99 protein-coding genes and 3 pseudogenes (2 of these 102 running past the window's edge) are annotated in these 114,204 nt (G+C 69.8%); 56 read left to right on the forward strand and 46 right to left on the reverse strand.

Translation table 11 applies throughout. The annotated features are described in order from the left end of the window. The 4 genes and pseudogenes from rffA to AB0J58_RS01380 all read left to right on the forward strand — a co-directional run. Nucleotides 1-125, forward strand: the 3' end of a protein-coding gene (rffA, locus tag AB0J58_RS01365; protein WP_364208664.1) for a dTDP-4-amino-4,6-dideoxygalactose transaminase. 1,030 nt of this gene lie to the left of the window's left edge; the window shows 125 of its 1,155 coding nt (coding positions 1,031-1,155); the start codon falls outside the window, past its left edge; the stop codon is at nucleotides 123-125. Nucleotides 126-738: 613 nt separating this feature from the next. Further along, nucleotides 739-1,203, forward strand: a complete 465-nt coding sequence (locus AB0J58_RS01370; protein WP_364208667.1) for a GtrA family protein — start codon at nucleotides 739-741, stop codon at nucleotides 1,201-1,203. Between the two features lie 132 nt (nucleotides 1,204-1,335). Further along, nucleotides 1,336-2,403, forward strand: a complete 1,068-nt coding sequence (locus AB0J58_RS01375; RefSeq protein WP_364208670.1) for a glucose-1-phosphate thymidylyltransferase — start codon at nucleotides 1,336-1,338, stop codon at nucleotides 2,401-2,403. A 234-nt stretch (nucleotides 2,404-2,637) separates the two neighbouring features. After that, nucleotides 2,638-3,039 (forward strand): annotated as a pseudogene (locus AB0J58_RS01380) (GDP-mannose 4,6-dehydratase). A gap of 97 nt (nucleotides 3,040-3,136) precedes the next feature. On the opposite strand, the gene AB0J58_RS01385 reads toward AB0J58_RS01380, so the two are convergent. Further along, nucleotides 3,137-3,646 carry a GNAT family protein gene (locus AB0J58_RS01385; RefSeq protein WP_364208673.1) on the reverse strand — a complete coding sequence of 170 codons (510 nt, stop codon included), beginning with the start codon at nucleotides 3,644-3,646 and terminating at the stop codon, nucleotides 3,137-3,139. A gap of 961 nt (nucleotides 3,647-4,607) precedes the next feature. Here AB0J58_RS01385 and AB0J58_RS01390 point away from each other — a divergent pair. Together AB0J58_RS01390 and AB0J58_RS01395 are read left to right on the forward strand one after the other, a co-directional pair. Beyond that, nucleotides 4,608-5,609 carry a glycosyltransferase family 2 protein gene (locus AB0J58_RS01390; protein WP_364208676.1) on the forward strand — a complete coding sequence of 334 codons (1,002 nt, stop codon included), beginning with the start codon at nucleotides 4,608-4,610 and terminating at the stop codon, nucleotides 5,607-5,609. A 64-nt stretch (nucleotides 5,610-5,673) separates the two neighbouring features. Continuing rightward, nucleotides 5,674-6,381, forward strand: coding sequence for a WbqC family protein (locus AB0J58_RS01395; protein ID WP_364208679.1), 708 nt, complete (start codon nucleotides 5,674-5,676; stop codon nucleotides 6,379-6,381). 465 nt (nucleotides 6,382-6,846) lie between these two features. Here the strand turns inward: AB0J58_RS01395 and AB0J58_RS01400 are convergent, their stop codons facing one another. The 4 genes from AB0J58_RS01400 to AB0J58_RS01415 form a co-directional block, all read right to left on the reverse strand. Next, nucleotides 6,847-10,428, reverse strand: coding sequence for a DUF4082 domain-containing protein (locus tag AB0J58_RS01400; protein WP_364208682.1), 3,582 nt, complete (start codon nucleotides 10,426-10,428; stop codon nucleotides 6,847-6,849). Between the two features lie 691 nt (nucleotides 10,429-11,119). After that, the gene (locus AB0J58_RS01405) at nucleotides 11,120-11,449 is read right to left on the reverse strand and encodes a DUF4082 domain-containing protein (protein ID WP_364208685.1); all 330 of its coding nucleotides are present in this window, start codon (nucleotides 11,447-11,449) and stop codon (nucleotides 11,120-11,122) included. Beyond that, nucleotides 11,446-12,921 (reverse strand): ice-binding family protein, encoded by a 1,476-nt coding sequence (locus AB0J58_RS01410; RefSeq protein WP_364208688.1) that lies wholly within the window; start codon nucleotides 12,919-12,921, stop codon nucleotides 11,446-11,448. Before AB0J58_RS01410 ends, AB0J58_RS01405 begins: the two co-directional genes overlap by 4 nt. Nucleotides 12,922-14,130: 1,209 nt before the next feature. After that, a complete protein-coding gene (locus AB0J58_RS01415) occupies nucleotides 14,131-15,312 on the reverse strand; it encodes an ice-binding family protein (RefSeq protein WP_364208691.1) in 1,182 nt (393 codons plus the stop codon). 115 nt (nucleotides 15,313-15,427) lie between these two features. Here AB0J58_RS01415 and AB0J58_RS01420 point away from each other — a divergent pair, with 115 nt between their 5' ends. After that, nucleotides 15,428-16,687, forward strand: coding sequence for a nucleotide sugar dehydrogenase (locus AB0J58_RS01420; RefSeq protein WP_364208694.1), 1,260 nt, complete (start codon nucleotides 15,428-15,430; stop codon nucleotides 16,685-16,687). Nucleotides 16,688-16,802: 115 nt separating this feature from the next. Here the strand turns inward: AB0J58_RS01420 and AB0J58_RS01425 are convergent, their stop codons facing one another. The 10 genes and pseudogenes from AB0J58_RS01425 to AB0J58_RS01470 form a co-directional block, all read right to left on the reverse strand. Next, a complete protein-coding gene (locus tag AB0J58_RS01425) occupies nucleotides 16,803-17,129 on the reverse strand; it encodes a carboxymuconolactone decarboxylase family protein (RefSeq protein WP_245651864.1) in 327 nt (108 codons plus the stop codon). 34 nt (nucleotides 17,130-17,163) lie between these two features. Further along, nucleotides 17,164-18,012 (reverse strand): NAD(P)-dependent oxidoreductase, encoded by an 849-nt coding sequence (locus tag AB0J58_RS01430; RefSeq protein WP_364208697.1) that lies wholly within the window; start codon nucleotides 18,010-18,012, stop codon nucleotides 17,164-17,166. Between the two features lie 61 nt (nucleotides 18,013-18,073). Further along, nucleotides 18,074-18,802, reverse strand: coding sequence for an SDR family oxidoreductase (locus AB0J58_RS01435; RefSeq protein ID WP_364208700.1), 729 nt, complete (start codon nucleotides 18,800-18,802; stop codon nucleotides 18,074-18,076). Then, nucleotides 18,802-20,220: pseudogene (locus AB0J58_RS01440) on the reverse strand (aldehyde dehydrogenase); the annotation flags it as partial. The gene AB0J58_RS01435 and the pseudogene AB0J58_RS01440, both read right to left, overlap by 1 nt. A gap of 61 nt (nucleotides 20,221-20,281) precedes the next feature. After that, nucleotides 20,282-20,830, reverse strand: coding sequence for a hypothetical protein (locus AB0J58_RS01445; RefSeq protein ID WP_030922986.1), 549 nt, complete (start codon nucleotides 20,828-20,830; stop codon nucleotides 20,282-20,284). After that, on the reverse strand, nucleotides 20,830-21,021 hold the full coding sequence (locus AB0J58_RS01450) for a ferredoxin (protein WP_364208703.1): 192 nt from the start codon (nucleotides 21,019-21,021) through the stop codon (nucleotides 20,830-20,832). The genes AB0J58_RS01445 and AB0J58_RS01450 overlap by 1 nt, the downstream gene beginning before the upstream one ends. Next, nucleotides 21,018-22,355, reverse strand: a complete 1,338-nt coding sequence (locus AB0J58_RS01455) for a cytochrome P450 (protein WP_364208706.1) — start codon at nucleotides 22,353-22,355, stop codon at nucleotides 21,018-21,020. The genes AB0J58_RS01450 and AB0J58_RS01455 overlap by 4 nt, the downstream gene beginning before the upstream one ends. Next, complete coding sequence (locus tag AB0J58_RS01460; protein WP_364208709.1) at nucleotides 22,352-23,137, reverse strand: SDR family oxidoreductase; 786 nt, start codon at nucleotides 23,135-23,137, stop codon at nucleotides 22,352-22,354. Before AB0J58_RS01460 ends, AB0J58_RS01455 begins: the two co-directional genes overlap by 4 nt. A gap of 149 nt (nucleotides 23,138-23,286) precedes the next feature. Continuing rightward, nucleotides 23,287-24,456 carry a cytochrome P450 gene (locus AB0J58_RS01465; protein ID WP_364208712.1) on the reverse strand — a complete coding sequence of 390 codons (1,170 nt, stop codon included), beginning with the start codon at nucleotides 24,454-24,456 and terminating at the stop codon, nucleotides 23,287-23,289. Nucleotides 24,457-24,646: 190 nt separating this feature from the next. Continuing rightward, nucleotides 24,647-25,228, reverse strand: coding sequence for a helix-turn-helix domain-containing protein (locus AB0J58_RS01470; protein WP_364148270.1), 582 nt, complete (start codon nucleotides 25,226-25,228; stop codon nucleotides 24,647-24,649). A 212-nt stretch (nucleotides 25,229-25,440) separates the two neighbouring features. Here AB0J58_RS01470 and AB0J58_RS01475 point away from each other — a divergent pair, with 212 nt between their 5' ends. Next, complete coding sequence (locus AB0J58_RS01475; protein ID WP_364208715.1) at nucleotides 25,441-26,169, forward strand: SDR family oxidoreductase; 729 nt, start codon at nucleotides 25,441-25,443, stop codon at nucleotides 26,167-26,169. A gap of 307 nt (nucleotides 26,170-26,476) precedes the next feature. Here the strand turns inward: AB0J58_RS01475 and AB0J58_RS01480 are convergent, their stop codons facing one another. After that, a complete protein-coding gene (locus tag AB0J58_RS01480) occupies nucleotides 26,477-27,442 on the reverse strand; it encodes an ornithine cyclodeaminase family protein (protein WP_364208718.1) in 966 nt (321 codons plus the stop codon). Between the two features lie 469 nt (nucleotides 27,443-27,911). Here AB0J58_RS01480 and AB0J58_RS01485 point away from each other — a divergent pair, with 469 nt between their 5' ends. Further along, a complete protein-coding gene (locus AB0J58_RS01485) occupies nucleotides 27,912-30,575 on the forward strand; it encodes an exo 1,3/1,4-beta-D-glucan glucohydrolase (RefSeq protein ID WP_364208721.1) in 2,664 nt (887 codons plus the stop codon). A 96-nt stretch (nucleotides 30,576-30,671) separates the two neighbouring features. On the opposite strand, the gene AB0J58_RS01490 is transcribed toward AB0J58_RS01485, so the two are convergent. The 10 genes from AB0J58_RS01490 to AB0J58_RS01535 form a co-directional block, all read right to left on the reverse strand. Next, the gene (locus AB0J58_RS01490) at nucleotides 30,672-30,995 is read right to left on the reverse strand and encodes a gas vesicle protein K (RefSeq protein ID WP_350952796.1); all 324 of its coding nucleotides are present in this window, start codon (nucleotides 30,993-30,995) and stop codon (nucleotides 30,672-30,674) included. A 167-nt stretch (nucleotides 30,996-31,162) separates the two neighbouring features. Continuing rightward, nucleotides 31,163-31,474 (reverse strand): gas vesicle protein, encoded by a 312-nt coding sequence (locus tag AB0J58_RS01495; protein WP_364208725.1) that lies wholly within the window; start codon nucleotides 31,472-31,474, stop codon nucleotides 31,163-31,165. Beyond that, on the reverse strand, nucleotides 31,464-32,261 hold the full coding sequence (locus AB0J58_RS01500) for a GvpL/GvpF family gas vesicle protein (RefSeq protein WP_364208728.1): 798 nt from the start codon (nucleotides 32,259-32,261) through the stop codon (nucleotides 31,464-31,466). The genes AB0J58_RS01495 and AB0J58_RS01500 overlap by 11 nt, the downstream gene beginning before the upstream one ends. Beyond that, nucleotides 32,254-32,706, reverse strand: a complete 453-nt coding sequence (locus AB0J58_RS01505; RefSeq protein ID WP_364208731.1) for a gas vesicle protein — start codon at nucleotides 32,704-32,706, stop codon at nucleotides 32,254-32,256. The genes AB0J58_RS01500 and AB0J58_RS01505 overlap by 8 nt, the downstream gene beginning before the upstream one ends. A gap of 1 nt (nucleotide 32,707) precedes the next feature. Then, nucleotides 32,708-33,163: a gas vesicle protein GvpO gene (gene gvpO / locus AB0J58_RS01510; RefSeq protein ID WP_364208734.1), complete on the reverse strand. Its 456-nt coding sequence runs from the start codon at nucleotides 33,161-33,163 to the stop codon at nucleotides 32,708-32,710. Nucleotides 33,164-33,220: 57 nt separating this feature from the next. Further along, entirely contained in the window at nucleotides 33,221-33,442 is a 222-nt protein-coding gene (locus AB0J58_RS01515; RefSeq protein ID WP_364208737.1) for a gas vesicle protein GvpG, read from the reverse strand. 16 nt (nucleotides 33,443-33,458) lie between these two features. After that, nucleotides 33,459-34,337 (reverse strand): GvpL/GvpF family gas vesicle protein, encoded by an 879-nt coding sequence (locus AB0J58_RS01520; protein ID WP_364208740.1) that lies wholly within the window; start codon nucleotides 34,335-34,337, stop codon nucleotides 33,459-33,461. 1 nt (nucleotide 34,338) lies between these two features. Then, nucleotides 34,339-34,773 carry a gas vesicle protein GvpJ gene (gvpJ, locus tag AB0J58_RS01525; protein WP_364208743.1) on the reverse strand — a complete coding sequence of 145 codons (435 nt, stop codon included), beginning with the start codon at nucleotides 34,771-34,773 and terminating at the stop codon, nucleotides 34,339-34,341. 36 nt (nucleotides 34,774-34,809) lie between these two features. Next, entirely contained in the window at nucleotides 34,810-35,952 is a 1,143-nt protein-coding gene (locus AB0J58_RS01530; protein WP_364208746.1) for an SRPBCC family protein, read from the reverse strand. Between the two features lie 5 nt (nucleotides 35,953-35,957). Continuing rightward, on the reverse strand, nucleotides 35,958-36,533 hold the full coding sequence (locus AB0J58_RS01535) for a hypothetical protein (protein ID WP_364208749.1): 576 nt from the start codon (nucleotides 36,531-36,533) through the stop codon (nucleotides 35,958-35,960). A gap of 478 nt (nucleotides 36,534-37,011) precedes the next feature. Here AB0J58_RS01535 and AB0J58_RS01540 point away from each other — a divergent pair, with 478 nt between their 5' ends. Next, the gene (locus AB0J58_RS01540) at nucleotides 37,012-37,704 is read left to right on the forward strand and encodes a hypothetical protein (protein WP_364208752.1); all 693 of its coding nucleotides are present in this window, start codon (nucleotides 37,012-37,014) and stop codon (nucleotides 37,702-37,704) included. A gap of 104 nt (nucleotides 37,705-37,808) precedes the next feature. Further along, nucleotides 37,809-40,625 (forward strand): AAA family ATPase, encoded by a 2,817-nt coding sequence (locus AB0J58_RS01545; RefSeq protein ID WP_364208755.1) that lies wholly within the window; start codon nucleotides 37,809-37,811, stop codon nucleotides 40,623-40,625. A gap of 101 nt (nucleotides 40,626-40,726) precedes the next feature. Here AB0J58_RS01545 and AB0J58_RS01550 read toward each other — a convergent pair whose 3' ends face one another. After that, a complete protein-coding gene (locus AB0J58_RS01550; RefSeq protein WP_364209038.1) occupies nucleotides 40,727-40,957 on the reverse strand; it encodes a DUF397 domain-containing protein in 231 nt (76 codons plus the stop codon). A 33-nt stretch (nucleotides 40,958-40,990) separates the two neighbouring features. Then, nucleotides 40,991-41,815 carry a helix-turn-helix transcriptional regulator gene (locus AB0J58_RS01555; protein ID WP_364208758.1) on the reverse strand — a complete coding sequence of 275 codons (825 nt, stop codon included), beginning with the start codon at nucleotides 41,813-41,815 and terminating at the stop codon, nucleotides 40,991-40,993. 192 nt (nucleotides 41,816-42,007) lie between these two features. Between AB0J58_RS01555 and AB0J58_RS01560 the strand changes: the two genes are divergently transcribed. Continuing rightward, nucleotides 42,008-42,415 carry an ATP-binding protein gene (locus tag AB0J58_RS01560; protein ID WP_364208761.1) on the forward strand — a complete coding sequence of 136 codons (408 nt, stop codon included), beginning with the start codon at nucleotides 42,008-42,010 and terminating at the stop codon, nucleotides 42,413-42,415. Between the two features lie 119 nt (nucleotides 42,416-42,534). Beyond that, nucleotides 42,535-44,364, forward strand: a complete 1,830-nt coding sequence (locus tag AB0J58_RS01565) for a M14 family zinc carboxypeptidase (RefSeq protein WP_364208764.1) — start codon at nucleotides 42,535-42,537, stop codon at nucleotides 44,362-44,364. Between the two features lie 61 nt (nucleotides 44,365-44,425). Here the strand turns inward: AB0J58_RS01565 and AB0J58_RS01570 are convergent, their stop codons facing one another. Next, nucleotides 44,426-45,232, reverse strand: coding sequence for a class I SAM-dependent methyltransferase (locus tag AB0J58_RS01570; RefSeq protein ID WP_364208767.1), 807 nt, complete (start codon nucleotides 45,230-45,232; stop codon nucleotides 44,426-44,428). Nucleotides 45,233-45,389: 157 nt separating this feature from the next. Here AB0J58_RS01570 and AB0J58_RS01575 point away from each other — a divergent pair, with 157 nt between their 5' ends. Next, nucleotides 45,390-45,866, forward strand: a complete 477-nt coding sequence (locus AB0J58_RS01575; RefSeq protein WP_364208770.1) for a hypothetical protein — start codon at nucleotides 45,390-45,392, stop codon at nucleotides 45,864-45,866. A gap of 67 nt (nucleotides 45,867-45,933) precedes the next feature. Here the strand turns inward: AB0J58_RS01575 and AB0J58_RS01580 are convergent, their stop codons facing one another. Both AB0J58_RS01580 and AB0J58_RS01585 read right to left on the reverse strand, forming a co-directional pair. Next, nucleotides 45,934-47,469 (reverse strand): aldehyde dehydrogenase family protein, encoded by a 1,536-nt coding sequence (locus AB0J58_RS01580; protein WP_364148239.1) that lies wholly within the window; start codon nucleotides 47,467-47,469, stop codon nucleotides 45,934-45,936. 56 nt (nucleotides 47,470-47,525) lie between these two features. Next, nucleotides 47,526-47,957: a cupin domain-containing protein gene (locus tag AB0J58_RS01585; RefSeq protein ID WP_343979457.1), complete on the reverse strand. Its 432-nt coding sequence runs from the start codon at nucleotides 47,955-47,957 to the stop codon at nucleotides 47,526-47,528. 281 nt (nucleotides 47,958-48,238) lie between these two features. On the opposite strand from AB0J58_RS01585, the gene AB0J58_RS01590 reads away from it, so the two are divergent. From AB0J58_RS01590 to AB0J58_RS01610, 5 genes are all read left to right on the forward strand, one after another. Next, on the forward strand, nucleotides 48,239-49,603 hold the full coding sequence (locus tag AB0J58_RS01590) for an SWIM zinc finger family protein (RefSeq protein WP_364208773.1): 1,365 nt from the start codon (nucleotides 48,239-48,241) through the stop codon (nucleotides 49,601-49,603). After that, nucleotides 49,600-51,051, forward strand: a complete 1,452-nt coding sequence (locus AB0J58_RS01595) for a DUF5691 domain-containing protein (protein ID WP_364208776.1) — start codon at nucleotides 49,600-49,602, stop codon at nucleotides 51,049-51,051. Before AB0J58_RS01590 ends, AB0J58_RS01595 begins: the two co-directional genes overlap by 4 nt. Further along, complete coding sequence (locus tag AB0J58_RS01600; RefSeq protein WP_364208779.1) at nucleotides 51,048-52,115, forward strand: AAA family ATPase; 1,068 nt, start codon at nucleotides 51,048-51,050, stop codon at nucleotides 52,113-52,115. Before AB0J58_RS01595 ends, AB0J58_RS01600 begins: the two co-directional genes overlap by 4 nt. 261 nt (nucleotides 52,116-52,376) lie before the next feature. Further along, nucleotides 52,377-54,929, forward strand: a complete 2,553-nt coding sequence (locus AB0J58_RS01605) for a DUF5682 family protein (RefSeq protein WP_364208782.1) — start codon at nucleotides 52,377-52,379, stop codon at nucleotides 54,927-54,929. Next, nucleotides 54,922-56,076, forward strand: a complete 1,155-nt coding sequence (locus tag AB0J58_RS01610; protein ID WP_364208784.1) for a VWA domain-containing protein — start codon at nucleotides 54,922-54,924, stop codon at nucleotides 56,074-56,076. The genes AB0J58_RS01605 and AB0J58_RS01610 overlap by 8 nt, the downstream gene beginning before the upstream one ends. 197 nt (nucleotides 56,077-56,273) lie before the next feature. On the opposite strand, the gene nhaA is transcribed toward AB0J58_RS01610, so the two are convergent. Continuing rightward, nucleotides 56,274-57,590 (reverse strand): Na+/H+ antiporter NhaA, encoded by a 1,317-nt coding sequence (gene nhaA / locus AB0J58_RS01615; RefSeq protein ID WP_364208787.1) that lies wholly within the window; start codon nucleotides 57,588-57,590, stop codon nucleotides 56,274-56,276. A gap of 24 nt (nucleotides 57,591-57,614) precedes the next feature. Beyond that, entirely contained in the window at nucleotides 57,615-57,836 is a 222-nt protein-coding gene (locus AB0J58_RS01620) for a hypothetical protein (protein ID WP_364208790.1), read from the reverse strand. A 55-nt stretch (nucleotides 57,837-57,891) separates the two neighbouring features. Between AB0J58_RS01620 and AB0J58_RS01625 the strand changes: the two genes are divergently transcribed. Both AB0J58_RS01625 and AB0J58_RS01630 read left to right on the forward strand, forming a co-directional pair. Continuing rightward, nucleotides 57,892-59,262 (forward strand): MFS transporter, encoded by a 1,371-nt coding sequence (locus tag AB0J58_RS01625; RefSeq protein ID WP_364208793.1) that lies wholly within the window; start codon nucleotides 57,892-57,894, stop codon nucleotides 59,260-59,262. A 234-nt stretch (nucleotides 59,263-59,496) separates the two neighbouring features. Continuing rightward, nucleotides 59,497-60,501 carry an enolase C-terminal domain-like protein gene (locus tag AB0J58_RS01630; RefSeq protein ID WP_364208796.1) on the forward strand — a complete coding sequence of 335 codons (1,005 nt, stop codon included), beginning with the start codon at nucleotides 59,497-59,499 and terminating at the stop codon, nucleotides 60,499-60,501. 71 nt (nucleotides 60,502-60,572) lie between these two features. Here AB0J58_RS01630 and AB0J58_RS01635 read toward each other — a convergent pair whose 3' ends face one another. Then, nucleotides 60,573-62,030, reverse strand: coding sequence for an LCP family protein (locus tag AB0J58_RS01635; RefSeq protein WP_364208799.1), 1,458 nt, complete (start codon nucleotides 62,028-62,030; stop codon nucleotides 60,573-60,575). 151 nt (nucleotides 62,031-62,181) lie between these two features. On the opposite strand from AB0J58_RS01635, the gene AB0J58_RS01640 reads away from it, so the two are divergent. Continuing rightward, nucleotides 62,182-63,063 (forward strand): enoyl-CoA hydratase-related protein, encoded by an 882-nt coding sequence (locus AB0J58_RS01640; protein ID WP_364208802.1) that lies wholly within the window; start codon nucleotides 62,182-62,184, stop codon nucleotides 63,061-63,063. A gap of 71 nt (nucleotides 63,064-63,134) precedes the next feature. Here AB0J58_RS01640 and AB0J58_RS01645 read toward each other — a convergent pair whose 3' ends face one another. Next, nucleotides 63,135-64,652, reverse strand: coding sequence for a prolyl oligopeptidase family serine peptidase (locus tag AB0J58_RS01645; protein WP_364208805.1), 1,518 nt, complete (start codon nucleotides 64,650-64,652; stop codon nucleotides 63,135-63,137). A gap of 141 nt (nucleotides 64,653-64,793) precedes the next feature. On the opposite strand from AB0J58_RS01645, the gene AB0J58_RS01650 reads away from it, so the two are divergent. The 17 genes from AB0J58_RS01650 to AB0J58_RS01730 all read left to right on the forward strand — a co-directional run bounded on the left by AB0J58_RS01650 (nucleotide 64,794) and on the right by AB0J58_RS01730 (nucleotide 86,695). Continuing rightward, a complete protein-coding gene (locus AB0J58_RS01650; protein WP_364208808.1) occupies nucleotides 64,794-65,921 on the forward strand; it encodes an exonuclease SbcCD subunit D in 1,128 nt (375 codons plus the stop codon). Then, a complete protein-coding gene (locus tag AB0J58_RS01655; RefSeq protein WP_364208811.1) occupies nucleotides 65,922-69,890 on the forward strand; it encodes an AAA family ATPase in 3,969 nt (1,322 codons plus the stop codon). It begins immediately after the preceding gene. A 468-nt stretch (nucleotides 69,891-70,358) separates the two neighbouring features. Further along, complete coding sequence (locus AB0J58_RS01660; RefSeq protein ID WP_364208814.1) at nucleotides 70,359-72,392, forward strand: FAD-dependent oxidoreductase; 2,034 nt, start codon at nucleotides 70,359-70,361, stop codon at nucleotides 72,390-72,392. Between the two features lie 88 nt (nucleotides 72,393-72,480). Next, entirely contained in the window at nucleotides 72,481-73,554 is a 1,074-nt protein-coding gene (locus tag AB0J58_RS01665) for a class I SAM-dependent methyltransferase (protein WP_364208816.1), read from the forward strand. Continuing rightward, nucleotides 73,554-73,865: a hypothetical protein gene (locus AB0J58_RS01670; RefSeq protein ID WP_343963322.1), complete on the forward strand. Its 312-nt coding sequence runs from the start codon at nucleotides 73,554-73,556 to the stop codon at nucleotides 73,863-73,865. The genes AB0J58_RS01665 and AB0J58_RS01670 overlap by 1 nt, the downstream gene beginning before the upstream one ends. After that, nucleotides 73,865-74,275, forward strand: coding sequence for a nuclear transport factor 2 family protein (locus tag AB0J58_RS01675; RefSeq protein ID WP_364208819.1), 411 nt, complete (start codon nucleotides 73,865-73,867; stop codon nucleotides 74,273-74,275). The genes AB0J58_RS01670 and AB0J58_RS01675 overlap by 1 nt, the downstream gene beginning before the upstream one ends. A 14-nt stretch (nucleotides 74,276-74,289) precedes the next feature. Continuing rightward, nucleotides 74,290-75,420 (forward strand): ABC transporter substrate-binding protein, encoded by a 1,131-nt coding sequence (locus AB0J58_RS01680; RefSeq protein WP_364208822.1) that lies wholly within the window; start codon nucleotides 74,290-74,292, stop codon nucleotides 75,418-75,420. Nucleotides 75,421-75,570: 150 nt separating this feature from the next. Then, nucleotides 75,571-76,401 carry an ABC transporter ATP-binding protein gene (locus AB0J58_RS01685; protein WP_364208825.1) on the forward strand — a complete coding sequence of 277 codons (831 nt, stop codon included), beginning with the start codon at nucleotides 75,571-75,573 and terminating at the stop codon, nucleotides 76,399-76,401. Nucleotides 76,402-76,415: 14 nt separating this feature from the next. After that, complete coding sequence (locus tag AB0J58_RS01690) at nucleotides 76,416-77,273, forward strand: ABC transporter permease (protein WP_364208828.1); 858 nt, start codon at nucleotides 76,416-76,418, stop codon at nucleotides 77,271-77,273. After that, a complete protein-coding gene (locus AB0J58_RS01695) occupies nucleotides 77,270-78,049 on the forward strand; it encodes an SDR family oxidoreductase (RefSeq protein WP_364208831.1) in 780 nt (259 codons plus the stop codon). Before AB0J58_RS01690 ends, AB0J58_RS01695 begins: the two co-directional genes overlap by 4 nt. A gap of 17 nt (nucleotides 78,050-78,066) precedes the next feature. Further along, the gene (locus AB0J58_RS01700; RefSeq protein ID WP_364208834.1) at nucleotides 78,067-79,428 is read left to right on the forward strand and encodes a M20/M25/M40 family metallo-hydrolase; all 1,362 of its coding nucleotides are present in this window, start codon (nucleotides 78,067-78,069) and stop codon (nucleotides 79,426-79,428) included. Further along, complete coding sequence (locus tag AB0J58_RS01705) at nucleotides 79,425-80,699, forward strand: Ohr family peroxiredoxin (RefSeq protein ID WP_364208837.1); 1,275 nt, start codon at nucleotides 79,425-79,427, stop codon at nucleotides 80,697-80,699. The genes AB0J58_RS01700 and AB0J58_RS01705 overlap by 4 nt, the downstream gene beginning before the upstream one ends. 64 nt (nucleotides 80,700-80,763) lie before the next feature. Further along, nucleotides 80,764-81,591, forward strand: a complete 828-nt coding sequence (locus tag AB0J58_RS01710; protein ID WP_364208840.1) for an IclR family transcriptional regulator — start codon at nucleotides 80,764-80,766, stop codon at nucleotides 81,589-81,591. Nucleotides 81,592-81,641: 50 nt separating this feature from the next. Beyond that, nucleotides 81,642-82,844 carry a CoA transferase gene (locus tag AB0J58_RS01715; RefSeq protein ID WP_364208842.1) on the forward strand — a complete coding sequence of 401 codons (1,203 nt, stop codon included), beginning with the start codon at nucleotides 81,642-81,644 and terminating at the stop codon, nucleotides 82,842-82,844. Nucleotides 82,845-82,907: 63 nt separating this feature from the next. Beyond that, on the forward strand, nucleotides 82,908-83,804 hold the full coding sequence (locus AB0J58_RS01720; protein WP_364208846.1) for a cyclase family protein: 897 nt from the start codon (nucleotides 82,908-82,910) through the stop codon (nucleotides 83,802-83,804). Continuing rightward, nucleotides 83,797-85,233 (forward strand): MmgE/PrpD family protein, encoded by a 1,437-nt coding sequence (locus tag AB0J58_RS01725; protein WP_343963335.1) that lies wholly within the window; start codon nucleotides 83,797-83,799, stop codon nucleotides 85,231-85,233. The genes AB0J58_RS01720 and AB0J58_RS01725 overlap by 8 nt, the downstream gene beginning before the upstream one ends. Then, nucleotides 85,226-86,695, forward strand: a complete 1,470-nt coding sequence (locus AB0J58_RS01730; RefSeq protein ID WP_364208849.1) for a dihydroorotase family protein — start codon at nucleotides 85,226-85,228, stop codon at nucleotides 86,693-86,695. The genes AB0J58_RS01725 and AB0J58_RS01730 overlap by 8 nt, the downstream gene beginning before the upstream one ends. Nucleotides 86,696-86,921: 226 nt before the next feature. Here the strand turns inward: AB0J58_RS01730 and AB0J58_RS01735 are convergent, their stop codons facing one another. Further along, nucleotides 86,922-87,377 carry a GNAT family N-acetyltransferase gene (locus AB0J58_RS01735; RefSeq protein ID WP_364208852.1) on the reverse strand — a complete coding sequence of 152 codons (456 nt, stop codon included), beginning with the start codon at nucleotides 87,375-87,377 and terminating at the stop codon, nucleotides 86,922-86,924. Nucleotides 87,378-87,586: 209 nt separating this feature from the next. Here AB0J58_RS01735 and AB0J58_RS01740 point away from each other — a divergent pair, with 209 nt between their 5' ends. The 6 genes from AB0J58_RS01740 to AB0J58_RS01765 all read left to right on the forward strand — a co-directional run bounded on the left by AB0J58_RS01740 (nucleotide 87,587) and on the right by AB0J58_RS01765 (nucleotide 93,531). After that, complete coding sequence (locus AB0J58_RS01740) at nucleotides 87,587-89,137, forward strand: ABC transporter substrate-binding protein (protein ID WP_364208855.1); 1,551 nt, start codon at nucleotides 87,587-87,589, stop codon at nucleotides 89,135-89,137. Then, entirely contained in the window at nucleotides 89,134-90,114 is a 981-nt protein-coding gene (locus tag AB0J58_RS01745; RefSeq protein WP_364208859.1) for an ABC transporter permease, read from the forward strand. The genes AB0J58_RS01740 and AB0J58_RS01745 overlap by 4 nt, the downstream gene beginning before the upstream one ends. After that, nucleotides 90,115-90,927, forward strand: coding sequence for an ABC transporter permease (locus tag AB0J58_RS01750; RefSeq protein ID WP_364208862.1), 813 nt, complete (start codon nucleotides 90,115-90,117; stop codon nucleotides 90,925-90,927). After that, nucleotides 90,924-91,859, forward strand: a complete 936-nt coding sequence (locus AB0J58_RS01755; RefSeq protein ID WP_364208864.1) for an ABC transporter ATP-binding protein — start codon at nucleotides 90,924-90,926, stop codon at nucleotides 91,857-91,859. Before AB0J58_RS01750 ends, AB0J58_RS01755 begins: the two co-directional genes overlap by 4 nt. Beyond that, complete coding sequence (locus AB0J58_RS01760) at nucleotides 91,852-92,508, forward strand: ATP-binding cassette domain-containing protein (protein ID WP_364208866.1); 657 nt, start codon at nucleotides 91,852-91,854, stop codon at nucleotides 92,506-92,508. Before AB0J58_RS01755 ends, AB0J58_RS01760 begins: the two co-directional genes overlap by 8 nt. A gap of 111 nt (nucleotides 92,509-92,619) precedes the next feature. Further along, entirely contained in the window at nucleotides 92,620-93,531 is a 912-nt protein-coding gene (locus tag AB0J58_RS01765; protein WP_343963344.1) for a LysR family transcriptional regulator, read from the forward strand. Nucleotides 93,532-93,728: 197 nt separating this feature from the next. Here AB0J58_RS01765 and AB0J58_RS01770 read toward each other — a convergent pair whose 3' ends face one another. Genes AB0J58_RS01770 through AB0J58_RS01790 form a run of 5 tightly spaced genes read right to left on the reverse strand, consistent with a single transcriptional unit; the run spans nucleotide 93,729 to nucleotide 98,728 of the window. After that, nucleotides 93,729-94,571, reverse strand: a complete 843-nt coding sequence (locus AB0J58_RS01770; protein ID WP_364208868.1) for a serine hydrolase — start codon at nucleotides 94,569-94,571, stop codon at nucleotides 93,729-93,731. Then, on the reverse strand, nucleotides 94,568-96,172 hold the full coding sequence (locus tag AB0J58_RS01775; protein WP_364208870.1) for an amidohydrolase family protein: 1,605 nt from the start codon (nucleotides 96,170-96,172) through the stop codon (nucleotides 94,568-94,570). The genes AB0J58_RS01770 and AB0J58_RS01775 overlap by 4 nt, the downstream gene beginning before the upstream one ends. Continuing rightward, nucleotides 96,169-96,933 (reverse strand): amino acid ABC transporter ATP-binding protein, encoded by a 765-nt coding sequence (locus tag AB0J58_RS01780; RefSeq protein ID WP_364208872.1) that lies wholly within the window; start codon nucleotides 96,931-96,933, stop codon nucleotides 96,169-96,171. Before AB0J58_RS01780 ends, AB0J58_RS01775 begins: the two co-directional genes overlap by 4 nt. Then, complete coding sequence (locus AB0J58_RS01785) at nucleotides 96,933-97,847, reverse strand: amino acid ABC transporter permease (RefSeq protein WP_364208874.1); 915 nt, start codon at nucleotides 97,845-97,847, stop codon at nucleotides 96,933-96,935. Before AB0J58_RS01785 ends, AB0J58_RS01780 begins: the two co-directional genes overlap by 1 nt. Then, complete coding sequence (locus tag AB0J58_RS01790; RefSeq protein ID WP_364208877.1) at nucleotides 97,844-98,728, reverse strand: ABC transporter substrate-binding protein; 885 nt, start codon at nucleotides 98,726-98,728, stop codon at nucleotides 97,844-97,846. The genes AB0J58_RS01785 and AB0J58_RS01790 overlap by 4 nt, the downstream gene beginning before the upstream one ends. A 144-nt stretch (nucleotides 98,729-98,872) precedes the next feature. On the opposite strand from AB0J58_RS01790, the gene lysA reads away from it, so the two are divergent. After that, the gene (gene lysA / locus AB0J58_RS01795; RefSeq protein ID WP_364208880.1) at nucleotides 98,873-100,156 is read left to right on the forward strand and encodes a diaminopimelate decarboxylase; all 1,284 of its coding nucleotides are present in this window, start codon (nucleotides 98,873-98,875) and stop codon (nucleotides 100,154-100,156) included. Nucleotides 100,157-100,271: 115 nt separating this feature from the next. Continuing rightward, a complete protein-coding gene (locus AB0J58_RS01800) occupies nucleotides 100,272-100,793 on the forward strand; it encodes a hemerythrin domain-containing protein (protein WP_364208883.1) in 522 nt (173 codons plus the stop codon). Nucleotides 100,794-100,873: 80 nt separating this feature from the next. Here the strand turns inward: AB0J58_RS01800 and AB0J58_RS01805 are convergent, their stop codons facing one another. After that, nucleotides 100,874-101,281 (reverse strand): RidA family protein, encoded by a 408-nt coding sequence (locus AB0J58_RS01805; protein WP_364208886.1) that lies wholly within the window; start codon nucleotides 101,279-101,281, stop codon nucleotides 100,874-100,876. A 141-nt stretch (nucleotides 101,282-101,422) separates the two neighbouring features. Here AB0J58_RS01805 and AB0J58_RS01810 point away from each other — a divergent pair, with 141 nt between their 5' ends. Then, nucleotides 101,423-101,803, forward strand: a complete 381-nt coding sequence (locus AB0J58_RS01810) for a helix-turn-helix domain-containing protein (protein WP_364208889.1) — start codon at nucleotides 101,423-101,425, stop codon at nucleotides 101,801-101,803. 92 nt (nucleotides 101,804-101,895) lie between these two features. Here AB0J58_RS01810 and AB0J58_RS01815 read toward each other — a convergent pair whose 3' ends face one another. Next, nucleotides 101,896-102,150, reverse strand: a complete 255-nt coding sequence (locus AB0J58_RS01815; RefSeq protein WP_364208892.1) for a hypothetical protein — start codon at nucleotides 102,148-102,150, stop codon at nucleotides 101,896-101,898. A gap of 208 nt (nucleotides 102,151-102,358) precedes the next feature. Continuing rightward, nucleotides 102,359-103,054, reverse strand: coding sequence for a helix-turn-helix domain-containing protein (locus AB0J58_RS01820; protein ID WP_364208895.1), 696 nt, complete (start codon nucleotides 103,052-103,054; stop codon nucleotides 102,359-102,361). An 87-nt stretch (nucleotides 103,055-103,141) separates the two neighbouring features. Here AB0J58_RS01820 and AB0J58_RS01825 point away from each other — a divergent pair, with 87 nt between their 5' ends. Both AB0J58_RS01825 and AB0J58_RS01830 read left to right on the forward strand, forming a co-directional pair. After that, entirely contained in the window at nucleotides 103,142-103,495 is a 354-nt protein-coding gene (locus AB0J58_RS01825; RefSeq protein WP_364208898.1) for a hypothetical protein, read from the forward strand. Nucleotides 103,496-103,843: 348 nt separating this feature from the next. Then, a complete protein-coding gene (locus AB0J58_RS01830) occupies nucleotides 103,844-105,751 on the forward strand; it encodes a WD40 repeat domain-containing protein (protein WP_364208901.1) in 1,908 nt (635 codons plus the stop codon). 101 nt (nucleotides 105,752-105,852) lie between these two features. Here the strand turns inward: AB0J58_RS01830 and AB0J58_RS01835 are convergent, their stop codons facing one another. Together AB0J58_RS01835 and AB0J58_RS01840 are read right to left on the reverse strand one after the other, a co-directional pair. Next, nucleotides 105,853-106,911 (reverse strand): WD40 repeat domain-containing protein, encoded by a 1,059-nt coding sequence (locus AB0J58_RS01835; RefSeq protein ID WP_364209041.1) that lies wholly within the window; start codon nucleotides 106,909-106,911, stop codon nucleotides 105,853-105,855. Next, nucleotides 106,888-107,091, reverse strand: a pseudogene (locus tag AB0J58_RS01840) (DNA-directed RNA polymerase subunit alpha C-terminal domain-containing protein); the annotation flags it as partial. The pseudogene AB0J58_RS01840 and the gene AB0J58_RS01835, both read right to left, overlap by 24 nt. Before the next feature lie 611 nt (nucleotides 107,092-107,702). On the opposite strand from AB0J58_RS01840, the gene AB0J58_RS01845 reads away from it, so the two are divergent. The 6 genes in view from AB0J58_RS01845 to AB0J58_RS01870 are tightly spaced (at most 59 nt apart) and all read left to right on the forward strand, a layout consistent with a single transcriptional unit that may run on beyond the window. Further along, nucleotides 107,703-108,269 (forward strand): NAD(P)H-dependent oxidoreductase, encoded by a 567-nt coding sequence (locus AB0J58_RS01845; RefSeq protein WP_364208904.1) that lies wholly within the window; start codon nucleotides 107,703-107,705, stop codon nucleotides 108,267-108,269. Between the two features lie 59 nt (nucleotides 108,270-108,328). Beyond that, the gene (locus AB0J58_RS01850) at nucleotides 108,329-109,987 is read left to right on the forward strand and encodes an ABC transporter substrate-binding protein (RefSeq protein WP_364208906.1); all 1,659 of its coding nucleotides are present in this window, start codon (nucleotides 108,329-108,331) and stop codon (nucleotides 109,985-109,987) included. Nucleotides 109,988-109,989: 2 nt separating this feature from the next. Further along, complete coding sequence (locus tag AB0J58_RS01855) at nucleotides 109,990-110,937, forward strand: ABC transporter permease (protein ID WP_364208909.1); 948 nt, start codon at nucleotides 109,990-109,992, stop codon at nucleotides 110,935-110,937. Between the two features lie 11 nt (nucleotides 110,938-110,948). Beyond that, nucleotides 110,949-112,001, forward strand: coding sequence for an ABC transporter permease (locus AB0J58_RS01860; protein ID WP_364208911.1), 1,053 nt, complete (start codon nucleotides 110,949-110,951; stop codon nucleotides 111,999-112,001). Then, nucleotides 111,998-113,752, forward strand: coding sequence for an ABC transporter ATP-binding protein (locus AB0J58_RS01865; RefSeq protein WP_364208914.1), 1,755 nt, complete (start codon nucleotides 111,998-112,000; stop codon nucleotides 113,750-113,752). The genes AB0J58_RS01860 and AB0J58_RS01865 overlap by 4 nt, the downstream gene beginning before the upstream one ends. Next, nucleotides 113,746-114,204, forward strand: partial view of an acyl-CoA dehydrogenase family protein gene (locus AB0J58_RS01870; RefSeq protein ID WP_364208917.1) — the start only. 738 nt of this gene lie beyond the right edge of the window; 459 of the gene's 1,197 nt are visible here — the first part of the coding sequence; the start codon lies at nucleotides 113,746-113,748; its stop codon lies off the right edge, out of view. The genes AB0J58_RS01865 and AB0J58_RS01870 overlap by 7 nt, the downstream gene beginning before the upstream one ends.

Consider the following 114,204-nt stretch of genomic DNA (forward strand, 5'->3'; position numbering starts at 1 on the left):
CAGAAGGATGCCCGGTCACCGAGGAGGTCGCTGACCGCCTTGTACGGCTGCCGCTGTTTGCTGATCTGACCGAGGCCGACGTCGACCACGTGATCAACGCCGTCCAGAGCTACGAGGTGAACTGATGGGGTGTGACGTGATCCAGGCGCGAGCCGTACGGGCTCGGGAATCACCCCTGGAGTCACCCAGGTCCGGGTGTCCGGCCAGGCGTTTCGCCGCTCCCGTTGAGGTCGGGCCTCCATTCTCCGAGGTCCGAAGGCCGTCTACAGATCGGCCGCATCCGTCATCGTGCATCGACACCCGGTTGGCCACCTCGGCTGGTTCATGAAGCCGATCGCGCCCGGCCGGACCGTGATGCTCGCCGGCTCTCTTGCGGATCGGCGGCCATGTGCGCAAAGAGGCCGCAGACGCCATCGCGGGATCTGCCTATGACAGGAATCATGCGTGCGGCCGCTGGGAAGACGCTGGTCTCCACCAATTCTGCCGCACACGGAAGTCACTGCCTGACACATCTTTGTTCAGCGCCATCGAGGTGTAGCGGGCTGATCGGGACGAAGGCTGAGATCCATTAGGTCTCGACGAGCGACCCGAGCCAGGTCACGAGCGCCGGAAGAGTCTGTTCAGGCGGTAACACGCGATGACCGGAACCGTCTCTGACGCCAACCCCGGTTGATTTCCGGTGGCCGACCATAACTCATTCGATCCCGTTACTCGATCACGATCCGGAGTGACTGCCATATGGTTGAAGTCGGAAGCGGGACCGCCCACGAGAAGGATTCACGTCCCGGGTGGCGAGCTCTGGTTTCGGCATTTTGGGGCCGACGTGTCGCATATCTGCTGGCCAGCGCCATGACGGCTGTAGTCTATTGCGCTCTCCTGGGGCTGGGGCTGCTTGCCACCAAAGATCGGGTTCCTTATGTCTTCCTGCTTGTGGCCTGCCAGTTCCTCACCTCGGTGATCGTCTATCCATGGTACAGGCTGGTGGTTTTTCGCGCTGCCGGGGAATCGTGGCTCGCGGGTTACCTGAGATTCTACGCGGTCGGACTGGGCTTCCTGGCGGCGTCCGTTGTCGGTGTCCCGATTCTGGTGGAATTTGTCGGTATTCCGATTATGGTGGCACAAGGCCTGCTAATAGCCGTGAGTCCGCCGCTAAGCTATTTGACGCACCGGGCGTGGACGTTCCCCAATCGGGAAAAAGTCTAGTCTTGCCAAGATGCCATACGTTCTTTGACAAAAGCGAAGGATGGCGGCGGGCTGCTAATTGGAGCTCCGCGTAAATTGAGTGTGCGGACGGTCGCTGTGGCCAAGCGCTCTTGCTGGAAGGACTCAACAACCATGAAGGCACTCGTTCTAGCGGGTGGCAAGGGGACGAGGCTGCGCCCGCTGACCCACACCTCGGCGAAGCAGCTGGTCCCCGTCGCCAACAAACCGGTGCTCTACTACGGACTTGAGGCGATACGGGACGCGGGCATCAGCAACGTCGGGATCATCGTCGGCGACACGGCCCATGAGGTCCGGGAAGCGGTCGGGGACGGCTCGAAGTTCGGCCTCGACGTGACCTACATTCCCCAGGAGGCCCCTCTGGGGCTTGCGCATTGTGTCCTGATCGCTCGGGAGTTTCTCGCCGATGAGCCGTTCGTGATGTATCTGGGCGACAACTTTCTGGTGGGCGGCATCAGAGACCTGGTGGAGGCATTCTGCGAGGCTGACAACGACGCCCAGATCCTGCTCACCAGAGTCGCCGAGCCACAATTCTACGGAGTCGCCGAGCTTGGACCGGACGGCGGGATCATCGGGCTGGAAGAGAAACCGGAGCACCCGCGTAGTGATCTCGCGATCGTGGGGGTCTACACGTTCTCTCCGGCCATCCATGAGGCGGTCAACGCGATCACGCCTTCCGCCCGCGGAGAGTTGGAAATCACGGACGCCATCAAATGGCTCATCGACAACGGTGGCCGTGTCCGTTCGCACTTCGTGAGCGGCTACTGGAGAGATACCGGACGTCTGCAGGACATGCTGGAATGCAATCGCATCGTCCTGGAGGCGATCGAACCAGACATCCGGGGAACCGTTGACGGGTTCTCGGAGATAACGGGGCGCGTTGTCATCGAGTCCGGGGCGGTGGTGGAGAACTCGGTGATCCGAGGGCCTGCGGTCGTCGGTACCCAAAGCAAGGTGAACGGCTCGTACATCGGCCCCTATACCTCGATCGCCGAGGGCTGCGTGCTGGAGGATGCCGAGGTGCAATACAGCATAATTCTGGGAGAATCCGTCATTAGAGGCGTCTCAGGGCTCACGTACTCCCTGATCGGCCGAAACGTCGAGGTCATCCAGGCCAGAGGAGTGCCCAACACGCATCAACTCATGGTCGGTGACCACAGCAGGATTCAGGTGCGAGCATGAGAACCCTTGTTCCAGGCGGTGCTGGATCATCGGCTCCCATGATGTGCGATCGCTGCCGCCGGGAGGATATCCCGGCTATGAGAATGCTCATGTGACGGTGCTGGACAGGCTCACATATGCGGGCAACATGGCGAATCTGCGCCCGGTGGCCGAGCATCCGTGCTTCACATTCGTTAGGGGGACATCACCGATGCCCGGTTACCGGCCGACGTGGTGCCGGGGCATGACGTGATCGTGAACTTCGCCGCAGAGACTCATGTCGACCGATCGACAAGCGGCCCCGGGGAGTTCGTGGTCACCAACATGCACGGCCTGCAACGCCTCCTGTAGGCGGCGCTCGATACCGGCGCGCGTACAGTCGTTCAGGTTTCCACGGACGAGGTGTACGGATCCATCGCCGCGGGGTCCTGGACCGAGTCGGACTCCTTGTTGCCCAACTCGGCCGCCAAGGCGGGAGCCGATCTTCTCTGCCGTGCCTATCACCGGACCCATGGGCTCGATGTGCGGGCGACCTGCTGTTCCAACAACTACGGCCACTGCCAGTACCCGGAGAAGGTCATCCCGCTCTTCGTCACCAACCTCATCGACGGGTATCACGTGCCCTTTGAAGAAAACCGGTCGAGTGCTGCGGTTTGAATCGCTCTGGCCCAGGTGGAGACTCTGACGAACCCGAGTCCGGCGGAGCCGGCTTGATGGACGGGCCCACACCCGCCGCCGTAGGGCCATTCGGACTTCACGGGCGCAGCACCGAGTAGAGGATCTGGTCGTGCCAGCCGCCGTCCCGCCATTGGGCGCGGCGCAGGACTCCCTCGCGTTCGAACCCGGCCTTCTCCAGAGCGCGCTGCTCGCCGTAGTTGGCGATGTCCGTGAAGGACTGGATGCGCTCGGCTCGCGTGTGGGCGAACAGATAGTCCACGAGCTGGCGCTGAGCCAGTGTTCCGATGCCCTGGCGGCGGAAGTCGGAGAAGACACAGATGCCCATCGCCCAGCACCAACACGTAGAATTCGGTCCCCAGGAGGTCGTCCACCACACCACCCATCCGGCCGGACCGTCGTCGACGTCGATGGTGAGGCGACCGGAGTCGGTGCCGAGGAATCCGTTCTCGGCGAACTCCTGACGGAGCCCGTGAGAAGAGCGGTGTCCATACCACTGAAGCTCGCCTCTGAGCTCGGGGGTAGCCCGTTCCGCCTCGAAGACGTCCAGGTCCTCCTCGCGGACCGGCCTCAGTTTGATGACCTCCATGACCTTCCTTTCATATGGCTTGCGCAGGCCTCGTGGCAGAGCGGTTCCAGCGGTGCCGGCTCGGGAGGAGGTCGGCCCGACGGATCGGTTCGGGTTGGCGCCAGGTGGACGCGAGCCGCAGGACATCGTTCCAGACAAGACTTTCAAAGCCGACCATGTGAGACCGGCATGCTGGAATGCGAACTGAAACGCGTTGGCCGATGCCCACTTCACTGACATCCGGCCCCCTCCGCTTAGTCGCCTTCAGGACGAGTCGTAAAATTCCATTGTCTATGGGACGCATGGCCGGGCACGCGTCGCATCAAGGACCGCTCCCCGGATACGCGGATCACGACAGCGCGGGCGGTGTAGCGTGGGGCGCCGGGAAGCCCCGATGTCTGCGCCACCAGACATGCGTTCCGAAAGAGTCATTCGATTGCTTATCCAACTAAATAGGAAAGATGACCACGTGGGCCGAGGCTCCCGTTCCCGAGCCATGCTATGGATCGTGGCCTCCCGAAGACAAACATGCGGGAGGCGTGTCCTGAGCTGTATCGCCGGAAAGGCCGCCGGCCTCTCGATCCGCATGAAGAACCGGCAAGAATAATGCCGGGGTAAGGATGTCCGCCCCCCGCCTGTGGCGCTGCGGTGGTCCCTCTCCCGGCCTGATCGCCGCCTGGTGGCAGGTCCAGGCCCCGGCATCTCCGGCTTGAACTGCGAAAACACCAACGAGCGCGACGAAAGGCCATTCCGCCGGCCTTAGGGCACCGACCCGTACGAGGCAGCGACCGGACCCCGGGCATGACCGAACCCAAAACCCGCCTCCATAGAAGATCAACTCGATGTGAGTTGATTACTCCAAGATCATGAAAGATTCAAGGGGGGCGTAGAAAATCGTGGTCTCATCCTTGATTTCATCAATATAGTGTAAATCCGGCCTGCGGGCCCGACCGGTCGACTCGGCAGTCATGAGACTGACACTATGACTAGTGTATCCGTCGTAATTCCATGTTATCGATCCGAGCAGACGCTTCCAGTGCTGGTTGATCGCCTCCTTGTTGTTTTGTCAACCACCGCCTCCGTGTTCGAGGTCATACTTGTTGTCGACGGTTCACCGGACAAGACATGGGAAGTCGCCCAACAGCTTGCCGATCGGTATGAAACAGTCCGCGCGCTGCTGCTGGCCCGGAACTACGGGCAGCACAACGCTCTCGTCGCTGGCATCCGCTGTGCTCGCTACGACATCGTGGTCACCATGGACGATGACCTTCAGCATCCACCAGAAGAGATCCCCAAACTTCTGGCAGGCCTCCGGCCTGACCTCGACATCGTCTACGCGGTCCCACGCGCTGGGACGCACGGATTCATGCGTGATCTCGCCTCCAGATCGCTCAAGATCGGACTTTCTGGGCGATTCGGCGAGGCAACAGGCCAAGATATCTGCGCGTTCCGTGCCTTCCGCAGTTTTTTACGCGAATCATTGGACGGGGTCGCAGGTCCCCATGCTCTAATCGACATCTCGTTCTCGTGGGCCACCATGCGGGTCGGAACCGTCCCGATAAAAATAGAGCGTCGACTTATCGGGCGCTCCAATTATACCGTTCCGATGCTCATTCGCCATGCGGTCCATGTCATGATTGGATACAGCACTATCCCGCTTCGCCTGGTCACCTATTGCGGGCTGCTGGCGGGGGCTCTCGGCGCGGTCCTTCTCACTGTATTTCTTTGGAACTACTGGTGGGGGGACAGCACGCTCAAAGGGTTCACGTCGATAGCGTCCATGATTTCACTGTTCGCCTCTGCCCAGATGGTCGCCCTTGGAATCATCGGGGAATATCTCGGCAGAATCCATGTGGAGCGCATGGGGCGTCCCACGTACATCGTTCGCGAACGGTCTGAAAGTCGCGACTCACGCCTGCCGGTGACGCCTGACGTGAACGCGGAGACTTTCATCCACCCGGGAGTCGGCGCTCACGAACGGTAGTCCGATCCGAAGGTCTTCCCGGGAGACCCATACGAAGCCCGAGCAAGTCGAAAGTGTGGGGCACATGAAACGGGTTGCGATAGTGCAATCAAATTATATTCCATGGAAAGGATATTTCGACCTGATTGCCCACGTCGACGAGTTCATACTCCTCGACGAGGTGCAATACACTGACAGAGACTGGCGTAATCGTAATCGCATAAAAACGGCGACGGGCCCTAGATGGCTCTCGATCCCGCTCACGCACGGTCCTCGGAGCCGGCTGATCAACGAAATGGTCATTGCCGACCCGAACTGGAACATCATGCACTGGCGAGCTCTCACGCAGGCGTATCGGAAGGCCGCATATTTCGACGAGTTCGCGCCGGCCCTGGAGGTGCTTTACCGTGGATGCCGGGATGAGCGGCTTTCCGAAATAAACAGGCATTTCCTCGAAGGGCTCTGTTCGGTCCTTGGCATCCGAGCCGATCTGCGCTGGTCCACCGACTACGTCACCACGGGATCCAAGACGGAGCGCCTCGTCGATTTGTGCCAGAAGGCGGGTGCCCATGAATATATTACCGGTCCGACTGCGCGGGCCTACCTCGATGAGAGCCTATTTCGGAGAGCGGGCATCGAGTTGCGATGGTTCGACTACTCGAGCTACCCGGAATATCCACAGATCCACCCACCGTTCGACCACCGGGTGAGCGTCCTTGATCTTATATTCAACACGGGGCCGAATGCCATCGAACACCTGAAGATCGCTACTTCTGGGCGGGCATCACGGTGAGCGCCGGCTCGATGCTGTTTCTCTGGTGGAGCTGTCGGAAAGCCGACCAGGCCAGGACATGACGGTGACGGCCATCGCCGTCCAGCAGGCCGGAACGGTGGCCTTGAGCGGCCTCGGGTTCTGCCCGGTCTCGTCTTTCCAGCACAGCCGGGCGCCCAGGTCGGGCGTCGCCCTTTCATCACCGGCCACTGCTCGGCGGCCCAGGTCTCGATCACCTCCTCGTCAGGCTCTCGGCTATGTAACTTCGGCGCTTCACGCCCAGAGGCTCTCAGTGGCAGGGCCCCATCGATCACTTCAACAGCCGGCAGATTCACCGGAAAAGACACTTCGGAGAGGTCCCTGTCCCTATCGAAGCCGAAAAGACGGCATCCGAGCTTCCACGACATCACGGGCCTGAGCGGCTCGTTTCCCTGAACGACGCGTGGAAGCTCGGTCCCGGTAAGACCGTAATCTGTGACTGGATTACTAAGGCGAAGTGAACACCACATCAACCCAGTAGTTGCTGGACTGGTTGCTGTTGACAGGGAAATTACTCACTGCGCCGTAGCGGTATACGCCGTTTCCGCCTGCCGTGCTATCCGCGGGCGCGATGAGCGGGCCGTTTGCGTATTGCGTTGTGAAGTAAGGCCTCGTTACCGACCAGTACCCGGATGTGGTGTGGTAGGAGGCGATGTAGGTGGTGTCGGCGGTGATGCTCACCGGTGTGGGGAAGTTCACCTGTTGCCACCCGGACGCGGTCTCGTTGGTGAAGACCGCGCTCGCGAGCAGCTGGCCATCGGTGGTCCACAGGCTTCCGGTGTGCGTCCCGGTGTTCTGCGGACCCTTGTAGAAGCGGATGCCGTCGATGGTTCCGGCCGTGGTCGTCTTGAATTTCACACCGAGTGTAATGGCACTGGGGTCGGGCTGGGATTGGACGGCCGGGACCACCGTGTTGTCCCATAGGCTGTTCGAGGGGGTGAATACGACATCCACCCAGTAGTTGCTGGCTTGATAAGTGTCGGTTGGGAAGGAGTTCGTGGCGCCGTATTTGTATACGCCGTTTCCGCCTTCCGCGCCGCTCGCGGGCGCGAGGAGCGGGCTGTTCATGTATTGCGTTGTGAAGTAGGGTCTCGTTACGGAATAGAATCCGGATGTGGTGTTGTAGGAGGCGATGTAGGTGGTGTTGGCGGTGATGTTCACGGGTGCGGGGAAGTTCACCTGTTGCCACCCGGACGCGGTCTCGTTGGTGAAGGTCGCGCTCGCGAGCAGCTGGCCGCTGCTGGTCCACAGGCTTCCGATGTGCGTCCCGGTGTTCTGCGGGCCCTTGTAGAAGCGGATGCCGTTGATGGTTCCGGCCGTGGCCGCCTTGAACTTCACGCCGGCCGTGCTGGCATTGGCATCGGGCTGGGACTGAACGGCCGGGACCGCTGCGTTGTTCCATAGGCTGTTCGAGGGGGTGAATACGACATCCACCCAGTAGTTGCTGGCTTGATAGGAGGCGGTTGGGAAGGAGTCTGTGGCGCCGTATTTGTATACGCCGTTTCCGCCTTCCGCGCCGTTCGCGAGCGCGAGGAGCGGGCTGTTCGTGTATTGCGTTGTGAAATAGGGTCTCGTTACGGAATAGAATCCGGATGTGGTGTGGTAGGAGGCGATGTAGGTGGTGTTGGCGGCGATGTTCACGGGTGTGGGGAAGTTCACCTGTTGCCACCCGGACGCGGTCTCGTTGGTGAAGGTCGCGCTCGCGAGCAGCTGGCCGCTGCTGGTCCACAGGCTTCCGATGTGCGTCCCGGTGTTCTGCGGGCCCTTGTAGAAGCGGATGCTGCTGATGGTTCCGGCCGTGGCCGCCTTGAACTTCACGCCGGCCGTGCTGGCATTGGCATCGGGCTGGGATTGGATGGCCGGTACGGCCGACGGTGGCCAGATGCTGCAGGGGGAGCACCCTGGGACGACGGTGACGGTCAGTTCCGTCGGAGTCCCCTGAATATTTCCGATGTCATCGACCGCTCGGGATTTGACCGTTACCGTTCCGCTGCTGGGCGTTGTCCAGTTGTATCGCCAACTGGTGCGACCCGTTGCCTGAAACCATCTCGTCCCGCCGTCGAATGAAACCTCGACTCCGCCGACGACCCCGCCTCCGGTGTCGGCCGCCGTCCCTTGAACGGGGATGACGGTTCCAGCGGGTACGGTGCCGCCACTTGCCGGATAGGTGATTGCCGATGTGGGCGGAGTGGTGTCCGTTGACGCGACCGCCGGAACCAAACCCGGCTGGATACTGGCCGGCTGGGCTTTCATGTCGGCCAGCAGGTTGACTGTCGCCTGCTGCATCCGGATATCCGTGGGGGGCGTACCGCCCAAGCGGCCGCCGCCTGCGGGTTTCAAATCATGATTGTCATCGAGTCCCCAGGACCACTGGACGGTCCCCGTGCCGAAGACCAACGCGCCACTCGCATGCCTGTAGAGCGTAAGGCTGTGTGTCGGGGTTCCGGCGCCGTAGGTGCTGCCGAAGTTAAGCAGGTACGTCGATGGTTTGATCAAGGTTGTCTTGGAGAACTTCACCAGCCCCGCCGGTGCGAACCCGTTGTCGGATGCTTCGTCCCACTCGTACCCCAGCGTTCCAACGGGAAAGGTCGCCACCTGTCCGGGTTGCAGGTTGGAAATAGACGTGTTGCGCCACAGTCGCATGTCGCTATATTCGGCGGAAACGGCGATGGCATCGTTTGCCGGGGTATTCACCATGAAAAAGGTTCCGGTTAAGGCGTTCTCGGGTCTTCCGCCATCCGATGGAGGGGAGAAACGGGGATCGCGCCACGTCCCTGTCCACTGTGGACTCGGATCGATCTTGGCGTTGGCGTGAGTCTCCTTGTAGCAGACCAGTGTCCGGAAAGGGGTACCCGTTGCATCCAGAGAGTTCTCCCATCTGGTTTTCCAGAAAACCTGGTTTCCAGAGAGGAAGATGAGACTCACCCCGTTGTCCCGGGCGTTCTGGACATTGCTTCGCATTTCATTGGACCAGTACTCGTCATGTCCGGAGGAGACGAATACCTTGTGTTCAAGCAGCTCCGCCCCCCGGCTGGCCGTGTCGACATTGCTGGTGTAGCTGACGTCGTACCCGTTGGCCTCGATCCATCTGACCATAGGATACTCGGCCATGAAGAAACTGCTGCGGGTAAAAAGCGGGCGGTTGTAGCTGACCTTGTAGGCGCGCCCCACCGGCTTGCCGAGATAGAGGCTGTTACCGCCATACTGGTTGTACGCCTGCCATGTGGTGTCAGAGGTTTGAAGTAAGATATCCGAATTGCGGGAATCGTCCCGGATGATGAATAGGATCTGACTGGTCCCGGCCGTGCCGTCTTCCCGTATCAAATTCGCGGCATAGACTCCGGAAACGGCGTCACTCGGCACCGGCCAGGAGGCCGACAGTCCCCAGTTTCCGCAATCGATTAGGCCGGTCGTCGTGTCACCCAAACAGGCCGGTTGCGTCTGGGGCAAGGGGGCGGAGGGGTCGATCGCCGTTATCAGCCGTGCGCCCATGCCGCCATAATATCCAATGCGGTAAATATCTATACGATAATCGGTCGCATTGGTGTTCACCTTGAATTGGACGTTCTCCCCCTTGTTCACACTCATTTGAGTGGTGTACCCCTGGATGTTGGAACTCTGCGTCGGTACGTCCCACTGGCTGGGAGGACTGCCCGGCAGACTGTTCTCTATACAGACGACAGAAGTGGGCGGGCAGTCGGCTCTGCGTCTCAGGGCATGGGGAGATCGACTCCTGATCTTCGTGCCGTGTGCGCTGTCGGTTGCGCCCTTGACGGGCGACATCTCGTCGGAAGGGGAGGGGGAGGGGATGAGCCTGGAATTGCTCGGCGCCGGCCTGGCGGATTCCATCCCGTTCTCCATCGGGCCTGCCGACGCCATCACGGTCAGCGATGCGGCCTCCGGGGCGGGGAGAGGAGGTAAGGCCGCCCCCAGTAAGCCGAGCATGGCCACCGCGCCGCCTCCGAAGGTGATCGCGCTCCGGAGAATCCGCCGCAACCTCGGATCGGACTGTTGCTTGTCATCTGGCACTTAAACTCCTCACTCGAACCATTGCAGTAGATGACTAGACGACTGAAAGCCTGACAATCTGATGACCGAGAAAGGCCAGGGACGCTCCCACCTGGGGGTGTCCTTGCCAGACCTTTATTGAGCTTCTGTTGAAGGGGACACTCCTGACGGCCGGGTCGACTCTGGTGACGTGCCCTCAGCAGACCGGCCCCGGGCCTCGTGGACGGCGGTGGCGCCGCCGAGGCGGGTGGCGGTGAGCCGACGCTCTCGGATCTCGAGGGCTGAGGCCGTGAACGTGGCAGTTCGCCATCGACCGGATCTGCTGCACCGCCACCGCGATCAGCTGTGATCTGCTCACCTGCTTCTGCCCGCTGTGCCGCGACGACGATCTCGTGACCGCCGAGCTCCGCCGCATCGCGGGCCGCCCCTCCCGCGTCCAGTCCCGGTGATACCTCCGCACGGCTGCGCGTCTGGCTTTCTCCGCTCTCCATGTCCACGCGCACTCGCCTGATCCCGCGCCGCACGACGGCCATGGGCCGAGTGGGTCACCATGGCCGTCGTGCGGACTGCGGGCATTGCCCGCACCAGCCTGCCGGCGGCAAGCCGTCCGGACGATCAGAAGAACATCCGCGGGCGCGTGGAACCTCGCCCGGCGGGCGTGAGCCAGGCCGCCACGCCGCCCGGACACCGAAATCAGCGATCGGCTACGGCGTCAGCCGGCCACACCTTTGACCAGGAAAGATCGAGGCCAAGGCGAAACGAACATCACGTCGGCCCGGTGGTCGCCGGACCGGTAGGAGCCGGTCGGGAAGGAGTTCTTCGCGCAACATTTGTATACGCCGTTTCCGCCTTCCGCGCCGTTCGCGAGCAGCCGGCCGCCGCCGGTCCACAGACTTCCGGCGTGCGTCCCGGTGTTCTGCGTGCCCTTGTGGAAACGGATGCCGCTGATGGCTCCGGCCGTGGTCGCCTTGAATTCGATGCCGAGCGTAACGGCCTTGGAGACGGGATCACGTTGGACGGCCGGGATCGCCGCGTCGTTCAAGGGTTATTCGCAGGGGTGAACACGACATCCACCCAGTAGTTGCTGGCTAGATAGCCGGCGGTTGGGAAGGAGTCCGTGGCACCGTATTTGTATACGCCGTTTCCGCCTTCCGCGCCGTTCGCGAGCGCGAGGAGCGGGTCGTTTGTGTATTGCGTGGTGAAGTAGGGCCTCGTTACCGAATAGAACCCGGATGTGCTGTGGTAGGAGGCGATGTAGGTGGTGTTGGCGGTGATGTTCACGGGTGCGGGGAAGTTCACCTGTTGCCACCCGGACGCGGTCTCGTTGGTGAAGGTCGCGCTCGCGAGCAATTGGCCGTCGCTGGTCCACAGACTTCCGACGTGCGTCCCGGTGTTCTGCGCACCCTTGTAGAAACGGATGCCGTTGACGGTTCCGGCCGTGGTCGCCCTGAATTTTACGCCGGCCGTACTGGCTTTGGGATCGGGGTGGGACTGGGAGGCCGGGACCGCTGCGTTGTCCCATAGGCTGGTCTGCACGGTCTGGATCAGTTCGGGCGACCTGCTCGGGGCGAAATGGACGATGGCCTCACCGTCGGGGGTGTCGCCGCCGAGATAGACGGCGGTGATCGAACGTTGCCCGGCGGCCAGGCTCGAGGTCGTGAAGGTGGCAGGACCCGAGTTATCGTGCCAGCCCGAGCCGATGACGGTCGAGCCATCCTTGAAGACCACCTCGCCCTGGGGGACGAGCGAGCCCGTGACCGGGCTCACCACGGCGGTGAAGGTGACCGGTTGTCCCTGCTGGGAGGGGTTGGCCGACGTGGTCAGGGTTGTCGTGGTCGGCGGGTTGTTCGGCACGTTGATACGGGTTTTCGGTGGGTCACTGGCGCCTTGGAGCGTGACCGTGTTGTTGAGCGCGAAGGCGCGGCCGTAGAGGGTGGCGCCGGGGCTCACCGTCACCGATGTCAGCGCCAGAACGTTTCCCCGGAAGGTGGAGAACGTCCCGAGCGTCGCGGAGCCGCTGACCCGCCAGAAGACATTGTCCTCTTGGGCGCCGTTCACAAGGTTGATGTTGCTGACGTTCGCCGCGGAGAGGGTGGACGCGTTGAAGATGAAGACCGCGTCCGGATCATCGTCGGCATCGAGTGTGAGCGTCCCGGTTATTCCGAAGGTGCCGTCGGCGGAGTTGTAGACGCCCGGGGTCCTGGTCGTGCCGCCGAGCTCTGTCGGTATGGTGACGACAGGTGTCCGCCCGGCGATGTCGTTGTAGGCGGCGACCAGGTCGGCTTTGGCGCCGGACGCCGTAGCGTCGCCCGCGTGGACGGCTCCGCTCACCGTGCCGGGTGGGAATCCGGTCACCGAGATACCCGGACTCACTCCGAGGTCTCCGGTGATCGCCGTGAGGTTCGTATTCGTCACGGCGGTCCCGGCCAGAACGCCGAAGGGCGCGGCGTCGCCGAGACTCACCGGTGCCTGATCCGCGTTCGCGCTGTGTGGCGTTCCGACGATCACGCCCATCGACAGGACAGTTGTCAGCAGTACTACAAGCCGAGAGCGACCGACGCTCCGCCGGAGAAAGCCGCGGTGACCGGTTTCACGCTTCAGCTGTGCCGGCGAAGTCGTACCGGCCGGTTGCTCGGGTGGGTTGTAATGGGGTTTGGACATGGGAGTCAACTCTCCGGTGATCTCAGGTGTCGGACCTTGCGTGCAGTCCGTACATTAAGGATCAACCTTGCGATCCCTGCTTAACTTCTGCCCGGTTGGTCACTGTTTTTAATAAAAATTAAAGATGCCGGCGGTGAGAAACGCCGGCCTGGCGTCCTGGTCCCGTTGAAGGCGCCGCGACTCATGAGGGCGGACAAGGCTTTGATGATGTCATTATGCGTCTGCAGTGAATCGCGGGTCGAATTTCGTCGACGCTTGTTTAAAGCAGAATTCATCTGCGGATGTCTTCCGTGGTCAGTGCCCTGATGGGTTCGCCGTCCAGCCTCGGGATTCCCCGGCGGATTGCAGTGACTTTGATTGTTTTTATGAGAGAATCCGCTTCGGATGGCCGCTTGCCCGGCCAGGGCGCTCACGGTGATCAGGGGCGTACTCTCGCGGGGATTCCAGTGTTCCGCAGGCTGTCGCCGATGCGGCGACCGCCGTGTTCCTGCGAGGAATCAATGGGTTCTCCCTGCGGCAAAAATCGGATTTTCGAGTCACCGCATTGCATGGCGGTGCAAACGAGAGATGCCCATTCATGAAGTGGTGATGCTTGATCGAAGTTACGATTGGGGCAAACAAACGACACGCCGAGACAAAAGGTGTCCGTTTGGTCGGTATCTTTCGTGATCTCAACTCATTTAGTGAACGCGCACCATTGTGCCGTTATCCGGTTACCGTGGGAGGCGAGGTCCAGGCACAGGCGCATGCCGTGGTTCCGGAGTGCCCGGCTGGTGAGACATCGGATATGGCGGTGCGGGTCACGAGTCGCCTGCAGGGCAAGACGTCATGAGGCCCCGCGAACAGGTGATCGTCAATGGCGCCTGTTCCTGCGGAGCCTCGTTGTCGTTGACTCTGCCGTGTCCGTCGGCCAGTGGGCGGTCGGCGCACCAGAACGGATGCCGACGGCTCTGGGGGTACGGCAAGGCGGTAGGTGGTGCCGTCGGAGTCGGCGGGCGCTGTCCCGTTCGGCATCCCCGATCTCACGATCTGAGAACGCCGGAGTCAGGAAAAGGTGCTGATCTATGTCGTTCCGCGGTCGAGCACCTGCTGATTCACCACGGGTGATTCGCTCGGGGCGAAGTCGACCCAGGCCTCGCCGACGGAGGTGCCACCGGCCACGTAGACAGCCGTGATGGGGTGCACGCCCCTGGTGAGTTCCGCGGTCGTGAACGTCGCGACGCCGAACTCGTCGAGCATGGCCGAGCCGATGACGACGGAGTCGTCCTTGAAGAGCACTGTATTGGTGGGGCTGACCCCATGGAAGTCCCCGCTGACCTTGGCGGCGAAGGTGACCGGATCCCCCAATCGGGACGGGTTCAACGACGAGGTGAGGGACGTATCGGTCTCCGGGGCGTTCGGCAGCATGATCTGGGTGGCCGGCAGGATGGTCGTGCCGTTCAAGGTGACCACGTTGTTCAGCGCCATGGCACGGCCGTGCATCGCCGCGCCCCTCATCACCTTGACATCGTTCAGGGCCAGGACGGTCCCCCGAAAGGTGGAGTATTCCCCCAGGGTCGCCGAATCGCCGACCTGCCAGATGATGTTGTCCTCTTGGGCGCCGTTCGTGAGGTCGATGTTGCTGGTCTTTGCCGTGTTGAGAGCGGAATCGGCTTGGAAGATGAAGGTTGCGTCCGGGTCGCCCTGAGCGTCGAGTGTGAGCGTCCCGGCCAGCTCGAAGACGCCTCCGGGAGTGTCGTAGACACCCGGCGTGATGGTCGCCCCTTCTCCAAGGTTCGGCGGGATGGTGGCGGTGGGCGTCCGCCCGGCCGCGTCGTTGTAGGCGGCGACCGCGTCGGCTTTTTTCTGCTGCGCCTCTGCGTCGTTCTTGTGCACCTCTCCGCGCACTATCCCCGGTGGGAAGCCGGTCATCGTGATGCCCGGGCTCAAGGCGACCGTACCGATGATCGTGGTGAGATCCGTGCTTGTGACCGCGTTGCCGGCCATGACCGCGCAGTCCTCGGCTTGCCCGAGGGTCACCGGCTGTATGTCTGCGTTCGCGCTGAGCGGCATCACAAGGGGTGCGCCCAATGTGAGGACAGCTACGAGAGCCGCTTCCAGGTAGGGGCTGAGGCCATTCCGACGGAGAGCGCGAGGGCGATCACTATTTATCATAAAATTGTCCCTTTGTCTGGTAATTTGAAATCGATGTGCACCTGAGAAATCGACCTTACTGTTGTCGTTCTCGCCATCCTGAATCGACATGCGGCGGACCCGCGAAATGCGGAGGCGACACGCCCAGGGACCCAAATCAATGTTGTGAGAACACTCGGCTCCTACAGTCAGGTCATATATCACTTGAAGTGACGGGGGTCCTGACATGGGAGAGAAGCTGGTCGTTGTCGGCCAGGGTTACGTCGGCCTGCCTCTGGCGATGCGGGCGGTCGACGCGGGGTTCGACGTCGTGGGGATCGACCTGGACGAGTGGCGGGTCAAACGGCTCAACGCCGCCGAGTCCTACGTCGAGGACGTCGGTGACGAGACGCTGTCCGCGGCCCACCGGTCGGGGCGCTACCTGGCCGACACCGACTACGCCGCGGCCGAGGGGTTCGACATCTGCGTGATAACCGTGCCGACGCCGCTGCGCGAAGGCGTTCCCGACCTGCGCCACATCGGTGCGGCGGGGGAGTCGCTCGCCCCGCTGCTGCGGCGGGGCGCCACGATGGTGCTGGAGTCCACCACCTATCCGGGAACCACCGAGGAGTACCTGCTGCCACTGCTGGAGGACGGCTCCGGGCTGCGGGCGCCGCAGGACTTCCACCTGGGCTACAGTCCCGAGCGGATCGACCCGGGCAACGCGCGCTGGCGCCTGGAGAACACGCCGAAGGTGGTCTCCGGGATCGACGGGGCGTCCCTGGAGAGGATCAGGGCGTTCTACGCGAGGATCGTGGACGAGGTGGTCCCGGTCTCCTCGCCACAGGTGGCCGAGCTGTGCAAGCTCCTGGAGAACACCTTCAGGCATGTCAACATCGCCCTGGTGAACGAGCTGTCGATCTTCGCACAGCAGCTCGGAATCGACGTCTGGGAGGCCATCGACGCCGCCTCGACCAAACCGTTCGGCTACCTGCGCTTCACCCCGGGGCCCGGCGTCGGCGGGCACTGCCTGCCGATCGACCCCTCGTACCTGTCCTGGAAGGTCAAGCGCAGCCTGGGGCACAACTTCCGGTTCGTGGAGCTGGCCAACGACATCAACGACCACATGCCGGAGCACGTCGTGCACCGGGTCGGCCTCGCACTGAACCGCCTGCGCAAGCCGGTCAACGGCAGCCGGGTGCTCGCACTCGGCCTCGCGTACAAGAAGAACGCCGGAGACTGCCGCGAGTCGCCCGCGATCGACGTGGTCAGGGGCCTGCGCAAGCTGGGCGCGGACGTGCGGGCCGCGGACCCGCACGTGGACTGCTTCCTGCTGCCGGAGGGCGTCGAGGTCGTCGCCTTCTCGGAACGGGAGCTGGCGGCGGCGGACGTTGTGCTGGTCCTCACCGACCACGACCACTTCGACTACGAGCTCGTCCAGCGGGTGAGCGGCTTCGTCCTCGACACCCGCAACCGCTGCCGCGGGCCCAACGTCGAGAGGTTGTGACCCACCGTGCTCCGCCGCGTCTCCCATGGGACGGCGCGTCGGTAGCGCGGGGAATCCCGGCCCCGAGGGGCCGGGAGAAGGGCGACGACGGTGGCCCCGCCGATGCTCCGCGGGGCTAGGACTTCATGACGCGGGCGATCAGTTCCTCGACCTGGCCGTTGAGCTTGGCCCCCCGGGGCCACCCGGCGTAGTGGGTGAGGAAGATGACGATCTCGCGCAGCTCGTCGGGGGTGAGGTCGCCGGTCCTCAGCGCCGCGTCCAGCTGGAGCCCGACGACGTCGTCCATGCCCTGCCCGACGAGCAGGCCGACCAGCAGCAGCCGCCGGTCGCGGGTCGAGATCCCCTCCCTGGACCACACCTCGGCGAACAGGTGCTCGACGGTCATCCCGAAGAAGTCGCCAGGACCGTCCCCGACGTGATCCCAGCCGTAGACCTGTTTCATGATCTCCAATCCGCGCCTCCGGCGGTCAGGAGTGTCATTCGTGTGATCGCTCATGGGGCACTCCGAGTCCGTCGGCCAGCCGTTCGAGGGCGAGGGCGGCCAGGGGGGTCTCCACCCCTCTGGCCCGTGCCAGTTCCAGTGCGAGGGTAAGGTCTTTCTCCCCCAGAGTCCTAACATGTAGCAATATGTCGTACCAGGGATCGTCCGGCGTTACAGGTCCCGTCGTCTTCCTCAACATGATCGCCCCCGGGCCGCCGGTGATCGCGTCCGAGTGCTTGACGGCCCGCGCCAGTGCCTTCAGCGAGATCCCGCACGACTCGGCCAGCCGTTGCGCCTCCGCCGCCGCGGCGAACGACGCGAAGTGCAGCAGGTTGCGCGCCAGCTTCGCCCTGGTGCCGGCCCCGGCGGGGCCGACGTGCAGCACCAGCTCCGCCCAGCGCCCGAACGGCTCCTCGCACCGCTCGACCGCCTGCTGCGAGCCGCCCACGAACACCACCAGCCTGCCCTGGTGGGCGCCCATGAAGCCGCCGCTCACCGGGGCGTCCACCACGTGCACGCCGTACGGCTCGGCTTCGGCCGCCAGTTCCTCGGCGGTGGACGGGGCGATCGTCGAGTGGACGGCGATCACCGTGCCCGCCCTCGCGGCCGGCAGTCCGGCACGCACGACCTGGCGCACCTGCTCGTCGTCGAGGACCATCACCTCGATCAGATCGGCCTCGGCCATGATCTCCAGCGGGTCCGGTACGGCCCGCGCGCCCTTCTCCACCACCGGCGCGCACGCCTCGGCCCTGATGTCGTGCACGAGCAGCCCTCCGGGCCAGTCGGCCAGGTGCGTGGCCATCGGCGCGCCCATCTTCCCCAGTCCGATGAATCCGAGTCTCAATGGAGAACCCCCTTGTTGATTCGAAGGTCACTCGATCGGGGTTGCGCCCATGTCGCGCCGCTCATGACCGGATCACCTGCCCGCCGTCCACGTTGAAGATCTGCCCGGTGATCCAGCCCGCCTCGTCCGACAGCAGGAACAGGCACATCCCCGTCAGGTCCTCGGGCCGGCCGAGCCGCTTGAGCGCCAGGTCGTCGACCATCCGCTTGCGGTAGCCCTCGGGGACCACCGCCCGGGTGGCCTCGGTGTCGGTGGGGCCGGGGGCGATCGCGTTGACCCGGATGCCCATGCCGCCGAGTTCGTGGGCGAGCTGCTGGGTCAGGCCGTTGATCCCGACCTTGGCCAGACCGTAGAACCCGGAGTAGACCCACGCGGCGGTCGACGACTGGTTGACGATCGAGGCGCCCTCGCCCATCAGCGGATAGCAGGCGCGCACGCAGTTCAGCGCCCCGTCCAGGTTCACCGCCATGAACCTCCGGTAGTAGTCCCAGTCCACGGTGATCAGGAAGTCCAGCCTCATCCCGCCGTAGATCGCGGCATTGTTGACCAGGTGGTCGAGCCTGCCGAAACTCTCCCTGGCCACCGAGGCCATCGCCCTCGCCGACTCGGGGTCGGCCACGTCGGTTCTGACGAACACCCCACCGACGTCCTCGGCCACCCGCTCGCCCAGCTCGGTCTCCAGGTCGGCCACCACCACCTTCGCGCCCTCGGCCGCCAGGGCGCGGACGTAGGCCTCGCCGATTCCTCGCGCGCCGCCGGTGACGATCGCCACCCTGTTCTCGAAACGCATCACTGACCTCCGTGCGGGGTGGCGACGACCTTGCTCTCCAGGTACTCCTCGAAGCCGAGCACGCCCATCTCCCGGCCGACCCCCGACTGCTTGTAACCGCCGAACGGCACGTCCCCGCCGTACCACTGCCCGCCGTTGACGCCGACCGTTCCGGTCCGCAGCCGCCTGGCCACCGCCAGCGCGCGCTCCTCGTCGCCCCCGTGCACCGCGCCCGACAGCCCGTACGGCGAGTCGTTGGCGATCCGCACCGCGTCGTCGTCCCCGTCGTGCGGTACGGCCACCAGTACCGGGCCGAAGATCTCCTCCTGGGCGACCCTCGCGGAGTTCGGCACCCCGACGACGAGGGTCGGCTCGATCCAGAAACCCCTGTCCCGCTCCGGTGGCCGCCCGCCGCCACAGGCGAACGCGCCGCCCTCGTCCACGGCCAGCCGCAGGTAGGACTCCACCCGGTCCCGCTGCGCGGCCGAGATCACCGGTCCGCAGACGGTCCCGGGGTCGGTGGGGTCGCCCACTCCCAGCTTGCCCAGCGTCCTGGCCGCGGCGTGCACACCCTCGTCGAACCGCGCCCGGGGCAGCAGCAGCCGGGTCGTGATCGCGCACCCCTGTCCGGCATGGGTGGCCACCGCGAAGGCCGCCATCGCCGCGGCCGAACCGATGTCCGCGTCCTCCAGCACGATGTAGGCGGACTTGCCGCCCAGCTCCAGGAAGACCCGCTTCACGGTCGCCGCCGCCGAGGCCATCACCGAGCGGCCCGTCGCGGTGGAACCGGTGAACGAGACCAGGTCCACCCGCGGGTCGGCGACCAGCTGGGCGCCGAGCGCGTGCGAGGAGGAGGTGACGACGCCCAGCACGCCCGGCGGGAAGTCCGTCTCCCGGTGGACGATCCGCGCCATGAACTCGGCCACCAGGGGAGTGTCGGGGGCGGGTTTGAGCACCACGGTGTTGCCCGCCGCCAGCGCCGGGCCCAGCTTGGCCAGGTTGATCTGGTGCGGGAAGTTCCACGGGGTGATCGCGCCGACCACTCCGGCGGGCTCGCGCAGCAGGGTACGCCGCGACGTCATGCCCATCGGCGCGCCCACCCCCAGGTCCCGCGACCACTCGTAGGACTCGGCGAGGTCGGCGAACCAGCCCAGATCCGCCACCGGAGCGTCCAGCTGGGGGCCGTACGTCAGGAAGACCGGGCAGCCTGCCTCCGCCACCGTCAGCTCCCGCAGCTCGGAGGCGTGCGCGACGAGCCCGTCCCGCAGCTGGCGCAGGCAGCGGGCACGCAGCCGCGGGTCGGCGGACCACGCCCCGGCGTCGAACGCCTCCCGCGCCGCGCCGATCGCCGCGTCCATGTCGGCGGGTGTCCCGTCGCGGGCCTCGCCGACCACCTCCTCGGTGGCGGGGTTGACGCTCGCGAACCGGCCGCTCATCGCCGCCCCCTTACGGCTGGAGCCCGTTCCGGAACCCGGTGCGGCGCGCGGCCGGGCCGGCGGCTCACGGGCGGTCCCAGAGAGCGACGGGAGCGCCGCCCAGCCGGTACCAGCCGTCGGGTCTGCCGCCGGCGCGCTCCATCCGGCGCTTCATGCCGTCGGTCAGCACGCCCGCCTGGATCATCTCCACGAACAGCGCGGTGGCGTTGCCGAAGTCGAACCAGTCGCGCTGCCACGACCACTTCATCTCACCGGCGTACCTGAACCACGAACCGCCGATCCCGGCCACCTCGTACGGCGTGCCGTCGGGGCGCGTCGCCTCGGCGACCTGCTTCCAGAAGCCGACCACCTCGCCGGCGACCTCGTCGACGAGGACCTTCTGGTACGGGTACCGCCAGCCGTCCAGACCGCCCATCTCCTGGCCGAGCGCGATGTCGCGGATCTCCTGCCGGCCCACGGCCATGAACTCCAGTTCGGGCCCGAGGTTCCAGCCGTAGGTGGCGTCCTCGGTGTAGAGGGAGGCCAGCGGCCTCCAGTCGCCGAGACGTTCGCACTCCCGGTTGGACGACAGCCACAGCCGGACCATCTCGTCCAGCTCTTCGCGGGGATACATCAGTCCTCCAGTCGCAGGGCCCGGGTCGGGCAGTTCCGCACGGCTTCGCGCACCGCGTCGAGCAGGGGGGGCGGCGGTGTGTCCCGCAGGATCTCCACCACGCCGCGCCTGGGCACGGAGAAGACCTCCGGGGCGGCGAACTCGCACTCGGCGTGCCCCTGGCACAGGTCGGGATCCAGGACGACCCTCATCGGACCCGCCTGCGGTAGCGGACCGCGCAGGGCTGCCGGAGCTGGACGACCATCTTGCTGTGGTCGTTCTCGTAGCCGTCCAACGGCTGGGCGGGGGCGAACTCCCAGTCCTGCAGCAGTACCGAGAAGATCGCCTTCAGCTGGACCATCGCGAACTGGGCTCCCACGCAGCGATGCCTGCCGGCCCCGAACGGGATCCACGTCCAGCGGTTGACCAGGTCCTCCTGGCGCGGCTCCGCGTAGCGTCCCGGCTGGAACTCGTCCGGCGCGGGGAAGTCGCCGGGCAGCCGGTTGGAGATCGCGGGGGAGGCGGCCACCAGCTCACCGGGCTCGATGTCGTACCCGCACACCCGCTGCGGTGTCTTGGCCACCCGCATGAGCAGGATCAGCGGCGGGTGCAGCCGCAACGCCTCCTTGATCGCCGACTCCAGCACCGGGATCTCGCGCAGCGCCTGGAAGCTCACCGCGGAGCCGTCGGCGTACAGCGCGTCCAGTTCCCCGGTGACCTCCGCCAGCACCGCCGGGTTGCGCAGCAGCTCGATGAGCGTCCAGGCGGCGGTGCCGGAGGTGGTGTGGTGCCCGGCGAACATCATCGAGATGAACATCCCGGTGACCTCGTCGGCGCCGAAGCGCGGCGTGCCGTCCTCGTTCCTCACCGAGAGCAGCACGTCCAGCAGGTCACGGTCCTCCCGCGCCGCGGGACCGTTCTCGTGGCGCTGGTCCATGATCTCTTGGACCAGCGCCACGAGCCTCACCCTGGCCGCGTCGCGGCGGCGGAACGACTCGATGTCGGCGTACGGGTCCACGAACGCGATCGGGTCGGTGCCGCGCTCGAGATCGTGGTAGAGGCGCGCGAACCGCACGTCGAGCTGCTCGCGGAACCTCCGGCCGATCAGGCACGAGGAGGAGGTGTAGATCGTCAGCTCGGCGAACCAGTCGAGCAGGTCGATCTCGCCCTCGTCGCCCCAGAGCGCGACCAGCTCCCTGACCTCCCGCTCGATGGTCTCGGCGTGCCCGCGCATCATGGTGGCCCGCAATGCCTGGTTGTGCAGCATCTCCTTGCGCCGCTCGGGCGGGGCGTCGAACACCATGCCCTCCCCGAAGATCGGTTTCATGAACGGGTACGCCTCGGCCTGGTCGAGGTCCTCCTCCGTGGAGCGGAAGAAGAACTCGTTGGCCTCCGCGCCGGACAGCAGCACGACGGGCCGCCCCGCCAGCGCGAACGTGCCGACGTCCCCGCACTCCTCCCGCACCCGCCGCATCAGCGCGATCGGATCGGTGCGCAACTCCTCCAGATGCTCATCCCCGGATACCATCGGCGGTCTGGTAATCATCGTTCTCCTTCGGACAAGGGGGCTTCCGGTTCGATCTCCAGGAGGGTTATGTGGGCGCCGCGGGGCATGGAGACGACGGCGAGGACGGCCGCGGCCACGTCACGGGGTTTGAGGAAGCGGTCGTGTCTGGCCAGCCCGAACCTCGTCCAGTCGTCCAGGACCGGTTGCAGGACCTCCACGGGCCAGGTGGATCCCATGCCGGAGAGCGTCGGGCCGGGGCGCAGGATCGAGGCGCGTACCCCGGTGCCTTCCAGCTCCATCTGCATCGCCCTGGCCAGTCCCTCCAGAGCGTTCTTGGCGGCGACGTAGGCGCCCATCCGGGGGCGCGGCAGGCGTACGACGTCGGAGGTGACGAACACGATGTCACCGCGGCCCCTGGCCGCCATCGCGGGGACCACCGCGGACACGAACCGCTGGGTGCCGACGAGGTTGAGCTGGAGTTGAACCTCGAAGGAGGGGGTGGAGGTCTGGTAGGAGTTCTCCGGCGTCACCTCTCCGGCGCAGGTGACCACCACCTCTATTTCACCTAACGCTTGCTCGGCTTCAGAGACAAAAAAAGAGACGGACTCGTCCGAGGTCACATCCAGCGGCAGCGCCACCGCCTCCCCGCCCCCGGCCCGGATCTTCGCCGCCAGTTCCTCGCAGATCGCCGTCCGGCGCGCTCCCAGCGCCACCGGATACCCGGCCTCCGCCAGTCCCACGGCCACGGCCGCGCCGATGCCCGACGAGGCCCCGGTGACCAGGACCGGCCTGCGCTCGGGATGCGGGGGAATTCTCGGCATGGGCAACCTCCATGGTCAGCGGCTCGCGTACGGCTCGGTCATCGGGGGCGGTGGGGACTCGGGTGGTCCGGACGCCGGTCGGGCGACACGGTGAGGGGCGTTCGGGAACCCCGGCCGGCGGGCGGCGCTCCGGATACCTCGGCGGCGGTTCATCGGCGTGTCACGCTCATCGGCAGGTGGGCGAAGCCGCGGACGTTGGCGGAGTGCACCCGTTCCGCCGAGGCCAGGTCGATCTCGTAGCCGGTGATGTGCCGGGCCAGCTCGCCGAGCACCACCCGCGCCTCCAACCGGGCCAGTGAGGCGCCCAGGCAGAAGTGGCCGCCGCGGCCGAAGCTGATCAGTTCGCCGGTGTCCCGGTCGAGGTCGTAGCGGTCCGGGTCGGGGAACACCCGTCCGTCGCGGTTGGCCGAGCCGACCAGGAGCAGCAGCCGGGAACCGGCCGGCAGCCGCGTACCGTACATCTCCAGCTCGCCGGTGACGCGCCTGGCGAGCATCTGCGAGGAGGTGTCATAGCGAAGGGTCTCCTCCACCCACGGCCCGATCGCCCCACCCAGCGCCTTGGCACCCTCCGCCGGGTTCAGGTACGCCCAGTACAGGGCATTGGCGAGCAGCTTCGTCGTGGTCTCGTTGCCCGCGACCACCATCAGGAACAGGAACGCGATGATCTCCTCGTCGGTCAGCCGGTCACCGTCGATCTCCGCGTCCAGCAGGGCGCTGGTCAGGTCCTCGGTCCGGTGCGCGCGGCGTCGCGCGAGCATGTCGGAGTAGTAGACGACCAGATCCAGCGAGGCGGCCATGCCCTCCTGCGGCACGTCCTGCAGGCCGTCGTCGCGGTGCACCACCACGTCGGCCAGCCGTCGCAGCTCCTGCCGGTCGGACTCGGGTACCCCCATCAGCTCGGAGATCACGTCCATCGGCACCCGTCCCGCGACGGCGGTGACCCAGTCGAACTGTCCGGACTCCAGTGCCGGCTCCAGGTAAAGCCTGGTGATCTCCCTGATCCTCGGCTCCAGGGCGGCCACCCGGCGCGGGGTGAACCCCCGCGAGACCAGCGCCCGCATCCTGGTGTGCCGGGGCGGGTCCATGGCCAGGAAGGACATCGTCCGGTGCGCCTTCGGCCCCCACGCGGTGGGTTCCAGCGACACCCCGTACCCGTTGGAGTAGGTCGCGGTGTCCCGGAAAGCGGCGCTCACGGCACCGTGCCGGGACAGCGCCCAGAAGTCCAGCTCCTCGTTGCGGTAGAGCGGCGCCTCCTCCCTGAGCCTGGCGTAGATCGGATACGGATCCTCATGAACCACGTAGTCGTAGGGGCTGTACACGAGCTGTGTTGATGGCGACGCTAACGCGTCGCGGTTCGGCCGCTGGGACCCGGCTCCTTCCCTCGTCGAGTGAGGCCGCTCGTTCCTCACGACCTCACTCTCCTCAGTCCAGTCCCCGGCGCGGCCTCACGGGCTGGTCCCTCAGGGGGGTTCGTCTGGCTTGTTCCTGGTAGGGGTAGCCGGCGCGGCCTCATGGGCACTCCTCGGTGCGGGGGAAGATGGTCCTGGCGGTGGTGGCGAGGAGGTCGGGGAGGTCGCGGTAGGAGAGGTGGCCCATTCCCGCCTGGACCAGCGCGCCGTAGAAGGCCAGTTCGAAGGCCTGCAGGGCGGCGGGCGAGGCGTCGGTGGCGCCGGAGATCCGCTCGTGGACACGGAGCCCGATGCGGGCACGCAGCCGAAGGACGTTGGGCTCGTCGGCGAGCATCGCGGTGGTGCACGCGGCCGAGAGCGCCGGGTCGTCGGCGACCAGCAGCGCCACCGCGCTCAGCGCCTCGGCGGCCCGGTCGGCGGGGGAGCCGCCGGGCAGCGGGTCCGGTTCCGGCAGGTCGCGCAGCCGCCGCCAGAACACCTCCGCCAGCAGGTGGTTCTTGGAGGCGAAGTAGGTGTAGGCGGTGGCGGGCGCGACCCCGGCCCGCTTGGCGACCCCGCGCACCGTCAACCCCTCGTACCGGTGCTCGGCGACCTCCTCGACCGCCGCCTCGGTGAGCCTGCGCACTGTCTCGGCCTGCCGGCCCGACAGCCGGGCCCGAGGCGCCTCGGTGGTCCTGGGCATTGTCGCTCCTCAAACTGGACACCTGTCCAGAAGCTAGCCCACGCCCCGTCACTTGCCTAGTCCCAAACTCCCGGAGGGACCGGCCGTCTCCGAACCTTCTCGCCCCGCGGGACCGGTACGAGGCACGGGTGCCATGGCCCGCCACAATGGGAGCGACTCCACTCGTGGCATGAGAGCCGTGGAATCCTGAAAAGTCAGGAAAGGGGAAGCGGATGGGATGCGTGCTTGTCACCGGGGCCTCGCGGGGGCTCGGTGCCGCCATCGCCGTGCGGCTCGCCGAGGACGGCTGGACCGTCGGCGTCAACTACGCCCACGACACCGCGGGTGCCACGGCCGTCGCCGAACGTATCTCCGCGGCCGGAGGCCGGGCGTGCCTGGCCCGTTTCGACGTGACGGACGAGGAGTCGGTACGGCGGGGGATCGCGGAGGTGACCGAGAAGGCGGGGCCGGTCGAGGTCGTGGTCAACAACGCGACCGGACCCCAGCCGCTGGTACCCCTCGCCGAGCAGACCTGGGAGCATCACCTCGACCAGCTCCGGTTCTTCGTCAAGGCGCCGCTGCTGATCCTGCGGGCCGTGCTGCCCGCGATGCGCGAGGCCGGTTCGGGCCGGATCGTCAACGTGGGCAGCGAGGTCGTCGACCTGGGCAACGTTGAGATGGGGCACTACGTCGCGGCCAAGGCGGCGATGCACGGCCTGACCCGTTCCTGGGCCAACGAGCTCGGGCGGTACGGCATCACCGTCAACACCGTCGAGCCCGGCTGGATACCGGTGGAGCGCCACGAGGGAATGGACGTCGAGGAGTACCGCGCGGGCCTGCCGCTGGGCCGGATGGGAGTGCCCGCCGAGGTGGCCGACGCGATCGCCTTCCTGGCCTCGCCCGGCGGCCGTTTCATCACCGGCCAGCGCCTGGCGGTCAACGGCGGCAACACCATGTCCTGAGACCCGCGGGTCACCGCCTCGCCGGCTGTCGGCCTTGTCCCGTCGTTCTCACGGCATGTACCGTGCCGCCGATGGTGGAGATGTACATGACACCGTTTTGGGTACTGCCGTCGGCTTCATGGGTCCAGCGTTGCTCGCCGGTGGCCGCGTCCGGGGCGTGCCCCCTGTTCTCCTCGTCATCGTCGAGACACAGCACAACGTCGACGACCACCGGATCGTGGGACGGTCATGTTCGCCCCCGCCCGGTGTGGATGAGGCGCGTACACCCGGGGCGTCCGATGACACGGCGTCATCGTGGTGGTTCGATTCAGGTCCTGGGCTGACGGCCCTCGGCGGTGGAGTCCGGTTGGGCGAGAACCGCGCTTGCGACGGTGAGGTCCTGCCAGGACATGCCGACACTCTTGAACACGACCCGACGACCGGCGGCGAGGGAGACGGTACCGGTGACGACGGCCTTCATCGGGATCAGGTCGCCGGTCTCGATGGCACCCTCGCTCTGGGCGAGGATCACGTCGCCCGCTTCGCGCAGGGCGGTGTCGATGTCCTCGACGATCACCGATGCCGTCGCGAGGAGGGCGCTGTCGAGTTCGCGTGCGTCCGGTTCGTGTGAGCCGATGGCGATCACGATCGCTTCGGGCGAGACGGCATCTGCGGGGAACAGTGGTGCGCGTGCGCTTGTCGCGCAGATGACGACGTGCGCGGTGGCCAACGCCGCCCTGACGTCCTCGCTGCCGGCGCGGATCATGTCGCCCCGTTCGCGGACCGCTGCCGCCGCCTGTTCCGGCCGGCGCACGACGAACGTCACCGTGGCGACAGGAGCGTCGGCGACGGCGGCGAGGGTGTCCACATGTGCGACCGCCTGGGGTCCACCGCCGAAGACGACCACTCGCAACGGTTCACGGATGCGGCTGAGGGCGGGGCGTACCGCTGCTACGGAGACGGCGGGCGTGCGAAGGGTCGTCAGCGCGGTGCCGTCGAGGATGGCCTGCAACGTCAGCGTCGCCGCGTCGAACAGGAGGTAGCAGGCCTGGATGCGCGGAAGTCCCGACGCCGGGTTCTCCGGTGCGACGGTGGCGACCTTCACTCCCGCGTGCCCGCCGACTTCCGAGGGCATCAGGAGAAAGTGGCCGTGACCGGTGTGGGCCGCGGTCCGCGGGGTGTCGGACGCGGGGTCGAACCCGGCGATGAGCGCAGCCGTGATCGCTTCTACGGCGTCGGCGGGAGTCAGGGCCGCGGTGACTGCCGCGGTGTCGAGATAGCGCACGCCGTTCATCGAAACACGAACCCCGGAACGAGAGGATCGTGGGGGTCGACCTCGAACGTGGAGGTCGAGATCCGGTATGCATCACCGCTGGTCGTCCGTGCCCTGTCGGGTGTGCGTGCGCCTTTGCGCGAAAGCGTGAGCCGGCGATCGAGTCGTGCACGAGGTTCTGAACGTCACGAGCGCCGTATTTTGACGGGTCGTCGGCCGGGCCGGCTTGGGAAATGTCCGCCCAAATCTTGAGAGCGCTCTCAGAAGAGTGGGGTTTGGGTCGTCCGGCCAGCGGTGATGCGACCGCATCGCGTGGTAAAGGGCCTGATAGGCGGGGTTTGCAAGCCGTGAGACCTATGTCGAACAGATGTTCAATCGAGAGAGCGCTCTCGCGAAACTATTGACTCGGCAGCGTCACAGCGTAAGGATCTGCGAAGTGCGGACTCGGGGGCCGCCACGACCGTCGCTGTGCCTGGAGAACGGACCTTCGATGATCAGACCCTTCGCCCGGCCGGGCGCCAACCGGAGCAGGCTCGCGGTGCTGGCGAGCCTCACAGTCCTGGCGGCCGGTGTCGCCGGGATCCCGAGCGCGGGCGCCGAGACCGCGACGGGCGGCCGGCAACCGGTGATCGGCAAACCGGCCCTGGACGCCCGAGGCTGTGCCCGTATCGAGAAGAAGCTGCCCACCCTCGCCGAGTGGCCCAAGGTCGACAGCGCCATCGATCAGAACCGGTCGGACGAGAAGCGGGTGGCGAAGATCCTCGCGGGCATGACGCTCGCCGAGAAGGTCGGCCAGATGACCCAGCCGGAGATCAGCGCGATCACTCCCGACGAGGTCAAGCAGTACTTCATCGGCTCGGTGCTCAACGGTGGCGGCGCGTGGCCCAATCGTGACAAGCACGCCGCGCCGAAGGCCTGGCTCGACCTCGCCGACGCCTACTGGAACGCCTCCGTCGCCACCCGGACGAAGATCCCCGTCATCTGGGGCATCGACGCCGTCCACGGCAACAACAACGTCTACGGCGCGACGGTCTTCCCGCACAACATCGGCCTGGGCGCCGCGCAGGACCCGTGCCTGGTGCGTGACATCGGGGCGGCGACCGCCAGGCAGATCCGCGCCACCGGCCAGGACTGGGCGTTCGCGCCCACCCTCGCCGTCCCCCTCGACGACAGGTGGGGCCGTACCTACGAGGGCTTCTCGGAGGACCCCCGGATCACCCGCGCGTACGGCTACGAGGCGGTCAGGGGATTGCAGGGCAAGCACCCGCGCGGCATCGGCTCCGACGGCGTCATCGCCACCGCGAAGCACTTCATCGGTGACGGTGGCACCATCAAGGGCGTGGACCAGGGCGTCAACCCCTCGTCCGAGGCCGAGATGATCAACGTGCACGGCCAGGGCTACTACAGCGCGCTCGCGGCCGGCGCCCAGAGCGTGATGGCGTCGTTCAACAGCTGGACCAACGCCGACCTCGGTATCAACGAGGGCAAGCTGCACGGCAGCAAGCGAGCCCTCACCGACATCCTCAAGCAGAAGATCGGCTTCGACGGCATCGTCGTCTCCGACTGGAACGGCATCGGCCAGGTCGCCGGGTGCACCAACGCGAGCTGCCCGCAGGCGATCAACGCGGGCATCGACGTGGTCATGGTGCCCAACGACTGGAAGGCGTTCATCGCCAACACGATCGCCCAGGTCCAGAGCGGCGAGATCCCGATGGCGCGCATCGACGACGCGGTGACCCGCATCCTGCGCGTGAAGCTGCGCACCAACGTGCTCGACGGGCCGAAGCCCTCCAAGCGGGCCTTCGCCGGTTCCAGCGACGCGCTGCAGGCGAGGAAGCTCGCCAGGGAGGCGGCGCGCAAGTCGCAGGTCCTGCTCAAGAACAACGGCAAGGTGCTGCCGCTGGCCGCGAACTCCAAGGTCCTCGTGGTCGGCAAGAGCGCCGACAGCCTGCAGAACCAGACCGGCGGCTGGACCCTCACCTGGCAGGGCACCGGTAACGTCAACGCCGACTTCCCCAACGGCACGACGATCCTCGGCGGCCTGCGCGAGGCGCTCGGCGCGGCCAACGTCACCTTCAACGAGACCGCCGAGGGCGTCGACCCCTCGGCGTACGACGCGGTCATCGCGGTGATCGGCGAGACGCCGTACGCCGAGGGCGTCGGGGACCTCGCGCGGCGCTCGCTGGAGGCGGCCAAGATCTACCCCGCCGACCTCGCCGTGCTGGAGCGGGTCAGCGGCAAGGGCGCGCCAGTCGTCACCGTCTACGTCAGTGGCCGGCCGCTCTGGGTCAACAAGGAGCTCAACCGCTCCGACGCCTTCGTCGCCGCGTGGCTGCCGGGCACCGAGGGCGGCGGCGTCGCCGACGTGCTGGTCCGGGGCAGGTACCGCGACGGCTTCACCGGAAAGCTGCCCTACTCCTGGCCCAAGAGCGCCTGCCAGACGCCGCTCAACGCGGGCACCGAGGGCTATGACCCGCTCTTCCCGCTCGGCTACGGCCTGCGCAACGGCCAGACAGGGGCGGTCGGCACGCTCGACGAGACCGCGCCCGAGTTCGGCTGTGGCGGGCAGGGCGGCGGCGGTGAGGCGAGCGAGGATCTGGAGATCTTCAACCGGACCGACATCGCGCCCTACAAGAGCTTCATCGGTTCGGCGGAGAACTGGGGCGGCACCGAGATCGGCGCCGACGGCCAGGCGTCGCACGCCGAGATCTCCGTGGTGCAGTCGGACGTCAACGTGCAGCAGGACGGCCTGAAGGCGACCTGGAGCGGCACGGGCCCGGCACAGATCTACCTGCAGGACCCGGCGGGCGGTTCCGACCTTCGGGGCTACCTCAACTCCGATGCGGCTCTGGTCTTCGACACCATCGTCCACCAGGCCCCGGCCGCGAGGACCGTGCTCAGCGTGCACTGCGTCTATCCGTGCCTCTCAGAGGTGGTGGCGACCTCCCTCTTCCAGGGACTTCCGGCTGGGAGCAAGTCGACGGTCAAGATTCCCATCGCCTGCTTCGCCGCGGGGGGCCTCGACCTTGAGGTGGTCAACACCCCGTTCCTCGTCTACACCGACGGAGCGTTCTCCGCCTCGTTCGCCAACATCCGCTGGGTGCCGAAGGCGGCCAACGACCCCGACGCCAAAAAGTGTGAGGACCTGACCTAGGGCTCTTCGCGCACGAGTGATCCAAAGGACGGGACTCGGTGGTGTTGTCCGGCCATCGAGCCCCGTCCCTCGCGCCTCCGGTCCGGGGACGCGGGGTCAGTCCGTGGGGAGCAGGGTTCCGAGCGGCCCGAGGTCGAGGTTGAGATCGGAGGGCGAGAGCCCGAAGCGCTCGCACAGCTCGGTCATCGCCTCCTCAAGACGCATGAGCGTCAGGCCCAGCACCTCGACCTGCTCCTCGGTCAGGTCCCCCTGCTCCATCCGGCGCACGCACTGGCGTTCCACCAGCTGCCGCACGAGTTCGACGAGGGTGAGTACGAGGCGGGTCAGATCCCGCTCGACCGCCTCGGGGTCGGTGTTCACTCGCCACCGGCCGCCCCGCGCCGCTCTCCGCGTGTTCCGGAAACCCTCCCAGGTGTTCACGGAGTCCCTCCGCGCGTTCGCCGGAGTCCCTTTCGCCGGAGTTCCTGAGCCGGATGTCCTCCGCGCGGTTCGCAGGTCCTCCGCGGCGGCGCGGAGCCTCTCCCGGGTGACGCCGGGCTCCTCCGTCTCGCGAAGGTTCTCCGCGGGCGGGCCGCCGCCGGGACGGTTCATCGTGGGGCCCCGTGGTCCGGTGGGCCGGGCGCACTCGCCGGGGTGGTCGCCTCGGATGTCCGTACGACCGTGACCGCGCCCGGCGGGTGCGCGGAGGGGATCGTGTCGGACGCCCGTACGGACGTGATCAGGGCACGCAGTGAGATGCGGACGAGGTCGATGTCGGCGATGGAGAGCACGAGGTCGCCGCTGACCACGACCCCGCCCGCCAGCAGCCGGTCGAGCAGGTCGACGAGTGCCACGCGTTCGGCGGGCAGGCGTCCCTGGGCGGCGAGCGCGGCGCCGCGCGGGCGGCGGTCAGGTGTCATCGAGCACCTCCAGACCGGCCGTGCCGAGATCCAGCACGGTGAAGGAGTACGGCGCCCAAGGGCCGGTGAGCTCCAGGTCGATCCCCTGCCCGCGCAGGCCGTCGACGACGGCGACGAACTCCTCGGCGCGATCCTCGTCGACGAGGTAGGCGCCGTTCAGCACCATCGGGTCCTCGCGGCCGGACAGCTCCGGATCCTGGGGCCGGTGCCGGTGGCTCGCGACGGAGGCGGCGGCCAGGGCGGCGTGGACGTGCTCCGCCTGCTCGGCCGCCCGGCGCCACACGTCCTCCCGGTTGCGCAGGCTGGCCCGGCGGCGTTGCAGGTAGGCCGTCCCCGGCTTGCCGCTCTCCGCGACGCTCTCCCCTTCCGCCGGCGAGTCGGCCGCGGCCGGGGCGGCGTACGCCTTCACCCCCCACTCCCTGCGCCCGGTGACGTGGGCGAGCACCGCGGCGAAGTCGTCATGCCTGTGCCGCAGCAGGTCGCGGACCTGGTCCTCGCCGGTGTAGACCGTCACCAGCCGAACCGGCGCGGTGGGGGTCTCCTCCGAGACGGCCTCCACGACGCGATGGTGAGCGCGGGCCGTCTCCCCGACCCAGTCCAGATCCTCCAGAGAGCGCCGTAAAGGCTCCTCGCCGAACTCGTCCAGCGGCACCGGGCTCACGTACGCGACCAGGCCCTCGTGCGTGATCGTGTGCACGGGCGCACCGGCCACGCCCACCACGGCGGCGGCGAGGGGCCGGCCCAGGTCCTGGGCGATCGCGTAGAGGTACGTGCCCGTCTCAGCCATCGCGGTCCCCCCGCCTGGATTTTCTGGGCCCGCGAGGCTCCCTGTACTCCCTCGACTCCTTGACCTCTTCGGGGGATCTCTCCCCCCATCTGTCCAGGGAGCGGCGCCTCGGGGTTTCCCAGTCCTCCTCCGCGGCCGCCAGCCGGTGGCGCAGGCGGCGGTTCTCCTCGACCAGGTCACGGTCCTTCGCGGTGAGCCACGGATCGTGTTCCCACCAGTCGATGCCCAGCTCCCGCGCCGTGTCGACCGAGGCGATGAGCAGGCGCAGCTTGATGGTGAGCAGCTCGATGTCCAGCAGGTTCACCCGGATGTCGCCTACGATCACGATGCCCCGATCCAGCACCCGCTCCAGGATGTCGGCGAGATTGGCCGGCTCCCGCCCGCCGGATGCTCCTCTGCCGTAGGGCTGGGAGAACGCGCTGCCGGGGCGTGCCACCTCGGCCATCTCAGCCCCCCTCGCCGCTGTCGGCCCTGCCGCGCCGGTAGCGTCTCACCCTGCGGTACGACAGCAGGTCCCCCTCGGGGTCCAACTGGACCTGGTAGAGCGCGAGCATGTCGCCCGACGAGGGGATGTGCCGGTCCTCGACGACCTCGACGTCGACCAGCCAGCCGTCCTCCGCGGGGCGTACCTGCGTCACCCCCTCCGTGTCCTTCGAGGTCAGTTCGGCGATCTGCCGCAACCCGGTGACCCCCGCGGTCGCCGCGGACAGGACGCGAGAGCGCCGCCCCGGACGGCGGGTCCTCTGCTGCGGCCTGTCGTCGTCCAGATCCTCCTCGTCCTCGTAGGGCTCCTCGTCCTCCTCCGGCTCCTCCACGTCCTCCTCGTCGAAGACCTCGTCGTCGGTGGTCTTGTAGGAGTCGTCGGCAGGGTGCTCCTGGTGGGTTCTGCGCTTGACAGGCACGGGGTCACTCCCCTCGTCGTCTCTCCGCCGGTGCGGCCGTACCGGCGGCGGCCCGGGTCAGGTGATCATCTCTCGGAGGATCTGCTCCGCGGCCATGGACTCCTCCTCCGCGGAGATCTCACCGGATGCCCTGGCCTCCGCCAGCTCCTCCAGGCGGCGCCTGACCGCCGCGGGGCTCCGCAGTTCCATCTCGGCCTGTTCCTCAAGCAGCTCCGCGAGCCGGATCAGCCCGCGCAACGGCGCGAGCGGCAGACTGAAGATCAGTCCCAGCGGTTCCATGGTCCATCACCTGCCTTCAGGTCCTGACGAAGTCGTACGGTGCCAGCGGGCCGAGCAGGCGCAGCTCGACCCGGCCCGCCCATCGGGTGCCGAACTCGCCCAGGGCCTCTTCGATCTCCTGCTGCCGGTCGGTCTGCGCGAGTAGGGCCACGTGGGCGGCATCCTGCTCATGGGTGGGTTCGCGTACCGCGATGGCGACGCAGAGCGGGGTGAAGGCGTCGAGCAGCGCGGCGGTGTCGGCCTCGCGCTTGGCCGCGATCGATGTGTTGATCAGCTCTCCGAGCCGCATCCTGGCGTCCCAGGTCGCCTCTTCGGGGAGTCCGTGGATCTCGTCGCGCAGCCTCCCCGCCTCGGCGTTCTCCTCCAGGACCTCCCGCAGTATCGTCTGTTCGACATAGCGCCCTTTCACGATGTACTCCGCTCGACCCTCCAGTTCGTTCAGCGTGTTGCGGAAATCGTCGTGGTACGGGGTGAGCAACTCGTCGACGACCGCCTGCGCGTCCGTCACCACCGCCCCGAAGCGGAGCGGGAGCACGGGCACCTCGGCGGCGGCCTCGTCCAGCAGTCGCTGGTGGGCCATGAGATCGTTCGGCCTGCCCAGCGGGCGGTCGGTGGGGACGTCGCTCACCAGGGCGGCGATCTCGCCGTACCGCACCAGCCTGACCTGGCCGGGAGGATCTCCCACGCCGAGGGTGTCCGGGGTCAGTTCGACGTCCGCGGGAACGATCCCGTAGATGTAGGAGCCGGCGCCATGCTCGGGGGCGCCGGATCTCTCCGGCGCGGTGGGCCTGGGCCGCTTACCGGAACCGGTGCCGCGCCGTCCGGACGCCTGGTGCTTTTCGGACTTCGACCTGCCGGACTGGGCGGTCCCGGACTTTCCGCTGGGATCGCGCATCTCACTCTTCCCTCCGTCGTCTGCGCCGGGGGGCCGGTTCGCGCTCCTCTTCCTCCTCGAACTCCTCCTCCTCGGACCCGCCGGTCAGGCTGCGGAGCTTCTCACCTGCCGCGTCCAGCAGCCCGTCCGTCGCGCCCTTGACCTTCGCCTTGCTGCCGCCCTGTGTCACGTCCTGCATCAGCTCCGGCAGCCCCTTCTGACTGCCGACCTGGGAGAGGTCGAGACGGTTGACCGCCTCCGCGAAACGCAGGTAGGTGTCAACGCTGGCCACCACGATCCGTACGTCGATGGTCAGGAGTTCGATCCCGACGAGGGAGACCCTGACGAAGGCGTCGATCACGAGCCCCTTGTCGAGGATGGTCTCGATGACGTCGGCCAGACCCGATGAGGATCGGTAGCCACTCGCTCCGCCCCCCGAAGGTTGGACAATGGTCATGGCGTTCCTCTCCGGTACCTCCTGTGATTCCTCCGATCACGCCCTGGTGGCCGCCTTGCGACGGGCAGGACGCCTGGGCGGTTCTTCTTCCTCCTTCTCCTCCTCTTCCTCCTCCGATCTACGGGATGCGCCGGAACCGCGGCGTCGCACCGGGCGCCTGGGCGGCTCCTCCTCCTCTTCCTCCGGCTCCTCCTCGTACTCGTTCTCCTCTTCCTCGGGTTCCTCCTCGGCCTCCTCCTCTGCCTCGGGCTCCTCTGCCTCGGGCTCCTCCGCTTCCTCGCGCTCCTCTGCCTCGGGGCCCTCTGCCTCCTCGGGGCCCTCTGCCTCCTCGGCCTCCTCCTCTTCCCGGAGAGCCGTCTCCTGGTCCTTGACGACCTCGCTGTCGCGGATCTCGCCGCGCCAGCCCTGAAGGTCGTCGGGGTGCAGGAGCACCTCGTTCATGACGTGCCTGCGGAAGTGTTTGAGTTCGAGACGTGCGCGCCTGCCCTGGGCACGCCAGAGGTTGCCGGTGCGCTCGAACAGGCCCTGCGGGTGGTACTCCAGGACGAGCAGGATCCGGGTGAGCTCGGGAGCGATCTCGTGGAAGGTCACGGCGCCGTCCACGTACCCCTTCGCGCCCTTCGAGCGCCAGATGATCCGCTTGTCGGGCACCTGCTCGATGATCGTCGACTCCCAGGTGCGGTGGGACAGGAAGACCTGTGCCTTCCAGTTCAGCTTCTCGTCGGACGGCTGTTCGACGCCCTCGACCTTCTTCATGAACTTGGGGAAGTCGCCGAACTGGGTCCACTGGTCGTAGGCCATCCGGACCGGAACGCCGATGTCGATCGTTTCGACGATGTTCGTCAGCTTCAGCTTCTTGCCTCCACCCCCCTTTCCGCCCTTGCCTCCGGTGATCTTCTGCATCAGGCCGCCGACGGCCATCTTGCCCAACCCCTTCACCAGCCCCCCGGCCATCGATCCTTTCGAGCCGCCACCTGTCACCGCGCTCAGCAGGCTCGATCCGTCGCCTCCGGCATAGCCGGTCAACCGGCCGGTCACGCCCTTGACCTTGTCACCCGCAGCTGACAGTGCCCGCTCTCCGGCGGCTTCGAGGAAATTCTGGAACTCTTGGGTGAGCCGGTCCATGGGAGACTCCTGGCCGGCCTGCTGTTCGGGCCGCCCCTTCAAGGTCTCAGTCATCGAGATCACCCTCGCGTTCTGGCGGGTGCCCGCTTGGTGCGCGACGGTGCCGATCCGCGGCGGGAGGGTGCCCGGCCCCTGGGCTTGGCCGGCGGTTCCTCCTCTTCTTCCTCCTCCTCGTCCTCTAGCTCTTCCTCTTCTTCCTCTTCGGGCTCTTCTTCCTCTTCTTCGTCCCTCGGCCGGGCCTTACGAGATCTCGCGGCCTTCCCGCGGCGCTTCCGAGGTTCCTCGAACTCTTCTTCCTCTTCTTCCTCTTCGGCCTGCTCGGGGTTCCGCAGTGACTCGGCCCGGTCGTGGAGCCTGCTGCTCAGCGAGTCGATCTGCTTGCTCATCGCGGCTTTGGCGGCGTCCTTGCCCGCCTCCAGGAGATCGCCGCGAACGCTTTCGGTGATCTTTTCCAGTTCCGGGGAGGAACTGAGCATCTTCAGCCCCTGCTGCAACAGGTCGCCCTTGCCGGCGCGCAGGTGGCCGGTCACGCCGGCGATGGCCAGCGCCGCCGCCAGCCGTACTTTCCCGCGTCCCAGAAGGTAGCCTCCGGCCACGGCAAGGGCCATTCGCACTACGTTGTTCACGATCACCACTCCTTGTCGATTGTCCTGCTGCGGAGTCCGTCTCATCTCTTCGAGTCCTCGGGGCCGGGCCCCGCCGGCACATCACAGAGAAAGACGACATTGACCAGAGCTGACGCCCGTTGCGGTGAATATGGGAAGAGCATCCCGTTCCCACAATTTCATTTCCCCCTACCCTAGAAAACCCCCATAAAAACACATATGGGTAAAAAGGGGACAAAAGGGATATTGTTCTGTCCGGGCCTTCCCGGAGATGGATTCCCGTCGTGGGCCGGAGGTGGAATGACCCTCCATCCGCCTCTGGGCCGCGGCGGAGGCCGAGGGTTCAATGATCTGTTGGGGCCGACGGCGGAGCTTTGTAACAAGTTAAGCCAGGTTCCCGGAAAGATTTGGTCAAGGTTTCCGAGATGAATGGGTTGAGAAAGGAGAGAGGCGCTTAAAAAACGGGCACAACCATCTCGTTAACCCGTAAAGCGGAGGTACAGCCCTGGTGAGAAGATCGAGGGCCGGGTTCGCCGTGATCGCCATGGTGGTCGTTTCCGCCATGGTCGGCGGGCTCACGGGATGTGCACGTGCGGAGTTCACCTACGTCCGCCACGACGACGGGCAGACATACTTCAAGGTTCCGGCGGCCTGGCGGAAGGTCGACCAGACGGCGCTGGACAAGGCGACCATCGGAGCCGACCTCGAATCGGCCACCGCGCAGCTGCGCAAACAGCTCATCTGGTCGACCGCCTACGACGCCCACAGCAAGCCGTCTCCAGACCACCTGCTCGGCTACGGCACCGAGGACGAACCATTCGTCTTCGCCCGGATCGCCAAGCTCCTCCCCGAGGAGCGGGACGCGCTCTCCCTGAACAGCATGCGCAACTCCGTGCTACCCGTCACCGAGACGGTGCGCGAGAAGTACGCGGAGATCCCCGGCTATCCGCTGAAGGACTTCGAGCTTCTCTCCGACGAGGTGCTCCAGCCCGGAGACGGCCTGCGCGGGGTGCACGTGCGGTTCAACTACGCGATCGAGGGTGCCGGGACGGAGACCTTCGACCTCACCTCCTATCTGGCCCCGGACGGCAAGCAGATCTCCACCCTGCTGATCCGCTGCTCGGCCGCCTGCTACCGGAAGCGCGCCGGGGAGTTCGACAGGATCGCGCAATCTTTCAAGGTCAAACGACTCACCGGGTGAGGAGAAGCCCGTAAATGAAGTCACCTCCGCCGCCCCCCACCTTCGAAGGACTAAGGGCCCCCGGCTCGGGCCCGACGGATCCGCATCCCGACAAGCGCAAGAAGATGCCTTTCTGGGATCGGATCAAATTCCTCCTCATCCTGACGATCATCTACTTCATCCTGGTATGGAGCGAGATGGCCTCATTTGAGGGCATCATGACATTCCAGGATGCGATGATCACCACCGCTGTCGCGGCGCCGTGGATCTTCTGGCTCCTGGGAGCCGAGTTCCTGCGCCAGCTCCACTTCTTCGTCAGCGAGCGCTCCGCCGGATACAACAGGTTCTGGACGCGCGGTGTGTTCGGCGGCTTCGAGCGCTGGACCCATCGCCGTTTCTCCGACTGGAATCGCTTCAGGATGGCGCGCGCCATCAAGTGGCTGTTCTGGATCGCGGTGCTCGCCCTCATCCTCGGCGAGGTGCTGGACACCTCTCCCGCGCTCGCGCTGTTCCAGGCGCCCGCGCTGCTCTGGCAGGCGCTGCCGTACATGGCGCAGCTCGCCTTCGCGTTCTTCTTCATCGCCTTCCAGTTCATCGGCCTGTTCTGGCTGCTGTCGCGGGGCGGCGTGGAGACCTACTTCCCCGACGACATCAAGACCCGCTTCACCGACGTCTGGGGCCAGGACCACGTCGTCGAGCGGGTCAAGGAGAACATCGTCTTCCTGGAGCGGCCGGACGCGATCGAGGAGCGTGGCGGCTACGTGCCCAGCGGCCTGCTGCTGTGGGGCCCGCCGGGCACCGGCAAGACCCTGATGGCCGAGGCGGTGGCCGGGGAGACCGGCAAGCCGTACGTGTTCGTCGACCCCGGCGCGTTCGTCAACATGTTCATGGGCATCGGCATCCTGAAGGTGAAGTCGCTGTTCAGGAAGCTCCGCAAGCTCTCGCTGCGATACGGGGGCGTGATCGTCTTCTTCGACGAGGCCGACTCCCTCGGACGGCGCGGCTCGCTGGCGCAGCAGGGGCCCAGGGGCGGCCCCGGATTCTCCCCGCACGTCGCGGGGTGCCACGGATTCGGCTACCTCAGCGAGGACACCCGCTGGTTGCTGACCCGCAAGGGCGCGGCGGAGCGGGAGGAGCCGGACACCGGCCGCAGCCGCTTCATGATGGGCGGCATGGGTGGCGGGGGCGGCGACCCGGGCACGCTGCAGGCGCTGCTCACCGAGTTGTCGGGGCTGAAGAAGCCCCGGGGCATCGTCAACCGGCACGTGCGAAGACTCTTCGGCATGCGGCCCAAGCCGCCGCCGAAGTACCGGATCCTGGTCATGATGGCCACCAACATGCCCAACTCGCTGGACGAGGCGCTGCTGCGGCCGGGCCGCATCGACCGCATCTACAAGGTGGGCTACCCGTCGAAGGCGGGCCGGGTCCGCACCTACCGGGGCTACTTCGACAAGGTCGACCACGAGCTGACCGACGAGCAACTGGACAAGCTGGCGACGATCACGCCCTACGCCACCGGTGCCACGATCAAGGACCTGGTGAACGAGTCACTGATCACCGCGATCCGCGACGGCCGGGAGGTCATCACCTGGTCGGACGTGACCAGGGCCAAACGGCTCAAGCAACTCGGGCCACCCGAGGACGTGGAATACATCGAGCGCGAGCGGCACGCGGTCGCGGTGCACGAGGCCTGCCATGCCGTGGCGGCCTACCGCACCCGCTACCACCTTGAGATCGACATCGCCACGATAGAGAAGGGCGCCGACTATCTCGGCATGGTCGCGAGCATCAAGCCCGAGGACCAGTTCACCCGCTGGAAGTCCGAGCACGAGGCCGACATCATGGTCTCGCTCGCCTCACTGGCCGGGGAGCGGATGTTCTTCGGCGAGGACAACTCCTCCGGCGTCTCGGGTGACCTGTTCTCGGCGACGTACCTCACCGCGCTGATGGAGGCGCACTGGGGAATGGGGCGCGGAGTGACCTCGGTGCCCGCGCTGCAGGAACTGGAGATCATGGGAGGCAAGTCGATGCCCAAGCCCGGTGGCGGTGGCATCGGCTTCACCAAGGCACCGGGGGGCGGGCAGCCGCCGGCCCCCGATGTGCTGGGTGAGCGCATCGAGTTCAACCTGGTGCGCCTGCTGGACCGGACCGAGGAACTGCTGCGGGAGCATCGGAGAGACGTCCTGTGCCTGGCCCACGCGCTCGAGACGCACAAGACGCTCAACGGTGACGACGTGGTCGCGATCCTGGAGCGGAGGCAGGGGCCGCTGGTCGACGGCTCGGTCTATCTCTCGGAGGACTTCTACGCCGAGATCGAGGAGTATCACCTGGAGGCGGCACGGGCGCATCGCGAGCACAGCCACGTGTCGCGCACCCTGCCCGTCCCGGCGGCCCAGCTCAGGCTCGAGCCCGCCGTCGCGGTCGTGCAGGGAGCGGTGGTGCTGGGAAACGGCAACGGCAACGGCAACGGCGCCACGATGCCGGCCGGGCCGGACTTCGTGCCGTGGGGTGACGGCGGTCCGGTGCCCCGGCAGGCGACGCCACCGCCCGCGCCGTCGCCGCATCCTCCGCCGTCCGGTGTTCCCGCGCCGCGGGGCGGGCGGCTGAAGGCGGTGCTCCTGGTCGTGGTCAGCCTGGTGGCGCTGGCGGCCTTCACGCTGCTGGGCGTGTACGCGCTCAATGGCGGAGGTGTCGTGCTGGGCGGGGCGGGCTCGCCGGAGTCGGGCACGCTCCCGGTGGTGCTCGTCGCCGTGCTGGCCGCGATCGTGGGAGCGGGCATCGTCGCCACGGTCACCCGGGGATCGCGGGCCGCCAGGGCCAGGGCCGAGGCCCAGCGTGACAGCGCCGTGGAACGGGCGCAGTTGCTCGCCGCGGCGATGGACCCCGAGGTCGCCATGCGAGTCCTCGGCTACAAGGGCACCGATGAGCGGCCCCCGAGCTGACGGCTCCGAACACGCACAGCCCGCCGGGCCGAGACCGCGGGCGGGCTGTGCGGCCGGGAGGTTCCGGGGGAGCCGGTGAGCCGGTTCCCCCGAAAGGCCCGTCAGTCGAACTCGCCGTCCTTCACGCCGCCGACGAAGGCGTCCCACTCGCTCCGGGTGAACGCCAGAGCCGGGCCGCCCGGATCCTTGGAGTCGCGGACGAGGTAAAGCCGATCGGCGTCGGCCTTGTGTCGGGCGACGGCCGGATCACCGGGGACGACCGCGACCTCCACGCAGTTGCCTCCGTTGGTGCTGCGACCGCTCTTACGCCATTTGGCGACGGACAGATCCATCGTGGACCCTCGCACTTTTTCTTCCTTCTACGGCTAGGGGGAGGAGAACCTTCTCGCCATCTGGGCGATGAAGGCTACCGAGGCCTCCTCGCTGAGAGCCATCTCGCAGAGACTCTCGAACATGGAGGCGTATCGGCGGACTTGCTCGGGGTTGTCCGGCACGTCCCCGCTTGCGGCCTGCTCCAGGTAGAGCAGGTCGGGGGCTTCGGGTTCGGGGAAGCTGAGCAGGCAGAACTGGCCGTCCATGGCGGGGTGCGCCCCCGCGGAGAACGGGACGACCCGTATCTCCACGTTGGGCAGCGTGCTGAGATGGACGAGATGCTCCAGCTGCTCCGACATGATGTCGCCACCGCCGATCCGGCGCCGGATCACCGCTTCGTCGAGCACGGCGACAAGGTGGATCGGGTCACCGGGCCCGTGCAGCAACCGCTGGCGCGAGATGCGCACGGAGACCGTCTCCTCGACCGTGGAGGGGGTCTGGACTACTGAGGTCGCCTCGATCACCGCGCGTGCGTACGGTTCGGTCTGCATCAGGCCGGGGACGACCAGCGGCTCGTACGAGCGTACGAGCGACGCCTCCGCCTCAAGCCCGATGTAGGAGTCGAAGCCGGGTTTGAGAGCCTGACGGTGGGGGTGCCACCAGCTCCGTCTTCTGGCTTCGACGGCCATCTGGATCAGGGAGTCTCTCGCCTCCCCGGTCACGCCGTACACCTCGGTGAGGGCCGACACGTCCGAGGGGCGAGGCCGGGACTGGCCCGTCTCGTACCTCCAGACGGTGGTGTCGGTGGAGCCGATCCGCTCGGCCACCTCCCCCCGCGTCAGCCCGCTGTCCTTTCGCAGACGGCTCAGCTCAGCCATCAGACGGCGATGACGGGCCGTGGGGCTGTGTCGAGAGGCCACGCATCCACCTCCCTCCGTCCTTTGATAGCAAATCTGTGGAATCCCAACATGAGGTATTGCAGTCCTTGATAGAACAGTTCACCGTGAGTGAGTGTGCCATCTCAGAGGGCGATGTGCATTGGATATGCGTGTCGGGGAGTGAGGTCAACCATGACGACCGGACGGCAGGCCGTCTCACCTCGATCCACGGTGACCCTCAAAGGGGTTCCGGAGTCGGTGTCGATGGCGCGAAGCCGGGTCAGGGAGCTTCTGGGCGAGGGACATCCCGCGTCCGACGACGTCATCCTCCTGGTGAGCGAGGTGGTGACCAACTCCGTGCTCCACTCGGGGTCCGGAGGGGGTGGAGAGGTCGCGATGACCGTGGCGGTGGGGTCGGCCGCGGTGCTGGTCGAGGTCTGTGACGCCGGGTCGGGCGCGTCGATGCCGCACGTACGCAACGATCCCGAGGCGGAGGGCGGGCGAGGCATGTTCCTGGTGGACCTGCTCGCCGACAACTGGGGCATCCAGGACGACGCTTCCGAGGGCGCCAGGACGCTCTGGTTCGAGGTCGTCTTCTGATCTCGGGACGGAGGGTGTACTGCTCCTAAAATTTGGGCCTTTGCTAATCAACCTCCCTGTCTGACTCTCAGTGGAGGCACGCGACAACCCCCTAGAGTGCGTGCCCGAGGAGGACGCAGGTGAGACGCCGTCTGATAGTGGTGTTCGCCGCCCTGGCGCTGTTATGCCTTGGCATGACCGGGGCGGGAGCCTCGGCTGAGCCGTCACCGAACAGCCAGTACAAGGTCCAGGGACCGAGCACCCCTCAGCAGCGCAGCGAGATCGCGGCCACCGGTGCCGCGATCGATCAGGTCGGCCCTGACTCGGTCGTGGTCACCGCCAGCGAGACCGAGGTCGCCGAGATCAAGGAACTCGGCCACACCGTCACGAAGATCCCCAAGTCCCTGTCCCCGACCGGGCCCGAACAGCGTTCGGACTTTCCGTCGGCCGACTCCGGCTACCACAACTACGCCGAGATGACCGCCGCGGTGAACCAGATCGTCGCCGACCACCCGACGATCGCCCGCAAGATCAGTTATGGCACCTCGTACGAGGGGCGCGACCTGATCGCCATCAAGATCAGCGACAACGTCGCCACGGACGAGAACGAGCCCGAGGTGCTGTTCACGCACCACCAGCACGCTCGCGAGCACCTGACCGTCGAGATGGCGCTCTACCTGCTCAACCTGCTCACCGACGGATACGCCACCGACAGCCGCATCACCAACCTGGTCAACAATCGTGAGATCTGGATCATGCCGGACCTCAACCCCGACGGTGGCGAGTACGACATAGCCACCGGTTCCTACCGCTCCTGGCGCAAGAACCGGCAGCCCAACTCCGGCTCCTCGTCCGTGGGCACCGACCTCAACCGCAACTGGGGCTACAACTGGGGCTGCTGCGGAGGCTCCTCCGGCTCCGCCTCCAGCGACACCTACCGGGGGTCGGCGGCCGAGTCGGCTCCCGAGGTCAGGGCGGTGGCCAACTGGGTCCGCAGCAGGGTCGTCGGCGGTGTGCAGCAGATCAAGGCGCACATCGACTGGCACACCTACGGCGAGCTGATCCTGTGGCCGTACGGCTACACCTACAACGACACCGGCCCCGGCCTGACCCAGGACGACCGTGACGCCCACGCGACCCTGGGCCAGAACATGGCCGCCACCAACAACTACACCCCCCAGCAGGCCAGCGACCTCTACATCACCGACGGCACGATCGACGACTGGCTGTGGGGCGTCTACAAGATCTTCAGCTACACCATCGAGATGTACCCGGCCTCCTCCTCGCCGGGCTTCTACCCCCCCGACGAGCAGATCGTCCCGCAGACCACCCGCAACCGCGAGGCCGCGCTCCGCTTCCTGGAGTACTCCGACTGCGTCTACCGCATCATCGGCAAGGAGTCGCAGTACTGCGGCACCGGTATCCCGCCGGTGACCGTCTACTCCGACGAGTTCGAAACGGCGGCCGGCTGGACGACCAACCCCTCGGGCACCGACACCGCCACCTCGGGCCAGTGGGAGCGCGGCGTCCCGCAGGCCACCACCTCCAGCGGCGCCAAGCAGCTCGGCACCACGGTCAGCGGCACCAACGACCTGGTCACCGGCAGGCTCGCGGGCACCGCGGCGGGCGACCACGACATCGACGGAGGAGTCACCAGCATCCAGTCACCGGCCATCACCCTGCCGTCGACCGGGACGCTGAACCTGTCGCTGTCGTGGTATCTGGCGCACGGTTCCAACTCCTCCACCGCCGACTTCCTGCGAGTGAAGGTCGTCGGCTCCACCACCACCCAGGTGTTCCAGCAGCTCGGCGCGGCCGCCAACCGCAACGGCGCCTGGGCGGTCGCCACGGCCGACCTCTCCGCCTTCGCGGGCCAGACGGTCCGCGTCCTGATCGAGGCCGCCGACGCCTCGGGTGCCTTCCTGGTGGAGGCCGGCATCGACAACGTCAAGATCACTCAACAACCCTGACCCCTTCGGGGCGCCTTCGCCGAGGGCGCCCCGAGCCCTTCACCGGCAGGCTCGGCGCCGGTCAGACGCGGCAGATGAGCTCGCCGTGGAGCACCGACAGCCAGCCGTCCCGCTCTCCTGCCCAGGCGTGCCAGCCCGCCGAGAGGCGGCGCAGGTCCTCCTCGGTGCTGCCCGAGGCGAGGGCCTGGCGGGCCATGTCGGACTTCAGGATCCGCTCGGCCCACATGCCGCCCCACCAGGCGCGGTCCTCGGGTGTGGCGAAGCACCAGGTCGAGGAGGTGGCCGAGACGTCGGTGAACCCCGCCGCGTGCGCCCAGGAGAGCAGTCGCCGCCCCGCGTCGGGCTCGCCGCCGTTGGCCCTCGCCATCCTCAGGTAGAGGTCCAGCCACTCGTCCAGTTCGGGCGTCTCGGGAAACCAGGTGAACGCGGCGTAGTCACTGTCGCGTACCGCGACGATCCCGCCCGGCCTGCAGACCCGCCGCATCTCGCGCAGCGCCGACACGGGATCGCCGACGTGCTGGAGCACCTGGTGGGCGTGGACGACGTCGAAGGTGTCGTCGGGAAAAGACAGCTCGTGCACGTCCGCCACCGAGAACTCGACGCCGGAGCGCCCGCGCCGCTCCATCTCCGCGCGGGCCAGTCCGAGCGCCTCCTCGCTGATCTCGGCCGCGGTGACCGTGCCGGGTGCGACACGTTCCGCCAGGTCGGCGGTGATGGTGCCGGGCCCGCAGCCCACGTCCAGCAGCGTCATGCCCGCTCTCAGGTACGGCAGGAGGTAGGCCGCCGAGTTCTCCGCGGTACGCCACCTGTGGGACCTGAGCACCGACTCGTGGTGTCCGTGCGTGTACACGGCGCCCTTGCCTGTCATGGGAGACCTCTCCTTCTGTCCGTGCTCCCGACCGTAGCAGGAATCTCATATTTCAAGAAGAATTGTCTCATTATTTGGTCTAATTGTGTGGCCGTAACGGATTTCGCACCATTTCGTCGCTTGCTGTAACGGAGGAGGGCGCCCAGACTCAGATGGGATGTTCGCTGACACAATGGGGGTGATCCTCGTGCTCGAGGAGTTCAGCGCTCGCGAGACCTGGCCACTGGGGTGCACGCGCTGCGGGCACCTCTGGCAGGAGGAGTACCTCGTCCGTCACCTGACCGACGGGCACGGACACGACGTCGTGCTCTGGCTGAGGTCGGGCGTCATGGTCCAGCCGCCCTGGTCGGGAACGAACTGCCCCGCCTGCGGCTGTGACGGTGTCCGTGTCTTCCCGGTGGGTGCGCACCTCCAGGGGGGCACCCCGCCCCCCGTCGCCCCCGCCCTCGGATCCGTCCCGGCTCCGGACCCCGCTCTGACAGCGATCCCCGCGGTGGGAGCCGGCGCCTCGCCCGCCAGGCCTCGGCCGCGTCGCCGCGTGTCGCAGCCGGTCCTGCTGGGCTCCCTCCTCGCGGTCGCGTTCCTGCTCTTCACGGGCTTCGAGCTCTTCGAACACATGCTGCCCCACCACTGAACCCGCCGCCCCGGACCGCCGGACCCCCGGGACGGGGATCCGGACGGGCACCGGGCGTCAGCGGGCGTCAGAGGCGGAAGCCCAGGTCGGGGACGATCTCGGCGACGTCCATCTGGGCCTTCTGCAGCCTGCCCGAGTAGTCCCAGTTCATCGCCTGCCAGCGGGTGAACTGGTCGAGAACCCACACCCCCGACTGGCGGCTGCCGTTGCCGGATCTGCCGTTGCCGCCGAAGGGCAGGTGAGCCTCCGCGCCGGAGGTGGAGTTGTTGACGCTCACCATGCCCGCGCCGATGCCGGCGCGGAAGCGGAACGCCGACTTCGGGTCGGTGGTGTAGATGGAGGAGGAGAGCCCGTAGCCGGGAAGGTTGGCCAGCTCGACGGCCTCCTCCAGGGTGTCGAAGGCGGTCACGCCGACGATGGGGCCGAAGGTCTCCTCAAGGAAGAGCCGGTCGTCGGGGCGGACCCCGTCCACGACCACCGGGTGGTAGTAGAGGCCGCCCTCCCCGGTGAAGCCGGCGCGCGGGTTGTCCGGGGTGATGCGTCCGGTGGGGCCGGAGACGACGGTGTGGTGCGGCTGGATCCAGCCCAGGTACTCCTCGTAGCGCGAGGCGAACCTCTCCTCGAGCAGCGGGCCGCAGAGCACGTCCCCGGCGGGGTCGCCGATCGCCGCCTCCGCCACGGCGCGCGCGTACCGGCGGAGGAACTCCTCGTGGACGCTCTCGTGCACGATCACCGTGCCGAGTGACGTGCAACGCTGCCCGGCGGTGCCGAAGCCCGCGAACAGCGCACCCTCCACGGCCAGGTCCAGGTCGGCGTCCGGCATCACCACCATCGGGTTCTTGCCGCCCAGCTCCAGGCAGGGGGACTGCAGGTGGCGCCCGCACAGCTCGCCGACCGCGCGGCCCACCGCGGTGGATCCGGTGAACCCGACCTTGTGCACCGTGCCTTCGGCCAGAGCCGACTCCAGGCCCTCGAACGTCGTGGCGCCGTCGGCGAGGACCAGGTTCAGCACGCCGTCGGGCAGCCCGGCCGCCGTGAACAGCCGGTAGAGCGCGTGCGCGGAGGCCGCCGCGTACTCGGCGGGCTTCCACACCACCGCGTTGCCGCACAGCAGCGCCGGGACCAGGTACCACGACGGCACCGCGACCGGGAAGTTTCCCGCCGTGATCACCGCGGCCACTCCCACGGGGACCCGGAAGGTGAACAGGTTCTTGTCCGGCATCTCCGAGGGGACCGTCTGCCCGTACAGCCGCCTGCCCTCGCCGAGGAAGAAGTCGCAGGTGTCGACGATCTCGCGCACCTCGCCCAGCGCCTCGGCGTACGGCTTGCCGATCTCGCGGGTGACCAGGCGGGCCAGTTCCTCGGCGTTGGCCTCCACCAGCCGCCCGATCGAGGCGATCACCCGCCCCCGGACGGGCGCGGGAACCCGGGACCACTCCCGCTGGGCCGCGGTGGCCGTGCGGCACGCGGAGGAGAACGTGCTCGCGTCCGCCAGCCGGACCCGCGCGACCACCTCGTCCAGGCGAGCCGGGTTGACCGACTCGTAGGCGGTGCCGTTGGATGCTTCTTTTCCGCCGATGACGGAGACGATCTCGCTGGTCACCTTCGACCTCCCGGTATGGACCTGTGACCGCATTCTCCCCGCGAAGGACGAGGCCGTCACATCATCCGGAAGTCAGCGAAGTCGAAACCCGGGGACACGACGCAGCTCACCAGTACGGCCTCGTCGCCGGCGGGGCGGGCGGCCTGCCAGGTGCCGCCGGGCACCACCGTCTGCGGGACCTGGCCCTCCTCCACCAGCGGACCCAGGGTCACGGAGTGGGCGGGCTGGCCCTCGTGGCCGCCGAGGGTCAGTGTCAACGGGCCGCCCCGGTGCCAGAGCCACACCTCGTCGGAGGCGACCACGTGCGGGCGCGACTCCTCGCCGGGCCCCAGCAGGAAGTAGATCCCCGTCGCGGTGGCCCGCGCTCCGGTGTACCCGGGCGGGGTGAGGTCGACGGAGGTTCTCCAGGTCTCGCGGAACCAGCCGCCCTCGGGGTGCGGCAGCAGGTCCAGGGTCTCGGCGAGCGGAGGACGGGAAGGAGTCGTCATCGCACCGATTCTAGGGACCCGGCTCCCTCGGACGGGCCGTGCGAGGTTCGTGCGCGCACCGACGTGTCGCCGGCGTGGGGCGGTGTTGGGACGGTGTCGGGACGGTACGGGCGCCCCCGCGGCGAAGCCGTCTGGACGGCCGGCGGGACGGGCGCGCGCGAGGGTGCGCGTACGGGGCGCGACGGGGGTCGCCGCTCGGTGCGGGAGTCACCGGGGGGACGGAGATCGCCCTGCGGGGTGAGTGGTCCGGATTTGTCGGAGGGGTTGGCTAGGTTCGGTCCGTGATCGAACGGTGGAACCGGGATCAGGTGCTGGCGCTCGCGCCCGACGCCTCGTCCCAGAAAGCGGCCGGGACAATTTCCTCCCCCAGAAAGTGGTCGGGGACCGGAGTCACCGCCGACGCGGTGTGGGGTGAGTGCGCGGGCAGCGGCTCCAAGCCCTACCGGGCCTGCGTCGACCTGTCCGAGCCCGCCTACCGGTGCACCTGCCCCAGCAGGAAGTTCCCGTGCAAGCACGCTCTCGGCCTGCTGCTCCTGTGGTCGGCCGACGGCGTCCCTGCCGCGGAGGAGGTCGCCGACTGGGTGGGCGAGTGGCTCGACGGGCGGCGCGACCGCGCGGCCAGGGCGGCGGAGGCCGGGGCGACCCGCGCCGCCAGGTCCGCCGAGGCGCCTCCCGCCGACGGCCGCCGGGCCGCGCTGCGCGAGCAGCGCGTGAGTGCCGGTCTGTCGGATCTGGAGCGCTGGCTCGCCGACCAGGTCAGACAGGGCCTCGCCGGAGCACGGCGCCACGACCAGTGGGACGACCTGGTCAAGCGCCTGATCGACGCCCAGGCGCCCGCTGTCGCGGGCTCGCTGTCGCGCCTGCCCGCCGCGCTGGACGGCGATGACTGGCCCGCCCGCCTGCTCAGCGAATACGCGCTGCTGCACCTGCTCTGCGTGGCCCACCGCAACCTCGCGGCTCCGGCCGGCGAGGGGATCGGCGACCGGGCCGGCGCCGGTCCGGGGGGTGTGCCGGAGGCCGGGCCCGCGGGGCTCCTGGAAAGGGTGCGCGACCGGGTCGGTTTCTCGGTGACGAAGGAGGAGGTGCTCGCCGGGGCGGTCGTCCGCGACCTGTGGGACGTGCTGGGACGGCGTGACGAGGAGCACGACCGGCTGATCGCGCGCCGGGTCTGGCTGCGCGGGCGCCGGACGGGCAGGGCGGCGCTGGTGCTGTCGTTCGCGCCGGTCGGACAGGCTCTCGACGCCTCGCTCGTCACCGGCACGACCGTGGACGCCGACCTGGCGTTCTACCCCGGCTCGGCTCCGCTGCGCGCGGTGGTCGCCGCCCGGCACGACGCCGCCCCGGCCGGCCCGCCGCCCGGCCGGAGCATCGAGCGGGCGCTGGACGAGGTGGCCGAGGCTCTGGCGGGCGATCCATGGCTCGACTCCTGGCCGCTCGTGCTGGAGGGGGTGACCCCCGCAGGGAGCGGTTCGCGGCTCCTGGCCGGGCCCTCCGGCGGGCTGCCGCTCCACCCGTCCGCGGGAACCCCGTGGCGGCTGGTCGCCACCTCGGGCGGCCAGCCGCTGACCGTCGCCGTCGAATGGACCCCGAGGGGCCTGCGTCCCCTCACGACCTGGGATGAGGAAGGCCGGGTGATCGCCCTGTGAACGCCTCCGCCGACTGGGAGGAGCTGGTGTCCACCGCGCTCGTCGGGACCGACCGGCGCCCGCTGCCCGGGGAGGGGGCGAGCGAGGTCGAGTTGCTCGGGCGCGCGGCCGTGCACACGCTGCGGATGCGCGCGGGGCGGCGGCCGGTCGCCCCGGGCGAGCCGCCGAGTCTGGCGGCGCCCGAGGAACAGCCGGAGGTCTCGCGCGCCGCGGGCGACCGGCTTGCCCGCGTTCTCGGTGGTGAGCAGCCGAGACTGCTCACCGAGTGGCTGGAGACCGCGGCCGGGCGTGGATACCGCCTCTCACCCCATCTGCTGCCCGAGCTGCTCGACCACGCGGTCAGGGACAGGTCGATCCGGCCGTACCTCGGCGTCCTGGCGGGCAACCGGGGGCGCTGGCTGGCGGGGCTGAACCCGGCGTGGGGTTTCCTGCTCGAGGAGGTCACGGGAGTGGCCGCGACCGGCCCTGCGACCGGCCCTGCGACCGGCCCTGCGACCGACTCTGGGCCGACCTCGCAGGTCTGGGAGTTCGGTACCTCGGGTGACCGTCGCGTCCATCTGGGCGAGCTGCGGGCGGCCGATCCGGCGAGGGCCAGGGAACTGCTCGCCGCCACCTGGGAGAAGGAGGGCCCCGACGACAGGGCGGCTTTCCTGGAGGCTCTCACCACGGGGTTGTCGCTTGAGGACGAGCCGTTCCTGGAGGCCGCGCTCGACGATCGCCGCCGCGAGGTCCGCCACCAGGCGGCCGACCTGCTCACCCGGCTCCCCGGATCGCGCCTGGCCCTGCGGATGGCAGAGCGCGTCGCCCGGTATGTCACCGTCGTCGGCGGTGAGATCCACGTCGACCCGCCGGTGGCCTGCGACAGCGCCATGGAGCGCGACGGCATCCGGGCGAAGGCGCCCCGAGGGACCGGCGAGCGGGGCTGGTGGCTGCAGCAGGCCGTGGCCCGCACCCCGCTCGGCGTCTGGCCCCGGCTGCTCGGCCGGCCACCCGGGGAACTGGTCCGCATGAAGATCGTCGACTGGAACCGCGAGGTCATGGCCGGTTGGGTCAGGGCCGCCGTGCTCCAGGGTGACCCGGAGTGGGCACTGGAGCTTTTCGCCTGGGATCCGATCGCCGACCTGCTGGCCGCGCTGCCCCGGGACAGGCAGGAGATCGTCGCGGCCGACTTCGTACGGCGGCACGGTCTGGACGGCCAACTGATCATGGTTCTCGGCGGGGCCGCGGCCCCGTGGGGTCCGGCCCTGGCCACGGCGGTCCTCCAGAAGATCATCGATGTGTCCGGTACCCAGCCGTGGAATCTCGGCGAGCTGACCAAGCTCGCCGGTGAGCGCATCGATCCGGCACTGCACGACATGGCCGGGAGGCTCTCACCGGAGCCGCCCATTCAAGAGGTCGCCGCCCTCCTGCGTTTCCGTGACGACATGTTGAAGGAGCTCACACAGTGACAACGGTTCTGCGGGCCCACGCCGAAGACCAGTACGCCGAGGAGCTGGCGGTCCTGGCCAAGGGCGACGACCGGGTCCGCCCGCCGGGCTGGAAGCTGTCGCCCTGGGCGGTGACCACCTACATCCTCGGTGACGGCGACCAGATCACCCCCAAGTACATCGGGCCGCGGCGCATCGTCGAGGTGGCCGTGGCGACGCTCGCCACCGACCGCGCGCTGCTGCTGCTCGGGGTGCCCGGCACCGCCAAGACCTGGCTGTCGGAGCATCTGGCCGCCGCGATCAGCGGTGACTCCACGCTTCTCGTGCAGGGCACGGCGGGCACCGCGGAGGAGGCCATTCGCTACGGCTGGAACTACGCCAGGCTGCTGGCCGAGGGGCCGTCCATGGAGGCGCTCACGCCGAGCCCGGTGATGCGGGCGATGGCCGAGGGACGGCTGGCCCGCGTGGAGGAGCTGACCCGGATGCCCTCCGACGTCCAGGACGCGCTGATCACCGTGCTGTCGGAGAAGACGTTGCCGATTCCCGAGCTCAACCGGGAGGTGCAGGCCGAGCGCGGCTTCAACATCATCGCCACCGCCAACGACCGTGACCGCGGCGTCAACGACCTGTCGAGCGCACTGCGCCGCAGGTTCAACACGGTCGTGCTGCCGGTGCCCGCCACCGCCGAGGAGGAGGTGGACATCGTCTCCCGCAGGGTCGGCCAGCTCGGCCGCTCCCTGGAACTGCCCGAGACCCTCACCGGGCTGGAGGAGATCCGCCGCGTCGTCACGGTCTTCCGGGAGCTGCGCACCGGCGTCACCGAGGACGGCCGCACCAAGGTCAAGTCCCCCAGCGGCACGCTCAGCACCGCCGAGGCCATCTCCGTCCTCACCAACGGCATCGCGCTGGCCGCGCACTTCGGCGACGGGGTGCTCCGCCCCTCCGACGTGGCCGCGGGGATCGTCGGCGCGGTGATCCAGGACCCGGTCTCCGACCGCGTCGTCTGGCGCGAGTACCTGGAGACCGTGGTGCGCGAGCGCCAGGACTGGCGCGACTTCTACCGGGCCTGCCGTGACGCGGGCTGAGGCGGTGCCCCCCAGGAGGGGACCGCTCCCGATCTCCGTCCCGGGCTCCGGTCCCGTATCGGGCGGCACGCCGGTGATCAGGCCGCGCGGTCGCCATCGCGCCGTGCCGCCGGTGCCGCCGGTCGGTGAGACGGCTTCCTCACCTGGTTCCGGTCCCGTATCGGATGGCACGCCCGCGGTCACCCCGCGCGGCCGCCATCGCGTCACGCCGCCGGCGCCGCCGGTCGGTGAGACGGCTTCCTCACCGGTCAGGGGGCGACGATGAGCGTCTCCGTGCTGGGGATCCGGCACCACGGACCCGGGTCGGCACGGTCCCTGTGCGACGAGCTCGACCGCCTCAAGCCGGACATCGTGCTCATCGAGGGCCCGCCCGAGGCGGACGAACTGGTCGAGCTGGCCCGTGACCCCGACCTCCGGCCGCCGGTGGCGCTCCTCGCCCACGTGCCGGGTGAACCGTCCACCGCCGCGTTCTGGCCGTTCGCGGTGTTCTCCCCCGAGTGGCAGGCGCTCCGCCATGCCGTCGGGGCGGGCATCCCGGTCCGCTTCTGTGACCTGCCGGCCGCGCACAGCCTCGCCTCCCGCTCCGGCGCGACCGGCGACGCCGAGCCGCGGCCCGGAGAGGAGCCGGACACGGGTGTGCCCGGCCTCCATCGTGAGACGGCGGAAGACGGCGGGAAAGGCGATGCCACCCCGCGGGCCGTACAGGTCGATCCGATCGGGGCCCTCGCCCGCGCCGCCGGATACGACGACCCGGAGCGGTGGTGGGAGGACGCCGTCGAGCACCGCGGCGACACCCCGTTCCACATGATCGCCCAAGCGGTGGAGGCGGTCCGCGAGGGACACGTCGCCGACGGGTACGAGGCGCGGCGCGAGGCCTTCATGCGGCGCACGATCCGCAGGGCGGTCCGGGACGGCTTCGAGCGGATCGCCGTGGTCTGCGGGGCCTGGCACGTCCCCGCACTGGCGGGCACGGCGGGTGAGGGAGCGCCCTGGGGAGCCGGGCTGCCCACCGTCAAGGCCGACGACGCGCTGCTCAGAGGGTTGCCCAAGGTCAGGGCCGAGATCACCTGGGTGCCGTGGACGTACGGCCGGCTGGCCTCCTGGAGCGGGTACGGCGCGGGTGTGACCTCCCCGGGCTGGTACCACCACCTGTTCGCCTCCCCGGACCGCCCCGTCGAGCGGTGGCTGACCGGGGCGGCCGGGGTGCTCCGCGAGGAGGACCTGCCGGTCTCCTCCGCCCACGTCATCGAGGCGGTCCGGCTCGCCGAAAGCCTGGCCGTGCTCAGGGGACGGCCCCTGGCCGGGCTGGCGGAGGTCACCGAGGCGGTCAGGGCGGTGCTGTGCGAGGGCGACGACCTGCCGGTGGAGCTGATCCAGCGGCGCATGGTCGTGGGGGAGCGGCTCGGCCGGGTGCCGGACAGCACCCCGATGGTCCCCCTCCAGCGTCACCTGCGCGAGGAGCAGCGGCGGGTGCGGCTCAAGCCCGAGGCGCTCGACCGTGAGTACGACCTCGACCTGCGCAAACCCCTCGACTTGGAGCGCAGCAGGCTGCTGCACCGGCTCCGCCTGCTCGGCGTCTCCTGGGGCACTCCCCAGGAGAGCCGGAGCAAGGGCACCTTCCGCGAGTCGTGGTCGCTCGCCTGGCGGCCCGAGTTCGACATCGACCTGATCGAGGCGAGTTCCTGGGGCACGACCGTCCCGGCGGCGGCCGCCGCCCGCGTCCGCGACCTCGCCGACGGGGGCGGGGCGTCCGGCGGAACCCCCGGCTCGGGGGCACCGGGCCGGGGAGGCGGCGCGGCCAGGACCGGGGCACCGTCCGGCGGGGCGCCCGGAGGCGTCACGCTGGCCGGGCTCACCGGCCTGGTGGAGCACTGCCTGCTCGCCGACCTGCCGGAGGCGCTGCCGCACGTGCTCGACGCCCTGTCGGCGCGGGCCGCGCTCGACGGCGACGTCACGCACCTGATGGCGGCGCTCCCGGCGATGGTCCGCGCCCAGCGATACGGCGACGTGCGCGGCACCCCCGCCACCGGCCTGACCACCATCGTCGGGGCCATGCTCACCAGGATCTGCGTCGGCCTCGGTGGCGCCGTCACCGGTCTCGACGACGACGCCGCCCGTGACCTGATCCGTCACATCGACGCCGTCCACGCCGCCGTCTCCCTGCTCGAAGCCGTGCCCGCCGATGCCGGCGTCTCCCGCGATTCACGGGAGCCGGACGCCTCCGCCGGTTCCGTGAGCCTGGACGGTCCGGCGGGTGCGGAAGGCGCGAAGGAGGCGAGGAGCGCTGGAGCCTCGGGAGGCGCTGCCCGCCCTGAGGATGATTCTCCGCAGGGGCGGTGGTTGACGGCGTTGCGCGGGGCCTGCGGCCGCGGCGACCTGCACGGGCTCATCGAGGGTCGGCTCACCAGGATCCTGCTGGACGCGGCCGACCTCGACACGGCCGAGGCGGGCCGCCGGATGTCGCTGGCGATGTCGGCGGGGCACCCGCCGGCCAGGGCGGCGTCCTGGATCGAGGGGTTCCTTTCCGGAGGCGGGCTGCTGCTCGTCCACGACTCCCGGCTGCTCGGGCTGGTCGACGAGTGGCTCACCGGACTCGCCCCGGAGACCTTCATCGACGTGCTGCCCCTGCTCCGCAGGACGTTCGGCGCCTTCGCGGCCCCCGAGCGGCGCTCGATCGGCTCGCGCGTCCGCTCTCTCGGCTCTGGCGGCGCGGATCGGGCACCGGAGGCGGAGGAGTTCGACGAGGAACGCGCGGCGGCGGCCGTGCGGACCGTGCTGGCGATTCTGGGAAGGACGGGGAGCAGCGATGGATGAGCGGTTGCGCCGCTGGCGGATGGTCCTGGGCGGTGACGCCGACGGCACCGGGTGCGCGCTCGCCGGAACCGACGCCCAGATGGACGGGGCACTGGCCGCGCTGTACAACGGCGCCGGTGCGGGGGCGGCCGAGCGGAGCGGGGGCCTGGGCGCCTCCGCGCCCCGGGTGGCGCGCTGGCTGGGCGACATCCGGTCCTACTTCCCCTCGACCGTCGTCCAGGTCATGCAGAAGGACGCCGTCGAGCGGCTGAACCTGACCCGGCTGCTGATGGAGCCGGAGATGCTGGATGCCGTCGAGCCGGACGTGCACATGGTAGGCACCCTGCTGTCGCTCAACCGGGTGATGCCCGAGAAGGCACGGGAGTCGGCCAGGGCGCTGGTCGGCAAGGTCGTCTCCGAGTTGGAGCGGCGGCTGGTTCAGAGGACCAAGGCCGCCGTGACCGGCGCCCTGGACCGCTCGGCCAGGACCCACCGGCCCAGGCGGGTCGCCGACATCGACTGGGACCGCACGATCCGCGCCAACCTGAGGAACTACCTGCCGGAGCGCAACACCGTGATCCCGTCCAGGCTGGTCGGATACGGCAGGAGGCAGCGGGCGGTCCAGCGAGAGGTGGTGCTCTGCATCGACCAGAGCGGATCGATGGCCGCCTCCGTCGTCTACTCCAGTGTGTTCGGCGCGGTGCTCGCCTCGATGCGCTCGCTGAAGACCTCGCTGGTCGTCTTCGACACGGCGGTCGTCGACCTCACCGACCAGCTCCACGACCCGGTCGAGCTGCTGTTCGGCACCCAGCTCGGCGGCGGCACCGACATCAACCGGGCCATCGCCTACTGCCAGGGCCTCATCACCCGCCCCAACGACTCGATCTTCATCCTGATCAGCGACCTCTACGAGGGCGGCGTGCGGCAGGAGATGCTCCGCAGGGTCGCCCAGATGACCGCGGCGGGCGTCCAGGTGATCGTGCTGCTCGCGCTCTCCGACGAGGGCGCGCCCTTCTACGACCACGACAACGCCGCGGCGCTCGCGGCCATGGGGGTTCCCGCCTTCGCCTGCACCCCCGACGCCTTCCCCGACCTGATGGCCGCGGCGATCGAGCGCCGCGACATCGGCCAGTGGGCCGAGCGCCGGCTGGAGCGCACCGCCACCTGATCCCGTCCTGGTGAAGGAGGAAAGGCCACGGGGGCCCACCTTCTCCAGGACGTCAGGGGCCGAACGCGGCAGCCTGACACCCGTCGGCGGATCAGCCGTCGTGGTGGGCGGGGCCGGTCACGCGGCCGTCTCGGACGGCCCTTTGCCCGGTGGCCTCCCGACGACGCGTCGAGAGGCTCGGCGGGTTTCCCGGCCTGTCAGGAACGCTCCTGGTAGACGTCGGGGACGCCGTCGTGGTCGCGGTCGACGGTTTCGGCCTCGTGGATGCGCCGGTAGACGCGGTTGCGCAGCCGCAGGATCACCGTCGCCGTCAGCGCCGCGATCAGGGAGCCGGTCAGGACCGCCACCTTGACGTAGGCGTCGCGCTCGCTGCCGGCGCCGAAGGCCAACTCCCCGATGAGCAGGGAGACGGTGAATCCGATGCCGGCCAGCACGGCCAGCCCGGCCACGTCCACCCAGGCCAGTCCTTCGTCCAGGCGGGCGTGGGTGAAGCGGGCCACCAGCCAGGTCGCGAGCATGATCCCAATGGGCTTGCCCGCCACGAGGCCCACGACGACGCCCACCGCGACCGGGTCGCTCAGGGCGCCGGCCAGGCCGCTCAGGCCGCCGAGGCTCACCCCGGCCGACATGAACGCGAACACCGGCACGGCCACCCCGGCCGAGATCGGCCGCAGCCGGTGTTCGAAGTGCTCGGCCAGGCCGGGCCCGGCCTCCGGGCCGCCGGAGCGCTCGCTGCGCAGGACCGGCACGGTGAAGGCCAGCAGCACGCCGGCGACGGTGGCGTGTACGCCCGAGGCGTGCATCAGCGCCCAGGTGGCGGCGGCCAGTGGCAGTAGCAGCCACCAGGCGCGTACCCGGCGCTGTACCAGCAGGGCGAAGACCGCCAGTGGCAGCAGCGCGCCCAGCAGCGGCAGCACCGACAGGTGCTCGGTGTAGAAGAGGGCGATGATGACGATGGCCACCAGGTCGTCGACCACGGCCAGGGTGAGCAGGAAGGTGCGCAGCGCGGTGGGGAGATACCGGCCGATGACCGCGAGCACGGCCAGGGCGAACGCGATGTCGGTGGCCGTCGGGATCGCCCAGCCCCGCGCCGCGCCGGAACCGGCACCGACGCCGAGGGTGAGCAGCAGGTACAGCACGGCCGGGACGATCACCCCGCCGAGCGCGGCCGCGACCGGCACCGCGGCCCGCCGCACCTGGCGCAGGTCACCGGCGACGAACTCGCGTTTCAGTTCCAGGCCGGCCACGAAGAAGAAGATCGCCAGCAGCCCGTCGGCGGCCCAGGTCGCCAGGCTCAGATCCAGGTGCAGCGCCGCCGGGCCTACCCTGAAGGCGCGCAGTGCCTCGTAGGTCCCTGACCACGGGGAGTTCGCCCAGATCATGGCGGCCACCGCGCCGGCCAGCAGCAGCGCTCCGCCGACGGTCTCCTCGCGCAGGATGCCGGCGATGCGGCGGGCCTCGGGCCACGAGCCCAGGCCGAGCAGACGGGACGTGCCGGGCGGGGTCTCGGTCATCGGCGCTCCGTTTCCGGGGTCGGGTCAGCCACTGCCGACCAGACTTCCCGGCGCACCACCGGCCACCTTACCCGCGGGGCCGCCGCCGGCCGACTCCAGGGTCATGGGAACGGGTCGGCCGCCGAACCGTCCCCCGGCCGGTTCCGCAAGCCCGTCCACCGGGTCGACGATCCGGTGGAGGCCAACGGCACCGAGCGGTTCGTGTCCGGGCTCGGCCCGCTGCCGGGAGACCGGTCCTACGACCAAGGACTGACACGGAGGCCCGATGCCAGGGGCGGAGTGCCGGGCGTACCGTCGGCTCATGATTAGCACGACAGGCGAAAAGCGGGCCGTCGGGATATTCGCCGCGCGGCACCGTGCCCTGACCGTCGGGATGGTGGCACTCATCTCCCTGGTCGCCTTCGAGTACCTGGCGGTGGCCACCGCGATGCCGGTCGTGGCCGACGAGTTGGACGGTCACGCGCTGTACGGGCTGGCGTTCAGCGGGGCGATGGCGGCCGGGGTGATCGCGACGGTGCTGGGCGGGCGCTGGGGCGACGTCAGGGGGCCGGTGGCGCCGCTCTGGGCCGGCGTGGCGCTCTTCGCCGCGGGGCTGGTCGTGGCCGGGACGGCGCCGACGATGGACGTGTTCGTCGTGGGCCGTTTCGTGCAGGGCTTCGGCGGGGGCGTCTTCCAGGTCGCGATGTACGTGCTGGTCTCGCGGGTCTACCCGGCCGAGACGCACCCCCGGGTGTTCTCGATCTTCGCGACGGCCTGGGTGGTTCCCTCCATGGTGGGGCCGGTGATCACCGGCCTCGTGGTGGAGTACGCGGGCTGGCGCTGGGTCTTCATCGGCGTGACGGTGCTTCTCCTCCCCGCGGCGCTGCTGCTCTGGCGCGGGCTGGCCGCCGCGCCCATGTCGGACCGGCCGCAGACCGGCCCGCGCTCCTCGATCGCGCGACGGCTGGGCTGGGCGGTGCTCGTCGCGGTCGGCGCGGCACTGATGCAGTACGGGGGCGCGGCGCGCGGCGCCGGGTTCGTCCTGCTCGTCGTGGGGCTGGCCACTCTGGTCGCGGCGCTGCCCCGGCTGCTCCCCGAGGGAACCCTGCGCGCGGCCAGGGGCCTGCCCTCGGTGGTCTCACTGCGCGGCATCGCGGCGGGCGCGGCCATCGGCGGGGAGGCGTTCCTGCCGCTGATGCTCAACCAGGAGCGCGGCCTGTCGCTGACCATGGCCGGGCTCACCCTGACCGGTGGCGCGCTGAGCTGGTCGTTCGGCTCGTGGGTCGTGGGCCGCCGGAGTTTCGACCGGGTCCTGGTGCTGCGCTGTGGCTCGGCGCTGATCGCCGTGGGGCTCGTGCTGATGGGCCTGACCGTCTTCGCCGTCGTCCCGGTCGCCACCGCCTTCCTCGGGGAGATCGTCCTGGGGCTCGGCATGGGCATCGTCTACCCGACGCTGTCGGTGCTCGTCCTGGAGCTGTCACCCCCGGGGGAGGCGGGGGAGAACAGCGCGTCGCTGGGGGTCGCGGAGTCGGTGTACACGGTCGTCTCCGTCGCGGTCGCCGGTGCGCTCCTGGCGGCACTGGGCGCCTCGACCGTCGCCTACCTGCTCTGTTTCGGGCTGGCGGCGTTGATGGCGACCACCGGAGTCCTGGTCGGCGCCCGGGTCGGAGCCGACGACTCCGTCCGGGGCTGAGCTCCTCCTGGGGTGCCCCCTTGGCGACCTGAGTTCTGTCCGCACCGAAAGTGGCAGAAAAATCGGGAAAAACCGGACTTAATCCCACCCTTGCAGGCGGGAGGCATTCGCGGGCCGTCGTGGCACCATGGAAGAACGCCGTTCCCGGTGGTGTTGAGAGGAGTCCCGCCTTCGGGCGGGATTCGTGTTTTGGGAGCTTGAATTCTCCGGGTCCGGAGAGGTCAAGGGGGGATCATGCCGCGTGTCCGCGAGCTTGAGGTGTTCCGGTTGGTGCTGCCGTACGGCAGGCGGCCGGAGAGCATCCTCGTCCGGCTCACCGACTACGGGGGCATGACCGGGTGGGGCGAGGTCGTCGACGCCGACCCCAAGACCTGGGTCGCGCTGGAGGAGGGGCTCGCGCAGGCGCTGATCGGCGCCGACTGGGAGCATCCCGACGAGCTCGGCGCCGTCCCCGGCGGGTCCGCCGCCGACATGGCCTGCTGGGACCTGTGGGCGAGGATGCGCGGGGTGCCGCTGGCCCACGCGCTGGGCGGTACCCGTACCTCCCTCATGGCCACCGTCAGGATCGGCGCCGACCGCAATCTGGAGAGCCTGGTCGCCCGGGTGAACCGGCACGTCTGCGCCGGGTACGCCCACGTCACCCTGGACGTCCACCCCGGCTGGGACATCGAGCCGCTGCGCGCCGTCCGCCAGGCGTACCCCGTGCTGGGCATCAGCGTGGACGCCCGCGGCGCCTACCGCGACGTCGCCGCCCTTGAGGCGCTGGACGCCTACACGCTCTCCGCCATCGAACGCCCCTGCGCCGCTCTGGCCGACCACGCCGACCTGCAGCAGCGCGTCGCCGCCCCGGTCCTGCTCGAGGTCGCCTCGGCCGCGGAGCTGGGCGAGGCGATCGCCGCGGGGGCGGGCAGGGCGCTGCTGCTCCGCCCGTCGGCCCTGGGCTCCCTGCGCGAGGTACGGCGGGTGCACGACCGTGCGGTGCGCGCCGGATGGGAGATCGCCTGTGCCGGGGGCCGGGGCACCGGGCTGGCCCGCGCGGCCACCGTCGCCGCCGCCAGCCTGCCCGGCTGCACCCTACCCTGCGATGTGGCCGAACCGCCGCGCAGCGCGCAGATCGTCGACCCGCCGGTCGGCGCCTCCGGCGGCGTGGTGGCCGTGCCGCTCACCCAGCCGGGCCTGGGCCACCGCATCGACGAGGCCCGCGTCCGCCGCCTGGCCAAGGAGTCGTACTCGGCCTGACGCGCTCCCCGGCCTGAAGGCCGGAACACCGGACCGCCTTCAGGTGGCGCGACGTTCCCGGCCGGCCCTGCTCAGCCGCAGCCTTCGGTGATGCCCTTGGGAGCGGTCGGGTCCGGCTTCGCCGTGGTGCTCGCCCCGGGGAGGGGCGTGCGGGAGGTGGTGGCCCGGGGGACGGCCGTGGGGGCCGCGGTGGCGGTGAGGGGACGCCTGGTGACGGCCGAGGAGTGCAGGGCCTTCGCGGTGACCGTGCGGATCCTGCTCCAGTCGGGGTAGCCGGTGTTGATCAGCGGTGGGACGAACTGGACGCTGGTCACCTTCGCGTTCTTGACCTTCAGCGCCAGCGGCACTAGGTGCTCCAGCATCGGGCGCGGGATGTCGGTCCGCAGCAGTTCCTTGGTGGCCAGCGCGACCTGGTTGAACCGCGACAGCACGGTCGCCGGGTCCGCCTGGGAGAGCAGGGCGCCCAGCACGCACCGCTGGCGTCCCATCCGGGTGTAGTCGTCGCTGTTGGTGCGCGAGCGGGCGAACCACATCGCGTCGGCGCCGCGCAGCCTGCGGGTACCCGCCTTGACCAGGCCCTCGTCGTACTTGCCGAAGACCACGTCCTGGGGCACGGTCACCGTCACGCCGCCGATCGCGTCGATCAGCCGGGCGAAGCCCCACATGTTGGCCAGGGCATACCAGTCGATCTTCAGGCCCAGCGTGTAGCCGACCGTGTCGATGAGCGTCCTCGCTCCCTGCTTCTCGCGGCCCCCGAAGATCTCCGGGTGCGCGTCGGCGTACTCCCAGACGGCGAAGAGCAGGTCCTCGCGCGAGCCGTCCGGGTTGGCCGGGAGCCTGAATCCGTCGGGAAAGCGCCTCGCCATGGGGGAGCCGGGGACGAAGCGGACGTTCTCCAGGTTGCGCGGCAGGCTCAGCAGCACGGTGTTGCCGGTTTTGACATCTATGCTGGCCACGTTGATGCTGTCGGTCCGCACGCCCACCCGGTGGGTGTCGGCGTCCCCGCCGAGCAGCAGGATGTTCACCCGGTCGCGACCCGCCCACGGGTCGTCCTCTCCATCCCCGCCGCCGGTGGGGCGTGCGGTGGACGGGGCGCTGAAGACGTCGTCCAGTGCCGACTGCGAGACCGCCGCGTACTGCCCGAGGAGGCCGAACGGCAGCAGTACGGCCACCGCGAGCGTTCCCGCCAGGACCCCGGCGACCGCCTGCCCGGCACCGGGCAGCGTGCCGGGGTTCATCACCACGAACGAGTGCACGACCAGGACGAACCAGGCGACGCCGAGCGCCAGGGAGGCCACCGTGACGCCGGTCAGCCAGGAGGAGGAGACCAACTGCCCGGCGAGGTCACCGAGGTCGGAGGTGAGCGCGACCCAGAGCAGGGACAGCAGCAGCGCCGCGTACGCGCACAGCAGCGCCAGCCCGGTCCTTCGCCATCCGGCACGCAGATGCGCGGCGCCCGGGGCGATGGCGGCCAGCGCCGTCCAGCCGATGACCGCACCGACGCCGGGCGGCTTCGATCTGTCACGCAATTGCTCCCCGTTTCCTCGCGCCTGACTCGGGCTTGACCACCGCAGGGAGATGGTAGGGGGGCGAAACCAGGTCGCGGGCGACAAGTCGGTGAACAACTCGGGAAGCCGGCAAGGCTTTATCCTGTGATTTTGACTGGAATAAGATTCGGTCATGGCTTTCACCGAGATCGAGTACGGCGTGGCTGACGGCATCGCCACCATCACCCTCGACCGCCCGCACCGCCTCAACGCCTTCACCTACACGATGCGCCGCGAGCTGATCGACGCCTTCGACCTGGCCGACGCCGACGACGAGGCGCGCGTGGTGATCGTCACCGGCCGGGGCCGCGCCTTCTGCGCGGGCGCGGACCTCGGGGGTGGCGGTGACACCTTCAACCATGACAGGAGCGAGGAGATGTTCGGCGGTGAGGACACCGTTGACGGCTCGCCCCGCGACGGCGGCGGCACGGTCGCGCTCCGGATCGCCAGGTCGCTCAAGCCGGTCATCGCCGCGATCAACGGTCCCGCCGTGGGTGTCGGGGTGACGATGACGCTCCCGATGGACATCAGGATCGCCTCCGACACCGCCAGGTTCGGCTTCGTCTTCGCCCGGCGCGGCATCGTGACCGAGGCCGCCTCCAGCTGGTTCCTGCCCCGGCTCGTCGGCATCTCCCAGGCCATGGAGTGGGCCGCCACCGGCAGGGTCTTCCCCGCCGCCGAGGCGCTCCAGGGGCGTCTGGTCTCCAAGGTCGTCGCCCCGGACGAACTGCTCCCCGCCGCCCACGCGCTGGCCCGCGAGATCGTCGGCAACACCTCCGCCGTCTCGGTCGCCGCGATCCGGCGGCTCATGTGGTCGGGCCTGTCGGCCGCCTCCCCCTGGGAGGCCCACCGGGCCGACTCGATTCTGATGCGCGACTTCGGCTCCGCGCCCGACAGCGCCGAGGGCGTCACGGCCTTCCTGGAGAAGCGGCCGGCGAAGTTCCCGATGAAGGTCTCCCTCGACCTCCCCGCCGCGGTCCCCTCCTGGCCGGACAACCCCTACGAACTTCCCTGACCTGCCGGGTCTCGCCGTCAGGCCGGGATGCGAGAGGCGGTGCGGGGAACGGGAACCCGTCGATCAGGACATCACCAGGGGAAGGCGAACAGACCGTAGTAGGCCGCGGCCACCAGGAGCAGGGCGGTGCCGCCGAGCACCCCGGCGATCGCGAAACTCTGCGGGCGGGAGGGCTCCCAGCCCTCCCGCAACCCCGCGACGACGGCCGCCACGCCCGTGACCTCCTGCAGCAGCATCAACAGCGCCAGGATCCTGATGACCAGCCATCCGGTGAGCACCGCGGGCCACGCCCCGGCCTGGTTGACCGAGAACAGCACGAGCAGCGTGATGAACGCCGCCACCGAGACCAGCAGCCCGGCCCCGGTCCACGCCATCCGGCGGAACCGCCGCCGGACCGGCGGCCAGATCCGGGCGTTGGTCTCCGCGGCGGGCGACCGGCCGCGGAGCCGCACCACCATCTCGGCCACCGGGCCGACCACGTAGCCGACCGCGGCCAGGCAGAGCGTCAGACCGATGACGGTCCCCCCGGCGTACCAGGGGGCCGCGGGAACGTCGCTGGCCTCCAGACGCTGGATCGGCGTGGCACCGGCGATGCGCACCGCGGGTCTGGCCGTGCCGGGCAGGCCCAGGACCCAGTTGGCCAGCGTCTGCAGGTAGCCGGGCGCGAACGGGCCGCCGTGCACGCGCATGCCGTGGTCGGCGCGGTCGAGGTAGCGGATGGTGTAGTCGCCGTTACCGCCCTCGGCGAGCGCGCCGGTCAACGCCATGCTGCTCTCCACGAACGGGATCGAGGGATCGCGCGTGCCGTACAGGGCCAGGACCGGCTGCCGCATCCCGCGCAGCGCGGGCAGGCCGTCGTAGCGCAGGAAGTTCATGTCCACGGCGCCCATGGCGCGGGTGAGCAGCTCGCGTACCCCGCTGGGCGCGTACAGCCGTTCGAGCTGCTCGCCCAGTGCCCAGGTCACCTGCCGCATGGGGGAGACGTTGGGCGCCGACACCAGCACGGTGAACCCGACGGCGCTGCTCCTGGTGGCGGCGATGGGCACCACCCAGCTGCCCTCGCTCACCCCCCAGAGCCCCGTTCTGGCCGGGTCGACGTCGTCGCGGACGAGCAACTTCTCCAGAACGAGCAGGGCGTCGCGGGCGAGCAGGCCGAAGTCACGGTTGCGGAAGTTGTAGCCCACGGTCCGCTTGTCGTAGACGAGGGTGACGATCCCGGCCCTGGCCAGCCACTCGGCCTGGGTGGTGAACTCTCCCCTGACCCCGGCCCCGGCCCCCTGCACGAAGACCAGCGCGGGGTGGCGTCCGGGGGCGACCGGCGCGCGGATCGTCGCCTGGAGGGGGGTACCGTCCTCGGCCGTGACGGTGACGTCCTGCGTGGTGATCTGCCTGGTCGCGGCGACCGGCCTGACCTCGTCCGGCGGCTGGGCAGGAAGGGTCTGGAAGACCGGGTCGGCGCGGAGCGGGGTCGGGTCGAACGGCGGCGGCAGGGTGTAGCCCACCGTCGCGAGAACCACGAGGATCAGGCCGGAGGCGACGCTCAGCACGCCACGGCCGGCCTGGTTGTCGATCCGATCCCCGATCGTCACTCGCCTCCGTGATCGTCGTTTCCCGGTATCGTTCCCTCTGATCTTCAAGCGTACCCATGGACGAAAACCCTGAGCGGAGCGGGCGATCCGAGTGATGTGAGTGGCCACATTTGTCGCTGAGTCCTGTTAGCTTCGTGCGACATGCGGGTGCTGCACACATCGGACTGGCACCTGGGCCGCTCGTTCCACCGGGAGAGTCTCCTGGCCGCCCAGGGTGCCTTCGTCGACCACCTGATCGAGACCGTCAGATCGGAGCGGATCGACGTGGTCGCGGTCTCCGGTGACGTCTACGACCGGGCACTGCCCTCGGTCGACGCGGTCGAGTTGTGCAACCAGGCGCTGCGGCGGCTGGTCGACACCGGGACGCGCACCCTGCTGATCAGCGGTAACCACGACTCGGCGCGCCGTCTCGGCTTCGGCGCGCACCTCATCGACGCGGCAGGCGTCCACCTGCGCACCGACCCCGAGCGGGTCGGCGAGCCGGTCGTCGTCGACGACGTCGCCTTCTACGGCATCCCCTACCTGGAGCCCGAGCTGGTGCGCGCCCCCTGGGAGCTGCCCGAGCGCACCCACACCGCCGCGATCGGGCACGCCATGTCCCTGATCCGCGCCGACCTCGCCCGGCGCGGACCCCGGTCGGTGGTCCTCGCCCACGCGTTCGTGACCGGGGGGCGGAGCAGTGACAGCGAGCGCGACATCAGCGTGGGAGGCGTCGCGCACGTCCCGGTGTCCGCCTTCGACGGTGTCGACTACGTGGCGCTCGGCCACCTGCACGGCCGCCAGCGGATGAGCGAGACCGTCCGCTACTCCGGTTCCCCGATCGCCTACTCCTTCTCCGAGGCCGGGCAGGTGAAGGGGTCCTGGCTGGTCGACATCGGCCCCGGCGGGTACGAACGCGCGGAGTTCGCCGAGGCCCCGGTGCCCAGGCCGGTCGGCCGGCTCACCGGTCGCATCGACGACCTGCTGGCCGCACCCGAGCACGCCCGCTACGAGGACCACTGGCTCCAGGTGACGCTCGTCGACCGGATCCGGCCCAAGGGCGCGATGGAGCGGCTCAGGTCCCGCTTCCCGCACACGCTCGCCCTGTCATTCGAACCCGAGGGCGGGGCCGGTGAGACCGTCACCCGGCCCAGGGTGGCCGGGCGCCCCGAGATCGAGGTCGCCCTCGACTTCGTCCGCGAGGTGCGCGGCGAGGCCGCCGATCCCGCCGAGACCGAACTGCTGCAGAGGGCCGTCGAGGCCTCCCGCGCGAAGGAGGCGATGGCGTAGATGCGCCCGCACCGTCTGTGGATCACCGCCTTCGGCTCCTTCCCCGGTGAGGAGCAGGTCGACTTCGACGCCCTCGCCGAGGCGGGGCTCTTCCTGATCCACGGCCCCACGGGGGCGGGCAAGACCACGGTGCTCGACGCGCTCTGCTACGCCCTGTACGGCAGGGTGCCGGGCAGGCGCGACAGCGCCAAGAGCCTGCGCTGTGACCACGCGCCCCCGGGACGCGGGCCCAGCGTGGCGCTGGAGGTCACGATCAGGGGGCGCCGGTTGAAGATCACCCGGTCGCCCGGCTGGCAGCGCCCCAAGCTCAGGGGCACCGGCACGACCAGGGAGAACGAGAAGGCACTGCTCACCGAACTCGCCCCCTCGGGGGAGTGGGTGGGGCTGACCAACCGGGTCGACGAGGCGGGGGAGTTCATCGGCACCCTGCTCGGTATGAACGCCGAGCAGTTCCTCCAGGTCGCGATGTTGCCCCAGGGGGATTTCGCGAAGTTCCTCCGTGCGGACGGGGAGGACCGGCGCAAGGTCCTGGAGCGACTCTTCTCGGTGAAGGTCTACGCCGCCGCCGAGTCCTGGCTCGCCGACCGGCGTACCGAGGCGTTCCGCGAGCAGCAGGCCCTCCGCAGGGAGGTCGACTTCGCGGTGAAACGCCTTGAGGAGGCCGCGGGGTCCGCGCTCTCGGCCGCGCTGACCGATGCCGCGGCGGAGGTCCCGGTGGAGGTCTCGGTGGAGGTCTCGGTGGAGGACGACCCGCTGGGATGGGCCCACGCGGTCGAGGAACTCGCGGCACGGGAGGTCACCCGGCTGAGCGGCATGGACCTCGGCGGCGAGGCCGCCGTACGGCAGGCGCGGGAGAGCCTGGAACGTGGCACCGCGCTGGCCGACCGGCGCCGCCGCCACGCCGAGGCGCTGACCAGGAGCCGGGCGCTGGAGGAGACCGCCGAGGAGCGGGCGGACCTGGAGACCCTCCTGGAGGAGGCGGCGGCCGCCGACCGGGTGCTGCCGCTTATCCAGGGCGCCGAACAGCGTGCCGAGGCCGCGGCCAAGGCCCGAAGCCTGGCCGCCGACGCCGTCGCCCGTGCGCTCCCGCTCATCGATGCCACCCGGGACGTCGTCCACGACCGTACGGGCACCGGCGAGACAGGTGATCGTCTCGTCGTCGGCGCGCTCCGCGACGACGACGTCCGGGACCGGGCGGAGGCCGGCGCGGACCGCCGTCACGCCGTGCTCGGCCGCCTGGTCGAGCTGGAACGCGACCGCCGGAGCGAGATCACCCGCCTGGGCGAGCTGCGCGCGGAGGAGTCACGCCTGGCGGAGATAGTCCGGGAGCGGGACCGGGCCGCTCACGAGATCGTCGAGCTGGCCGCCGCGCAGGCCGTGGCCGACTCCCGGCTGAAGGACATCCCCGAGCTCAGGCGGGAGGTGGAGGAGCGTCTCACCGCCGCCCGTCTGGACGCCGCCCGCATCCCCGCCGCCGAGTCGGCGGTCGAGGGCGCCGTCACCCGCCTCCGGGCGGCCGAGCGGCGCACCCGCCTCGCCGCAGACCTGGCCGCGGCCCGTGCCGACCTCGCCGCCCTCCTGCCAGGGGTCAGCGACGCCTTCGCCGCTCACCCGCTTCCGGGCCAGGCCCATGACGTGCTCGGGACCCGTCGCGAGGGCACCGGCCTGTCCGCCGAGCCCGGTGAGATCCGTGAGGTCCTCGCCGCCCGGGAGGGAGAGTGCGGGCGACAGCTGGCCGGGCTGGAAGGGCTGCGGGTCGAGGAGGCCCGGCTGGCCGAACTCGACGGGCTGATCGCCGCACTCGGCGACGAGCTCGTGGAGGCGGCCCGGCAGGAGGGCGAGGTCCGCGGGCTCTGGGAGGCGCTGCCCGCCGAGGCGGCGGAGGCGACCGCGCGGCTGAACGAGGTCAGGGCCGCCGGGGCGGGACTTCCGGCGGCGCGGGCGCGTGCCGAGGCCGCCACCGCGTTGCTCACCGCGGTACGGCGCCGCGAGGCGCTCAACGCCGAGCTGGAGGTCGCGCGCGCGGCCCAGGTGGAGACCACCGACCTCGCGCAGGCGCTCCGCGACCGCTACCAGGACATCCAGCGGTCCAGGATCGAGGGCATGGCCGCCGAGCTCGCCGCCAAGCTCGTCCCCGGCGCCCCCTGCGCGGTCTGCGGCTCGCCCGATCACCCCGCTCCCGCCGCCCCCGCCGACGAGGTGCGCACCGCCGAGGACGAGCACGCGGCCCAGGGCGCCTACGAGGCGGCCCAGGAACGGCGCCGGGAGGCGGAGACCACGGTCACGGTGCTGCTCTCCCGTCTCGGCGAGGTCCGCGCCGTCGCGGGGGAGGAGACCGTGGAACGGGCGGGGGAGACCCTCGCCGAGGCCGAGCGGGAACTGGAGGCGCTGACCGCCACGGCGAGCGCCGAGGACGCCCTCGCCGCCGAGGTGGAGCGGATCGCCGCCGAACTGGACGACGCCAGAACCCGGATCGAGGAGATCACCCGGCGGCTCGCCGAAGGCCGTGCCCGCCTGGCGGGATGGCAGGCCGAGCGTGACCGGCTGACCGCCCGCCTGGACGGGGCCCGGGGCGACGACCGCACGGTCCAGGCCCGCCGCGACCGCCTGGCGGCGGAGGCCGGGCGTCTCTCCACGGCCCTGGCCGCAGCCGTCCACGCCGTCGAGGTCACCGCGGCCCACCGGGAGGCGAGCGATCGGACCGACCTGGCCGTACCCGACGCCACCGGCGAGCTCGCCGAGGCGGAGGGAGCGCTGGCCGCGCTCCGGGAGTCGGCCGAGGCCGAGCCGGCGCTGGCGGCGGAGGCGGCCGGGATCGCCGCCGAGTCCGAGCGGCTCCGGGAGCGCTCGCGCGAACTCGCCGTCGACCTGGCGGCCCGCCGTACGGACGTCGAAAGGCTCGGCGCCGACGCCGAGCGGCTGGCCGGGCGCGTCGACGAGGCACGCGGCCAGGACCCGACGCTGACCGCCAGGCTGGACCGGCTGGCCGACGAGGCGGAACTGCTCAGGGAGGCCGTAGAGGCGGTCAGGGACGAACGGGTCAGCGCCGCCGAGCTGGTGACCGCCCGCGACCGGGCGCTGAGCGCCGTCGTCGAGGCGGGCTTCCTCGGGCTGGACGACGCCCGCGCGGCCGTACGCTCTCCCGCCGACCGGGAGGAGAAGGCCGCCCGCCTCCACGAGCTCGCCACGGAGAGCGCCGCGGTCGCCGCCATGCTCGCCGACCCCGAGTTGGTCGCCGCCGCCGCCGAGCCGGAACCCGACCTGTCGAGCCTGCGCGAGGCGCGGGACGCGGCCGACGCCGCCCATGCCCGCCTGCTCTCCGAGCGGAGCCAGGCCGAGGGCCGGCTGGCCCGGCTGGCCGCCCTCCGCACCGAGCTGGCCGCCTGCCTGGAACGCTGGCGGCCCGCCGACGAGCAGCACCGCCTGGCCGACCGGCTCGCCGCCCTGACCGGAGGGAACTCCGCCGACAACCGGTGGAGGATGCGGCTCTCGTCGTACGTGCTCGGTGAGCGCCTCAGCCAGGTGGTCGCCTCGGCCAACGAGCGGCTCGACCACATGTCGGGCGGGCGCTACCTGCTGGAACACAACCGCGACCGCTCCGCCGGTGACCGGAGCAGGTCCGGCGGCGGGCTCGGCCTGCACATCCTGGACAGCTGGACCGGTGTCGGCCGCGACCCGGCTACCCTGTCGGGCGGCGAGAGCTTCATCACCTCCCTGGCCCTGGCCCTCGGCCTGGCCGACGTGGTCACCGCCGAGGCCGGGGGAGTCGACATCGGCACGCTCTTCGTCGACGAGGGTTTCGGCACCCTGGACGAGGACACCCTCGACGGGGTGCTCGACATCCTCGACGGCCTGCGCGACAACGGCCGCGCGGTCGGCATCGTCAGCCACGTCGCCGAGCTGCGCACCAGGGTCCCCGCCCAGCTGCACATCCGCAAGGAACGCCGAGGCTCGACGGTTCGTCAGTGACCCGCCCGGCGACATGACGTTCTTCTGAGCGCCGCGCGACTCCGAGCGCGCGTGACGGCACACCCGGCGGCGTGGCCTACCGAACACCGCGAGCGGTGCCGAAGGGCTCGGCCCGCCGGCGGCTCCAGCAAGGTACGAATCGGCGCGTGCCGAACACCGCCTACCGGGACGGCGCGGCTCGCGGGGGCGTGACCCGATGGCGGCGGTGTCCGCGGGGCCGTGCCGGTGCGTCCTCTCCGTTCGTGGTGCCGCACCGGCGGTGGCGGATCAGATCTTTTAGGAACGGGTTAGAAGCATGTTACGGCTGCCCGGAATTTTAAATCAACCATTGACTCCCTGTTTGTCACTGCTTACTGTTCCTTCCACGCCGTTCGGTTCATCTGAACGCCGTATCGCTGACCGGAACGATGGGAACTCGATGGGTGCCCACGGTCACATTCACGCCACCGAGCGAGAGAAAGGGCGACGATGCCGGATCCGGGACCGCTGTTCTCGCCCGTCAGCCTGGGGCCGGTGGCACTGCGCAACCGGGTGTTCGTGCCCGGCCACACCACCAATTTCGGCCTGGACAACCGCCCGACCGCCCGGCACACCGCCTACCACCTGGAACGTGCCAGAGGCGGGGTGGGGCTGATCATCACCGAGGCGGTGCGGGTCCACCCCACCAGCGCCGGCAGGCACATCAGCCTCGGCAGCTTCGACGACTCCTCCATCCCGGCCTACGCCGAGGTCGCGGAGGCCGTGCACGCCGAGGGAGCGCGGATCTTCGCCCAGATCATGCACGCGGGGCGGCAGGCCTCCGGTGAGGCGACCCGCACCGCGGCCTGGTCGGCGGCCGACGTGCCGTGGGCCGCCGGGGCGCACGTCCCGCACGCGATGGGACACGGTGACATCGCCACGGTCGTCGACGCCTTCGGCGCGGCCGCCCGCCGCATGGCGCAGGCCGGGTACGACGGGGTGGAGGTCCACCTCGGCCACGGCCACCTGCTCCAGCAGTTCCTCTCGCCGGTCACCAACACCAGGACCGACGGCTACGGTGGCGACCTCGACGGGCGTCTCAGGCTCACCCGCGAGGTGCTCGCCTCGGTGACCCGGCAGGCGCCGGACCTGCCGGTGGGCCTGCGGATCAGCGCCGACGAGTTCCTGCCCGGCGGTCTGACGCCGCAGGACATGCTGGAGGTCGTCGGGCTGCTGCGCGATGAGTTCCCGCTCGTCCACGTGCACGTCAGCCACTCGGCCTACCACGGCAGCTACTCGCTGGCGACGCAGATGGCCGACATGAGCTTCGGCCACGCGCCGTTCCGGCACCACGCCCCACTGTTCAAGCGGAGCTTCCCCGGCCTGGCCGTGCTCGCGGTGTGCCGGCTCGACAGCCTTCCCGAGGCCGTCGAGCTGGTCACCTCCGGTGAGGCCGACCTGGTGGGGCTGGCGCGACCGCACATCGCCGACCCCCACCTGGTCCGCAAGGCGATGGAGGGCCGCTCGCACGAGTCCCGCTCGTGCCTGGCCTGCAACCAGGGCTGCATCGGGCGGCTGGAGAGCAGCCTGCCGATCTCCTGCGTGGTCAACCCCGAGGTCGGCGCCGAGCGGGAGTGGCGGCGGACGTGGGCGGAGCCGCCGCTCGCCGGTACCCGTCCCCGCCGGGTCCTCGTCGTCGGCGGTGGTCCCGCGGGCATGGAGGCGGCGCTGTCGGCCCGGCGCGCCGGTCACGACGTGACGCTCGCCGAGGCCGGTCCCGAGCTGGGCGGCCAGGTGGCGATCGCCGCCCGGGTACCCGGCAGGGAGCGCCTCGCGCTGCTCACCTCGGAACTCAGCCGGGACGTCGCCGCCGAGCGGATCACGATCCTGCTGGGGCACCGCGTCGAGGCGGCGGACCTCCTCGTGGGAGGTCGCCACGAGGGTGTCGACGACGTCATCGTGGCGACGGGCTCGCGACCCCGGCGGCGGGAGCTGCCGGGCGGGCCCCCGGTGTTCGACCTGTGGCAGGCGGTCGCCTCCCTGGAGGACCCGGCCTCACCGCTGCGCGGCACCGTCGCCATCCGCGACGACGATGGGGCCTGGCCCGCCGCGTCGATCGCCGAGCACCTGGCCTGGCTGGGAGCGAAGGTGCACCTGCTCTCCCCGACCGCCTCGCTCGCCGCCCGCATCACCACGTACTCCAGGCTCGCGCTCACCCACCGCTTCGGCGAGCTGGGGGTCAAGGTCCACCCGCTGCGCGTCCCGCAGGGCGTCGAGGGCGGCCTGCTCACCCTCCGCGACACCCTGTGCGGCGACGTGGAGACCATGCCGGGCGTGACCGCGATCGTCGACGCGGGCACCCCCACCGCCGTGGACGAGCTCTACCGCGAACTCGACGCCCTGCCCGACGCCCCCCGCGTGCACGTCGTCGGCGACGCCAACGCGCCGCGGACCGCGCTGGAGGCGGTCTACGAGGGACGGCTCGCCGGCACCTTCCTGACCGATGCCGTCAGCGGCGCGACCGCGCTGGCCCGTGCGCGCTGAACCACGCCCCGACCACACCGCCACCGTTCCCCGTCGACCCCGACGCGGCGCCGTAGAAGGGCACCGCTCGCCCCCTAGAAGGAGAACCATGATCGATATCGAGGATCGCCTGACCTTCGACGAGCGCTCCACCGTGGACTACATCCTGGCGATGCGCAAGAGGTGGGCCGACACGCTCTACCCCGCCCTCGCCGAGGAGTACCGCGCCGACGGCGCTCCCGCGCAGACCGTGGAGGAGGCCGGCGAGCGGTTTCGCAACCTGAACCTCTACTCGTGGTTCAGCCACCTTGAGCGGGTGCAGCAGAAGATGCTGTGGAAGACCGCCGGCGACGCCGTCATCAGCCGCCGTGACGACCTGATCGACCAGCTGGGCGAGGTGCGGGCGCCGAAGGGCAAGCTCGTCCTGAACTCCGAGGTGGAGCTGCCTGACTGGTACACCGACTTCGACATCCACATCCAGCCCGGCGGATTCTTCTCCGACGACCTGTCCGCGTACGTCTACGAGTTCGGCGCGCGGATCGTCATGCTGCGCGACAACGACGGCTACAAGTTCCACCAGCTGTTCACCCAGACCGCGCTGCCCGACCTGCCGGACGCGGCCCGCGTGGTCGACATCGGCTGCGGCTTCGGCAAGAGCACCCGCCCGCTCGCGAACCGCTACCCGAAGGCCGAGGTCATCGGCGTCGACTTCGCCGCTCCCGGCCTGCGCCTGGCGCACGCCGAGGCCGAGGCCGAGGGCATCGCGATCACCTACCTCCAGGGCGACGGCAGGACGACCGGCCTGCCGGACGGCTCCTGCGACGTGGTCACCGGCACGATGGTGCTGCACGAGATGCCGGCCCAGGCCGTGAGGGAGACCATCCAGGAGGCCGCCCGCCTGCTGCGGCCCGGTGGGGCGCTCCGCTTCCTGGAGTTCCAGCCGACCGGTGATCCGTTCAGGGACGCGACGATCTTCGAGCACGCCGAGCGCAACAACGAGCCCTTCTTCCATGACCTGTTCGCCTCCGACCTCCTGGAGTTCTGCCGCGAGGCCGGTCTGACCGACGCGTCCTGGTCCCCCTTCGACGAGCGCAACGAGGGCGTGCGCCCCGAGGGCTGGGGCGACCGGCGTGAATGGCACTTCCCGTGGGCGGCTCTCGCCGCGAACAAGCCGGAGAACTGATGAGCGACGAATTCGACTACTTCCGCGACCGCCACCTTGGCAAGCTGCTCGACCTGGTCCTGCAGCTCAGCACCGACCTGCACGTCGCCAACCAGCGGGTGCACGGTCTGGAGGCGCTGCTGGTCCGCCACGGCGTCCTCGCCGAGGGAGAGCTCGACTCCCTGGTGCCGGACGAGGCGGAGCGCCGGACCCTGGAGCGCCAGCGCGACGCGATGATGAACCGCCTGATCAGGATCATCGCGGAGAGCGGCCCCGCCGAGCACCCGCTGCGCGACCAGTGGGAAGCCGCCCTGGCGGCCAAGGCCGGCTGATGGCCACCGGCACGGCGGCCAAGCTCGTCGACCACTACCTGCAACTGTGCGAGGACCGCGACCTCGAAGAGGCCGCCAGGCTCCTGGCACCGGGGGTGCGGCTCGTCTTCCCGGGGGACCTGGTCTTCACCTCACTGCCGGAGATGGCCGCCGGCGCCGGTGGCCGCTACCTGTGGGTGCGCAAGAACCGCGAACGGTACTTCGAGGGTGAAGGTGACGACGCCGTCGTCGTCACCTCCCTGGGCACCCTGTACGGCGAGGACCTGACCGGGACCCCCTTCTCGGACATCCGCTACGTGGACGTGTTCGTCATCCGTGACGGTCTCATCGCCGAGCAGCACGTCTACAACGACCTCAGCGAGGCCGGGTTCCCCCTCCCCGGCCTGACACCCCCCACCCCATCGGTTTGACAGAGGTGCCGTACGTGAAGAAATCCCTGCGACTGGGCGTTGGCGCCCTCACCGTCGCGACACTGACCATGCTGGCCGGCTGCGGCGGAGGCGACACCGCCGCCCCCGAGGGCACCGACGGTGCCCAGACCGCCCGAGGAAAGATCACCTTCGCCATCGCCTCGGCGGTCATCGGCCCCAAGGAGGAGGTCGCCGCCTACGCGGTGGCCAAGGACCAGGGCTTCTTCGACGAGCAGAACCTGGACGTCGAGACCATCAACACCGACGGGTCCGTGGCCGCCATCCAGGCGGTCGCGTCCGGCAGCGCCGACATCACCGCCGCCGACGCGGGCTCGATCCTCGCCGCGGCGGAGAAGGGCGTGCCGGTCAAGGCGATCGGCGGCCTGGTGCAGAACTGGCCGTGGGTCATGGCGGTCAAGCCGGGCAGCGGCATCAAGAGCGGCGCCGACCTCAAGGGCAAGAAGATCGGCGTCATCAGCCTGGCGTCCGGCTCCAGCCCGTACGCGCGGGGCTATGTCCGCGAGGCCGGGCTGGACCCGGAGAAGGACGTCGAGCTGCTGCCCGTCGGGGTGGGCGCGCAGGCCGCCGGCGCGATCAGCAGCGGTCAGGTGGACGCGCTCGCGCTCTACACCCAGGCGTACGCCGCGATCGAGAACTCCGGCGTCACCTACGAGTACCTCCCCAACCCGGACATGTTCCAGGGGATCCGCTCCATCACCTTCGCCGTGCGCAAGGACGCCTTCGACGAGAAGAAGGACCTGCTGACCCGCTTCCTGCGCGCCGGCTACCAGGGCATGCTCTTCTCCGCGGTCAACAACGAGGCCGCCACCCGCATCGGCTACACGGTCTTCCCGCAGATCCTGGCGGGCAAGTCCGCCGAGGACCGGATCGCCGACGACACCAAGGTCATGGCGGCGTGGCTGAAGAGCGCGACCCCCACCACCGGTGACCCGGAGACCTTCGCCGACTGGGGCGCGATCAGCGACCAGGAGTGGGCGAAGACCGCCGCCTACACCAAGGGCGCCGGGCAGATCACCAAGGACCCGGTGATCGCCGACGTCTGGGACGCGAGCCTGCTGCCCGCGGCCAACGAGTTCGACTCGGCCGCGGTGGTCGCCAAGGCCAAGGCCTACAGCCCGAAGTAACCCCGGCCGTACGCCCGAGGTGACCCGGGGCCGCACACGCCGAAGTGCGCGGCCCCGGGTGACCCGGGGCCGCACCGCCAGAAGTGGATCAGGGCCGGAGCGACCGGCGACCACGACCGACCAGCACCCGAGCATCGAAGAGGAGGGCCGATGGCCATCAGGACCCCCGGCCGCCGCCAGGCCACCGCCGCATCGGCACCGGTGGACGAAGACGCATGGATCGAGGTGGCCGGCCTGCAGAAGCTGTACCGGCCCCGCAGGTCGGAGCCCACCCACGCGCTTTCCGACATCGGCTTCACCGTCAGGCGGGGGGAGTTCATCTCCATCGTGGGACCCTCCGGATGCGGTAAGACCACCCTGCTGAAGATCCTTGCCGGACTGATCCCCAAGAGCGAGGGCGTCGTCCGCGTCGCCGGACGGGACGTGGCCAAGCCGCTCCCCGAGGTGGGCATGGTCTTCCAGGCCGCGACCCTGCTGCCCTGGCGCACCATCCTGGAGAACGTGATGGTCCCCGTCGAGGTGCAGAGACTCGACGCGGACGTCTACCGCGAGCAGGCCAGGAACCTGCTGAACATGGTCGGCCTGGACGGCTTCGGCGACAAGTACCCGCATGAGCTCAGTGGCGGCATGCAGCAGCGCGCCGGGATCTGCCGGGCCCTGGTGCACGACCCGTCCGTACTGCTCATGGACGAGCCCTTCGGTGCCCTGGACGCCATGACCAGGGAGTACATGAACGTCGAGCTGCTGCGTATCTGGAAGGAGAGCGGCAAGACCGTCGTCCTGGTCACCCACTCCATCCCCGAGGCGGTGTTCCTGTCCGACCGGGTCATCGTGCTCAGCTCCCGCCCCGGGCGGATCGCCGAGATCGTCCCGATCGAGCTGGAGCGTCCGCGCGATCTCAGCGTGATGTCCTCCGATCGCGCCGGGGTCTACGTGGCACGAATCCGCCAGCACTTCAACGCCGCCGGCGTCATCGACTGACGAGGTACACCACCATGACAACGACCAAGGCCACCGACAGCCGCCCCGTCCGTCCACCGGGCCCGGCACCGAAGAAGAGCCGCCTGAGCGGGCTCGATCTCCGCGAGCGCCCCGAGCTCATCATGGTCCCCGGGGTCTTCGTGATCGCGGTGCTCGCCTGGGAGTTCCTCGTCCAGCCCCTCGGCATCGACGAATACGTGCTGCCCCGGCCCTCGCAGATCGTCGCCTCGCTGACCACCCAGCTCACCGACGACCTTTTCTGGTCGCACCTGCTGGTCACGCTCCAGGAGTCCCTGCTCGGCTTCGTGATCGGCGTCGGCGCGGCGATGCTGCTGGGCACGCTGATCTCCCAGGTGCGGCTCGCCGAGCGCACACTCATGCCGTACATCGTCGCCTTCCAGACGGTGCCGAAGGTCGCCCTGGCGCCGCTGTTCGTCGTCTGGTTCGGCTTCGGCATGACCAGCAAGGTCGTCATGGCGGCGGTCATCTCCTTCTTCCCGATGCTGGTCAACGTCATCGAGGGGCTGCGCTCGGCCGACGCCGACCGGATCCAGATGCTGACCGTGTTCGGCGCGGGCAGGTTCCAGGTCTTCCGCATGGTCCGGCTGCCGAGCGCACTGCCCTTCATCTTCGCCGGGCTCGACATCGGGATCGTCTTCGCCATCCTCGGCGCGGTCGTCGGTGAGTTCATCGGCGCCAAGGAGGGCCTGGGCTACCTGCTCCTGCAGACCAACTACAACTTCGACATCTCCGGGATGTTCGCGGTCCTGGTGGTGCTCTCCGTGCTCGGCCTCATAGCGCACTCACTGATCCGTTTCGCCCAGCGGCGCTTCGCCTTCTGGGCCGAGGACAGCCGGGTGATCGGCGCATGAGCGATCCGAACCGCTTCGACGGCAGGGTGGCGCTGGTCACCGGCGCGGGCCGGGGCATCGGCGCGGAGATCGCCGCCACGCTCGCGGCCCGCGGCGCCCGCGTGGCCCAGGCCGACGTGACCTCCGGTGACGACTGGCAGGCGCCGCTGCCCGAGAGCGACGGGCACACCCGCCACCACGTCGACGTCCGCTCGGCGGACTCCTGCCGCGCGCTGGTCGCCGAGGTGCTCGCCGCGCACGGCCGCCTCGACCACCTGGTCAACAACGCGGGCATCGTACGGCGGGGGCCGGCGGCCACGATGAGCGAGAGTGACTTCACAGACGTCCTCGACGTCAACCTCACCGGCACCTTCCGGATGTCCCAGGCCGCCTACCCGGCGCTGCGCGACACGGCCAAGACGGTCGGCGAGGGCGGCGAGAGCGCCGCGAGCGTGGTGAACATCGGCTCGACCAACGGCCACATCGCGGTCCTGGACACCCTCGGCTACTGCGTCAGCAAGGCCGGGGTCATGCACATGGCCAGGGTGCTCGCCCTGGAGTGGGCCCCCGACGGTATCCGGGTCAACGCCGTCGGGCCCACGATCGTGCCCACCGACATGACGGCCGACGTTCGCGCCAACGAGGCGTACATGAAAGACAAGATGGCCACCATCCCCCTGGGCCGGATGGCAGGGGCCGGCGACGTCGCCAACGCGGTCGCCTTCCTGCTCAGTCCCGCCGCAGCCATGACCACCGGTCAGACGATCTACGTCGACGGCGGGGTCACCACCCAATGACGCGTGAGGAGTGTTCCATGCCCAAGCCCGATGTCGCCGCCGCACTGGCCGCCGTCGACGCACACCTCGACGCCTTCGTCGAGGAACTGCAGCAGCTCTGCCGGATCCGCAGCCGCCGCCAGGAACCCGACCAGATGGTGGCCACCGCCGACTTCCTCGCCGCCTCGATCGGCCGCTGGGGCGGCAGCGCCGAGGTCATCCCCTGGGAACACTCCCACCCGTACGTGCTGGGCGAGATCGGCGGCGGCGAGCCCGCCCTGCTGCACTTCAACCACTACGACGTCGAAGTGGAGCCGACCGGAGACGAGGACCGGTGGATCAGCCCGCCGTACGCGGCGGAGATCCACGACGGGCGGCTGTACGCGCGAGGCGTCGCCGACGACAAGGGCGCCCTCATGTCGCGCGTCCACGCCGCGGCCGTGTGGCGGCTGTCCGGCCAGGAGGCGCCGGTCACCAGCCGTTACATCATGGAGGGCAAGCAGTGGCTGCACAGTCCCGGCCTCGGCTCGTTCGTCCGCGCGCACGCCGACCGGTTGGCGAGCGACGGCACCCTGTGGGAGAACTCCTGGATCGACGCCCAGGGCAGGCCGCTGCTCAAGCTCAGCGAGAAGGGCGTGCTCTACCTCAGGCTGACCGCCACCACGCTGACGCGTGAGCTGACCAGCCAGAACACCGCGCTGCTCCCGTCGGCGACCACCCGCCTGGCCGCCGCGCTGGCGAGCCTGCAGCGTCCCGACGGCACCGTCACCGTGGCGGGCTTCGCCGACGACGCGAGGGTGCCCACCGACGAGGAGCGGGAGCTGCTGGGCCGGCTGCACTTCGACGGCGACTTCCTGCGAGCCAGGGCCGGAGTCGACTCCTTCATCGGCGGCCTCGACGACGCCCAGGCCGCGGTCGAGATCCGCACCCGCCCGACCCTGACGGTCGCCGGCATCGTCGGAGGCGACAACCGCGACGACATCACCCTCGGCATCCCGGCCACCGCCGCCGCCAAGGTGGAGATCCGCCTGGTCGCCGGGCAGGACCCCGATCGGGTGCTGCGGGCCGTCGGCAAGCACCTGGCCGACAACGGCTTCGGCGACGTCACGATCGAGGTCATGGCCACCAGCAGTCCGAGCGCCACCGACCACCGCGACCCGTTCGTGTCGCTGGTCGCCGACGCGGCCCGCCGTGCCTACGGCGCCGAGCCCGTCATCGAGCCGTACACGCAGTGGATCGGCAACCAGGGCGTCATGGGTGGGCGCCCGATCGTCGGCATCGGCGTCTCGCGCGCCGACTCCGGGGTCGACGGTCCCAACGAGAACATCCTTGTGGAGGACTACCGCACGGGTATCAAGCACGTCGTCGAGGTCATGGCCGCGATGGCGGTGAACCGATGAGCGCCACCCACCTGCGCGGTGCCTCCGAGCGCGGTTACCTAGACCTGCCCTGGGGTCAGGTCCACTACCGGCGCGCGGGCGACCCCTCGGCGGTCCCGCTGCTCATCCTGCACCAGTCGCCGCTGTCGTCGGCGACCTACGAGCCCGCCCTCGCCGCCCTCGCCGCGCACGGCCTGTACGTCGTCGCGGTCGACACCCCCGGTTTCGGGATGTCGGACGCGCCCGGCGAGCAGTGGTCCATACCGGACTACGCGGCGGCGACGTGGCGGATCGCCGACGCGCTCGGCCTGGGGAAGGTGCACCTGCTCGGGCAGCACACCGGCGCCGTGGTCGCCGCCGAGGCGGCGCTCACCGCCCGCGACCGGGTGAACGGCCTGATCTTCCAGGGGCTGCCGCTGTACGACGACGCCGAGCGCGCGGAGAAGAAGGCGGGCTACGCGCCGGGCTACCGGGTCGCCCACGACGGCGGCCACCTGAAGACGATCTGGGACCGGGTCTACTGGCTCTACCCGCGGATCTCGGCGGAGTCGGCCAGCCGCCAGGTCGCCGAGTATCTCAGCGTGGGCCCCGACTACGCGGTCGCCTATCGGGCGGTCTTCGACCACCGTCTGGACACCGCCGCGCTCGCCGGCATCCCCATGCTGCTGCTGCACGGCGGCGACGACGTGGTGGCCAGGATGAACGACGTCGTCCAGGCGGCGCTGCCGGGCGTGCCGCTGGTCACCATCCCTGGCGGCACCGACTTCGTCGCCGAGGAGCAGCCGGAGATCTTCGCCAAGGCGGTGGCCGAGCACGTGCTGGCGCACCGGGCCGCCCGGCCGGAGGCGACGTTCAAGCCGATCTACACCGCGACCGTCGAGGTCCAGGGAGGTCGCGCGGGTAGTGCCCGCTCGCTCACCGGCTCGCTGGACCTCGCCCTCACCAGGCCCGCCGACCGCGCGTCCGGCGACACCGGCACCGACCCCGAGGAGCTCTTCGCCGCGGGATACGGGGCCTGCTTCGCCAGCGCCCTGGGGGTCGTGGCCCGGCGCGAGCGGATCGGTCTCGACCCGGTGAGCATCACCACGTCGGTGACCCTCGGCTCGGTGCCCGGCGGGAAGTACGCGATCACCGCCGCGCTCGGCGTCTCCGCGCCGCACGTTCCGCAGGCGGACCTGGAGCGGATCGTCGGCATCGCCGACGGCCTGTGCCCCTACTCCAACGCGATCCGAGGTAACGCCGACGTCACGATTGAGGTCCTCGGTGGTTCTCCGGACAGCGCTGTCCTATGACATTCACATGATCTCTCCCCCTACCGCGTCGCCTGCCGCGCGCGCCCTGACCAATGAGGAAAGCATGACCGTCGATGACATCGGAGAGGAGCAGGAGCCGGAACCGGAGCGTTCCCGCTCCGGTATCGCGCGGGTTCTCGCCGTGATCGATGTCATCGGCAGGTCGCCTCAGGCCCAGGGCGTCTCCGTGATCGCGCGGCAGACCGGCCTGCCCAAGGCCGTGACACACCGCATACTGCGGGAGCTGGTGGCCGGCCAGTTCCTGAGCTTCGACGCGGACACGAAGCTCTACCGCCTCGGCCCCGGGGCGTTGAGCATCGGCCTGGCCGCGATGCGCGAACTCGACGTGCCCGCCGTCGCGCACCGGCACCTGGTGGCGCTGGCCGAGCGGGCGGGCGAGACGGCGACGCTCTCGCTCCGTCAGGGCTGGTCGCGGGTCTACGTCGACCAGGTCCTCTCCGACCAGGAGATCCGGATGTCGGTGGCGCTGGGCACCAGCCATCCCCTGCACGCGGGGTCCTCCTCCAAGGCGATCCTCGCGGCGCTGCCCGACGCGGAGGTGGACGACTACGTGGCCCACCACCGCCTCGACAGCGTCACCGACGCCACGATCACCTCGACGACCGCGCTGAGCGAGGAGATCGACCGGATCCGCACCCTCGGCTACGCGGTCAGCTTCGGCGAGCGGCAGTCGGGGGCGACGAGTGTGGCGGCGGCCTTCCGCGGCGCGACCGGGCAGGTCGTCGGATCGGTGTCGCTGTGCGGGGCGCAGGACATGTTCATCCGCGGCCACAGAGAACTGCTGGGGGAGTGGGTGGCCGCCGCGGCCGCCGACATCTCGGCCGACCTCGGCTTCCGCGCGACAGGCCGGAACAGGGGGGAGACCGGGTGACACCCGTCCGGAAGAACATCGACGAAACCTTTTCCGACCTGGGGGCAAGCATGCACGACGGACCACTGGAGGGCCTGCGGGTCGTCGACGCCTCGACGATTCTGGCCGGACCGCTGTGCGCTCAGATCCTCGGCGACTTCGGTGCCGACGTGGTGAAGATCGAGCATCCGACGGCGGGCGACGGCATGCGCGGCCACGGCGAGTCCAAGGACGGTGTCTCGCTGTGGTGGAAGGAGATCTCCAGGAACAAGCAGACGATCGGGCTCAGCCTGTCCGCGCCCGAGGGGGCCGCGCTCTTCCTGCGGCTGATGGAACGCACCGACGTGCTCATCGAGAACTTCCGGCCGGGCACCCTGGAGCGCTGGGGGCTGGGCCCCGACAGGCTGCACGAGGTCAACCCCGGGCTGGTCATCGTCAGGATCACCGGTTTCGGGCAGACGGGACCGTACGCGGGGCGGGCCGGGTTCGGCACGCTCGCCGAGGCGATGAGCGGCTTCGCCCACCTGACCGGCGAGGCCGAGGGACCGCCCACGCTGCCCGCCTTCGGGCTGGCCGACAGCATCTGCGGCATCGCGGCCTCGTCGGCGACGATGATGGCGCTGTGGGAGCGCGAGCGCGACCCGGAGAAGCGCGGTCAGGTCGTCGACATGAGCCTGCTGGAGCCCATCATGACGGCCGTGGGCCCCTCGCCGACCGTCTACCAGCAGCTCGGGACCATCGCGCACCGGCACGGCAACCGTTCCACCAACAACGCGCCGCGCAACACCTACCTCACCTCCGACGGCCACTGGGTGGCGGTCTCGACCAGTGCCCAGACGATCGCCGAGCGGGTGATGCGCCTGGTCGGGCACCCCGAGGTGATCGACGAGCCCTGGTTCGCCACCGGCGCGGGCCGGGTCCGGCACGTGGAGTTGCTGGACAGGCTGCTCGGCGACTGGGTCGCCGAGCGCACCCGGGAGGAGGTCGTCGCGGAGTTCACCGCGGCGGGCGCCGCGGTCGCCCCGGTCTACGACGCCCGGGACCTCGTGGAGGATCCCCACGTCCGCGAGACCGGGATGCTCACCTCCGTCGACGACGCCGACCTCGGCTCCGTGCTGATGCACAACGTGATGTGGCGGATGTCGCGGACACCGGGCCGGATCCGGTTCACCGGCCGCGACCTGGGAGCCGACACGGACCATGTGCTCGTCGAGGAGCTGGGCTGCGACCCCGCGACCCTGAGCGACCTACGAGAACGAAAGATCATCGCCTGATCCGCGACGGCGCGGTGACGCGCCGATCGGGGGACAGACGGACATCGGGAGAGACGAGACGACGTGAGCACATCCACCACCCTGGCCACCCCACCGGGAGAGACGGTACGCGACCCCCTGCTGGAGGCGGTACGCGGCGGCGTGACCGTGTACGACCTGGGCCGCCCGTTCTACGCGGGTATGCCGCAGTCGCCCAACCACCCCGCGTACACCCACACGCTCCCGCGCCGCCACGGAGACAAGGTGCGCCCCGACGGTGGGTCGGCGGCCAACGACATGCTCGTCATGGGCACCCACGTGGGCACGCACATCGACGCGCTGGCCCATGTGTCCCAGGACGGCCTGCTGCACGGCGGCGCGGACGCGGCGGCGGCCTGTGTCGGGGGCCGCTACCCCGAGCACGGCATCCACACGGTCGCGCCGATGGTGTGCAGGGGCGTGCTGCTCGACCTGCCCGCCGCGCTGGGAGTGGTCTCCTGCGAGCCGGGCTACGAGATCACCCCGGCCGACCTCGACCGGGCCGTACGGGAGCAGGGCACCGAGGTCGAGGCCGGTGACGTCGTGCTGATCCGCAGCGGGTGGGGCGGTCGCTTCTCCGATCCCGACCGCACGGTCTACATCGGTTCCGAGTCCGGCGTCCCAGGGGTGGGGGAGGCGGGGGCGTACTGGCTGGCCGAGCGCGGGGTGCGCGCCGCCGGGGCCGACACCATCGCCTTCGAGTGCCTGGCCCCGGGCCAGGGGCACAGCGTGCTGCCCGCGCACCGGGTGTTGCTGGTGGAGTCCGGCGTCTACATCATCGAGACGATGAACCTGGAGGAGGCGGCCCTGCACGGCGTGCACGAGTTCACCTTCGTGCTGTCGCCGCTGGCGCTCTTCGGCGCCACCGGCTCGCCGGTGCGGCCGCTGGCGATCGTCGGCCGGAGCGCCGAGGCCGCCGGGGAGGCGGATCGCCGTGGCTGAGCCGACGCTCGGCCGCCAACTGGCCGACTTCGCCGTCGACACCTCCTACTCGACGCTGCCCGCCGACGTCGTCGACAGCGTCCGCAAGCGGGTGCTCGACGTGATCGGGCTGTGCGTGGCCGCGCACAGGCTGCCGACCAGCACCGCCATCGTGGAGTACGTCCGCGACCAGGGCGGGCGCCCCCAGGCCCACGTGGTGGGCGGCGGCTCCGCGGTGCCCGCACCGCTGGCCGCCCTCGCCAACGGGGTGCTCGCCCACTCCCTCGACTACGACGACACCCACCTGCCCTCGGTACTGCACCCCAGCGCCTCGGTGGTCCCGGCCGCGCTGGCCGCCGCCGAACTGGCCGGGGCGTCCGGCCGCGAGACGATTCACGCCATCGCGGTCGGCCTGGAGGTGTGCGTACGGGTCGGTATGGCGGGCTACGACCGCGAGGCCGGCAACTCGACGTTCTTCGAGCACGGCCAGCACGCCACGTCCATCTGCGGGGCCCTGGGCGGCGCCGTCGCCGCGGCCGTGCTGTTCGGCCTGCCGCGCGAGGGCGTGCTCGACGCGCTCGGCGTCGCCGCCTCCACCGCCTCGGGCATCATCGAGGCCAACCGCACCGGCGGTACCGTCAAGCGGCTGCACTGCGGCTGGGCGGCGCAGTCGGCGGTGACCTCGGCCGAGCTGGTCAGGCGTGGCTTCACCGGGCCGCCGACCGTGCTTGAGGGCAGGTTCGGCTTCTTCCAGGCTTTCCTGCACGGGCGCTACGAGGCGTCGGAGATCACCTCCGGCCTCGGCACCGACTGGGCGGCCCCCGGGATCTTCTTCAAGCCCTACCCCGCCAACCACTTCGTGCACACCGCCGTGGACGCTGCGATCGGGCTGCGCGAGCAGGGGCTCGACCCCTCTCGGGTGGAGAGTCTGACGCTGGGCGTCCCCGCGCCCGTCATCCGGACGATCGGCGAGCCCATCGACGGCAAGCGCACTCCCGAGACCGGTTACCAGGCGCAGTTCAGCGGTCCGTACGCGGTCGCGGCCGGGCTGCTGGGCGGCGGCGGCCTCGGTGTGGGGCTCGCGGACTTCACCGACGAGCTGGCCCGAGACCCGCTCCGCAGGGATCTCATGGCCAAGGTCGAGGTGGTGGCGGACGAGCGCGCCACCGAGATCTTCCCCCACCAGTTCCCCGCGGTGCTGCGCGCCCGCGACGCCGACGGCCGGGAGTGGAGCCAGGAGGTGCTCACCAACAGGGGCGGCCCCCAGCGACCGCTCTCGGCGGGCGAGCTGGCGGCGAAGTTCCGCGACAACGCCGAAGGGCGGCTGTCGGCCGCCGCCATGGACGCCGTGACCGACCGGGTGGCACGGCTCGACGAGTTGGACGACATCGGAGACCTGCTCCGCCTGGTGGCGGAGCCGCAGCACGCGACAGGAGACGGCCGTGACTGAGTATGACCTGCTGGTGAAGAACGTCCGGGTGGTCTCGCACGACCGCGACGAGCCCGTCGAGGCGGACATCGCCATCAAGGACGGGCGGATCGCCAGGGTGGAGCCCGGCCTGGACGCCTCGGCGGCCCGCGAGGTCGTCGACGGCGCCGGCAAGCTCGCCTTCCCCGGCGTGGTGGACGCCCACCAGCACTGGGGCATCTACAACCCGCTGGGCGAGGACGCCGTCTCCGAGAGCAGGGCGAGCGCCCAGGGCGGTGTCACCACCGCGCTGACCTACATGCGGACCGGCCAGTACTACCTCAACAAGGGCGGCGAGTACGCCGACTTCTTCCCCGAGGTGCTCGACGCCGCCGCCGACCGCGCCTACGTCGACTACGGCTTCCACCTCGCGCCGATGTCGCGTGGCCACATCGGGGAGATCCCCGACCTGATCGAGCGCTTCGGCGTCACCTCGTTCAAGGTCTTCATGTTCTACGGCAGCCACGGCCTGCACGGCCGCTCCGCCGACCAGAACTCCTTCCTGATGATCCCGCCAGGGGAGCGCTACGACTACGCGCACTTCGAGTTCGTGATGCGCGGCGTGCAGGCGGCCAGGGAGCGCTTCCCCGACCTCGCCGACGAGATCTCGCTGTCGCTGCACTGCGAGACCGCCGAGATCATGAGCGCGTACACCAAGATGGTGGAGGACGCCGGAGACCTGAGCGGCCTGGCCGCCTACCACGCCTCCCGGCCGCCGCACTCCGAGGGACTGGCGGTCTCCATCGCCTCCTACCTGGCCCACGAGACCGGCCTGCCCACCATCAACCTGCTGCACCTGTCGTCCAGGAAGGCGGTGGACGCCGCGGTCCGGATGGCCGGCGCGTTCCCCCACATCGACTTCCGGCGCGAGGTGACCGTCGGCCACCTGCTGGCCGACATCACCACCGCGCACGGCCTCGGCGGCAAGGTCAACCCGCCGCTGCGGCCCCGCGAGGACGTCGAGGCCCTGTGGGAGTACGTGCTGGACGGCACCGTCGACTGGGTGGTCAGCGACCACGCCTGCTGCCGGGACGAGACGAAGTTCGGCGAACCGCGTGACGACGTCTTCGTCGCCAAGTCCGGCTTCGGCGGAGCCGAGTACCTGCTTCCGGGGATGATCACCGAGGGCCGTCGCCGCGGCCTGTCCTACGGGCGGATCGCGGCGCTCACCTCGCGGAACCCGGCGACCCGTTACGGCCTGCGCGCCAAGGGCGCCATCGCGGTCGGCCTGGACGCCGACCTGTGTCTTGTCGACCCGGACCAGACCTGGACCGTTCGGGCCGCGGACTCGGAGTCGACCCAGGAGTACACCCCGTTCGAGGGCTTCGAGCTGACCGCCCGGGTCACCGACACCTTCGTCCGCGGCAACCGGGTCCTCGACGGCGGCAAGATCGTCGGTGACCCGGTGGGCCGCTACATCCACCGCCCCACCGGCATCGCCTGACCGGTTCCCGCACGCCGGGCCCCGCTCTCCGAGCGGGGCCCGGTCGCGTTCGTTCGTGACCACGCCGGTTCGAACGTCCGGCGACCTCTCACGACCGGGAGCACGTCGAAAACGGCAGTGGTCCCGCGAGGCCGCCGAGGGGTTCCGGGAGTGCGGGTTCCGGACGGCACGACGGCGGTGAGGCGTTCGCGCCGGGCGTCCTCGCGGGAGGCCGGCGGTCAGGTCCTCAGAGCGCTCTCGTCATGAACGCGCTGTTCGGGTCGGGTGCGTAGTCCGCGAACGGGTCGCAGTACTCGAACCCGAACTTCTCATACAGCTTCCGGGCGGGCAGGAAGAACTCGGTCGCCCCGGTCTCGAGGCTCAGCCTGGTGAATCCCATCCGCCTGGCCTCGGTGACGATGTGCTCCAGGAGGAGGGACGCGATTCCGCTCCGCTTGCGCGCCGGTCTGGTGCGCATCGACTTGATCTCCGCGTGGCCCGCGTCCAGCCTCTTGATCGCGCCGCAGCCGACCAGGCTGTCACCGTCCATGACCGACCAGAACGTGATCTCGGGCCTGCGCAGGCTCTCCAGGTCGAGGGCGTGCTTGCTCTCCAGCGGAGTGATGGACCGCATCTCCTGGACGTGCTCGTCAAGGAATCCGGCGATCTCCGGACCGGAGAGGTCGTCAACTACGATCTTCAATTCCGCGCTCATCCTCTCGTGGGAACAATCGATCTTCCCATCGAACACCGTGAAACCAGAAGGCGGGTGCCGCGGAGAACCGCAGCCGTCCTGAGGGCACGACCCACTCGCGCCGCCGGGCGGCGAGACCTCCTCGTCCGCAACCTGAGCGCCACGGGAAGTCCATCCCAAGTTATTGCAAGTTAATTGCAAGTGATAGAAGTTCTCTTGTGACAAAACTTCTCCAGAAGTCCGCCACGCTGTGCGTCGTCCTCGCCCTGGCCGGTGCGGCCTGCTCCGCCCCCCGAGAGGCGGCCGACCCGCCGGATGACACGTTCGTCATCGGCCTGAGCTCGGAGTTCGACAATTTGAGCCCGGTGCTCGGGTTCTCCCCTGACGGGGGCTCGTTGATCTTCGACGGGTTGATGAGCCGGGCACCCGACCTGACGATCAAGCCCGCGCTCGCCGCTGAGCCGCCCACCGTCTCCGAGGACGGGACGACCGTCACCTTCACCCTGAAAGAGGGGCTGAAGTTCCACGACGGCAAGCCGCTGACCAGCAAGGACGTGGAGTACACCTACGAGGCGCTGCTCGATCCCGCCAACAACTCCACGATCAGGAGCGACTATTCGGCGATCAAGGACGTGGCGGCTCCCGACGCGCGGACCGTGGTGTTCGGCCTCCGCTACCCCTATGCGCCGTTCGTGCAGCGCACCACGCTCGGCATCGTGCCGGCGGGCACGATGGAGAAGACCAGGCCGGTCGGCAGCGGCCCCTACCGGTTCGTCTCCTGGACGCCCGGAGACAAGATCGTGCTGGAGGCGAACAAGGAGTACTGGGGTGGCGCTCCGGCGATCTCCAGGCTGGTGCTCGCCTTCGCACCCGACGACAACGTGCGCGCGACCCGGGTCCGGGCGGGCGAGTTCGACGCCACCGTGCTGCCGCCGAAGGCCGCCGCCGGGTTGCGCGGCCGGCAGGACCTGACCGTGTACGACGTGCCGAGCGCCGACTATCGCGCGATCATGTTCCCGATGACCCGGCCGGTGACCGGCGACCTGGCCGTACGCAGGGCGTTCGGCCTGGCCCTCGACCGGCAGGCGATGGTCGACACGATCCTGGCCGGCGCGGGCGTCCCCGCCTACGGGCCGATCTCGCCCGACACCGGATGGCACAACCCCGAGGTGACCGGCGGCACCGACCCCGAAGCCGCCGGCAGGCTGCTCGACGAGGCGGGCTGGACCATGGGCAAGGACGGCATCAGGGAGAAGGACGGCAAGGACGCCGAGTTCACCCTGATGTATCCGGCGGGCGACTCGCTGCGCAAGGAACTCGCGCTGGCCGCCGCCTCCGACGCCAAGAGGATCGGCCTGCGGGTCGAGCCGATCGGCCTGGACTGGGACGCGATCGAGGCGCGACTGGACAGGGACGCGGCGGTCATGGGGTTCGGCAGCCCGTACGACCCCGACTACGTCAACTACGAGCTGTTCCACTCCGACTTCAAGGGCCAGGGCTTCTTCAACCCGGGCCGCTACGACAACCCCGAGGCCGACAGGCTGCTGGAGCAGGGCAGGGCCGCGGGCGAGCAGGCGGAACGCGAGCGGATCTACGCCGACTTCCAGAAGGTCGTCAGGGACGACGAGGTCTATTCGTACCTGGTCTTCCTCAAGCACGTGTACGTGATCCGCGGCAGGTACGAAGGGATCGTGCCGGGCGTGGACGGCCACGAGCACGCCACCGGAGGCCTGTTCGCCGGCATCCACACCTGGAAGCCGGTCGCGTGAGAGCGATACTCAGGATGGTCGTCTGGCGGATGGCCTTCGCGGTGCCGCTGCTGGTGGCCGTCACGATCGGCATGTTCGCGCTGGCCCAGGCGTCCCCCTTCGACCCGGTCAGGCAGTACCTCGGCGAACGCGCGCTGGTCACCTCTCCGGAGGTGATCGAGTCGATCAGGCGGAATTGGGGCCTGGACCGGCCGTTCCTCGAGCAGTACGCCACCTGGTTCGGCAATCTGGTCAGCGGCGAGCTGGGCGAGTCGCGCTCCTTCCACCGGCCGGTCAGCGAGATCATCGGGGAGCGGCTGGGCTGGACCCTGCTGGCCACCGGCTCGGCGCTGGTGCTGATGTTCGCCGGCAGCCTGGTGGCCGGCACCCTCGCCGCCTGGCGACGCGGCTCCTGGATGGACCGGGTGATCACCGGCGGCGCGTTCGCCAACGAGGCCGCCCCGGTGTTCTGGCTGGGGCTGCTGGCCATCTGGGTCTTCGCGGTCCAGCTGGACTGGCTGCCGGCGGGGGGCCTGACCGACGCGGCGTCGACCACGACCAGCCCCGCTGACGTGGCCGCGCACCTGGTCCTGCCGGTCACGGTGCTGGCGATCTCCCAGTCCTCGTGGCTGGTGCTCTACGTGCGGGAGTCGGTCATCGGGGTGCTGCGGGAGGACTTCGTGATCGGCGCGCGTGCCCGTGGCCTGCGCGAGCGAACCGTGATCTCGCGGCATGCGCTGAGGTCGGCGCTGCTGCCCTTTCTCACCCTGCTCGGGACCCGGATGCCGGAGCTGGTCACCGGCGCGATCCTGGTCGAAACGATCTTCTCCTGGCCCGGCGTCGCCGCGGCCTCGGTACAGTCGGCGCTGGCCATGGACTTCCCGCTGCTGGCGGCGCTCACGCTGCTGGGTACGGCGGCGGTACTGGTCGGCAATCTGCTCGCCGACATCGCCTACACCGTGGCCGATCCGCGGGTGCGTACTCTGGGGGTGGGCTGAATGCCGGTGAGATTCGCGATCGGCACCCTGGTGCTGCTGGCGCTCGCCGTACTCCTGGTGCCGCCCGTCGTGCAGCTCGACCAGAGCCTGGTGGACCTGCGCGCGGCCGGGCAGCCCCCCTCGCTCTCGCACCCCCTCGGCACCGACGAGGTCGGGCGGGACGTGCTGATCCGGTCGATCTACGGCCTGCGGGTCTCCTTCCTCGTGGGCCTGGTGGCCGCGCTGGTCAGCATGGTGATCGGCGGACTCGTGGGCCTGGCGGCGGGCACTCTGGGAGGGCTGCCGGACCGCCTTCTCATGCGGGTGGTGGACGGCTTCAACGCCCTGCCGCACCTGCTGTTCGGCATCTTCATCGTCGCGCTGTTCGCGCCGAGCGCCGCCGCCGTGGTGGTCTCCGTGGGTGTGACGCACTGGACCACGGCGGCGCGGATCGTGCGCTCCGAGGTGCTCTCGCTGCGCTCGCGCCCGTTCGTGGAGGCGGCGATCTCCGGAGGCTCGACCAGGACGCGGGTGATCCGCCGCCATCTCCTGCCGCACCTTCTCCCTCACCTGATGCTGGCGACGGTGCTGATGATGCCCCACGCGATCTGGCACGAGACCGCGCTGAGCTTCCTCGGCCTGGGACTCCCGCCGCACCTGGCCTCACTCGGCAACATGATCAACGATGGGCAGCGCTCGCTGCTCACCGGCGACTGGTGGTCGAGCCTGATGCCCGGCCTGTTCATCCTGGTGCCCACGCTGGCGGTGTCGGTGCTGGCCCAGCACTGGCGCGACCGCCGTAACCCCCGCTGGAGATCGGAGCTGGAACTGTGACCGGCAGGAGACGGCTACGGGTCCAGGGGCTGAGCGTCAGCTTCCGCATCCCGGGCGCGCGGGTGCGAGCGGTCAGCGAGGCGACCTTCGAGGTGCGACCCGGTAGCTGCCTGGCCCTGGTGGGCGAGTCCGGATGCGGCAAGTCGGTGCTCGCGCACGCGCTGCTCGGCCTGCTGCCGGACAACGCGACCGTCTCCGGCCAGGCATGGCTGGAATGCGGCGAGGAGCCGGTGGAACTGCTCGGCGCCTCGCAGGCCGTACTGGCCAGACGGGTGCGCGGGCGTGAGATCGGACTCATCCCGCAGAGCCCGGCCACCCACCTCACGCCCGTGCGCACGGCACGGGCGCAACTCCAGGAGGCCATACGCGAACTCGGCTCGCGTGCCACGGCCGATGACCTGGCGGCGCGGTACGGCCTGCGCCCGCGGGAGCTGGACCGCTACCCGCACGAGCTGTCGGGCGGCATGGCCCAGCGCGTGGCGAACGCGATCGCGCTGGCGGGCGACCCGTGGCTGGTGCTGGCCGACGAGCCGACCAGCGGGCTGGACCGGCCGCTGGTGGACCGGGCGATGGGAACGCTGCGCGAGCTGTGCGACGAGGGACGTGCCGTACTGCTGATCACACACGACCTGCGCGCCGCCGAACGGGTCGCCGACGACCTCGCGGTGATGTACGCCAGCCGCCTGGTCGAGGTGGGGCCGGTGGCCGAGGTGCTCGGGCGCCCCCGCCATCCGTACACGGCGGGGCTGGTGGCGGCCCAGCCGGATCGGGCGTTCGTCCCCATCCCCGGCCTGCCGCCCGAGCTGACCCGGCTGCCCGAAGGGTGTGCGTTCCGGTCGCGCTGCGGCCACGAGACCGGGCGGTGCGCCGTGCCGCCGCCGATGGACGGCGGCGTGGCCTGCCATCACCCCCTGGAGGACAGGCATGCTTGAGGCGTCCGGAATCACCGTCAGGTACGGCGGGCACACCGCGCTGGACGAGGCGTCCCTGACGATCACGCCGGGTAAGGTGACCGGCCTGGCCGGGCCGAGCGGCTGCGGGAAGTCGACGCTGGCCAGGGTCATGGCGCTGATGCTGCGTCCGGTGTCGGGCACGCTCACCGTGGACGGCACGGTCGTGACGCGCTGGCGGCAGCGCGCGGCCCGCGACCTGCGCACCCGAGTGGCTCTGATCTACCAGCAACCCAGGCTCTCGGTGGATCCGCGCCTCAAACTCGCCGAGGTGATCGGCGAGCCGCTGGCCGCGAACGGCCGGCCGGACGAAGGGCGCGTCACCGAACTGGCCCGGGAGACAGGTCTGACCGGCGAGCTGCTCACCCGGTGGCCGCACGAGGTCTCCGACGGGCAGTTGCAGCGGGCCTGTGTGGCCAGGGCACTGACCCTGGAACCCCGCTACCTGGTCTGCGACGAGATGACCACCATGCTGGACGCCTCCACGCAGGCACACCTGGTCGGGGTGGTGAACGCCTACCGGGAGCGTACCGGGGCGGGAGTGCTGGCGATCAGTCACGACCCGGTCCTGCTGGATCGCTGGGCCGACGAGGTCGTCGGTCTCGCCGGACCCGGAGAGCAGTCTCCGTGACGAACGCGATCTCGTATGTGGATCGCACCGGCGTCCCGGCATCGCAGGAGCGGAACACGGCCCCGTGACCCCCGGCTGTCCGGCCGCCTCACCGGTGCCGATACTGGAACGATGCTGAGCAGCCAACGCCTGCGGGTGCTTCTGGAGATCTTCAGAACGGGAAGCATCGCGGGAGCCGCCCGAACCCTGCGGCTCTCGCCCTCCGCCGTGTCCCACCAGCTCTCCAAGCTGGAGGAGGAGGCAGGCATGGGCCTGGTCGAGCGGGGCGCGCAGAGCCTGCGGCTGACCGCGGCCGGGCGGCGGCTCGCGACCCGGGCGCAGGAGGTGCTCGACATCATCGAGGCGGCGGAGAAGGATCTGCTGGCGCAGGCCAGGGCCGACGCCGGGCAACTGCGGATCGGTTTCTTCGCCTCCGCGGGATACCGGCTGCTGCCGCTGGCACTGTCGACCTTCACCGCCCGCCACCCCGCCGTGGAACTCGACCTGGTGCTCGGCCAGCCGCACGAGCTCCTGCCCGACCTGGAGCGCGGCGCGCTGGACGTCCTGGTCGTCTTCGAGCACGCGCTCGATCCCTGGAAGCCGCCGGAAGGGGTCGAGGTCATCCACCTGTTCGACGAGCCGCAGCTTCTGGTCGTGCCGCCGGGCCATCCGGCGGGGCAGCGGCAGCGGGTACGGCTCGCCGACCTGGCCGGCGAGCCGTGGATCACCACGTACGGCACCGACACCCCGGTCTCGGTGCTGGAGCGTGCCAGCGCGCTGGAGGGGTTCAATCCGATGATCCGCTGTCGCAGCGACCACTACGAGGTCACCCTCGGACTGGTCAGGGCCGGGCTGGGGGTGGCGCTGGTGCCCAGCCTCGGCGCGCAGGGGGCCTCGGGCATCCAGGTGTGCAGGTTGGACGGGCCCCGCCTCTACCGCAGGATCGGCGCCGCCACCCGTCCGACCAACCCCAATCCGGCGCTGCGCTCCTTCATCGACTACCTGCGCGACGCCTCGGCCCAGATCCGCAACGCCCTGCGCTGACTCCTCGACGACCCGGCCGAACCCGGGATCGGACCCGCGGCGCCGAGCACGGCGGAACTCGCGCGAGTCGCCGAAGCCGTCGAGTGGAGCGGCACCGGCTTCCAGCGGCGCCATGGACGCCCGCGCGGGCGGAGCCGTCGCCGTCGAGGTGCCGGGGGACACGCCGGCATGGCCGGGGCCGGCCGGCGTGTCCCGGGTCAGCGGTCGAGAGGCAGGCCGGCCAGGCGGCCGATGGCCAGGCCGGCCTGGCGGGCACGCGCCACCAGGGTGTGCTCGCCTCCGGCGGGACCGTTGGCCAGCACGGCGTAGCCGATCCGGCCTCCGGCGCCGATCATCACCCCCACGTCGGCCCGCACGCCGACGTCGGTGCCGGTCTTGTTCGCCACCCAGACCGTCCCGGCGGGAACGGAGCCGGGGATCTCCCGCGCCTCCGGCTCGCTCGGCAGCAGGGCGGGAACCAGGCTCCGGTCGGTGTTGCAGGCCATCCAGCCCAGCAGGAGCCGGGTCCACTCCCGCCGGCCGTCGAGCCCGGCCGCGAACCGGGCGAGCTCGCCCGCCGTACCGACGGCGAAGGTCGGCGGGTGCGAGGGCAGGCGCGGCTCGCGGATCCGGTCGAGGATCCGCGTCCGCGCGAAGCCGAGCGCGGCGGCGCCCTCGGCGACCCGGTCCAGGCCGAGCCGGCGCAGCAGCGCGTTGGTCGCGGTGTTGTCGCTCACCGACGCGGTGAGCACGGCGAGATCCCCGATCGCCCAGCGGCGGCCGGACAGGACGCCGAGGAGACCGGAACCCCCGCAGCGGTCGTCCTCCCGCAGCTCCACGATCTCGGCGGGGTCGAGCTCCCCCTCGGCGATCCCCCGTGCCACCACGGCGAGCAACAGCAGCTTGCCGGCACTGGCGAGGGTCAGCTCGACGTCCTCGTTGACGGAGATCAGCCCCGGCACCGACACGGCCACCCTGGTGATCGCCGCGGTGGCGTCGCTCCCATCCCGCGGGCCGGACTCCGTCATCGTCTCGTCCTCACCGTCGATACCGTCGATCACGTGGCCAGCACCGTCCCCGGCCGGGCGCCGGTCCCGGCGCCGTCGCGGACCACGCTCTCACCGGCGACGATCACCAGGTGGACTCCGGTCGGCGGGACCAGCGGCGCGGCGAAGGTGGCGCCGTCGGCGATCGAGTCGGGGTCGAAGACGACCAGGTCGGCGTGGGCGCCGTCACTGATCACGCCGCGCCCCGTCAGCCCGAACCTGGCCGCGGCCATGCCGGTCATCTTGTGCACCGCCGTCTCCAGGCCGAGCAGTCCCAGCTCCCGGGTGTAGTGCCCGAGCACTCGGGGGAACGTCCCCGCCCAGCGCGGGTGGGGGCGGCCGCCGGGTTTGGGCACGCCGTCGGAGCCGATCATCGAGTACGGCGCGGCCAGCACCCGCCGTACATCGTCCTCGACCATGGAGTGGCTGATGATCGTGACCTCGCCCCGCTCGGCGACGAGCAGGGCGGCGGCCACGTCGAGGGGGTCCTGGCCGCGGGCGGCGGCCAGCTCGGCGATCGTGTGCCCCTCCGTCTCGGGGTGGTGTGGCGCGCAGGCGATCGAGATGCGGTCCCAGCCGCCGTTGCCGACGGTGTTCTCCCAGCCGGGGACGCCCTCGGCGATGGCCCGGCGCATCCGGTCGCGCTGGCCCGCGTCGGCCAGCCGCGCCATCAGCGCGGACAGCCCACCGTCCGAGGCCCAGGGCGGGAGCATCGCGCCCAGCGCCGTGCTTCCCGCGGTGTAGGGATAGACGTCGCAGGTCACGTCCATGCCCTCGGCCCGCAGCCCGGCGATTCTGGGCAGGGTGCGCTCGGTGCGTCCCCAGGCGTACTTGCCCGCCGTCTTGTGGTGGGAGATGTGCAGCGGGGCACCGCTCCTGCGCGCGATCTCGACGGCCTCCTCCAGAGCCTCCTCCACGCGCGACATCTCATCGCGCAGGTGGGTGACGTACGGCTTGCCGTGCCCGGCCGCGACGGCGGCCAGCGCGACGACCTCGTCGGTGCTCGCGTAGGTGCCGGGGGTGTAGATGAGCCCGCTGGAGAGCCCGGCCGCGCCCGCCGAGAGCGCCCGGTCGAGCAGCGCGCACATGGTCTCCAGCTCGCCGGGGGTGGCGGCCCGATCGACGGGACCGATCACTCCGGCGCGGAGCGTGCCGTGCCCGACGAGGGAGGCGAGATGGTTGGCGCGGGGTACGGCCGCGTGCGCGGCGGCGAACTCGGCGAAGCCCTCGTACATCCCGACGTCGCCGCCGAAGTAGACCCGGCTCTCCGCGCGCATCGCGGCCAGCCGTTCCGGCAGGGCGGGAAAGAGGCTGGAGCCGCAGTTGCCGCAGATCTCCGTGGTGACCCCCTGCAGGACGGCGGCCTGGACCAGGTCGCCGCCCAGTTCCCCGTCGATCAGGGTGACGCCGTCGGAGTGGGTGTGCGCGTCGATGAAGCCGGGGGCGACGACGAGGCCGGTCACGTCCTCGGTGTGGCGGGAGCCGGCCGGGGTTTCCGGGGGCAGCAACGTGAGGCGACCGGCGAGGACGCCGACGTCGGCGGGGCGGGCGGCATCGGGCGCCGCCGTACCGTCGACCACCAGGCCGCCCCGGAGCAGCAGGTCGAAGTGGGTCACAGGACCTGCCCGAGGAAGGTGCGGAAGCGTTCGTGGCGCGGGTTGGCGAGCACGTCGCGGGGGTGGCCCTGCTCGACGATCACCCCGCCGTCGATGAAGACCAGGCTGTCGCCGACCTCGCGGGCGAAGTTCATCTCGTGGGTCACGACCATCATCGTCATCCCGCTGGCGGCCAGATCCCGCATGACCGCGAGCACCTCCTGGACCAGCTCGGGGTCGAGCGCGCTGGTCGGCTCGTCGAAGAGCATGAGCTTGGGGTCCATGGCCAGGCTGCGGGCGATCGCCACGCGCTGCTGCTGGCCGCCGGAGAGCTGGGCGGGGTAGTGGTCCGCGCGGTCCGCCAGGCCGACCCGTTCCAGCAGTTGCAGTGCCCTGCTCCTGGCGTCCCTCTTGGAGACGCCCTTGACGACCACCGGGCCCTCCATGACGTTCTCCAGCGCCGTGCGGTGCGGGAAGAGGTGGAAGCGCTGGAACACCATGCCGATGCCCTGCCGCTGGCGGCAGAGCCCGGCGGGGCTCAGGTGGTGGAGCCGGTCGCCCTGTTCGGCGTAGCCGATCAGGTCGCCGTCCACCCGGATGCGGCCGGAGTCGATGGTCTCCAGCCGGTTGACGCAGCGCAGCAGTGTCGACTTGCCGGACCCGGACGGGCCGACGACGCAGACCACGCCGCCTACCGGCACATCCAGGCTGATGCCCTTGAGCACCTCGACGGAGCCGAAGCGCTTGCGCACCGAGCGGATGCTCACCATGGGCTCGGCCATCAGACGTTCCCCCTGCTGAACGGCCGCAGGTTGCGGCGGACCCTGACCTGCAGGGCGTGGTGGCCGCGCTCGAACCGCTTCTCGATGAAGTGCTGGCCGACGCTGGCGATGGTGGTGAGCACGATGTACCAGATGGAGGCCACGATGAGCAGCGCGATCACCTCGAAGTTGCCGAGATAGATGCGCTGGGAGACGGTCAGCAGCTCGGCCCCGGCGATGACCGAGACCATCGAGGTGGTCTTGAGCATCGAGATGAACTGGTTGCCGGTGGGCGGGATGATCACCCGCATCGCCTGGGGGAGCACCACCCGGCGAAGCACCTGCCGGTGCGACATGCCGAGCGCCTCGGCCGCCTCACGCTGGCCGGGGTCCACCGAGCGGATGCCCGCCCGGACGATCTCGGCCATGTAGGCGCCCTCGTTGATCGCCAGACCGAGCAGGGCCGCGGTGAAGGGCGTGATCAGCTCGTTGGCCTGCCACTCGATCAGCTTGGGGCCGTCGAACGGCAGGCCGATGCCGAAGGTGGGGAAGACCAGCCCGATGTTGAACCAGAAGATGAGCTGTACCAGCAGCGGGGTGCCGCGGAAGAACCAGGTGTAGAGCCCGGAGGCGCCCCGCAGCACGGGGCTGCCGGACAGCTGCATCACCGCGGCGAGGACGCCCAGCGCCAGGCCGATCACCATCGACAGCACGGTGAGCTGGATCGTGACCCACAGGCCGCCGAGGACCCTGCCGTCCATCAGGTACGCGGCGATGACGTCCCAGTGCAGGTTCTCGTTGACGATGATCGTGTAGGCCAGCCAGACCAGGACGAGTCCGGCGACCGCCGCCGTGATCCACCGGCCGGGCCGGGGCGGGCGGAGCGCGTCGATCGGCAGGTGCGGATTCTCGGTGTCCGCGGCCGTTCCGGTCATTTCCATGGCTTGGTGTTGACCGTCACCTCGGACACCGCGTTGCTCGCGACGCCGTACTTCTCCAGGATCGCCTGGTAACCGCCGTCGGCGCTCAGTTCCTGCATGGCCTTGGCCACGGCGTCGCGCAGCGCGGTGTTGCGCTTGTCGATCGCGATGCCCCAGGGGCCGGCGTCGTACTGCTCGGGCAGCACTTCGTACTTGCCGGTCTCCTTGGCGTACATCGCCGCGACGGGCGAGTCCACGATGGTGGCGACCGCGCGGCCGGAGTCGATGCTCAGCAGGCCGGTCGGCGCGTCCTCACTCTGCATGATCTGCATCTTCTTGGCGCACTTCTCGTCCTGCCGTTGCCCGATCGCGAGGTTCGAGCTGCCCTTGGCCAGCACGACGGTACGGCCGCACAGGTCCTCAAGGGTCTTGATGCCCTCGGGGTTGCCCTTCTTGACCATGATGGCCCCGCCGGCGTTGAAGTAGTCGATGAAGTCGACGGCCGCGCGGCGCTCCTCGGTGTCGCTCATCGAGGACATCACCACGTCCCAGTTGCCCGCCTGCAGGCCCGGGATCAGGCCGTCGAAGGCGGCGTTGGTCACCTTGACCTTCAGGCCGAGCTTGGCCGCGATCGCCTCGGCGAGGTCCGGGTCGACGCCGGTGAGCTGCTGGGTGCCCGGCTTGTACATCTCCATCGGCGGGTAGCCCTCCGAGGTCGCCATCCGGAGCTCGCCCTTCTCGCGGACGGCTTCGGGCACCAGTTCCTTGGCGGTCTTGCCGGCCGCCGAGGTGGCGCCCGCGTCGGCGTCGGTTCCCGACGACGAGCGCCCGCAACCGCCGGCGAATGCCGATACCGCCAGCGCGACAGCAATGACCGAATACAGGCGCTTTGTCACGGAATCTCCTAGTTTGCGAAAAGTTGAGTTTATGGTGTCGACGGGAGGTAACGGCCCCAACACACATGAATGCTTGCGAGTCTCAGCATCGAAAACTTCGCTGCTAAGACCGGACAAAAGCCATCAGTCTCTACCTTCGACACCATGACCTTGGTGATGGAGAACGGCTGGCCGCGCACCGCGGCATGGACCGGCGGGGAACTCCGCATCGGCGGGATCGGCGTGCGGGAGCTCGCCGCCGAATTCGGCACGCCCGCCTACGTCCTCGACGAGGAGGAGTTCCAGGGCCGCTGCGCCGAGTGGCGGGAGGCGCTCCCCGACGGGGAGGTGCACTACGGCGGCAAGGCCTTCCTCTGCCCCGAGGTGGTGCGCTGGCTGGAGGCGGCCGGACTCTGCCTCGACGTGTGCACCGGGGGCGAGCTGGCCGTGGCCCTGGCCGGGGGCATGGACCCCGCGCGGGTGGTCTTCCACGGCAACAACAAGTCGGTCGCCGAGCTGCGCCGCGCCGTCACCTGGGGCGTCGGCTGCGTGGTCGTGGACTCCTTCACCGAGATCGAGCGCCTGGCCGCCCTCGCGGACGAGGCGGGGATACGGCAGCGCATGATGATCCGGGTCACCCCCGGGGTGGAGGCGCACACCCACGAGTTCATCGCCACCGGGGGCGACGACTCGAAGTTCGGGTTCTCGCTCGCTGCCGGACTGGCGGCCGAGGCGGTCCGCCGGGTCCTGGCCACCACCTCACTGGAGCTGACCGGGCTGCACTCCCACATCGGCTCGCAGATCACCGATCTGGGCGGCTTCACCCTGGCCGCTCGCCGGATGGCCGACTTCCTGCTGGCCTGCGAGCTTGAGCACGGCGTGACGATCCCCAAGCTCGACCTCGGCGGCGGCCTGGGCATCGTCTACCGGCCCGGCGACCCGGTCCCGCCCCGCCCGGCCGAGGTGGTCGCGGTGTTGCGTGAGGCGGTACCCGCCCAGGTGCGGCTCGCCGTCGAGCCGGGCCGCTCGATCGCCGGACCCACCGCCGTCGCCCTCTACGAGGTGGGCACCGTCAAGGAGATCCCCGGCGTCAACACCTACGTCAGCGTGGACGGCGGGATGAGCGACAACCCGCGCCCCGCCATGTACGGCGCCGCCTACACCGCGCTTCTGGCCTCCCGCTCCTCGGACGCCCCCCCGCGTGAGGTCACCGTGGTCGGCAAGCACTGCGAGAGCGGCGACGTGCTCGTCCGGGATCTTCCGCTGCCCGCCGACGTACGGCCCGGCGACCTGCTGGCGATCCCCGCCTCGGGGGCCTACCAGCGGTCGATGGCGAGCAACTACAACCATGTGACGCGGCCCCCGGTGGTCGCCGTCCGAGACGGGGTCGCCAGGGCGATCGTGCGCCGGGAGACCGAGGAGGACCTGCTCCGCCTCTACCTGCGTTGACGGTTACCGGGCCGGGGGGCCGGTCGATTCCGATGCCGTCTTGACCGGTCGTCGCGATGATGATGAGGTTCTGTGCCAGCGTCGCGGTGCACCCGGCAAGGAGATCGCCGAGGGCATGGAGGCGCCGGAACACTGGACGACCGTGGAAACACCCGATGGACGCCTGCTGGCGTTCGGCAACCAACTGATCGAAGTGCACCTCTGGCTCCGTGAGGAGCTCGCCGCGCTCCGCGAGAACGTCGAGGTCCACCTCGACGGCGGCGCGCGACCCCGCGAACTGCGGGCGCACTGCCTGACCTTCTGTTCCGCCCTGAACCGGCACCACACCGGTGAGGACGGCGGCGCGTTCCCCGAGCTCGCCGAGCGGTTTCCCGAACTGCGCCCGGTGCTGGACGAACTGCGTCGTGACCACCGGCTGGTGGAGGACTCCCTCAGGAGGCTCGAGGCACTCGTCGGCGGCCTGGGCCAGGAGACGGATCCGGCCCGGGTGCGCGGCGAGCTGGACAGTCTCGCCGCGCTGATGGAGACGCACTTCGTCTACGAGGAGAAACGCATCGTCTCGGCGCTCAACGCGCTGAACGTGCCGGGCTGGGATCGTTTCCGGCCCGACTTCCTGTTCACCGACGAGGAGCGCTGATCGGCCCGGCGGATGCCCGGGTGAGCGGACACCGTCCTTCGCCCCGGGGCCGAGAACAGGCTCGGGGCGAAGACCTCCGCTCAGTCGATGATCGCGGTGGCTTCGACCTCGACCAGATGGTCGGGTACGTCCAGTGCCGCGACGCCCAGCAGCGTGGCCGGCGGGACCGGGGTGACCCCCAGCCTCGCGGCCGCCCGAGTGATCCCCTCCAGGAGCAGGGGCATCTTGTCGGAGGTCCAGTCGACGACGTGGACGGTCAGTTTCGCCACGTCGTCGAAGGAACCGCCGACCTCGGCCAGGGCGGTGCCGATGTTGAGATAGCACCGCTCGACCTGGGCGGCGAGGTCGCCTTCGCCGACCGTGACCCCATCGGCATCCCAGGCGACCTGCCCGGCGATGAAGACCAGCTTCGACCCGGTCGCGATCGACACCTGCCGGTAGGCATCGATTTCCGGCAATCCGCTGGGGTTCACCAGGGTGACGGCCATGCTGCCTGCCTCCTCGTCATGAGAGCCCGTGGGCTCGCCTTTACCAACCGAGACGCTCTTGGTCTCTTGTGGTTACTCAGGAACTGTAGGAGAGTGGCCGCTGACATGGAAGAACGCACTATTCAGTGACTGGGGAACCTTATGGTGACCAAGCAGTTCAAGGGCTCGCCCAACGAGGCGGACCTGACGCGCGCGGACTCCTTGGCGAGGGAGATCTTCTCGGACGTCGCCAACAAGTGGGCATTCCTGATCATCGAGTTTCTCGGTGAACGCACCCTGCGCTTCAGCGAGTTGCGGAACGAGGTCGAGGGCATCAGCCACAAGATGCTCACCCAGAACCTGCGCATGCTGGAGCGCAACGGCCTGGTCGAGCGGCGCGTGTACCCCACCGTGCCGCCGCGGGTCGAGTACACCCTCACCGAGCCGGGCCAGGCTCTGCGGGCGACGGTCGACGGAATGTGCGGCTGGACCCGCCACTACCTCGGTCACATCGAGGCATCCCGCCGCCGCTTCGACACCTGAGGAGCGGAGCACGGCCACGGAGGGCCTGCACGGTCGGCCCGGAACGGACTCACGGAGAGATCCGCCCCGAGCCGACGTTTTCTCAGGCTGTTTCAGTAGTAGAGATAAAGGGCGAAGCGGGAGCCTTCGAGGTCACACCTGTAAGCCTGGACGATGCCGCCGTTGGTGATGGCTGTGAAACCGGTCCTGTTGCAGTCGTTCTTGTACTGGTAGTAGCCCGCGAGGTGCCAGGATGGGGCGGCCTGCGCGGAGGCCGCCGTGGTGGCGGCCGCGGCGGGGCCGGCCATGGTGCCGAAGACAAGTCCACCGGCCATCAGTGCCGCTGTGGCCAGACGACGAGCTCTCATTTTCTTCCTGCCCTTCGTGAAGAAACACGTGCCATCTGAAATACGACTCCCGCGAGAATCGCGTCCCGAACACGTGACGTCCTGCCGGCAGAGTGCGTGATCTTCCTTGGAAGACGCTTGTGAGCCGCTGGGAAGGCTGGTGGGGCCTGTTCTGGGTTCGGATGGGCGAGCGGCCGGCGGTCCCGCGCTCTGTTCCGGCCTCAGGAATTCAGGTCGCCGGGTCTGGTGCGGGACGAGTGGTGGAGGCCGGTGAGTTCAGGACGTCGTGCAGATCGAGCGCGGCGGGTGGCGGAAGGGGCCCGGCCTGTTCGGCGCGGAAGGCGCTGAGCAGGTAGGCGACGAGCCGTCGGGACGCGGCCAGGGCCGCTTCGGCGGATTCGGTGATGACGCCGCAGTTGGCCTTGAGCAGTAGGGCGAGGTCGTCCTGCGCGAAGTCGGCGCGCAGCCGCCCGGTCGCCTTGGCGCGTCGCGTCAGCTCGGCGAACCCCTGTACGGCGCGGTCGCGTTCCTGCTCGATGTCGACCGCGCCGGGGAACGCCGCGACGAAGGCCGTGCTGAAGCCGCGGTCGACGGCCTGCATGGTGCACACCTTCTCGATGGCCGTGCAGAACCCGCGCCACGGGTCCGGATCGGCCAGCGCGTCGTCGAGGACCGACACGCATGCCTCGAACCGATCGGCGAACACCTCGGTGACCAGCGACTCCTTCGTGGGGAAACGGCGGTAGAGCGTCGCGATCCCCACCTGGGCATGCCGGGCGATCGCGGCCATCGGCACGTCGAGCCCGCGGTCGGCGAACAGTTCGCGGGCGACCTCGACGATGCGGTCGCGGTTCTGCCGCGCGTCGGCGCGCAACCCCGCGGCCGCGTCGGGGACGGTCGGCATACGAGAGGTCTCGGCGCTCATGTCTCTCACTTTAGGCCAAGTGGATGGGGCTCTCCACTTATCGGGTTACGCTGGCCGGCAGTAGACACCCGTCATGATGGAGGTTCCGTGCGATACCGGAGAGCACTTCCGAAGCGAGCGGTCGGCCGGTTCAACTCCTGTGTCCTGACATTGCGCTCCTCGCCCCGATGGGGCCGGTTCATCAGCGGACACCTCACGGTCGTCACCTACACGGGACGCCGCTCGGGACGCACCTTCAGCACACCCGTCGCCTTCCGGCGTTCGGCCGACACCGTCACGATCGGCGTTCAGTTCCCCGACGCCAAGGTGTGGTGGCGCAACTTCCTGGACGAGGGCGGCCCGATATCGCTACAGCTGGACGGGGTCGACCGCACCGGGCACGCGGTCGCCAGACGTGACGAAGCGGGCCGCGTCACCGTCACCGTCCGGCTGGACGGCTGAGCTCCACGTCGGCGATCGTGCGGGCCAGGAGCCGGTTGAGCTGAGGTTCTCGACCACGACCGTGCCATAGGTGGCCGCCGGGCGGGCGGTGAACCTGTGCAGGCCGTCACACGCGGGCGGGCGCCTTCCGACGTTCACGATCGCTCTCCATCGGACCCGCATTCCGCACCCGGCCGACCGGTTCGGCCACGCGGCTGGATCATCGAGCTCGTCACCGGCCCGTGGTCTCCCAGTGATCGACAAGCCGCTCACCAGTCGCGATCTCTAGCCTCTCTCTGGTCCCGCGCGCTCGAAGCGGCGCGGCGGGAGCAGATCCAGACCTACGCGTGACACCGGGAGGAAGAGCGGATGGCTGCGGCAATCACCGCGATGGCGTTCGGGCAGGCCGGATTCCTGGTCGTGGCGCGCGAGGACGGGCGGATCGAGTCCTGGAACATCGGATCCCCCAGCACGGTGCGCGTGGTGTGCGACGGCTCGGAGGACCCGGTGCTGGACCTGGTGGCCGACGGCCCGCGGATCCTGGGCGTGTCGGCGCGGCGTGTCATCGCCTGGAACGCGGCAATGGAGGTCGAGGCCGACCACGCGCTCGACCATCCCGCGCACTTCGTCACGGTGACGCCGCGCGACGTGTGGCTGGCGGGCGACTCGCACGTCGCTCGGCTCGACCGCGAGCTGAAAGGGGCGACATGGACGCCGATCGCCGACGGAGAGACCACCGACTTCGACGTCCATCCCTCGGGGCGGCGCCTCGTGGTGGTCAAGGACCGCGTCCGCGTCCGCGTCCACGACGCCCGCACCGGCGCCGAACTCCACGCCTGGGACCGCGGGGGCAGGGACGGTGTCCGGCAGGTGTCGGTACGTTTCACCGACAAGCCCGATCACCTGTGGGAGGCCGGCAACCGGAGTTGGCGGCTGCGGCGCGTCTCCGCGAAGAGCGGACGGCAGACCAAAGACCGAGACCACCGGAAACTGGCCAGCGCATGGGCGGGCCCGCTGGCGTTCAGCCCGGACCGCGGGCACCTGGCGGTCCTGCAGACCGGATGCGACGTTCAGGTCTGGGACCTGGAGGCCGATGCCGCCGTCTTCTACGTGGAACCGGTGGCCGACCGTTCCCAGGAGAAGGTGCTGGCCTCGCTCAGCCGCGTCCCGACGCTCGCGTCCGCGGGCCCGGGAGTTCTCCGGCGGTCGGGCAGCCGCCGCCAACCCGACCGTGACGCGGCGGTGACCGCCCTCGCGGTCGCCGAACGGGGCGCCATGGTGGCCCTCGGCGGACGTGACGGTGTCGTCCACCGCTGCGACACCGTGACCGGAGCGATCGAACGCCTCGGCGAGCCCCGCCTCCTGGCACCTCCGCGAGGCGCGGCGATCACCCAGTGGGCCGGAGGCGTCGCGCACGGCGTCCGCGACGGCGAGCACTGGATCGTCCGCGAGGGCACGCTCGCCAGGCTCGACTTCGAGCGGCCGGATCGGATGCGAGGGGTGGCCCTGGAGGATTTCCCCGCTCTCGACAGGTCCATCGGCCGCCAGGCCACGCTGTTCTTCCGCGGCGACCTTGTCTGGCACACGGCCTGGGACACGCTGCGGGCCTGGGAGGTGGCGACGGGACGGCTCGTGTGGCACGCCCAGACCCCGGGGCCGCCGCAGATCGCGGGCGACACCGCCTACATGATCGACGGCCACTACCACCCCCGGCCCGGTTTCCCCCTGCTGCGAATCGATCTGAACACCCGGGAGAGGATGGACCCCCGGCACTTCGCGATCGACGAGGCGTCCATCGACCTGAGCGTCGCTCCGGTCAACTGGCCGAGGATCTCCGCGATCGGGCCGCACATCGTGCTGGAGACCTACTCCCGCCCGGAACGGGCGTTCCTGATCGATCCCGAGCGGTGCCTCCTGCTCCACGAACTGCCCCGGGACATCGGCCGGGACCCGCACGACGGCCGCCACGTGCTGCACCGGATCCCCGGCGGCTATGCGGTGATCGACCTGGAGAACCCGGCCGCCCCGCCGAGGACCCGTCGGTTCCCCGACCCGATCGGCGCCGTCCACTGGCACCGGGAGATCGGCACCGACCGCGTCATCGGGTGGGGCCGTGACTCGCGGCGCGTTGTCGTCGCCCGCACGAGCGGCGAACTCCTCGGCCATTTCGCAGGCCACGGCGAGGAGGTGTCCGCCTTCTTCGTCTCGCCCGACGAGCACACCCTCCTGTCGGTCGACCACGCGGGCTTCGTCCGCGCATGGCACCTGGACCGGTAGCGCTTCGTCAGGTCGGCGTGTCGTGGGGTTGCCGGGTTTTGTTCATCACCACGCCGCGACTCGCCCCAAAAGCGGCTGCGCCGGCCCGACCCTCCGACAGGTCACGGATGTGGCGCCGAGAGGTCCCACAGTCGTGTCGCGCTGTCGTGGCCCGCGGTGGCCAGCAGGTGGCCGTCGGGGTGGAAGGCCACCGAGGCGACGGTCCCGAGGTGGCCGCTGAACAGGGCGAGCGGTCGGCCGGTGGCGGTGTCCCACAGCTGCGCCGTGCCATCGGCGCCCCCGGTGGCCAGCAGGTGGCCCCCGGGGTGGAAGGCCACCGACCAGATGTGGTCGGTGTGGCCGGCCAGCGGGGTGCCGGCGGGCTTTCCGGTGGTGGTGTCCCACAGCAGTACGGTGCCGTCCTCGCCCCCGGTGGCCAGCAGGTGGCCGCCGGGATGGAAGGCCAGCGTGTGGACCGGCTTGGGGTGATCGAACAGGGCGACGGTCTGGCCGGTGGCGTCCCACCACCGTACGGTGCCGTCCTCGCTCGCGGTGGCCAGGTAGTGGCCGGCGGGGTGGAAGGCCGCCGACCAGACGGTGTCGGTGTGGCCGGTGAACAGGGCGATGAGCCTGCAGGTGGAGACCTCCCACAGTCGTACCCCGTAATCCCAGCCGGCGGTGGCCAGCAGGTGGCCGTCGGGATGGAAGGCCACCGTGTGAACAGATCTGATGTGACCGGCCAGGGGAGTGCCGACGGGTTGGCCGGTGGTGGTGTCCCACAGCCGTGCCGCGTCGTCCGCACCGGCGGTGGCCAGCAGGTGGCCGTCGGGGTGGAAGGCCAGCGTGTGGACCGGCTCGGTGTGGCCGGTGAGTGGAACACCGACGGGCCGGCCGGTGGCGGTGTCCCACAGCCGTGCTGTGCGCCTGGCGCTGGTGTCCCACAGCCGCGTGTGGTCGCTGTCGGACCGGAGGGGCGCGGTGTCGGTGTGGCCGGACAAGGGGGCGCCGACGGGCTGGCCGGTGGTGGTGTCCCACAACTGCGCCGTGTCGTCCCAACCGGCGGTGGCCAGCAGGTGGCCGCCGGGGTGGAAGGCCACCGAGCAGACGGACGCCCAGGAGTCGTGCCGGACGAGGGCGGAGTACTCCCGGACGCCGTCGGGCGGGGCGGCTCGCAGGGACAGGCCGATGTCGGCGAGCCTCTGCTTGGTCTCCTCGGCCGACCCGGAGCCGAAGCCCTCGATGGCCAGCAGGTCCCGTTCGCTGAGGGCGGCCAGCTCGCCGCAGGTGTGGATGTCCGCCCGTTTGAGGCGGTTGTACACACGGACCGTGAGGTTGAGTTCCTCGATGGGCAGAGCCAGGTCGTCACCCGACGAGTACCCCAGGCACAGTGGGTCATGGTCCGTCGTCCATGACTGGCGTAGTGACATCGTGGACCTTCCTTAAGATCACACTCTCCCCGGCGGGAGTCTTTCCGCTGCCTGCAGAGGTGTCAACCCGCGCCGTTCCGCGGGGCGCCCACCAGGGTGGGGACAGGCTCTGTTCGCGCCGCGGTAGGTCGGCGACCTGGGTGGGTTCGGCTTCGACGGGACGGGTGGTCGCTCCCAGGAGGGCGCCTGTGCGGGTCGTTCGGTGGTGGGGCGAGGTCGTCGTGAACACGTTCTGTCATGGTTGTCCGTGGATCCGGGTCGGGCCACGACTTGAAACCTACTAAACCAGTATGGAAATATGGTTTTTATGTTCGCGGCACTGACCACGTACAACAGGCGTCGCGTGCCGGAAATCATTCTGGTGCGCTGCCTGTTCGTCGACTTCGTACGGACCGACGGCGCCATCTGTCGCTGAGGCCGCACATCACCGAGCGTCAATGACGGCCCACGCGGGCCCGTCCTGCCTCGCCTCGACGGCGACGTCGCGGGGGCACCTCGTCTCTTTCTCCACCCGTCTGGCGAGCACGCCGTAGGAGATCTTTCGCATGGCCCTTGTGGTAGCAGTGATCGGCGGCCCGACCCCGGGTTCCGCCACCGCGGCCCTCGCCGAGAACGTCGCCGAACGGCTGGAGTTGGAGGGCCACACCACGGTGCTGATCAGGCCGGCGGACCTGCCGCCCGCGGCGCTGATCGCCGGGGACTCCGCCGATCCGCAGATCCGTTCCTCGATCGAGTTGATCGGGCAGGCGGACGGGGTCGTGGTGGCCACCCCGATCTTCCAGGCGTCCTACTCGGGGCTGCTCAAGACCTTCCTGGACGTGCTGCCTCCGGGCGCGCTGGCGGGCAAGGCCGCGCTGCCGCTGGCCAACGGCGGCAGCCGGGCGCACCTGCCGGCCGTCGACTACACGTTGCGGCCGGTGCTGAGCGCGCTGGGCTGTCCGCAGGTGGGGCAGGGGGCGTTCGTGCTCGACGCCGACATCGTCCGGCACTCCTGCGGGGTCAGCCTGACCGGCGCGAGCGAATCCCGCGTAGCGGCGGTCTGCCGCCAGTTCGCCCACGCCCTGATCCACGACCGGTCCTCCGTCCGGTCCTCCGGCCAGTCGCTGTTCTGACCTCGGCCTTTCTCTCCTTCAACGACCTTTCCAGGTCGTCCTTTTGACAAGGGTTTCTCATGTTCGGATATTCGTTGTTCTCGACCTCCCCCGTTCGGGCGGCAGCCGCAGGGGCCGCGCTCGCGTTGCTGGCCGCCGGATGCTCCTCGGGCGGTGAGGCCACCGCGGGCGCGAGCGGCGCAGACGGCGGCGCGCCGGTGCAGGGCGGCAAGCTGACCATCGCGGTCTCCAGCTTCCAGCCGTGCCTGGACGTCTCGCTCACCGGCGGCCGCAACAGCACGGTCACCCACCAGATCCTGGACACCCTCACCGACCAGGACCCGAAGACGGGCGAGATCATCCCGCGGCTGGCCACCAAGTGGGAGGTGAACGACGACTACACCGTCTTCACCTTCCACCTGCGCGAGGGCGTGACCTTCAGCGACGGCACCCCACTGGACGCCAAGGTGGTCGCCGACAACTTCAGCACGCTCGCCGCGCTGGTCGGCGAGGGCAAGACCGACACTCTGACGCTGAACGCGCTCAACAGTTTCTCCGGCGCGGAGGCGGTCGACCCGCTGACCGTCAGGCTGAACTTCAAGCTGCCGGAGCTGGGCTTCCTGCGCAACGCCAGCGACCCCTACCTGGCGATCCTGTCGGCGTCCACGCTGGCCACGACCACCGAGGAGCGCTGCGCGGGCAAGCTGGTCGGCACCGGACCCTTCGTCTTCGACCAGATCGTCAAGGACAAGTCCATCACCCTCAAGCGCCGCGCGGACTACACCTGGGGTGCCGAGGGCGTGGTGGCGCACCAGGGGCCGTCGTACCTGGAGGGCATCGTCTTCGAGGCGGTGCCCGAGTCGGGAGTGCGGGTCGGCGGCCTGGTCAGCGGCCAGTTCGACATCAGTGACGACATCCCGATCACCGATCTGCCGCAGCTGCGCTCGGCCGGGCAGACGATCGTCTCGCGGGTGGTGCCCAACCTGGTCCCGGGCATGCGCCCCAACCCGTACAGCCCGCTGGGCTCCGACGACGCGGTCAGGCGGGCCATCCTCAAGGGCACCGACCGCAAGGAGATCACCGAGACCCTCTACCCGGAGATCTACAAGGCACCGACCAGCATCGTCTCCTCCGGCACCGCCGGGTGGAAGGACTTCGGCACGGACCTCGCGTACGACCCCGAGGGCGCCAAGAAGATCCTTGACGAGGCGGGCTGGAAGCCGGGCGCCGACGGGGTCCGGGAGAAGGACGGCGTACGTCTGGAGCCGAAGATCACCTACATCATCGGCAACTTCTTCGGCGCCACCCAGCAGGAACTGGAGCTCGCCCAGCAGCAGCTCGCCAGGATCGGGGTGAAGGTCGAGATCAAGGCCAACACTCCCGCCGACAACGCCGCGATGCTCAAGGACATCTCCAAGGCCGACTACGACTTCCTCACCGGCTCGGGCGCGAGCAAGGACATCGACTTCCTCGCCGGGCTGTTCAAGAAGAGCAACTCCGCGCTGCTCAACGCCGAGCAGCCCGAGCTGGAGGCCGTCGCCGACGCGTTGAACGAGGCGGCCACCCCTGAGGCCCGCACGAAGGCCGCGGACGACCTGCAGAAGTACGTCATCGACCACGGCCACTGGATTCCGCTGCGCGAGCAGACCAAGGTCGTCGCGGTCTCCCCGCGGGTCAAGGGCTATCTCCTCGACACCTATGCCGCGCACTTCTTCCACGACACCTGGCTGGCCGGCTGACCATGGCCCGCTACCTGCTGCGCCGCGCGGTCCAGGGCGCCTTCGTGCTCTGGGCGGCCTTCACCGCCGGCTTCGTGATCCTCTACCTGCTGCCCAGTGATCCGGTGGAGATCATGCTCGCCTCCACCGGATCCATGGGCGAGCTCGATCCCGGTGCGGTGGCCGCGCTGCGCGCCGAATACCACGTCGACGAGCCGTTCTACGTCCAGTACGGCATCGCGCTGTGGCGGTTCGTCCAGGGCGACTTCGGAACCTCCATTCCCCAGCGGCTGCCGGTCACCGAGCTGATCGGCCAGGCGCTGCCGGAGACCCTGGGCCTGGCCGGGCTGGCCTTCGCCATCGCCGTGGTGCTCGGTGGGGGACTGGCCCTGCTCACCGGCTACCTGCGTGGGGGACGGCTGCGGTGGCTGCTGCTGTCGCTGCCCCCGCTGTTGGTGTCGATCCCCTCCTTCTGGGCGGGGTTGATCCTGCTGCAGGTCTTCTCGTTCCGGCTCGGCTGGTTTCCCGCGATCGGGAACCGGGGCTTCGCCTCGGTGGTGCTGCCCGCGGTGACGCTGGCCCTGCCCACCGCGGCGATCATCGCCCAGGTCCTGATTAAGAGCCTCCGCCAGACCTGGGACGAGGCGTTCGTGGTCACGGCCACCGCCAAGGGCGCCTCCAGGCTGCGCGTCCTCTTCGTCGACGTGCTGCGTCACGCGAGCCTGCCGAGCCTCACCCTGGTCGGCATGACGGTCGGCAACATGCTGGCCGGGGCGATCGTGGTCGAGACGGTCTTCTCCCGGCTGGGGGTGGGCCGCCTGGTCGAGCAGGCCGTCTCCGCGCAGGACATCCCGATGATCCAGGGCCTGGTCGTGCTGTCGGCTCTCGTCTTCGTGGTGGTGAACCTGGTGGTCGACGCCGTCTACCCGCTGCTCGATCCGCGCATCCGGCCGTCGCGAGCGGCCACGTGAAGGAGCTGAGCGTGTCCGATCCCGCCACGACCCTCCCCGGCGGCCCCGCGCCGCACGAGCCATCCGATCCCGGGACGCCGGGCCTCCCGCCCGGCCCCGACTCCGGTCTCGGACCCGCCTCTGTCTCCGTCTCCGGTTTCGGCCCTGTCTCCGAACCAGCCTCCGACCTCGACTCCGAGCCCGGTTCCGGCTCCGATCTCGGGCCCGACACCGCCTCCCGCCTCGGCCTGCCGCGCCGTGGCACCGGCGGGGCACGCGCGATCGTGCGGCGCCCCGGGCTGGTGCTCTCCGTGCTGTTCCTGGTGCTGGTGCTGGCCTGGGCGCTCACACCCGGGGTCTTCGCCCCCTTCGACCCGCTGGTCGGCTCGCCGAAGGACAAGCTGCTGCCCCCGAACGGCACCTACTGGTTCGGCACCGACCATCTCGGGCGCGACCTGTTCTCCCGGGTCGTGCACGGGGCCTCGCTCTCGCTGACCGCGACCGCCCTGGCGGTGCTGGTCGGATTCCTCGCCGGGTCGTCCCTGGGCCTGCTCTCGGGGTACCTGGGCGGCCGGTTCGACGACGCCGTCATGCGCTGCGTCGACGTGCTGCTGTCGATCCCGGGACTGCTGCTCTCGCTGGCCGTGGTCACCGTGCTGGGTTTCGGCACGCTGAACGTGGCGGTCGCGGTCGGTGTGGCGGCGGTGGCCGGTTTCGCCCGGGTGATGCGGGCCGACGTGCTGCGCGCCCGCACCCAGGTGTTCGTCGAGGCGGCCGAGGCACTGGGCGTCGGCCGGTGGAGATCCCTCATCCGCCATGTGCTGCCGCACGCGGTGGGCTCGGTGCTGGTGATGGCCGCCCTGGAGTTCGGCACGGCCATCCTGGCGGTCTCCTCGCTGAGCTTCCTCGGCTTCGGCGCGCCGCCGCCCGCTCCCGAGTGGGGGTCGCTGGTCTCCGAGGGGCGCAACTACCTGGTGAGCGCCTGGTGGCTGACCACCCTGCCCGGCGCGGTGATCGTGTTGACCATGCTGGCGACCAACCGGGTCGCCCGCGCCCTGGACGCCGGCAGGGGAGACGACCGTTGAGTACACAGCCCCTGCTGCGCCTGACCGACCTGCGGGTCGGGTACGGGCCGGCCCGGCGCGGTGGTGACCGGCACGAGACGGACGCGGTACGCGGCGTCAGCCTGCGGGTGGACCGGGGGGAGGTGGTGGCGCTGGTGGGCGAGTCCGGCTCGGGCAAGTCCTCCACCGCGCACGCCGTCAACGGGCTGCTACCCGCCACCGGGCGGATCAGCGCGGGACGGGTCCACTTCGGCGGGCAGGACATCACCGGATGGCCGGACCGCGCGATGCGCCACCTGCGCGGCGCCGAGATCGGGTTCATCCCCCAGGATCCGGCGGTCGCGCTCAACCCGGTACGGCGCATCGGGCACCAGGTGGCCGACGTGCTGCTGCTGCACGGCCGGGCCACCCGCAGGAACGTCCGGGGACTGGTCGAGGCGGTCCTGGCGGAGGCCGGGCTGCCGGACCCGGCCGACTACGCCCGCCGCTACCCGCACGAGCTGTCGGGCGGCATGCGCCAGCGGGTGCTGATCGGCATCGCGCTGGCCTGCGCGCCCCGGCTGGTCATCGCCGACGAGCCGACCAGCGCTCTCGACGTCACCGTCCAGCGCCGCATCCTGGACCACATCCAGCGCCTGACCTCGGCGAACGGCACCGCCGTGCTGCTGATCACGCACGATCTGGGGGTGGCCGCCGACCGGGCGGACCGGATCGTGGTCATGCGGGAAGGCCAGGTCGTGGAGGAGGGGCCGACCGAGCGGATTCTCGGCGGCCCCCGGCACGCCTACACCCGCCGCCTGCTGGGCGCGGTCCCCACCCTGACCGGGCCGACGCTGATCGCCACCTCCTCACCGGGGCGGGCGGTCCCTGGCGCACGCTCCGAGACGGAGACGGCCTCGGAGCCGCGTCTGGAATCGCGACCGCGCGCCGAGGCGGGGCCGGACTCGGAGACGCGTTCGGAGACCGATACGGAGACGGCGCCGCTGCTGGAGCTTCGGGGTGTCACCAAGGAGTTCAAGCGCGCCGCCTCGGTGACCGTCGCTGTCAGCGACGTGGACCTTGTCGTCGGCCGGGGCCGCACGGTCGGCCTGGTGGGCGAGTCGGGCTCCGGCAAGTCCACCACCGCGCGGATGGCGCTGCGGCTGGAGACCCCCACCCGGGGGCGGGTCCTGTTCGACGGCGTGGACATCACCACGGCCACCCGCGGGAAGCTGCGTCCGCTGCGGCGGCGCTTCCAGCCCGTCTACCAGAACCCGTTCGCCTCCCTGGACCCGAGGCTCTCGGTCGCGGCGCTCATCGACGAGCCACTGGACGCGTTCGGCGAGGGGGACCGCGCCGCCCGGCGCCGCCGGGTCGCCGAGCTCGTCGACCAGGTCGCCCTGCCCTCGTCGGTTCTCGACCGGCACGCCACCGAGCTGTCCGGCGGCCAGCGGCAAAGGGTGGCCATCGCCAGGGCGCTGGCGCTCCGCCCTGAGCTGATGGTCCTCGACGAGCCCGTCTCGGCACTGGACGTCTCCGTACAGGACCAGATCCTGCGGCTGCTCGTCGAGCTGCAGGCGCGGCTGGGGCTGAGCTACCTGTTCATCTCCCACGATCTGGCGGTGGTCCGCCAGATCTCGCACGAGGTCACGATCCTGCGCTCCGGATCCGTGGTCGAGAGCGGTCCGGCCGAGCGCGTCTTCGACAACCCGCACCACTCCTACACGAAGGAACTTCTCATGGCGGTACCCGGACAGCTGGACCACGGCACGGACGCGAGCTCCCGATGGTGAGCCCGCTGACCGGCGCGCGTACCGAACGGCAGGTCCTCGCCGCGCTGCAGGAACTGGTTCCGGAGATCTCCGCCCGGGTCGCGAGGGAGGACCGGCCGCACGCGGAGACCTTCGCCGACCTCAGGGCGGCGGGCCTGCCCTCCTTCGTCATCCCGGCCGCGTACGGAGGCGGGGGCGCCACCCTGCCCCAGGCCGGCCGGGTGATCCGGACCCTCGCCGCCGCCGACGCCTCGGCCGCGCTGGTCCTCACCATGCACTACATCCACGGCACGCGCCTGCTCTCGCCGCAGGTCCCCGGCCGGGGAGTCGCCGAACTGGGTCGTACCCTCGCCGCCACCGACGGCCTGGTCAACTTCGCCAGCAGCGAGCGGCTGAGCGGCGCCCCCAGCAGGGGCGGCGCCGTCCAGACCCGCGCCACTCGCGGGGACGACGGGTCGTGGCTGCTGAGCGGC

The organism is Streptosporangium sp. NPDC049644 (assembly GCF_040675205.1).
Classification (GTDB): domain Bacteria; phylum Actinomycetota; class Actinomycetes; order Streptosporangiales; family Streptosporangiaceae; genus Streptosporangium; species Streptosporangium fukuiense.

Excerpts from the sequence above, each read along its gene's own strand:
- AB0J58_RS01515 (WP_364208737.1), bottom strand. The coding sequence starts at position 33,442 with ATGGAACCGCTGGGACTGATCTTCAGTCTGCCGCTCGCGCCGTTGCGC.
- AB0J58_RS01425 (WP_245651864.1), bottom strand. The coding sequence starts at position 17,129 with ATGAAACAGGTCTACGGCTGGGATCACGTCGGGGACGGTCCTGGCGAC.
- AB0J58_RS01630 (WP_364208796.1), top strand. The coding sequence starts at position 59,497 with ATGCCGCGTGTCCGCGAGCTTGAGGTGTTCCGGTTGGTGCTGCCGTAC.
- AB0J58_RS01650 (WP_364208808.1), top strand. The coding sequence starts at position 64,794 with ATGCGGGTGCTGCACACATCGGACTGGCACCTGGGCCGCTCGTTCCAC.
- AB0J58_RS01605 (WP_364208782.1), top strand. The coding sequence starts at position 52,377 with ATGAGCGTCTCCGTGCTGGGGATCCGGCACCACGGACCCGGGTCGGCA.
- AB0J58_RS01585 (WP_343979457.1), bottom strand. The coding sequence starts at position 47,957 with ATGACGACTCCTTCCCGTCCTCCGCTCGCCGAGACCCTGGACCTGCTG.
- AB0J58_RS01800 (WP_364208883.1), top strand. The coding sequence starts at position 100,272 with ATGGAGGCGCCGGAACACTGGACGACCGTGGAAACACCCGATGGACGC.
- AB0J58_RS01685 (WP_364208825.1), top strand. The coding sequence starts at position 75,571 with ATGGCCATCAGGACCCCCGGCCGCCGCCAGGCCACCGCCGCATCGGCA.
- AB0J58_RS01845 (WP_364208904.1), top strand. The coding sequence starts at position 107,703 with ATGGCCCTTGTGGTAGCAGTGATCGGCGGCCCGACCCCGGGTTCCGCC.
- AB0J58_RS01480 (WP_364208718.1), bottom strand. The coding sequence starts at position 27,442 with ATGAACGGCGTGCGCTATCTCGACACCGCGGCAGTCACCGCGGCCCTG.
- AB0J58_RS01690 (WP_364208828.1), top strand. The coding sequence starts at position 76,416 with ATGACAACGACCAAGGCCACCGACAGCCGCCCCGTCCGTCCACCGGGC.
- AB0J58_RS01445 (WP_030922986.1), bottom strand. The coding sequence starts at position 20,830 with ATGTATCCCCGCGAAGAGCTGGACGAGATGGTCCGGCTGTGGCTGTCG.
- AB0J58_RS01765 (WP_343963344.1), top strand. The coding sequence starts at position 92,620 with ATGCTGAGCAGCCAACGCCTGCGGGTGCTTCTGGAGATCTTCAGAACG.
- AB0J58_RS01810 (WP_364208889.1), top strand. The coding sequence starts at position 101,423 with ATGGTGACCAAGCAGTTCAAGGGCTCGCCCAACGAGGCGGACCTGACG.
- AB0J58_RS01705 (WP_364208837.1), top strand. The coding sequence starts at position 79,425 with ATGAGCGCCACCCACCTGCGCGGTGCCTCCGAGCGCGGTTACCTAGAC.
- AB0J58_RS01700 (WP_364208834.1), top strand. The coding sequence starts at position 78,067 with ATGCCCAAGCCCGATGTCGCCGCCGCACTGGCCGCCGTCGACGCACAC.
- AB0J58_RS01375 (WP_364208670.1), top strand. The coding sequence starts at position 1,336 with ATGAAGGCACTCGTTCTAGCGGGTGGCAAGGGGACGAGGCTGCGCCCG.
- AB0J58_RS01485 (WP_364208721.1), top strand. The coding sequence starts at position 27,912 with ATGATCAGACCCTTCGCCCGGCCGGGCGCCAACCGGAGCAGGCTCGCG.
- AB0J58_RS01780 (WP_364208872.1), bottom strand. The coding sequence starts at position 96,933 with ATGGCCGAGCCCATGGTGAGCATCCGCTCGGTGCGCAAGCGCTTCGGC.
- AB0J58_RS01655 (WP_364208811.1), top strand. The coding sequence starts at position 65,922 with ATGCGCCCGCACCGTCTGTGGATCACCGCCTTCGGCTCCTTCCCCGGT.
- AB0J58_RS01500 (WP_364208728.1), bottom strand. The coding sequence starts at position 32,261 with ATGGCTGAGACGGGCACGTACCTCTACGCGATCGCCCAGGACCTGGGC.
- AB0J58_RS01570 (WP_364208767.1), bottom strand. The coding sequence starts at position 45,232 with ATGACAGGCAAGGGCGCCGTGTACACGCACGGACACCACGAGTCGGTG.
- lysA (WP_364208880.1), top strand. The coding sequence starts at position 98,873 with ATGACCTTGGTGATGGAGAACGGCTGGCCGCGCACCGCGGCATGGACC.
- AB0J58_RS01695 (WP_364208831.1), top strand. The coding sequence starts at position 77,270 with ATGAGCGATCCGAACCGCTTCGACGGCAGGGTGGCGCTGGTCACCGGC.
- AB0J58_RS01805 (WP_364208886.1), bottom strand. The coding sequence starts at position 101,281 with ATGGCCGTCACCCTGGTGAACCCCAGCGGATTGCCGGAAATCGATGCC.
- AB0J58_RS01470 (WP_364148270.1), bottom strand. The coding sequence starts at position 25,228 with ATGCCCAGGACCACCGAGGCGCCTCGGGCCCGGCTGTCGGGCCGGCAG.
- AB0J58_RS01390 (WP_364208676.1), top strand. The coding sequence starts at position 4,608 with ATGACTAGTGTATCCGTCGTAATTCCATGTTATCGATCCGAGCAGACG.
- AB0J58_RS01855 (WP_364208909.1), top strand. The coding sequence starts at position 109,990 with ATGGCCCGCTACCTGCTGCGCCGCGCGGTCCAGGGCGCCTTCGTGCTC.
- AB0J58_RS01760 (WP_364208866.1), top strand. The coding sequence starts at position 91,852 with ATGCTTGAGGCGTCCGGAATCACCGTCAGGTACGGCGGGCACACCGCG.
- AB0J58_RS01575 (WP_364208770.1), top strand. The coding sequence starts at position 45,390 with ATGTTCGCTGACACAATGGGGGTGATCCTCGTGCTCGAGGAGTTCAGC.
- AB0J58_RS01520 (WP_364208740.1), bottom strand. The coding sequence starts at position 34,337 with ATGCGCGATCCCAGCGGAAAGTCCGGGACCGCCCAGTCCGGCAGGTCG.
- AB0J58_RS01610 (WP_364208784.1), top strand. The coding sequence starts at position 54,922 with ATGGATGAGCGGTTGCGCCGCTGGCGGATGGTCCTGGGCGGTGACGCC.
- AB0J58_RS01785 (WP_364208874.1), bottom strand. The coding sequence starts at position 97,847 with ATGACCGGAACGGCCGCGGACACCGAGAATCCGCACCTGCCGATCGAC.
- AB0J58_RS01660 (WP_364208814.1), top strand. The coding sequence starts at position 70,359 with ATGCCGGATCCGGGACCGCTGTTCTCGCCCGTCAGCCTGGGGCCGGTG.
- AB0J58_RS01625 (WP_364208793.1), top strand. The coding sequence starts at position 57,892 with ATGATTAGCACGACAGGCGAAAAGCGGGCCGTCGGGATATTCGCCGCG.
- AB0J58_RS01475 (WP_364208715.1), top strand. The coding sequence starts at position 25,441 with ATGGGATGCGTGCTTGTCACCGGGGCCTCGCGGGGGCTCGGTGCCGCC.
- AB0J58_RS01455 (WP_364208706.1), bottom strand. The coding sequence starts at position 22,355 with ATGATTACCAGACCGCCGATGGTATCCGGGGATGAGCATCTGGAGGAG.
- AB0J58_RS01460 (WP_364208709.1), bottom strand. The coding sequence starts at position 23,137 with ATGCCGAGAATTCCCCCGCATCCCGAGCGCAGGCCGGTCCTGGTCACC.
- gvpJ (WP_364208743.1), bottom strand. The coding sequence starts at position 34,773 with ATGACCATTGTCCAACCTTCGGGGGGCGGAGCGAGTGGCTACCGATCC.
- AB0J58_RS01435 (WP_364208700.1), bottom strand. The coding sequence starts at position 18,802 with ATGCGTTTCGAGAACAGGGTGGCGATCGTCACCGGCGGCGCGCGAGGA.
- AB0J58_RS01420 (WP_364208694.1), top strand. The coding sequence starts at position 15,428 with ATGGGAGAGAAGCTGGTCGTTGTCGGCCAGGGTTACGTCGGCCTGCCT.
- AB0J58_RS01670 (WP_343963322.1), top strand. The coding sequence starts at position 73,554 with ATGAGCGACGAATTCGACTACTTCCGCGACCGCCACCTTGGCAAGCTG.
- AB0J58_RS01710 (WP_364208840.1), top strand. The coding sequence starts at position 80,764 with ATGACCGTCGATGACATCGGAGAGGAGCAGGAGCCGGAACCGGAGCGT.
- AB0J58_RS01415 (WP_364208691.1), bottom strand. The coding sequence starts at position 15,312 with ATGTCGATTCAGGATGGCGAGAACGACAACAGTAAGGTCGATTTCTCA.
- AB0J58_RS01560 (WP_364208761.1), top strand. The coding sequence starts at position 42,008 with ATGACGACCGGACGGCAGGCCGTCTCACCTCGATCCACGGTGACCCTC.
- AB0J58_RS01505 (WP_364208731.1), bottom strand. The coding sequence starts at position 32,706 with ATGGCCGAGGTGGCACGCCCCGGCAGCGCGTTCTCCCAGCCCTACGGC.
- AB0J58_RS01545 (WP_364208755.1), top strand. The coding sequence starts at position 37,809 with ATGCCTTTCTGGGATCGGATCAAATTCCTCCTCATCCTGACGATCATC.
- AB0J58_RS01850 (WP_364208906.1), top strand. The coding sequence starts at position 108,329 with ATGTTCGGATATTCGTTGTTCTCGACCTCCCCCGTTCGGGCGGCAGCC.
- AB0J58_RS01385 (WP_364208673.1), bottom strand. The coding sequence starts at position 3,646 with ATGGAGGTCATCAAACTGAGGCCGGTCCGCGAGGAGGACCTGGACGTC.
- AB0J58_RS01640 (WP_364208802.1), top strand. The coding sequence starts at position 62,182 with ATGGCTTTCACCGAGATCGAGTACGGCGTGGCTGACGGCATCGCCACC.
- AB0J58_RS01550 (WP_364209038.1), bottom strand. The coding sequence starts at position 40,957 with ATGGATCTGTCCGTCGCCAAATGGCGTAAGAGCGGTCGCAGCACCAAC.
- nhaA (WP_364208787.1), bottom strand. The coding sequence starts at position 57,590 with ATGACCGAGACCCCGCCCGGCACGTCCCGTCTGCTCGGCCTGGGCTCG.
- AB0J58_RS01750 (WP_364208862.1), top strand. The coding sequence starts at position 90,115 with ATGCCGGTGAGATTCGCGATCGGCACCCTGGTGCTGCTGGCGCTCGCC.
- AB0J58_RS01395 (WP_364208679.1), top strand. The coding sequence starts at position 5,674 with ATGAAACGGGTTGCGATAGTGCAATCAAATTATATTCCATGGAAAGGA.
- AB0J58_RS01715 (WP_364208842.1), top strand. The coding sequence starts at position 81,642 with ATGCACGACGGACCACTGGAGGGCCTGCGGGTCGTCGACGCCTCGACG.
- AB0J58_RS01665 (WP_364208816.1), top strand. The coding sequence starts at position 72,481 with ATGATCGATATCGAGGATCGCCTGACCTTCGACGAGCGCTCCACCGTG.
- AB0J58_RS01450 (WP_364208703.1), bottom strand. The coding sequence starts at position 21,021 with ATGAGGGTCGTCCTGGATCCCGACCTGTGCCAGGGGCACGCCGAGTGC.
- AB0J58_RS01495 (WP_364208725.1), bottom strand. The coding sequence starts at position 31,474 with ATGACACCTGACCGCCGCCCGCGCGGCGCCGCGCTCGCCGCCCAGGGA.
- AB0J58_RS01675 (WP_364208819.1), top strand. The coding sequence starts at position 73,865 with ATGGCCACCGGCACGGCGGCCAAGCTCGTCGACCACTACCTGCAACTG.
- AB0J58_RS01555 (WP_364208758.1), bottom strand. The coding sequence starts at position 41,815 with ATGGCTGAGCTGAGCCGTCTGCGAAAGGACAGCGGGCTGACGCGGGGG.
- AB0J58_RS01815 (WP_364208892.1), bottom strand. The coding sequence starts at position 102,150 with ATGAGAGCTCGTCGTCTGGCCACAGCGGCACTGATGGCCGGTGGACTT.
- AB0J58_RS01370 (WP_364208667.1), top strand. The coding sequence starts at position 739 with ATGGTTGAAGTCGGAAGCGGGACCGCCCACGAGAAGGATTCACGTCCC.
- AB0J58_RS01820 (WP_364208895.1), bottom strand. The coding sequence starts at position 103,054 with ATGAGCGCCGAGACCTCTCGTATGCCGACCGTCCCCGACGCGGCCGCG.
- AB0J58_RS01830 (WP_364208901.1), top strand. The coding sequence starts at position 103,844 with ATGGCTGCGGCAATCACCGCGATGGCGTTCGGGCAGGCCGGATTCCTG.
- AB0J58_RS01410 (WP_364208688.1), bottom strand. The coding sequence starts at position 12,921 with ATGGGCGTGATCGTCGGAACGCCACACAGCGCGAACGCGGATCAGGCA.
- AB0J58_RS01530 (WP_364208746.1), bottom strand. The coding sequence starts at position 35,952 with ATGACTGAGACCTTGAAGGGGCGGCCCGAACAGCAGGCCGGCCAGGAG.